The organism is Binatus sp. (SeqCode), assembly GCF_049584895.1.
GTDB lineage: Bacteria > Desulfobacterota > Binatia > Binatales > Binataceae > Binatus.
Genome location: NZ_JBAUYR010000029.1, coordinates 1 through 115,343, shown reverse-complemented (window position 1 = coordinate 115,343; position 115,343 = coordinate 1). Strand labels below are relative to the sequence as shown.

The 115,343-nt window shown below is 60.9% G+C and carries 103 protein-coding genes and 1 pseudogene (1 of these 104 running past the window's edge); 45 read left to right on the top strand and 59 right to left on the bottom strand.

Going from position 1 to position 115,343, the window contains the following annotated elements:
- The 6 genes from hisF to ilvA all read left to right on the top strand — a co-directional run.
- A protein-coding gene (gene hisF / locus WB650_RS04710; protein ID WP_423959618.1) for an imidazole glycerol phosphate synthase subunit HisF crosses the window boundary here: on the top strand, nt 1-385 show its 3' portion. It extends 419 nt beyond the left edge of the window; the window shows 385 of its 804 coding nt (coding positions 420-804); its start codon lies off the left edge, out of view; it ends in the stop codon at nt 383-385.
- Nucleotides 382-795 carry a 6,7-dimethyl-8-ribityllumazine synthase gene (gene ribH, locus WB650_RS04705; RefSeq protein ID WP_422303631.1) on the top strand — a complete coding sequence of 138 codons (414 nt, stop codon included), beginning with the start codon at nt 382-384 and terminating at the stop codon, nt 793-795. Before hisF ends, ribH begins: the two co-directional genes overlap by 4 nt.
- A gap of 96 nt (nt 796-891) precedes the next feature.
- The gene (locus tag WB650_RS04700) at nt 892-1,713 is read left to right on the top strand and encodes a MerR family transcriptional regulator (RefSeq protein WP_423959615.1); all 822 of its coding nucleotides are present in this window, start codon (nt 892-894) and stop codon (nt 1,711-1,713) included.
- A gap of 36 nt (nt 1,714-1,749) precedes the next feature.
- On the top strand, nt 1,750-2,088 hold the full coding sequence (locus WB650_RS04695; protein ID WP_423959613.1) for a hypothetical protein: 339 nt from the start codon (nt 1,750-1,752) through the stop codon (nt 2,086-2,088).
- The gene (locus tag WB650_RS04690; RefSeq protein WP_422303634.1) at nt 2,085-2,435 is read left to right on the top strand and encodes a hypothetical protein; all 351 of its coding nucleotides are present in this window, start codon (nt 2,085-2,087) and stop codon (nt 2,433-2,435) included. The genes WB650_RS04695 and WB650_RS04690 overlap by 4 nt, the downstream gene beginning before the upstream one ends.
- 8 nt (nt 2,436-2,443) lie before the next feature.
- Nucleotides 2,444-3,673 carry a threonine ammonia-lyase gene (ilvA, locus tag WB650_RS04685; protein ID WP_422303635.1) on the top strand — a complete coding sequence of 410 codons (1,230 nt, stop codon included), beginning with the start codon at nt 2,444-2,446 and terminating at the stop codon, nt 3,671-3,673.
- Nucleotides 3,674-4,518: 845 nt separating this feature from the next.
- Here ilvA and WB650_RS04680 read toward each other — a convergent pair.
- Together WB650_RS04680 and WB650_RS04675 are read right to left on the bottom strand one after the other, a co-directional pair.
- Nucleotides 4,519-4,809: pseudogene (locus tag WB650_RS04680) on the bottom strand (YfhL family 4Fe-4S dicluster ferredoxin); the annotation flags it as partial.
- A gap of 66 nt (nt 4,810-4,875) precedes the next feature.
- Nucleotides 4,876-5,184: an ASCH domain-containing protein gene (locus WB650_RS04675; protein ID WP_422303636.1), complete on the bottom strand. Its 309-nt coding sequence runs from the start codon at nt 5,182-5,184 to the stop codon at nt 4,876-4,878.
- Between the two features lie 67 nt (nt 5,185-5,251).
- Here WB650_RS04675 and WB650_RS04670 point away from each other — a divergent pair, with 67 nt between their 5' ends.
- The 3 genes from WB650_RS04670 to WB650_RS04660 all read left to right on the top strand — a co-directional run bounded on the left by WB650_RS04670 (nt 5,252) and on the right by WB650_RS04660 (nt 8,728).
- The gene (locus WB650_RS04670) at nt 5,252-6,496 is read left to right on the top strand and encodes an acyl-CoA dehydrogenase family protein (RefSeq protein WP_423959611.1); all 1,245 of its coding nucleotides are present in this window, start codon (nt 5,252-5,254) and stop codon (nt 6,494-6,496) included.
- Nucleotides 6,497-6,578: 82 nt separating this feature from the next.
- Complete coding sequence (locus WB650_RS04665; RefSeq protein ID WP_422307518.1) at nt 6,579-7,685, top strand: acyl-CoA dehydrogenase family protein; 1,107 nt, start codon at nt 6,579-6,581, stop codon at nt 7,683-7,685.
- A gap of 23 nt (nt 7,686-7,708) precedes the next feature.
- On the top strand, nt 7,709-8,728 hold the full coding sequence (locus WB650_RS04660; RefSeq protein ID WP_422307521.1) for an LLM class flavin-dependent oxidoreductase: 1,020 nt from the start codon (nt 7,709-7,711) through the stop codon (nt 8,726-8,728).
- A 67-nt stretch (nt 8,729-8,795) separates the two neighbouring features.
- On the opposite strand, the gene WB650_RS04655 is transcribed toward WB650_RS04660, so the two are convergent.
- Nucleotides 8,796-10,547, bottom strand: a complete 1,752-nt coding sequence (locus WB650_RS04655) for a chloride channel protein (protein ID WP_422307523.1) — start codon at nt 10,545-10,547, stop codon at nt 8,796-8,798.
- 410 nt (nt 10,548-10,957) lie between these two features.
- On the opposite strand from WB650_RS04655, the gene WB650_RS04650 reads away from it, so the two are divergent.
- From WB650_RS04650 to WB650_RS04640, 3 genes are all read left to right on the top strand, one after another.
- Nucleotides 10,958-11,440 (top strand): response regulator, encoded by a 483-nt coding sequence (locus tag WB650_RS04650; protein WP_422307525.1) that lies wholly within the window; start codon nt 10,958-10,960, stop codon nt 11,438-11,440.
- Between the two features lie 171 nt (nt 11,441-11,611).
- Nucleotides 11,612-12,853: an aspartate aminotransferase family protein gene (locus WB650_RS04645; RefSeq protein WP_422307527.1), complete on the top strand. Its 1,242-nt coding sequence runs from the start codon at nt 11,612-11,614 to the stop codon at nt 12,851-12,853.
- Between the two features lie 45 nt (nt 12,854-12,898).
- Nucleotides 12,899-16,510, top strand: a complete 3,612-nt coding sequence (locus WB650_RS04640) for an adenylate/guanylate cyclase domain-containing protein (RefSeq protein ID WP_422307529.1) — start codon at nt 12,899-12,901, stop codon at nt 16,508-16,510.
- Between the two features lie 5 nt (nt 16,511-16,515).
- Here WB650_RS04640 and WB650_RS04635 read toward each other — a convergent pair whose 3' ends face one another.
- The 6 genes from WB650_RS04635 to WB650_RS04610 form a co-directional block, all read right to left on the bottom strand.
- Complete coding sequence (locus WB650_RS04635; RefSeq protein WP_422307531.1) at nt 16,516-16,803, bottom strand: DUF4242 domain-containing protein; 288 nt, start codon at nt 16,801-16,803, stop codon at nt 16,516-16,518.
- A gap of 66 nt (nt 16,804-16,869) precedes the next feature.
- A complete protein-coding gene (locus WB650_RS04630; RefSeq protein ID WP_422307533.1) occupies nt 16,870-17,940 on the bottom strand; it encodes an aromatic ring-hydroxylating oxygenase subunit alpha in 1,071 nt (356 codons plus the stop codon).
- A 31-nt stretch (nt 17,941-17,971) separates the two neighbouring features.
- Complete coding sequence (locus WB650_RS04625; RefSeq protein ID WP_422307535.1) at nt 17,972-18,517, bottom strand: hypothetical protein; 546 nt, start codon at nt 18,515-18,517, stop codon at nt 17,972-17,974.
- Entirely contained in the window at nt 18,518-18,880 is a 363-nt protein-coding gene (locus tag WB650_RS04620; protein ID WP_422307537.1) for a DOPA 4,5-dioxygenase family protein, read from the bottom strand.
- A 17-nt stretch (nt 18,881-18,897) separates the two neighbouring features.
- The gene (locus tag WB650_RS04615) at nt 18,898-19,329 is read right to left on the bottom strand and encodes a nitroreductase family deazaflavin-dependent oxidoreductase (protein WP_422307539.1); all 432 of its coding nucleotides are present in this window, start codon (nt 19,327-19,329) and stop codon (nt 18,898-18,900) included.
- Between the two features lie 106 nt (nt 19,330-19,435).
- A complete protein-coding gene (locus tag WB650_RS04610; protein ID WP_423959607.1) occupies nt 19,436-20,845 on the bottom strand; it encodes an amidase in 1,410 nt (469 codons plus the stop codon).
- A gap of 718 nt (nt 20,846-21,563) precedes the next feature.
- On the opposite strand from WB650_RS04610, the gene WB650_RS04605 reads away from it, so the two are divergent.
- From WB650_RS04605 to WB650_RS04590, 4 genes are all read left to right on the top strand, one after another.
- Nucleotides 21,564-22,118 (top strand): phosphohydrolase, encoded by a 555-nt coding sequence (locus tag WB650_RS04605; protein WP_422302763.1) that lies wholly within the window; start codon nt 21,564-21,566, stop codon nt 22,116-22,118.
- A 152-nt stretch (nt 22,119-22,270) separates the two neighbouring features.
- Nucleotides 22,271-23,002, top strand: a complete 732-nt coding sequence (locus WB650_RS04600; protein ID WP_423959606.1) for a hypothetical protein — start codon at nt 22,271-22,273, stop codon at nt 23,000-23,002.
- 153 nt (nt 23,003-23,155) lie between these two features.
- Nucleotides 23,156-23,848: a TetR/AcrR family transcriptional regulator gene (locus WB650_RS04595; RefSeq protein ID WP_422306212.1), complete on the top strand. Its 693-nt coding sequence runs from the start codon at nt 23,156-23,158 to the stop codon at nt 23,846-23,848.
- A 26-nt stretch (nt 23,849-23,874) separates the two neighbouring features.
- Entirely contained in the window at nt 23,875-25,068 is a 1,194-nt protein-coding gene (locus WB650_RS04590; protein ID WP_422306210.1) for an LLM class flavin-dependent oxidoreductase, read from the top strand.
- Between the two features lie 171 nt (nt 25,069-25,239).
- Here the strand turns inward: WB650_RS04590 and WB650_RS04585 are convergent, their stop codons facing one another.
- From WB650_RS04585 to WB650_RS04575, 3 genes are all read right to left on the bottom strand, one after another.
- Nucleotides 25,240-25,788 carry a hypothetical protein gene (locus WB650_RS04585; protein WP_422306208.1) on the bottom strand — a complete coding sequence of 183 codons (549 nt, stop codon included), beginning with the start codon at nt 25,786-25,788 and terminating at the stop codon, nt 25,240-25,242.
- A 103-nt stretch (nt 25,789-25,891) separates the two neighbouring features.
- Nucleotides 25,892-27,091 carry an amidohydrolase family protein gene (locus WB650_RS04580; protein ID WP_422306206.1) on the bottom strand — a complete coding sequence of 400 codons (1,200 nt, stop codon included), beginning with the start codon at nt 27,089-27,091 and terminating at the stop codon, nt 25,892-25,894.
- Between the two features lie 30 nt (nt 27,092-27,121).
- Nucleotides 27,122-28,048, bottom strand: coding sequence for a cyclase family protein (locus WB650_RS04575; RefSeq protein ID WP_422306205.1), 927 nt, complete (start codon nt 28,046-28,048; stop codon nt 27,122-27,124).
- Nucleotides 28,049-28,150: 102 nt separating this feature from the next.
- Here WB650_RS04575 and WB650_RS04570 point away from each other — a divergent pair, with 102 nt between their 5' ends.
- The 13 genes from WB650_RS04570 to WB650_RS04510 all read left to right on the top strand — a co-directional run bounded on the left by WB650_RS04570 (nt 28,151) and on the right by WB650_RS04510 (nt 46,886).
- A complete protein-coding gene (locus WB650_RS04570; protein WP_423959604.1) occupies nt 28,151-29,665 on the top strand; it encodes a SagB/ThcOx family dehydrogenase in 1,515 nt (504 codons plus the stop codon).
- 164 nt (nt 29,666-29,829) lie between these two features.
- Nucleotides 29,830-30,906 (top strand): sensor histidine kinase, encoded by a 1,077-nt coding sequence (locus WB650_RS04565; protein ID WP_423959602.1) that lies wholly within the window; start codon nt 29,830-29,832, stop codon nt 30,904-30,906.
- An 8-nt stretch (nt 30,907-30,914) separates the two neighbouring features.
- The gene (locus tag WB650_RS04560; protein ID WP_422306200.1) at nt 30,915-31,535 is read left to right on the top strand and encodes a LuxR C-terminal-related transcriptional regulator; all 621 of its coding nucleotides are present in this window, start codon (nt 30,915-30,917) and stop codon (nt 31,533-31,535) included.
- Nucleotides 31,536-31,896: 361 nt separating this feature from the next.
- On the top strand, nt 31,897-33,396 hold the full coding sequence (locus WB650_RS04555; protein WP_423959599.1) for an ammonium transporter: 1,500 nt from the start codon (nt 31,897-31,899) through the stop codon (nt 33,394-33,396).
- Between the two features lie 138 nt (nt 33,397-33,534).
- Nucleotides 33,535-33,990, top strand: a complete 456-nt coding sequence (locus WB650_RS04550; protein ID WP_422306196.1) for a hypothetical protein — start codon at nt 33,535-33,537, stop codon at nt 33,988-33,990.
- Between the two features lie 210 nt (nt 33,991-34,200).
- Complete coding sequence (locus tag WB650_RS04545) at nt 34,201-35,856, top strand: APC family permease (protein WP_423959597.1); 1,656 nt, start codon at nt 34,201-34,203, stop codon at nt 35,854-35,856.
- A gap of 125 nt (nt 35,857-35,981) precedes the next feature.
- Nucleotides 35,982-36,809: a protein phosphatase 2C domain-containing protein gene (locus WB650_RS04540; RefSeq protein WP_422303516.1), complete on the top strand. Its 828-nt coding sequence runs from the start codon at nt 35,982-35,984 to the stop codon at nt 36,807-36,809.
- An 83-nt stretch (nt 36,810-36,892) separates the two neighbouring features.
- Nucleotides 36,893-37,909 (top strand): serine/threonine protein kinase, encoded by a 1,017-nt coding sequence (locus tag WB650_RS04535; RefSeq protein ID WP_423959595.1) that lies wholly within the window; start codon nt 36,893-36,895, stop codon nt 37,907-37,909.
- Complete coding sequence (locus WB650_RS04530) at nt 37,906-39,345, top strand: ammonium transporter (RefSeq protein ID WP_422304349.1); 1,440 nt, start codon at nt 37,906-37,908, stop codon at nt 39,343-39,345. The genes WB650_RS04535 and WB650_RS04530 overlap by 4 nt, the downstream gene beginning before the upstream one ends.
- Before the next feature lie 314 nt (nt 39,346-39,659).
- Nucleotides 39,660-40,223, top strand: coding sequence for an Lrp/AsnC family transcriptional regulator (locus tag WB650_RS04525; protein WP_422304348.1), 564 nt, complete (start codon nt 39,660-39,662; stop codon nt 40,221-40,223).
- Complete coding sequence (gene gltB / locus WB650_RS04520) at nt 40,220-44,779, top strand: glutamate synthase large subunit (protein ID WP_423959593.1); 4,560 nt, start codon at nt 40,220-40,222, stop codon at nt 44,777-44,779. Before WB650_RS04525 ends, gltB begins: the two co-directional genes overlap by 4 nt.
- Before the next feature lie 53 nt (nt 44,780-44,832).
- Nucleotides 44,833-46,278, top strand: coding sequence for a glutamate synthase subunit beta (locus tag WB650_RS04515; RefSeq protein ID WP_423959592.1), 1,446 nt, complete (start codon nt 44,833-44,835; stop codon nt 46,276-46,278).
- On the top strand, nt 46,278-46,886 hold the full coding sequence (locus WB650_RS04510) for a glutathione S-transferase family protein (protein ID WP_422302347.1): 609 nt from the start codon (nt 46,278-46,280) through the stop codon (nt 46,884-46,886). The genes WB650_RS04515 and WB650_RS04510 overlap by 1 nt, the downstream gene beginning before the upstream one ends.
- Nucleotides 46,887-46,889: 3 nt before the next feature.
- Here WB650_RS04510 and WB650_RS04505 read toward each other — a convergent pair whose 3' ends face one another.
- The 4 genes from WB650_RS04505 to WB650_RS04490 are packed head-to-tail and all read right to left on the bottom strand — an operon-like array spanning nt 46,890 to nt 51,474.
- Nucleotides 46,890-47,489, bottom strand: a complete 600-nt coding sequence (locus WB650_RS04505; protein ID WP_422302346.1) for a DsbA family protein — start codon at nt 47,487-47,489, stop codon at nt 46,890-46,892.
- Nucleotides 47,486-48,763 (bottom strand): (Fe-S)-binding protein, encoded by a 1,278-nt coding sequence (locus WB650_RS04500; protein ID WP_422302344.1) that lies wholly within the window; start codon nt 48,761-48,763, stop codon nt 47,486-47,488. Before WB650_RS04500 ends, WB650_RS04505 begins: the two co-directional genes overlap by 4 nt.
- Nucleotides 48,763-50,034, bottom strand: coding sequence for an FAD-binding oxidoreductase (locus WB650_RS04495; RefSeq protein ID WP_422302342.1), 1,272 nt, complete (start codon nt 50,032-50,034; stop codon nt 48,763-48,765). The genes WB650_RS04500 and WB650_RS04495 overlap by 1 nt, the downstream gene beginning before the upstream one ends.
- Nucleotides 50,035-50,040: 6 nt before the next feature.
- Entirely contained in the window at nt 50,041-51,474 is a 1,434-nt protein-coding gene (locus tag WB650_RS04490; protein ID WP_422302340.1) for an FAD-linked oxidase C-terminal domain-containing protein, read from the bottom strand.
- A 153-nt stretch (nt 51,475-51,627) separates the two neighbouring features.
- Here WB650_RS04490 and WB650_RS04485 point away from each other — a divergent pair, with 153 nt between their 5' ends.
- Together WB650_RS04485 and WB650_RS04480 are read left to right on the top strand one after the other, a co-directional pair.
- Nucleotides 51,628-52,848: a pyridoxal-phosphate-dependent aminotransferase family protein gene (locus tag WB650_RS04485; protein WP_422302339.1), complete on the top strand. Its 1,221-nt coding sequence runs from the start codon at nt 51,628-51,630 to the stop codon at nt 52,846-52,848.
- The gene (locus WB650_RS04480) at nt 52,845-53,453 is read left to right on the top strand and encodes a glutathione S-transferase family protein (protein WP_422302337.1); all 609 of its coding nucleotides are present in this window, start codon (nt 52,845-52,847) and stop codon (nt 53,451-53,453) included. The genes WB650_RS04485 and WB650_RS04480 overlap by 4 nt, the downstream gene beginning before the upstream one ends.
- Nucleotides 53,454-53,486: 33 nt before the next feature.
- On the opposite strand, the gene gyrA is transcribed toward WB650_RS04480, so the two are convergent.
- From gyrA to ribB, 6 genes are all read right to left on the bottom strand, one after another.
- Nucleotides 53,487-56,030, bottom strand: coding sequence for a DNA gyrase subunit A (gene gyrA, locus WB650_RS04475; RefSeq protein ID WP_422302335.1), 2,544 nt, complete (start codon nt 56,028-56,030; stop codon nt 53,487-53,489).
- A gap of 51 nt (nt 56,031-56,081) precedes the next feature.
- Nucleotides 56,082-56,282, bottom strand: a complete 201-nt coding sequence (locus WB650_RS04470; RefSeq protein ID WP_422302333.1) for a hypothetical protein — start codon at nt 56,280-56,282, stop codon at nt 56,082-56,084.
- A gap of 76 nt (nt 56,283-56,358) precedes the next feature.
- Nucleotides 56,359-58,773, bottom strand: coding sequence for a DNA topoisomerase (ATP-hydrolyzing) subunit B (gyrB, locus tag WB650_RS04465; protein ID WP_423959588.1), 2,415 nt, complete (start codon nt 58,771-58,773; stop codon nt 56,359-56,361).
- A 297-nt stretch (nt 58,774-59,070) separates the two neighbouring features.
- On the bottom strand, nt 59,071-59,760 hold the full coding sequence (locus WB650_RS04460; protein WP_422302585.1) for a TenA family transcriptional regulator: 690 nt from the start codon (nt 59,758-59,760) through the stop codon (nt 59,071-59,073).
- A gap of 328 nt (nt 59,761-60,088) precedes the next feature.
- Nucleotides 60,089-61,822, bottom strand: coding sequence for a cytochrome c biogenesis protein CcdA (locus tag WB650_RS04455; protein WP_422302583.1), 1,734 nt, complete (start codon nt 61,820-61,822; stop codon nt 60,089-60,091).
- Nucleotides 61,823-61,940: 118 nt separating this feature from the next.
- Complete coding sequence (ribB, locus tag WB650_RS04450) at nt 61,941-63,113, bottom strand: 3,4-dihydroxy-2-butanone-4-phosphate synthase (protein WP_422302581.1); 1,173 nt, start codon at nt 63,111-63,113, stop codon at nt 61,941-61,943.
- Nucleotides 63,114-63,209: 96 nt separating this feature from the next.
- Here ribB and WB650_RS04445 point away from each other — a divergent pair, with 96 nt between their 5' ends.
- Nucleotides 63,210-63,968 (top strand): nucleotidyltransferase family protein, encoded by a 759-nt coding sequence (locus WB650_RS04445; protein ID WP_423959585.1) that lies wholly within the window; start codon nt 63,210-63,212, stop codon nt 63,966-63,968.
- Nucleotides 63,938-65,344, top strand: coding sequence for a galactokinase (galK, locus tag WB650_RS04440; RefSeq protein ID WP_422302580.1), 1,407 nt, complete (start codon nt 63,938-63,940; stop codon nt 65,342-65,344). Before WB650_RS04445 ends, galK begins: the two co-directional genes overlap by 31 nt.
- Here galK and WB650_RS04435 read toward each other — a convergent pair.
- Nucleotides 65,334-67,280 (bottom strand): glycoside hydrolase family 36 protein, encoded by a 1,947-nt coding sequence (locus WB650_RS04435; protein WP_422302578.1) that lies wholly within the window; start codon nt 67,278-67,280, stop codon nt 65,334-65,336. The two genes, galK and WB650_RS04435, sit on opposite strands and share 11 nt — an antisense overlap.
- Nucleotides 67,281-67,356: 76 nt before the next feature.
- Between WB650_RS04435 and WB650_RS04430 the strand changes: the two genes are divergently transcribed.
- The 5 genes from WB650_RS04430 (at nt 67,357) to WB650_RS04410 (ending at nt 73,355) form a co-directional block, all read left to right on the top strand.
- Nucleotides 67,357-68,661, top strand: coding sequence for an MFS transporter (locus WB650_RS04430; RefSeq protein ID WP_422302577.1), 1,305 nt, complete (start codon nt 67,357-67,359; stop codon nt 68,659-68,661).
- A 319-nt stretch (nt 68,662-68,980) separates the two neighbouring features.
- A complete protein-coding gene (selA, locus tag WB650_RS04425) occupies nt 68,981-70,405 on the top strand; it encodes an L-seryl-tRNA(Sec) selenium transferase (protein WP_422302575.1) in 1,425 nt (474 codons plus the stop codon).
- Between the two features lie 46 nt (nt 70,406-70,451).
- Nucleotides 70,452-71,303 carry an LLM class F420-dependent oxidoreductase gene (locus WB650_RS04420; protein ID WP_422302573.1) on the top strand — a complete coding sequence of 284 codons (852 nt, stop codon included), beginning with the start codon at nt 70,452-70,454 and terminating at the stop codon, nt 71,301-71,303.
- A 61-nt stretch (nt 71,304-71,364) separates the two neighbouring features.
- Nucleotides 71,365-72,885: a TonB family protein gene (locus tag WB650_RS04415; RefSeq protein ID WP_423959584.1), complete on the top strand. Its 1,521-nt coding sequence runs from the start codon at nt 71,365-71,367 to the stop codon at nt 72,883-72,885.
- 137 nt (nt 72,886-73,022) lie between these two features.
- Nucleotides 73,023-73,355: an SCP2 sterol-binding domain-containing protein gene (locus WB650_RS04410; RefSeq protein ID WP_331587556.1), complete on the top strand. Its 333-nt coding sequence runs from the start codon at nt 73,023-73,025 to the stop codon at nt 73,353-73,355.
- A gap of 636 nt (nt 73,356-73,991) precedes the next feature.
- On the opposite strand, the gene WB650_RS04405 is transcribed toward WB650_RS04410, so the two are convergent.
- The 4 genes from WB650_RS04405 to WB650_RS04390 all read right to left on the bottom strand — a co-directional run bounded on the left by WB650_RS04405 (nt 73,992) and on the right by WB650_RS04390 (nt 78,655).
- Entirely contained in the window at nt 73,992-75,242 is a 1,251-nt protein-coding gene (locus WB650_RS04405) for an FtsX-like permease family protein (RefSeq protein WP_422303981.1), read from the bottom strand.
- 18 nt (nt 75,243-75,260) lie between these two features.
- Complete coding sequence (locus WB650_RS04400) at nt 75,261-76,478, bottom strand: CaiB/BaiF CoA transferase family protein (protein ID WP_423959582.1); 1,218 nt, start codon at nt 76,476-76,478, stop codon at nt 75,261-75,263.
- A 15-nt stretch (nt 76,479-76,493) separates the two neighbouring features.
- Nucleotides 76,494-77,753, bottom strand: a complete 1,260-nt coding sequence (locus tag WB650_RS04395) for a CaiB/BaiF CoA transferase family protein (RefSeq protein WP_422303983.1) — start codon at nt 77,751-77,753, stop codon at nt 76,494-76,496.
- Nucleotides 77,754-77,839: 86 nt separating this feature from the next.
- Complete coding sequence (locus tag WB650_RS04390; protein WP_422303984.1) at nt 77,840-78,655, bottom strand: BadF/BadG/BcrA/BcrD ATPase family protein; 816 nt, start codon at nt 78,653-78,655, stop codon at nt 77,840-77,842.
- Between the two features lie 124 nt (nt 78,656-78,779).
- Here WB650_RS04390 and WB650_RS04385 point away from each other — a divergent pair, with 124 nt between their 5' ends.
- Nucleotides 78,780-80,144 carry a replication-associated recombination protein A gene (locus tag WB650_RS04385; RefSeq protein WP_422303985.1) on the top strand — a complete coding sequence of 455 codons (1,365 nt, stop codon included), beginning with the start codon at nt 78,780-78,782 and terminating at the stop codon, nt 80,142-80,144.
- A 179-nt stretch (nt 80,145-80,323) separates the two neighbouring features.
- On the opposite strand, the gene WB650_RS04380 is transcribed toward WB650_RS04385, so the two are convergent.
- From WB650_RS04380 to WB650_RS04255, 26 genes are all read right to left on the bottom strand, one after another.
- Nucleotides 80,324-80,605, bottom strand: a complete 282-nt coding sequence (locus tag WB650_RS04380) for an HU family DNA-binding protein (RefSeq protein ID WP_422298571.1) — start codon at nt 80,603-80,605, stop codon at nt 80,324-80,326.
- A gap of 195 nt (nt 80,606-80,800) precedes the next feature.
- Nucleotides 80,801-81,532 carry a tRNA pseudouridine(38-40) synthase TruA gene (truA, locus tag WB650_RS04375; RefSeq protein WP_422302765.1) on the bottom strand — a complete coding sequence of 244 codons (732 nt, stop codon included), beginning with the start codon at nt 81,530-81,532 and terminating at the stop codon, nt 80,801-80,803.
- 10 nt (nt 81,533-81,542) lie between these two features.
- Nucleotides 81,543-82,529: a hypothetical protein gene (locus tag WB650_RS04370; RefSeq protein WP_423959578.1), complete on the bottom strand. Its 987-nt coding sequence runs from the start codon at nt 82,527-82,529 to the stop codon at nt 81,543-81,545.
- Entirely contained in the window at nt 82,526-83,641 is a 1,116-nt protein-coding gene (gene leuB / locus WB650_RS04365) for a 3-isopropylmalate dehydrogenase (protein WP_422302167.1), read from the bottom strand. The genes WB650_RS04370 and leuB overlap by 4 nt, the downstream gene beginning before the upstream one ends.
- Before the next feature lie 246 nt (nt 83,642-83,887).
- Complete coding sequence (locus tag WB650_RS04360; RefSeq protein WP_422302169.1) at nt 83,888-85,459, bottom strand: 2-isopropylmalate synthase; 1,572 nt, start codon at nt 85,457-85,459, stop codon at nt 83,888-83,890.
- Nucleotides 85,460-85,731: 272 nt separating this feature from the next.
- Nucleotides 85,732-86,649 (bottom strand): CDP-diacylglycerol--serine O-phosphatidyltransferase, encoded by a 918-nt coding sequence (gene pssA, locus WB650_RS04355; protein ID WP_422302171.1) that lies wholly within the window; start codon nt 86,647-86,649, stop codon nt 85,732-85,734.
- A complete protein-coding gene (locus WB650_RS04350; protein ID WP_422302172.1) occupies nt 86,646-87,344 on the bottom strand; it encodes a phosphatidylserine decarboxylase in 699 nt (232 codons plus the stop codon). Before WB650_RS04350 ends, pssA begins: the two co-directional genes overlap by 4 nt.
- Nucleotides 87,345-87,350: 6 nt before the next feature.
- The gene (gene ilvC, locus WB650_RS04345; protein WP_422302174.1) at nt 87,351-88,367 is read right to left on the bottom strand and encodes a ketol-acid reductoisomerase; all 1,017 of its coding nucleotides are present in this window, start codon (nt 88,365-88,367) and stop codon (nt 87,351-87,353) included.
- Between the two features lie 32 nt (nt 88,368-88,399).
- Nucleotides 88,400-88,930 carry an acetolactate synthase small subunit gene (ilvN, locus tag WB650_RS04340; protein WP_422298555.1) on the bottom strand — a complete coding sequence of 177 codons (531 nt, stop codon included), beginning with the start codon at nt 88,928-88,930 and terminating at the stop codon, nt 88,400-88,402.
- A gap of 38 nt (nt 88,931-88,968) precedes the next feature.
- A complete protein-coding gene (locus WB650_RS04335; RefSeq protein WP_422301174.1) occupies nt 88,969-89,199 on the bottom strand; it encodes a DUF465 domain-containing protein in 231 nt (76 codons plus the stop codon).
- Entirely contained in the window at nt 89,160-89,981 is an 822-nt protein-coding gene (gene tsaB / locus WB650_RS04330) for a tRNA (adenosine(37)-N6)-threonylcarbamoyltransferase complex dimerization subunit type 1 TsaB (RefSeq protein ID WP_422301176.1), read from the bottom strand. The genes WB650_RS04335 and tsaB overlap by 40 nt, the downstream gene beginning before the upstream one ends.
- Nucleotides 89,953-91,305, bottom strand: coding sequence for an RIP metalloprotease RseP (gene rseP / locus WB650_RS04325; RefSeq protein ID WP_422301178.1), 1,353 nt, complete (start codon nt 91,303-91,305; stop codon nt 89,953-89,955). Before rseP ends, tsaB begins: the two co-directional genes overlap by 29 nt.
- A 65-nt stretch (nt 91,306-91,370) precedes the next feature.
- Nucleotides 91,371-92,165, bottom strand: coding sequence for a phosphatidate cytidylyltransferase (locus WB650_RS04320; protein WP_422301180.1), 795 nt, complete (start codon nt 92,163-92,165; stop codon nt 91,371-91,373).
- The gene (locus WB650_RS04315) at nt 92,152-92,937 is read right to left on the bottom strand and encodes an isoprenyl transferase (protein WP_423959576.1); all 786 of its coding nucleotides are present in this window, start codon (nt 92,935-92,937) and stop codon (nt 92,152-92,154) included. Before WB650_RS04315 ends, WB650_RS04320 begins: the two co-directional genes overlap by 14 nt.
- Nucleotides 92,938-92,994: 57 nt before the next feature.
- Nucleotides 92,995-93,552, bottom strand: coding sequence for a ribosome recycling factor (frr, locus tag WB650_RS04310; RefSeq protein ID WP_422291959.1), 558 nt, complete (start codon nt 93,550-93,552; stop codon nt 92,995-92,997).
- A gap of 2 nt (nt 93,553-93,554) precedes the next feature.
- A complete protein-coding gene (gene pyrH, locus WB650_RS04305) occupies nt 93,555-94,304 on the bottom strand; it encodes a UMP kinase (protein ID WP_422301184.1) in 750 nt (249 codons plus the stop codon).
- 113 nt (nt 94,305-94,417) lie between these two features.
- A complete protein-coding gene (gene tsf / locus WB650_RS04300; protein WP_422301186.1) occupies nt 94,418-95,032 on the bottom strand; it encodes a translation elongation factor Ts in 615 nt (204 codons plus the stop codon).
- Between the two features lie 92 nt (nt 95,033-95,124).
- On the bottom strand, nt 95,125-95,907 hold the full coding sequence (gene rpsB, locus WB650_RS04295; RefSeq protein WP_422301188.1) for a 30S ribosomal protein S2: 783 nt from the start codon (nt 95,905-95,907) through the stop codon (nt 95,125-95,127).
- 83 nt (nt 95,908-95,990) lie between these two features.
- A complete protein-coding gene (locus WB650_RS04290) occupies nt 95,991-96,338 on the bottom strand; it encodes a hypothetical protein (protein WP_423959573.1) in 348 nt (115 codons plus the stop codon).
- Nucleotides 96,339-96,414: 76 nt separating this feature from the next.
- The gene (locus tag WB650_RS04285) at nt 96,415-96,747 is read right to left on the bottom strand and encodes a hypothetical protein (protein WP_422301192.1); all 333 of its coding nucleotides are present in this window, start codon (nt 96,745-96,747) and stop codon (nt 96,415-96,417) included.
- Between the two features lie 93 nt (nt 96,748-96,840).
- Entirely contained in the window at nt 96,841-98,232 is a 1,392-nt protein-coding gene (gene rho, locus WB650_RS04280) for a transcription termination factor Rho (RefSeq protein ID WP_422301194.1), read from the bottom strand.
- 307 nt (nt 98,233-98,539) lie between these two features.
- Nucleotides 98,540-99,544: an RluA family pseudouridine synthase gene (locus WB650_RS04275; RefSeq protein WP_422301196.1), complete on the bottom strand. Its 1,005-nt coding sequence runs from the start codon at nt 99,542-99,544 to the stop codon at nt 98,540-98,542.
- 29 nt (nt 99,545-99,573) lie between these two features.
- A complete protein-coding gene (locus WB650_RS04270; RefSeq protein ID WP_422301198.1) occupies nt 99,574-99,804 on the bottom strand; it encodes a hypothetical protein in 231 nt (76 codons plus the stop codon).
- Nucleotides 99,805-99,814: 10 nt separating this feature from the next.
- Nucleotides 99,815-100,420 (bottom strand): 3-isopropylmalate dehydratase small subunit, encoded by a 606-nt coding sequence (gene leuD, locus WB650_RS04265; RefSeq protein WP_422301200.1) that lies wholly within the window; start codon nt 100,418-100,420, stop codon nt 99,815-99,817.
- 10 nt (nt 100,421-100,430) lie between these two features.
- A complete protein-coding gene (gene leuC / locus WB650_RS04260) occupies nt 100,431-101,840 on the bottom strand; it encodes a 3-isopropylmalate dehydratase large subunit (RefSeq protein ID WP_422301202.1) in 1,410 nt (469 codons plus the stop codon).
- A gap of 60 nt (nt 101,841-101,900) precedes the next feature.
- On the bottom strand, nt 101,901-102,377 hold the full coding sequence (locus tag WB650_RS04255) for a MarR family winged helix-turn-helix transcriptional regulator (RefSeq protein ID WP_422301204.1): 477 nt from the start codon (nt 102,375-102,377) through the stop codon (nt 101,901-101,903).
- Nucleotides 102,378-102,440: 63 nt separating this feature from the next.
- Here WB650_RS04255 and WB650_RS04250 point away from each other — a divergent pair, with 63 nt between their 5' ends.
- Nucleotides 102,441-103,004: a pyridoxamine 5'-phosphate oxidase family protein gene (locus WB650_RS04250; RefSeq protein WP_422301206.1), complete on the top strand. Its 564-nt coding sequence runs from the start codon at nt 102,441-102,443 to the stop codon at nt 103,002-103,004.
- A gap of 8 nt (nt 103,005-103,012) precedes the next feature.
- Here the strand turns inward: WB650_RS04250 and dinB are convergent, their stop codons facing one another.
- From dinB to hemE, 4 genes are read right to left on the bottom strand one after another with little or no spacing between them, the layout of a single operon-like run.
- On the bottom strand, nt 103,013-104,260 hold the full coding sequence (gene dinB, locus WB650_RS04245) for a DNA polymerase IV (protein ID WP_423959569.1): 1,248 nt from the start codon (nt 104,258-104,260) through the stop codon (nt 103,013-103,015).
- 16 nt (nt 104,261-104,276) lie between these two features.
- Nucleotides 104,277-105,677 carry a protoporphyrinogen oxidase gene (hemG, locus tag WB650_RS04240; RefSeq protein ID WP_422301210.1) on the bottom strand — a complete coding sequence of 467 codons (1,401 nt, stop codon included), beginning with the start codon at nt 105,675-105,677 and terminating at the stop codon, nt 104,277-104,279.
- A gap of 59 nt (nt 105,678-105,736) precedes the next feature.
- Complete coding sequence (gene hemH, locus WB650_RS04235) at nt 105,737-106,660, bottom strand: ferrochelatase (protein WP_422301212.1); 924 nt, start codon at nt 106,658-106,660, stop codon at nt 105,737-105,739.
- Between the two features lie 4 nt (nt 106,661-106,664).
- On the bottom strand, nt 106,665-108,653 hold the full coding sequence (gene hemE, locus WB650_RS04230) for a uroporphyrinogen decarboxylase (protein WP_422301214.1): 1,989 nt from the start codon (nt 108,651-108,653) through the stop codon (nt 106,665-106,667).
- Between the two features lie 86 nt (nt 108,654-108,739).
- Between hemE and WB650_RS04225 the strand changes: the two genes are divergently transcribed.
- From WB650_RS04225 to WB650_RS04205, 5 genes are all read left to right on the top strand, one after another.
- On the top strand, nt 108,740-109,282 hold the full coding sequence (locus WB650_RS04225) for a GbsR/MarR family transcriptional regulator (RefSeq protein ID WP_422301216.1): 543 nt from the start codon (nt 108,740-108,742) through the stop codon (nt 109,280-109,282).
- Nucleotides 109,279-109,956, top strand: a complete 678-nt coding sequence (locus tag WB650_RS04220; RefSeq protein ID WP_422301218.1) for a methyltransferase family protein — start codon at nt 109,279-109,281, stop codon at nt 109,954-109,956. The genes WB650_RS04225 and WB650_RS04220 overlap by 4 nt, the downstream gene beginning before the upstream one ends.
- A gap of 27 nt (nt 109,957-109,983) precedes the next feature.
- Complete coding sequence (locus WB650_RS04215) at nt 109,984-111,678, top strand: hypothetical protein (protein ID WP_423959567.1); 1,695 nt, start codon at nt 109,984-109,986, stop codon at nt 111,676-111,678.
- A 327-nt stretch (nt 111,679-112,005) separates the two neighbouring features.
- On the top strand, nt 112,006-112,878 hold the full coding sequence (locus tag WB650_RS04210; protein WP_422301222.1) for a class I SAM-dependent methyltransferase: 873 nt from the start codon (nt 112,006-112,008) through the stop codon (nt 112,876-112,878).
- Nucleotides 112,875-113,759, top strand: a complete 885-nt coding sequence (locus WB650_RS04205) for an LLM class F420-dependent oxidoreductase (RefSeq protein ID WP_422301224.1) — start codon at nt 112,875-112,877, stop codon at nt 113,757-113,759. The genes WB650_RS04210 and WB650_RS04205 overlap by 4 nt, the downstream gene beginning before the upstream one ends.
- 96 nt (nt 113,760-113,855) lie before the next feature.
- On the opposite strand, the gene WB650_RS04200 is transcribed toward WB650_RS04205, so the two are convergent.
- Entirely contained in the window at nt 113,856-114,785 is a 930-nt protein-coding gene (locus tag WB650_RS04200; protein WP_422301226.1) for a bifunctional riboflavin kinase/FAD synthetase, read from the bottom strand.
- A 30-nt stretch (nt 114,786-114,815) separates the two neighbouring features.
- Nucleotides 114,816-115,343: outer membrane protein assembly factor BamD (gene bamD, locus WB650_RS04195; protein WP_423959564.1), on the bottom strand; the 528-nt coding region annotated here is incomplete at its 5' end.

Genomic DNA, 115,343 nt, shown 5'->3' with positions numbered 1-115,343 from the left:
GCCGACCGGTTACGAAGTCGTGATCGACGGCGGACGCCAGCCCACCGGCAGCGACGCGCTGGCATGGTCGCTCGAGGGCGAGCGTCTCGGCGCCGGCGAGCTGTGCATCAACTCGATCGATCGCGACGGCACCAAGCTCGGCTACGATCTCGAAATCACGCGCCGCATCAGCGAAGCGGTTTCGATTCCCGTGATCGCATCCGGCGGCGCCGGCGAACCTTCTCATCTGCGCGACGCGTTTACGACAGGAATGGCTGACGCCGCCATCGTCGCGTCCATCGTTCATTACGGCGAGCATCCGATTCCCGCGTTGAAGTCGTATCTCAAAGGCAGCGGCGTCGAGATTCGCGACGCCGTGACAATTGACCTGATGACAGCACGATGAAAATCGCGTTTGTAGTTTCGGAATTCAACTCCGAGGTGACCACGCCGATGGAAGATCGGGCGCGTCGTCACGCCGAGTCGCTTGGCGTCGAGGTCGCGCGCGTGGTCCGCGTCCCAGGAGTGTACGACATGGCGCCGGTCGTGAAAGCTCTCCTCCAGCGCAAGGAAATCGAAGGCGTCGTGATGATTGGCGCGGTCATCAAGGGCGAGACCAACCACGACGAAGTAATCGCGCACGCGATCGCCCGCGCCGGCATCGAGCTTGCGCTCGAGTTCGACAAGCCCGTCGGCCTGTCAATCATCGGACCCGCGATGACCGACGAGCAGGCCGTTGCGCGAATCGAGAACGCGAAGAACGGGGTCAACGCCGTCGTCAGTGTGGCGCGCGCGCTCAAGGAAATTCGCGGCTGAGTTCGCCATCGCTCCACAGTTGTTGAGAATCGCGCGGCGCCTCGTTGAGACCATGCGCGCGACTCCTTATACTCCTCGACGTCGGTGTTGAAGATGATGGCAGAGGCGGGCGGCGGGGGTGAGACTTTTTCCACGCGTACGGCTGCGAGGATTCTCGCGGTCACGCCCGAGCGTATTCGCTACTGGGTCAAGCGCAACCTGGTGCGCCCGCTGAATCTTGGCGGCCGCAATTATCGGTTTGCGTTCAACGACCTGCTCGAGATGCGTCTGGCCAAGGAACTGCTCGGCACGCGCCAGCATATCGATCCGATCCAGCGAACTCTCGAGCGGGTGCGCACGCTGGTCGATCCGGAGCGATCCGTCACCTCGCTGAAACTCGTCAACGACGAAGGACGCATCGTCGTGCGCGACGGTCCTTCGCTGATCGAAGCTGAGACGGGACAGCTGATCTTCGACTTCGAGCGTAGTTATCAGCCCGGCAAGGTCGAAGACGGCTTCGGCCCAGCGCGAGTGCGCGAGCGTTTCGAGGAGGCGCGTCGCGTCGCCGACGAGGATCCACTCCGCGCACTTAACATCTACAGCGAGCTGGTCGGCCGCGAGCCCGGCAACTTCGAGGCGCATATGCGGCTCGCCACGCTGCTCGAACGCGAAGGCGATCTCGCCGGTGCGCTGCGCCATCTGCTCGGCGCGGCGACGATCGTCCCTGCCAGCGCCGACGTCCACCTGAAGCTCGGCCTGCTCTATCGCAGGAAGGATGAGCAGCAGAACGCGCTACGAAGTTTCCTGCGCACGCTCGAATGCGATCCCGCCAACGTCGAGGCGCATCGCAACGCCGCCGAGATGTATGAAGCGGCGGGCCGCAAGCGCGACTCGCAGCGCCACCTGAGCGCGATCCATCGCTTAATCAAAGGCGACTGATTGAATCACCGCAATACGCAGCGATAAGCTCGCGGTATGCCGCGCGATTCACTGAAACCAATCGACATCCTGCGCCACGAACTCAAAGCGTTGCGCTTCATCCTGGACAATTTTCACTCGGGTAAACTTGGCGCCGAAGGACTTCCGCCGCGCGAAGACTTCCAGTCCCCGCAAGGCCGCGCGCTCTACGATTCGATCGTCAAAGCTGCCGACCGCAAGTCCGCCGAGCACGCGATTGCAGAACTCGAACTCGACGACGTCGACATCGATTCGTTCCTGCATCTGAGCGGCGAGCACTACTACACCTATCCCGCGTTGGTGCGCGAGCGCGCGGCGGCCGTTCGCACCGGCAAGCTCACGGTCGAAGGCACGTGAGCGCGTCGATTCCCAAAGAACTCCATCTGCTGCTCGATTCCGCAGGCGCGCTGATCGTTTTCCAGGAGAAGGGCGCATCTTGGGCCGGAGCGCTCGCGTTTTCGAGCGAGGACAAAGCGCGCGAGTTCTGCCGCACGAGCAATCTCGACGCCGCCGAAGTCGCCGCGATCTCGACCACTGATCCGGAGGCCGTCGGCGCACTGATTGCCTCGATCAAGCGGCGCGCCATCCGCAACGTCCTGCTCGATCTCGACTACAAGACCGGGGCGTGCACACAGATCGACTTCGACGGCCAGTCATTTGGCACTGCATCGCCGCGACAATTCACTCCGCCCGCTCATCGCTAGATCTTCCGATGCCATCCGAGCGCTCTATCCTGCCCGAACATATCGAAGAGGCGCGCCGACGCCTCGCCGGTATCATCAAGGCGACGCCGCTGATTCGCAGTGCGACCCTCGATCGAATGCTCGACGCGCACGTGCTCATCAAGCCCGAAAATCTGCAGAAGACGGGATCGTTCAAAATTCGCGGTGCCTACAACCGGCTCGCCACCCTCGCCGACGATCAAAAGTCGCGCGGTGTCGTTGCCGCGAGCGCCGGAAATCACGGCCAGGCGCTTGCCTACGCCGCCACTCGCGCGGGCGTGAGCGCGACGATCGTGATGCCGACCACGGCCGCGATTGCCAAAATCGACGCGACCCGCAGCTACGGCCAGTCGGTGGTGCTCGAAGGCGTCGATTACCAGGAGGCCCGCGCGGCTGCGATTAAGATGTGCACCGAGCGCGGCGCATGCTTCATCGACGCATACGACGATCTCGAAGTGATCGCGGGGCAGGGCACAGTAGGATTGGAAATCGCCGACGAAGTTACCCCGGACTTCGTGATCGTTCCAGTTGGCGGCGGCGGACTAATCGCAGGAATCGCGGCTGCGCTCGCGACGCGGGCGCCCAACGCCGAAGTAATCGGCGTCGAAGCGGCAGGCTCACCTCAACTATCCGCGAGTCTCGCTGCCGACGCGGCTGCGTCGATCGGCCGTCCGGTCGATACTATTGCCGACGGTCTCGCCACCGGACGAATCGGCGCTATTCCGTTCGAAGTGATGCGCAGGCGCGTCAAGCGCGCCGTCACCGTCGACGATTTCGAAATCAGCGAGGCGGTTCTTCTGATGCTCGAGCGCCTGAAACTTCTCGCAGAAGGCGCCGGCGCCGCAGCGCTCGCAGGCGCGCTCAAACTCAAAGACGATCTGAAAGGCAAAACCGTAGTCCTTGTGGTGAGCGGCGGAAATATCGACACCAATGTGCTCGATCGGATTATCGGCCACGGCCTGGTAAAAGTCGGGCGGCTGTTTCGGGTCGCCGTCGATTTGCGCGACCGCCCCGGCGAGCTCGGCAAACTGGTCTCAATGATAGCGGCGACCGGCGCAAACGTTCGCGCGATTGACCACGATCGCACTCGCCGCGACATCGCTATCGGCGGCGCTCGCGTGATGCTGGAACTGGAAACCCGCGGCCCCACGCACATCGAAGCAATTCGCGATCAGCTAAAGCGCCGCGGCTACGCGTTCGAAGTTCCCGCGCTGGGGTGAAGAGGAACTTTATTGTAGTGAAACCCCTCCGTGGGTTTCACGCTTCCTTGGGCAGGGTTAAACCCTGCACCTTAGAATTAAGAAAAGATGCGGGACTTCGTCCCTGTTCGAACTAGTTGGGGGACTGTCACGCGACGGGCGACTTTGTCGCCGGTCGCTTACTTGGGAGAGGATGACAAAAAGTTCTAACAGGGACGAAGTCCCGCATCTTTCTTCTAACGATGGGTGCAGGGGTCACCCCTGCCGAAGGAAGTTTGAAACCCACGGTGGGTTTCATTTAGATTTCGTTCTTCGATTCTCTACGTGAACATCGACGCGATGCCGGTCGGCCTCACCAGCTTGCCCGCCGGCTTCATCGAATGCGCGAGCGCTTCGAGCTTCTGCTTGAACGCTTCCATCTCGGCCGCCTGCTTCGCTTCGAACGCCGCTGCTTCGCGCGCGCGTTTGCGCTCGAACGCCTCGCGATCGGCGCGCCGCTTGTTGTAGAAGCCCTCGAAGGTCTCTTTCACCGCGCGGTACATCGCGGTCTTCGGCACGTACGATCCTGAGCAGAACGGGCAATGGAACACGACTCCCTTCTCGAAAAGCCGGTACGGGATCGTCCACGGCTCGTTGCAGTCCTTGCAGATGACGGGAACTTCCCATCCGAGCGGATTGAACTCCGCGCTCGACGCTGAAGTTGCTCTGGCCGCTGCGGGAGCCACCGGGGCTGGAGCTGCCGCCGCTGGCTTTGGCGCAGGAGCGAGTGCGGGCTTAGGCGCTTCCGCTGCCGCCCCATTTGCCGCAGGTGCTTGGGCACCGCCTTCTTTGCGGAACCGCGATGGCGCATCGTCGGCGAAAGTCGTCTCGGGATGTAGTTCTCTCGCGCGCTGGAGCAGCACGCCTTCGGTCTCGAGATTTGCGGGATCTGGGATACAGCAATCGACGGGACATACTGCAGCGCATGCTTCATGGTCGTGGAAGCCGACGCACTCCGTACACTTCGACGGCACGATGTAATAGATGTCCTGCGCAATCGCGGCACCCGGCGTGCCGTTCAGTTCCCACGGCACTCCGCCCGCGTAGATCGCAGTGTTCGGACACTCCGGCTCGCACGCTCCGCAGTTGATACATTCGCTCGTGATCGTCGTCGCCATCTGGTGAACCCCGGTCTATCGCCGAAACTTGATCGTGATCAACTTCAAACTCTAACAACGCTGATTTCAGCGGGCAATCGGTCTCCGAGTGCGGCTAGAGTCTGCGTGATATTCGAAGTCTATCAGGTAGACGTTCTCGCCCGGACCGTGTTTCGCCACCTTCAGGAGATCGACGACACCTGCGAAGCCGGAGCGTCGCGCCAGCTCCGGAGTGATGTCCGCGAGTGTGATGCGCCTCACCGATGTCACTTCGATGAATCCGTCGCCCAATCGGTAGTGGCCGCCGACCTTGACGTGCGGGCTCTGCCAGATGCGTACGCTGCACGTGACTTCGCCGCGCATGACCGGCTCGCGAAGTCGTCTCGTAAATACCATCGACAATCAGTAGCGCAACTGCGATCCGTGTGCGAAGCGCGGTTTTCGCGGCGACGCGGTTTTGACTATGCTGGGCGCGAAGCCGCGGTACGCGCGCAAATCGATCACGACCGCAGGAGTTCCTATGGATCTGCAATTCACGCCCGAAGAAGAAGCATTTCGGCTCAAGGTCCGCAGTTGGCTCGCCGAGAATATGCCGACCAGCGGTCTCTCCGATAGTCGCGAGGGCCGCGAAGACAAGACCTGGCTCGCGCGCGCCAAGGCGTGGCAGCGCCGCTTGTACGAAGCCGGTTACATCGCGCTCGCATGGCCGAAAGAATACGGCGGACAGGCGATGGATCCAGTGCGCCAATCAATCGTCAACGACGAGATGGTTCGCGCCAAGACGCCGTACAATGTCGGCGCGTCAGGACTTGGGATGCTCGGGCCGACGCTCATCTCGTGGGGCAACGAGGAGCAGAAGCAGCGCTACCTGCCGAAAATTTTGACCGCCGAAGAAATCTGGTGCCAGGGTTATTCGGAGCCGGGCGCCGGCTCGGATCTCGCTTCACTGAAAACGCGCGCGGAAATTGTCGGCGACGAGTTCGTCGTCAACGGCCAGAAAGTCTGGACCTCGGGCGCGCAATACGCCGACATGATGTTCTGCCTGGTGCGCACCGACCCCGAAGCCCCCAAGCATCGCGGCATTTCGTACATCCTCATCGACATGCATACGCCAGGAATCACCGTGCGCCCTCTGGTTCAGATGACTGGCGATCGCGGCTTCAACGAAGTTTTTTTCGACAACGTCCGTGTGCCGCGCAAAAACCTGGTCGCCAAGCTCAACGAAGGATGGATCGTCGCGAATGCGACGCTCTTTCACGAGCGCAACATGCTGGGATCCGCCAGCGGCAGCGAACAGCGCTTCAATCGCCTGCTGGCGCTGGCCAAATCGATCACCCGCGGCGGCCGTCCGCTCACCGAGGATCCGGTCTTCCGCCAGCGGCTCGTCGAGTTGGAGATCCGGGTCGAGGCGATGCGATTTCACTCGCTGCGACAGCTCACCGATCACATTCGCGGCAAGAACCCCGGCGTCGAGGCGATGATCAACAAGCTCGTCGGCACCGAACTGAATCACGACCTGGCCACCGCGGCGATGGAGGCGATGGGCGACTACTCGATGCTCTCGCGCGACGACGAAGCCGCACTCGATCACGCCTACTGGCCGTACGAGTGGATGTTCTCGCTCGGGCTGGTTATAGGCGGCGGCACCTCGCACATCCAGAAAAATATAATCGCAGAGCGCGGCCTCAAGATGCCCAAGTCCCGCTAACCCAATCTTCTCGTTCCCCTTCCCGCTCGGGAAGGGGTTAGGGGTTAGGTTGCTGGGAAAAACGGAGGGCGCAAGGACAACAATGGATTTCGGACTAAGCGAAGAACAACAGCAACTCAAGGAAAGCGCGCGCGCATTCCTGAGCGGCGAATGCCCGACCACATTCGTGCGCAAAGTGATGGCGACGGAGGACGGCTATCCGCGCGAACTCTACGACCATATCGCGAAGCTCGGATGGACCGGGCTAATCGTTCCCGAAAAATTCGGTGGCGCCGGACTCGGGATGCTCGACATGGCGATGCTCCTCGAAGAAGGCGGCTACGCTGCGATGCCGGGGCCGTTCCTGTTCTCTTCCGCGCTCGCGGCCAGCGCGCTCAAACTCAGCAGTTCCGAGGAGCTCAAGGCAAAGTGGCTGACGCCGCTTGCCGAGGGCAAGGCTATAGGCACCGTCGCGGTCGTCGAGAGCGCGGGCTCGATCGATGCTCGCGATATCAACGCAATAGCCATAAAGGGCGACGGAGGATGGCATCTCGACGGCACCAAGATGTTCGTGCCGTATGCCAACGTCGCCGACTTCATTGTGGTCGCCGCCAAACGCGATTCTGATATTCGTCTGTTCGTGGTCGATACAAAATCGCCGGGCCTGACGATTCGATCGCTGAAGAATCTCGACCTCACGCGACGTGTTACGAGCGTCGAGCTTAGAAATGTTCCCGCCGAGCGGCTTCACGGCGGTGGATCGGATCTCTTCGGAAAGCTGATCGACGTCGCCGCCGTGGCCGTCGCTGCCGACTCGCTCGGTGGTACCGAGCGCGCGCTCGAGATGGCGGTCGACTACTCGAAAGTGCGCGAGCAGTTCGGCAAACCGATCGGATCGTTCCAGGCGCTCAAGCATGCCGCCGCCGAAATTGTCGCGGACGTCGAACCCGCGCGCGCGATGCTCTGGTACGCTGCCTACGGTTTGGACACCGACGCCGCCGACGCGTCGCGCACCGCGGCGATGGCGAAGGCGCGCCTGTGCGATATCTACAGTCGTGGCACCGATCGCGCGGTCCTGATGCACGGCGGAATCGGCTTCACCTGGGAGCACGACATGCATCTGTGGTTCAAGCGCGCCCGCTTCAACGAGTCCTACTTCGGCTCGCCGTCGTTCCATCGCGAGCGCGTCGCGACGCTTGGCGCGTATTGAGAGTCAGTGAAAAACTGAAAAACGTGAAGTTCGATATCTTCTACCAGCTCCCTGAAGCCGCGAATCAAATCACCAGCGAGCGCTATCGCGAGCTGATCGCGGAAGCGGCCGAGGCGGACAGGCTCGGCTTCAACACCGTGTGGCTTGCCGAACTGCATTTCGTGCCGCGCTTCTCTGTGATGCCCACGCCGCTGTTGCTCCTTGCGGCGATTGCGGAGCGCACGACCAACATCCGCCTCGGCATGGCGGTCAACCTGATGCCGCTGCATCATCCGATTCGCCTGGCCGAGGAGGTCGCGACGCTCGACGTGCTGAGCGGTGGCCGCGTGGAGTTCGGCGCTGGTCGCGGCGCGTTCCCGCTAAACTATCGCGGCTACAACGTGGAAATGGCCGACAGCCGCAAACTGTTCGAAGACGGACTCGAATCAATCAAGACTGCATGGACGCAAAAGCGCGTGGACGGAATCGAAGTGGTTCCGAAACCGATCCAGCGGCCTCATCCGCCGATTCGGCTCGCCGCCAACAGCGCCGACACTTTCACCTTCGCAGGAGCAAATCGTTATCCAATCTTCGCCGGCGGACCGGTGAATCCAATTCCGGTGCTCGCCGAGCGGCTCAAGATCTATGAAACCGCGCTGAAGAACGCGGGACACGATCGTCCCGACGATTGGCTGGCCGCGGCGCTGATGGTGTTCGTCGGACGCGATCGCGCTCACGTGCGTGCGATCATCGAGCCCAGCCTGCGCAACTACTTCAACGCGGTCAGCGATATCATCGAGCCCGAAAGCCTCGCCGCCGGACATCAGGCGGAATTCCAGAAGGTCCGCAACCGCCTCCGCACGATAGACTACTCGATGGTCGATTCGATCATGGGGATTTTCGGCGATCCGGAATACTGCGTCGACCGAATCGCGCAACTGAAAGAGCAATTCGGCTTCTCGCGTCTCGTATGCTGGTTCGAAATCGGCGGAATCAGCGGCCACCAAAACGTACTCGCCGCGATGCGCTTGTTCGCCGACCGCGTGATGCCCAAGTTTCAGTAGAGCCGTCAGGACGGCGAATCGCTGCCATCAACCTCAAGCGTGATAGGGCGAGTGACTCTGCGCGCATTCAGCGGCTGTCCGACATTCGCACCGCGCGCAGGATGTCGGTCTTGGTGACGACTCCGCTCAGAGCGCCGGAATCGTCCGTTACTAGCAGCATTTGCGGGCCGCCCTCGCGCACCAGCAGCCGCAGCGCCTCGCTGAGCTCGCAGTCGCCGCTGACCCGAATCGCATTTCGATCCGCATATTCGCCGACGGTTACTTTGTCCCATTCGCTCGGCTCGACCTGGCTGAGATCGGATACGGCGATCGTGCCAATCACCCTATCGTCTTCGTACACCGGGAAGATCGTGTGTCGGTGATGCGCCGCGACGCTTTCGACGAATTGACGAATCTTCGAGATGGATTTCACGAAGATAACCTGATGCTGCATTACGTCGCGCACGTACATCCCTGACAGGTCAGCGAGCTTCGCCGTCTCATGCAAATGCTGATCGCCGGACACCGACGCCTCGCCCGAAATAGCATACGCAACCGCGGCGCCGATCAGGCTCGGGATGATGTACGAATGGCCGCCGGTGGTTTCCGCGACGAAGACCACCGCGGTGAGCGGAGTTTTGTAGCCGGCTGCGATGAACGCGGCCATTCCAACGGCCGCATACAGATCGTGCGTCGGCGAGTGGACCACAGATTGCGCGTACGCGTTGCCGAGAGCACCGCCAACCAGCAGCAGCGGCACGAACATCGCGCTGACTCCTCCCGTGCCCAGCGTGAAAATCGTCGCGAGCAGTTTCAGCACGACGAATACCAGCAACACTTCGGTCGGTAGCGGATGCTTGAGGACGTAGCGCACGGCCTCGTAATTGGGACCGATCGGAATCAGCGGTCCGTCGTAAATCGTCACGAACGCGAGGCCGCATAGCGCGGTGCCGAGTCCGCCGATCGTAAGCTTCAGCCAGTGCGGTATCCGGCTGGTGACGAAAAAAACCCGCACGCGGCGAAACGTGATGTCGAACACGATTGCGATTAGCCCGATTCCCGCGCCGAGTAGCGCCGACCATGCGACGTCAACCGTCCTGAAACTCGTGCTGCCCGCGAACCCGAACAACGGCTGCGCGCCGACTATCGACACCAGCGTCGCGTATGCGACCACCGACGCGATCAGCGACGGCAGCAGCGCCTCGTGCGCGAGGTCGTCCTTGTACGGCATCTCGAGCGCGAACACGATACCGGTGAGCGGCGCGCGGAACACGGCAGACATGCCCGCGGCGGCTCCGCTGATCAACATGATGCGTCGGTCGCGCGTCTCGAGGCCGAAGCGCCGCAGCTTGGTCCATAGCCACGATCCGATCGCGCCGCCGCTATAGATGCTCGGGCCCTCGAGCGCCGCACTGCCGCCCGATCCGACAGTCGTCACTGCGGCGAGCAGCTTCCACCAGAACGGACCGATGTCGATGTCACCCTGATGCTCGTGATAGGAGCGAACGATCTCCTCGGTCGAGTGTTCGTCAGGATCGGGCGTGCAAAACTGCATTATCAAGCCCGTCACAAAGAAGCCTGCGACGAGACCGACCACGATTGCCCAATGATGGCTGAGGTAGTAGGGAAGTAGAGCCCTCCAGATGACGTCGAGAACCAGCACGGCGATCCCAGTGATGATGAGGCCGGCCATGATGCCGATGATGGGCGCGACGAGGAGCCATTTCTGAATGTCGCGCGAGTACGTCGCCGTCAGGTCTTCATTGACGAGGGCGGTGTACTTTCGAAGTACGGGGTGCTTAAGGAATTTGGAGTCAAGGACGTTCGCGAAAATTCCCAATGAAGCGATCCTTTCCCTTCCCGGAACCGGGTCGGCTAGCTATCTTGCCCCGTCTAATGCTTAACACTATGTATCGACGTGGCACAGTAGCAGCAACGCATGTAGCAGGCCTGCCACAAGCCAATCTGAGAGAGACATTGGCTGAAACGCGGATTCGCCAATCTCGGCAGAATGCAACCGACGTGCAACGTCCAAATACGGGATTAGCGGGTTATCGAGGGCTTCAATTGCCCTCGGAACATCATACCTCGACTAGGCGTATTGTCCCTCGTCATGCCATGATTCCAGAGAGAGCCCCGTGTAAATGGCACAGCAATTGGATCAAAACCGACGGGGCTTCGTAGGGGACGTTTTAGCAGACAGCTATACCGAAATCCGTCGAGCCCGGATTTCGACATTCGCGGGGGACTATGAGCGAACAAGATAGGGAAAAAGAGCAAGAAAAAGATCTCAATACGTTGAGTCCTGCTGTCAGGATTTTTCTGGTCGAAGATAACCCCGACCACGTCTTTATCGCGCTTACCGTGGTCAGGCAGGTGCTCGGCGACGATATCGAACTGGTGCATGCGCAGAATGCCGACGAGGCGCTGCTCATGATCGCGCAGTTCACAGAGCAGGATCGTCCGGATCTATTCCTGGTCGATCTGCGCTTGCCCGATAACGGCGGCTTCTCCGTATTGCAGGCCGCGCGCTCCAACGAGGCGCTCACCGCGGTTCCGATGTTCGTGATAACCAGTTCGCTCTACGACCGCGACATTGCCGAGAGCTATCAGCTCGGCGCATCCGCCGTCCTATGCAAGCCGCTCTCGCGCGCCAAGCTGCGCGACGAGTTGGTGCGCGTCGGTGCATTGCCGGAGTCGCAGCGGCCGAGCGATCCGGCCTATCGCCACTAGGCAAAATCAATCTCATATTGGGGTGGGGGCGGGCTGTGAGTTGTAATGACTCGCGGCCCTTTTTCTTTTGCAGGCTTGACCGTCGCGGCTGCAAATAGGATTCTCGCTGACGGTCTGCCTGACAAGCAGACGCACTCGTCTGGCGACGGAGATCATCGCATAGGAGCTCTCGTGAAACCCTACACATTCGAGAAGAGTGACGCGCTGATGGAGCGCGCGAAAAAAGTTGTTCCCGGCGGAATCTATGGGCATCAGACGCCGCTGGTGCTCACCAAGGGCGCGTACCCGTCGTTTTTTGCGCGTGGTGAAGGCTCGCATATCTGGGACGTCGATGGCAACGAGTACATCGACTACATGTGCTCGTACGGCCCGATCGTACTCGGCCATCGGCATCCGAAGGTCGAGGAAGCGGCTCGCCGCCAAATGGATCTCGGCAACTGTTTCAACGCGCCGGGGCCGGTGTGGGTCGAGCTAGCGGAGCATCTGGTGTCGATCACGCCGTTCGCCGACTGGACGGTGTTTGCGAAAAACGGCTCCGACGTTTGCACCTGGGCGACTGAAGTCGCGCGTCACGCGACCGGGCGGCCGAAGCTCGCGATGTGCTCGGGCGCATACCACGGCACTCACGCGTGGTGCACGCCGATGCCGAACGGAGTGACACCGGAAGATCGCGCGAACGTAGTTTATTTTCGATACAACGATCTCGAGAGCCTGCGCCGCACGGTCGAAGAAAACAGCGGCAAAATAGCGGGCGTGATCGTGTCGCCGTTCAAGCACGACGCCGGTCACGACTCGGAGCTGCCGGTCGAAGGATTTCTATCGGGCGTGCGCAAGATCTGCGACGACAACGGCGTCGTGCTAATCCTCGACGACGTTCGCGCCGGCTTCCGGCTGCACATGGGTGGATCGGGCGAGTTGTTTGGAGTGCGCCCGGACCTGACGACCTACTGCAAGGCCATCGCCAACGGTTATCCGCTCGCAGCGTGCCTCGGACGCGACAGCTTGAAGCAGGCGGCGCAGGAAGTGTTCTTCACGGGATCGTATTTCACCAGCGCTGTGCCGATGGCGGCGAGCCTGGCGAATCTGAAGGAGTTGCAGGCAAGTGGAGGCGTCGAGAGGATGCGGGTGATCGGCGAGAAGCTGCGCGCGGGATTGCTCGCACAGGCACGCAGCGCCGGCATCGAGGTTACGTACTCGGGGCCGCCGGCGATTCCGTACATGACCTTCAAGGCCGACGCCGGCCGTTTCGATCGCGCCAAAGTTTTCGCCGGCGCATGCTCGCGCGCAGGCGTCTACTTCGCGCCGCGTCACAACTGGTTCATCTCGGCCGCGCACACCGACCGCGACATCGAGCAGACCCTGAACGTCACCGAGCAGGCATTCGCCCAAGTGCGCAACCAATTCGGCGCGTAGCCGCAGAGAGCCATTGATCCCGACGCTCTCCGGACCGGCACAGCGATGAAATGCACGAATTGCGGTGCCGAGAACGCCGCCGGCAAAAGATTCTGCTCCCAATGCGGTAGCGGGCTGGCGATTCGATGCCCGAAATGCGGCACTGAGAACGCGCCGGCCTCGAGATATTGCGGAGATTGCGGCACCGCTCTCGCGGGTAATGCGCAACCCGCCGCCGCTGCATCTCAGCCTCACTCGACAACTCCCAAAATTCGAGTCAGGCCCGAGCGCGCAGATACCGCGGCGCCGGCAGACGGAGAGCGCAAAATGGTGACGGCGCTGTTCGCCGACATCAAGGGATCGACCGAGCTCGAGCAAGACCTCGATCCTGAGGAGGCGCGCGCTATTATCGATCCGGCCCTCAAGCTGATGATCGCGGCCGTGAATCGCTACGACGGCTACGTGGTGCAGTCGACCGGCGACGGAATCTTCGCGATGTTCGGCGCTCCGCTCGCGCACGAGGACCATCCCCAACGCGCGCTGTATGCGGCGATTCGGATGCAGGAAGACCTCCGCCGCTATGCGGCAACGCTCCGCGAGCGGGGCCGCGCCCCAATCGAGATCCGCATCGGCGTGAACACCGGCGAAGTGGTGGTGCGCGCGATACAGACCGCGGCTGGCCATGCCGAGTACACGCCGATAGGGCATACCAACAACCTGGCGTCGCGGATGCAGACTATCGCCGCAACCGGGACCATCGCCGCCACCGACGATACGCGCAAGCTCTGCGAGGGCTACTTCACGTTCCGCTCGATCGGGCCGACGCGCGTCAAGGGAGTGAGCGAAGCCGTGAACGTCCACGAGGTGACGGGGCTCGGCCCGCTGCGCACGCGTTTGCAGGTGTCAGCGCGGCGCGGGCTGTCGAAGTTCGTGGGCCGCGAGGCCGAGCTCGAGCAGATGAGGCGCGCAGTCGAACTCGCCAAAGGCGGGCGCGGCCAGATAGTTGCGGCCGTGGGCGAGGCCGGAGTCGGCAAATCGCGCCTGTTCTTCGAGTTCCAGGCAATCGTGCCGCCGGGCTGCCTGGTGCTGGAGACATTGTCCGTCTCGCACGGCAAGTCATCGGCATACCTGCCCCTGATTGAGCTGCTCAAGAACTACTTCGAGATCACTTCAGATGACGACGCGCGCAAGCGCCGCGAGAAGATCGCCGGAAAGATCCTGATCCTCGATCGGGCGCTGGAAGACACGCTGCCCTATTTCTTCACGCTGCTGGAGGTCGCGGAGAGCGACGATCCGGTCGCGCGCATGGATGCAGAAATGAGAAGGCGCCACACCCTCGCCGCGATCAAGCGCCTGCTCCTGCGCGAGAGCCTCAACCAGCCGCTCGTCGTGATCTTCGAAGACCTGCACTGGCTCGACGAAGGATCGCGGACGCTGTTGAACCTGCTCGCCGATTCAATTGGCACTGCGCGAGTCCTGATGCTGCTGAATTACCGGCCGGAGTTCACCCACAACTGGGGCAACAAGACCTACTATACGCAACTGCGGCTCGACCCGCTCGGTGTCGAGAGCGGCGAGGAGATGTTGCAGGCGCTGCTTGACGACGGCCACGAGCTGGCGCCGCTGAAGCGTTTGATCATCGAGAAGACCGAAGGAAACCCGTTCTTCATGGAAGAGATCATCCAGGCGCTGTTCGAGCAGGGCGCGCTTCTTCGCAACGGGACCATCAAGCTCGCCAAATCTCTGGGCACCATTCAAATTCCATCGACGGTGCAGGCGGTGCTCGCCTCACGCATCGATCGGCTGACGCCCGATCAGAAAGACTTGCTGCAGACGCTTGCGGTGATAGGCAAGGAGTTTCCGTTCAGGCTCGTAAGGGAGGTCTCGGGAAAGTCCGACGAGGAGCTGCAAGGGCTGCTCTCCCAGCTGCAGATGGCGGAGTTCATCTACGAGCAGCCGGCGGTCTCGGATGTAGCGTACGTCTTCAAGCATGCACTCTCGCAGCAGGTCGCGTCGGGATCGTCGCTGTTGGAACGGCGCAGAGTTCTGCACGAACGCGTGGCACGCGTGCTCGAAGCGCAATTTCCCGAGATCGTCGAGACGCAACCGGAGTTGATCGCACATCACTACACGGAAGCGGGGCTCGGAGCGAATGCTGTTCCGTACTGGGATCGCGCGGGAAAGCGAGCACTTCAGCGCTGGGCAAACGTTGAAGCCATCAGCCACCTTAAGAAGGGACTGGAGCTGCTCAGGTCCATCCCGGATTCGGCTGAGCGAAACCGTGCGGACGACGAGACCATGCGTTATTCGCTCCTGTACAAACTTGGCGAAGCGCGGCAGGCTGCCGGCGAATTCAGCGAAGCCTGCGACGCGTTCCTACGCGCCAGTGAAGTAGCCAGGTCGCTGGGATCAACCGACGATCTCGTAAACTCTGCTCTGGGGTACGCGCAAACGGCGCACTTTGGCGGCATGACCACGCCTAATGTGGTTCTCTTGCTCGAAGACGGACTACAAAGGCTGGGGTCGGGAGACAGTCCCCTGACCACTAAGGTTCTTGGCAGCCTCGCGCTCGCGCTCGGAGTGATGGGCCAGCAGCAGCAAGCGATGGTGTACGCCGAAAAAGCGGTCACGATGGCCCGGCAATTTGACGACCCGGGTTTGCTGGCAAAAAGCCTTCAAGGGATGTTCTATGCTCTGTCACGTCCGGAACAAGCCCAGCAACGGCTAATCGTCTCAAACCAGTTGCTGGAAGCTAGCAGGGCAGCACACTCGGCAGAACTGGGACACGAGGCACTCTGGCCGCGCATATACGCTCTGTTCGAGTCGGGAGATATGGCGGCGGCCGATCAGGATAACGACGAGTTGAGTCGATTGTCAGAAGAAAAAAACCGGCCATTCACAATCTACCTGGTCGCCGTTTTTCGGGCGGCTCGGGCCGCTATGTCAGGCCGCTTCGAAGAGAGTGAGCGCCTCGCCCAGCAGGCCCTGGCGGTCGGGCAGCGGGTGCAGACTGAAGCCGCATCAGGAATCTTTGGGCAGCAAATGTTTGCGTTGCGGCGCCAGCAGGGTCGCCTCAAGGAAGTAGAGCCCGTCGTTCGGATGTTTGTCCAGCAGAATTCTGCTGCCGCCGCGTGGCGTCCCGGCCTGGCGGTGATCTACTCAGAGCTCGGGTTAACTGATGATGCGCGAAAGGAATTCGAAGACCTCGCGCAGGACGACTTCGCCGACTTGCCTTCCGACGTGGCCTGGCTGGGTACGATGACCTATCTCGTCGACGTCTGCACTTTCCTTGCGGACCGCGCCCGCGCCGAGAGGTTGTACCAGATTCTGTTGCCCTTCGATGGGGCCAACGTGGTCGTTGGGAGCGGCATTGCTTGCTGTGGCGCCCTCTCGCGCTACCTTGGTGCGTTAGCCGGCACATTCGAGCGCTGGGATGACGCGGCGCGCCACTTTGAAGACGCGCTGGCGATGAACGCCCGCATGGAAGCGCGGACCTGGCTGGCTCACACGCAAGAGCAGTATGCCACGATGCTGCTCGCACGCCACCGCTCGGGTGACCGCGATAAGGCCGCAGCGCTACTCGAAGAGGCGCTCGCCACGACTCGCGAATTGGGGATGCGCGCACTCGAGGAGCGCATCACAGCTGCGATGGCGCGGATGAAGTCCGACTTACACTGACGAGATCACGAGCCGCGGGTCGGCGACATCGCGGTCGGCGAACTCGGGTTAAGCCGCTGGTCGCCCAGCTCGACGATCACGTCGGCCGGCAGGTTCAGCTTCTTTGCTGCTTCGCGGATAGCATCCGGATTGGGCGCCTCGTAAAGGCAGTAGGTCTTCTTCTTGTCGGCGCTCAGAAAAGAGTAGAGCCACTGGACGCCGGCATCGGCGTTTACCTGGGTAATCCCCGGAATCGCCTTGGGGTCCACGTTCAGCTGCTCGGCAAAGTTTCGCTCGATCAGGTACAGGGGCATAGATGTCTCCTTGTCTGACGCGACAATCGTGTTTATCCGCGCTTAGGTCAAGAAGGCCGACGCACCCTACTCGCTGCTCAGGAATCGATAGACGAGTTGCTGGAAGTGCTGGATGCCGCGTTCGCGCGAGAGCATCAGCTTGCCGTGTTTGATCGCGCCGGAGCGCAAGCCGCGCTGCACTGATTCGCAGAGCACGATGTCCTCGCGCGTCACGAGGTCGCTGAACTCCACGTCGTTGCGAATCTGCGTTTCGGTCGGATCGCCGTGAAAAAAGTAGTCGACGACTTGGCGAGAGTGGCCCGCATCGACCGGTACGATCGACGTCGCCTGCAGATTCGGCGGATTGCCGTAGAGCGAGAACAATATGTTGGGCCACAGCGTCGCGTAGGTGACGCCACTGCCGGGCGATCCGACGATCGGTCCGTAGTAGGTCGAGAAATATTCGTGATCGGTCTCGACCCGGTAAGTGTTGGTGTCGATCACCTCCGAGAATTTCGGATGCGCGATCGGGCAGTGATAGCATTCGTTGAAATTCTCGACGACGATTTTCCAGTTCGAGGCAATTTCGTAAACGTCGCGCCGCAGCATCCACATCTGCGCGAAGTCGATTCCCGCGCGCTCGAAGATAGCCGGCAATTCGCCAAGCACGTCGCGCAACGGACCGGCGGCAGCAGACGGGTTGACGAAAATCAGCGGTCCCCAGGTCTCGACCGCGAACGGCGCGAGCGAGAGCGTCTCCTTCGCGAACTCGTGCTGCTCATTCTCGCGCGGCGCAGTCCGCAGCGTGCCGTCGAGGTTGTAGGTCCATCCGTGATAGTGACATTGAAGCGTCTTACGATTGCCCGCGCATTCGAGGACGACCTCGCTCCCGCGATGACGGCATACGTTGGCGAACGCGCGAATCGCTTTTTCAGTATCCCGCACGACCACGACCGGGATGTCACCCAGAAGCGTTGTGAAAAAATCACCGACGCTCTTCAACTGACCCGTATGTCCGACGTACTGCCAGGTCCGATGAAAGATGCGCTCCTTCTCGGCCTGAAAGACATCCGCATCGACATACCATCGCGCAGGCAGCGTATCCCCGCGCTCAAGCGCACTCGCGACTGAAAGGTCTGCGTATTTGCTGGACGGCAAGGTCATTTCTCTGAAAACGTCGAACCTAAGTTTACTGAATTGTACGACAAACTTCCTTCACCAGATCTTCCAGCGGCCGGTCACCGTCGAGACGCAGGACGCGGCACGATAGCGTCGCGAGCCATGCCTCGTGCCGCGCGAGATTGCGGCCCTCGCGAGTTCCGTCATCGTAGTGCGAAGCCCACTCGATAAATTCTACCGCCGCCTGATGCCGCGAGCCGCCCGGAGCAACGGCGTCGGCGCCGAAGCGTCGAGCCTCGCGCGTGCGCAAGCGCTCCAACCGAATCGGAGTCGGGACGTACAAAAATACCACCAAATCAAACTGCGGAATGATTGGATCGCCCCAGCCGTCGAGCGAACCGCTCAGCACCCAGTCTGATCGATCCAGGAAAACCTCGCGCATCAGCCGCAGACGATCGCCAACGTCCCGCATTTCTCTATAAGGCGGATTGGTCGGCCGCCAGAAGTAATCGTCGGTGTCGTGATGCGAGATCGCGAGCGCATCGGCCAACGCGCGGCCGAAACTGGTGACGCCGGCGCCGGAAGCTCCAGTGATCAGGATGCGGCACGTCTTCATCTAGCCGCTTTTGTGCTTGCGCAGAATGTCGAGGCGCAGCTTCAGCTTTTCGCCGAGCCATAGCGCGTTGACCGCATGATCGGTGTAAGCGTCGGTCGTTTCCGGATGCACCAGGATATTTAATCCGTCGCGGTTCAGCATCAGCCACGGCACGATCCTGACGAATTCCTCGGGGTCGAATTTCACCTGGTACATCGATTGCGGATGCGGGCCGACCGGCGCCTCACGCCATCGTCCCATTTCCACCTTGAAGTTGCGCTCGATTTCTTCGCGGATGCGCGCGGCAGTGTCCCGCGACGCATCATCGTAATAGATGTGCGCGTGATAGCAACTTATGATCGCGGGATCGATCGCATCCGCCATCACGATCCCTCAGTCGCTCATATCCGTTCCAGAACTATCACCGGGATCTGACGCGTCGTTGCCTTCTGGTAATCGTTGAAGGTCGGCATCAGCTTGGCCTGCGCGTCGAACAGGCGCTGGCGTTCGGGATCCTTGGTGATAGTAGCCTTGGCCTGGAATTTTTCCTTGCCTAGCTCGATCGTCGTTGTCGGATGCGCCTTCAGATTGTGGAACCACGCCGGGTTAGTCGGATAGCCGCCCTTCGACGCGATAATCACGATTCGATCGCCGTCCTTCGTGTACACCAGCGGCGTGGTAAAGGGCTTGCCGCTCTTCGCGCCGGTAGTCGTCAGCAAAAGCAGAGGCGCGTTCACGAACGGCCCGCTGACAGCCTTGCCGCCGTTCTCCCGAAACTCTTTGATCAGGCTCTGGTTGAATTGCTGCATCGCTTTTTCGTTGAACTCAGGCATTGCATTCTCCTTTTCCGCTTCCCCTCTCCCTGCAAGGGAGAGGATCGAAGGTGAGGGTCCTTATATAGCGCGCGTATCCCGCGCGCGAATCAAGATTCTGCTGCTCCTAGATTTCGGGCCACTTGTTGTTCCATGGGCGCGCCTGCTCGTACGCGTACGACGCCTGCAGGACCAGGTCTTCGCGGTAACGCTCGGCGACGATTTGCAAGCCGCATGGCAGACCGGAATCCGTCAGGCCCGCGCGCACCGACGCTGCCGGATGCCCGCTCATGTTGAACGGATAGGTGAAGACAACAGCATCCAGCGCATGCTTGAGCGGCTGGCCGTTGATCTCAGTCGGCATCGGACCCTTGGCGGGAAACGCCTCGGTCGGCAGCACCGGGCATAGCTGCAAATCGAAGCGCTCGAACACGCGCTGGCACCAGTCGTTGAACTCGGTCCTGCGCCGATACGCCTCGCCCATATGCTTCCACGTGACGCGAACCGCGGCTTCGGTGCCGGTGGCGAACGCGCGCCCGAAGTCGCCGCGATATTTGTCCAGCCACTCGTGCAACATCGCGTAGCCTTGTCCCGCGCCTACTTGCATCCACGCGCGCCCGGTGTCGGGGACGGGATCGTCGATCGTCGTCACGCTGTGCCCGAGGTCCTTGAAGACCGCCGCGGCTTTTGCGATCTCGCGCGCCACGTCGGTCTGCACGAGATGGCCGAAGTCGGGATGAAAAGCGATACGTAGCCTTTTCGGCAGTCCCTCGAGGATAGCAGCGTAGGAAATCCCCGGATGCGGAATCGAATCGGGATCGGCGGGATGATAGCCGACCACCGCGTCCATGAAGATCGCGGCGTCGCGCACCGTGCGTACGATCGGGCCGTGCACCGAAGTGTCGTTCCATTGCTGCATCCCGAGCGTCGGGTCGTTGGGAATCCTGCCGTAGTTCGGCTTCAACCCGTAGCATCCGGTGTAACACGCGGGGATTCGCACCGATCCTCCGCCATCGGATCCGGTCGAAATCGGCACCACGCCGCCCGCGATCGCCGCCGACGTGCCGCCTGACGAACCGCCCGGCGTGCGCTCGAGATTCCACGGATTGCGCGTCGGGCCGAACAGCAGGTTCTTGGTGAATGCGGTGTAGCCGAACTCGGGCGCGTTGGTTTTTCCAATGACTATGGCTCCGGCGCTTTTGAGCCGTGCCACTTGGATCGAATCCTTCTTCGCCATGTTGTCCTTGAATGGCTTCGATCCGTGCGATGTCACCAGCCCGACGGTATCTTCGAGGTCCTTAACCCCGAGCGGCAGTCCCGCGAGCGTGCCGACCTTCTCGCCGCGCGCGATCTTCTCGTCAAGCGCGCGCGCCTCAGCCATCGCCTCGTCGGCTCGCAGCGCAACAAACGCGTTGAGCTTCGAGTTGGTCGCTTCGATCCGCCGGATCGTCACGTCCATCAATTCGCTGGGCTTGATCTCCCGCTGGCGAATCATCGCAGCAAGTTCATGCGCTGGCTTCCAGTACAGTTCGTTCATCGCGAACACCTCCGAAGGGCAACCACCTGCGCGGTGGGCGGCAGGGGTAACCCCTGCACCCAGTGAAAGACGCAAAGTCCGCGCAGCGCGGCCTTCGCGAAAAGGTTTATGGTGAAGACCGCGCCTCCGTGGATTTCAGCCTTATTCCTTCCGAGGAAACCTACTCGATGCACCCGAAGTTAGAAAGCGACAAAGGAGCGTCGGGGAGCTGCGGTTCGCGTTCGATTCGACCGAGCAGACGGTAATTTGCGGAACAGGAGGGCGTCCGCAGAGGAGATTTCATACCACTTATAGTGGTCCGAGGAATAGGTACCGCTATCGGTAGCTTCGTTCCGTCAGATGTTGAATTTCGAAATCGAAGAGCGCACGGCGCCACCGTCACGGTTGCAGCGAATCAGGTGCGGACATTATTTCAGGCCGGGTCGAGCGGCGGGAGTGTTCACAAAGTGTGGAAACCATGCCGAGCATGATAGCACATTGTGGACGACGCTGGCAGGACAGATGGTCGAGAGGCGGGGCATGCGTCCAATTTTGTCATCCTGACGATGCGAGCGAATGCGAGTTGAGGAATGGATCTCGGACAGCTTCGCGCGACGCGAAGCCGGTTCCGGTTTTGGATCGCACGTTGCGGGCTTCCTTGCTTCCTCCGGCGCTCCGCTCATGCGCGCGATTGTGCAATGCTCGCCGTCGCGAAAGGAGGATTGCGTTCGTGGAAAAGATGCATTTCACGCGGATGGACCAGGGCAGCGACGAGGATTTTCAAATCCTCAAGCACGTCCATGAACAGACTCTCACCGAATTGCCGGACCGACTGATGGCGATGGTCAACGACCTCTCCGCGGACCAGGCGTACAACCTCAATCGCCGCGGTCACAGTATCCAGGCGGCAACGCGCGCGCTGCGTGACGGCGCGAGCGAAGAGTTGATCGTCGTCGCGCTGTTCCACGACGTCGGCGAGGCGCTTGGCCCGATGAATCACGGCGAGATCGCGGCGTCAATTCTGCGCCCGTTCATATCGGACGACCATTACAAGCTGCTCAAGTACCACGGCCTCTTTCAGACCTACTTCTACGCGCGCCACCTCGGCCTCGATCCGAACGCGCGCGACCAATTCAAAAACGAATCGTGGTACCACATGACGGTGGATTTCTGCGCCAAGTACGACGAGATCTCCTTCGACCCTTCCTATCCCAACGAGCCAATAAGCACGTTCGCCCCAATGGTCCATCGCGTGATGAACAAGCCCTGGCTCCCACCTAATAAAGCCGTCTAGATTGCGACGGTTGGGATCGGTGAGTATCACTAATTGTTGGCGTTGGTGGGTTCGGTCCCCATGTTGATTCGACAAGCTGAATACCTCGTGAGATCAACCAGATGAGATCCCCCTTATGGTCGAAGGAGTCGGCAATAGCTGAGGCCCGAGCGTTGGCAGAGGCAACGAAGGGCTTGGGGCAGCGGTCGGCGTATTCCGAAGAACACACGCGCTGGCTGTTTCGCGGCGGGCGTTTTCTGCAAGAAGTATTCGGAGAAAACTCGAAGTACTATCGTTCGATGTCAGCATTGACTTGGGCGCATACCGGCACGTTTATCGCCTACGGCGATCCCAACATTGTCAAAGGGCGCCTTGATCGCGAGGCCTATAAGCGACAACTGGATACTGCCCGTGGTCTATTTTTGGATGCTGCTGATCACTTAAAGCGAGCTGGTATCGACGCGGTTTACGAGGGAAAAGACACAGGGCCCGAATCGAGTGCGATCGTCAGAGTGCTCAACCTTGCAGAAGCGAAGCTAAGGAATGTAATTCGCAGACGACCGGAGAGTGAAAGAGAAATCCAGGACGCTTTTGAGAGTTTGCTAGTCGGTGCCGAAATACCTTTCTCGCGAGAAACAGAGAGAATCGAATATTCGTCAAAGACTTATACGCCTGACTTCACGATGTCCAAGCTCGATCTCGCTACGGAAATCAAGTTCTCCAACCGCGAAGGTCGAGAGAAGGAAATCATCGCCGAAATCAACGACGATATACTTGCCTACGGCACTAAGTACGGCAATTTACTATTCGTCATATATGATCTCGGCTTCATCAGAGATATGGATCGGTTTGTTAGATCATTTGAGGAACGGCAAACCGTTCTCGTACGAGTAGTCAAACACTGAATGTCGTTCCCGTTTCGAACGTACATCCGGACTCCCTGCGTCCAAGCGCGATTGTTGAAACTGTAGCCAATCAGGTCTCGCTCAATGAAAATTGCTCGGGCGGACCTTCCGCGGTTTGACTCCCTAACACACGTTAGATAGATATTCTGACCAGTGCGGAGTGTTTCTAAAAATTCGGGCGGGCGCGCGAGCGCCAAAGTCGTTGACCTGCGGCGGCCTGCGGATACCCGCGAACGAGTCTTGCAGGTGGCGCAGGTGCTGTTTGCGGAGCGCGGTTATCGCGGGACCAGCCTGCGCGATATCGCGAAGCGAATCGGAATCAAGGCGCCTTCGCTGTTGCATCATTTTCCGTCGAAGCAACAGCTCTACCTCGCCGTGCTCGACAAGATGTTCGAGAGTCTCGAGGATGCCGCCAACGCGATCGCCTGGGGGCGCGAGAGCCGGCAGGAACGGATGCGCCAGGCGGTCGGCAACGCGATCGATTTCATCGCGAGCCATCCCGATTTCGTGCGAATCATGTGGAAAGAGATGGCGGACGAAAGCGGCGTCGGCCGGCAAGTGCTCAAGCGGCGTCTGCCGCCGCTGTTTTCCACCGCGGTGAATTTTATTTTTCGCGGACAGCGCGACGGTGAATTCCGCGCCGAAGTCGACCCGCTGCATTTCATGTGGAGCCTGAACTCGATCACGATCGGCTACTTCACGACGGCTGCGATGATCCGCCGCCTGTGGAGCATGAATCTGCTCGAGCCCGCGATGATCGATCGGCGCAAGCATGAAGTGATCGACATGGTCGAGAGAACCCTTTTCACCACCAACCCGCCAACGCCCGAACCGCCGCGGCAATAGACACTGAAAAAATAGGTACTGAAAAAATGAAGTTGGGAACTTTTTATGAGCATCAGCTGCCGCGTCCGTGGAAAGAGGGCTCGGAGCTGAAGCTGTTTCGCGACGCGCTCGACCAGGTCGAACTCGCCGACAAGCTCGGCATCGACCATATGTGGGAAGTCGAGCATCACTTTCTTGAAGAATACGCACATTCGTCGGCGCCTGAGATTTTTCTGGCTGCCGCCAGCCAGCGGACGAAGCAGATTCGCCTCGGTCACGGAATCACGCTGCTGCCACCGGGATACAATCATCCGGCGCGCGTCGCGGAGCGGATCGCGACGCTCGATTTAGTGAGCGGCGGCCGCGTCGAGTTCGGCACCGGCGAGTCGTCGGCCGAGCTCGAGCTGGGCGGGTTCAACATTCCGCGCGCGGACAAGCGCGAGATGTGGCAGGAGTCGCTCGGCGCGATCGCGCGGATGTTCGTCGAGGATCCGTTTCTCGGTCACGAGGGCAAGTACTTCAAGATGCCGCTGCGCAACGTGGTGCCGAAGCCGGTGCAGAAACCGCATCCGCCGCTGTGGGTCGCATGCTCGCGTCGAGAGACGATTCACCTGGCGGCCAAGCTTGGAATCGGCGCGCTGACGTTTGCGTTCGTGTCGCCGGAAGAAGCGCGGACCTGGGTCACCGACTACTACACGACACTCGAGAACGAATGCGAGCCGATTGGCTACGCGATCAACGCGAACATCGCGATCGTCACCGGCTTCATGTGCGACGAGAAGGCCGAGATGGCGCACAAGATGGGTGAAGAGGGGCTCAAGTTTTTCTCGTACGCGCTCGGGCATCACTATGCGTTCGGCAAGCACGAGCCGGGCAAGACCAATATCTGGAACAATTTCAAAGCCAGCCCGTTTACTTTGCCGGGCATGGACGGCACCAACTCGTGCGTCGGCTCGCCGGATCAGATTCGCATACGGCTGCGCGAGTTCGAGGAAGCCGGCGTCGACCAGGTCGTGTTTATCTCGCAGGCGGGCAACAACAAGCACGAGGACATCTGCTCGTCGCTCAACCTGTTCGCCGAGAAGGTGATGCCGGAGTTCAAGGAGCGCGAGCAAAAGCGCTCGCATCATAAGGCCGAGCGCATGGCGCCGATCCTCGAGAAGGCGATGAAGCGTAAACCTGCGCCGAAAATCCCGAAGAGCGACGGACCGACCGTCGTGCAGGCCGGGATGCTCGTCTAGCGACGACAGTGGAGCGCGCGCAGCGCGCGAACTAGGAGACCGGAACCGGCTTCGCGTGCGGCGCGAAGCTGTCCGGAAGCCCGAAACCCCTTCCTCCCGTCGCTAACGCTGCAGTCGTCAGGGTGACAATCAAGAGCCGTCCCGATTAGGGCCGCCTTTATTTTCGCGCCGTCAATCTTTGACCGGGGAGGTTGGCGCGGGTCCGATGCGGGTGTAATTCACCGGGAATCCGTGGCAATCACCCGGATTGACGAGTTCTTCGCGGAAATGGCTCGCGTCGCTGACGACTATCCGCACCGGCACCTGTCGCGCCAGCGGCAATCCATTGTCAGCGCATATCTGTTTGGCGCGTACGATCCCGGGCACGTTTTGATCTACCGTTCCGCGCCACACGACTTGTCCCGCCGGAAGAGTCTTGTTGCCATCAATCATGGTCGCGACGTAATTGCGCCCGCGCAGCATCGGATCCAGTCCGATAGCCACTCGCAGCGGCCCGCCCGGATACGTTGCCATCCAGTTTCCATTGAGTAACCGCGCGACGTTCATCGGCGGCGGTGGCGCTTGCGGGGGAACCGGCGGAAGCGCTGGCATCGACGGTCCCGACGATTGTTGGAACGACTGCGAATTGCAGGAGGAAGTCACGCATGCAATCAGAATCGCCAGCGATACAACAGCGGCGTGCGCAGTTAAAATGTGGCGATCGATTCTCGGACGGGCCATAGACTCCTCCAGCGAACGGATGGTCGATGAGTATAGACTGCGCTGTGGCGCGGCACACTATACCGGCGGCGTACGAGGGGGAGTAGCAGGTGCGTTATGCTGACTACATGAGTTGGTATGCGCGGGCGACGTTTTCGCCGAGGATCCCGCGGCGTCCCGACTCCTTCATCGGCGCGATCATGCCCTTCAGCTCCTCGAGATAGTTTCCGGGATGATCGGGATGCGGATAGTCAGTCGCCCAGAAGAACTTGTCCTCGCCGACAATCTGCATCATCGCCGCAATAGTGCGTTCGTCGGGATCGGCTGAGATGTAGCACTGGCGCTTGAAGTAGTACGACGGCTTCTCCTTGAGGCGGACCGTCGCGCCGAGCGTGGTGCCGTTGAAGATTGCGTCGCCGCGATCGAGGAAGTAACCGATCCATCCGGCCTGCGACTCGAGCACCACAACGCGCAGTTTCGGAAAGCGGTCGAAGACGCCCAACTGGAAGAACGTGCCAAAGGCATGCTGTACACCCTGGCCCGCGAACAGATCGAAATACCACGCGGCCCACGAGAAATTGTCGTACCTGTGGTGGATGCCGAAGCTGGCCGGCTCGAAGGTCGGATGAATCGCGAGCGGTACGCCGAGATCCTGCGCCGCGGCGAAGACCGCATCGTGACTCGGATCGCCGTGCGGAACGCGGGTGATGGTGAAGGGGCAGACAAATGCGCCCTTGCAACCATCCTTCACCGCGCGCTCGAGTTCGCGCGCCGCTTCGGCGGGATCGCCTAGTGAAAGATGCGCGATCGGGATCAAGCGTCCACCGGAGTCGCGGCAAAAATCGGCGATCCATCGGTTGTAGGCCTTACAGTATGCGGCCGAAAGTTCCGCGTCGAAGAGCTCAGCCTCCCACAGCAGTCCGATCGTGGGATAGAGAATCGATTTCGCCATCGCTTCCCGGTTGAGCAGCTCGAGCCGCTCTTTCATATCCATGGTTCCGAAGGCTGCTCCCTTGAGGTAAGTGTTTTCGGGTTTCGGCGCGAGCATCCGCACCTGCTCGGGCTTGGCGTCGCCGCGCATCGCGCTCTCGCGCAACTTCCGCGCGTCCTCGACCTTCTTGCCCATGCCGCCGAGTGAGCCGAGTAGCCCGGGCTGAGTCATCTTGGCACGCTTGCGATCTATTTCGAGATACTCGAAGCCGTCATCGCCGACCCGAATGCGCATCGCGCGGTCGCGATACTTGGGATCGATATATTTTTCCCAGAGGTCGGGTGGTTCCAGGATATGTCCGTCGCAATCGATAATCAGTTCTTCGGATTTCATAGTACTAACTCCACAATAGTCACTGACTAATCAAAAGATGGCGAGCGGATTTACCGGCGATGCGGTGCCACGCTCGAGTATTAGCGGCGCCATCGAGAACATGAATTCGTTGCGGTCCAGGCTGGCGGATACTGACGACACCGCGTCGAGGTCGGCGTTGTCAATCAGATGGATACCCATCGCGACCAGCGTGCCGACGTGAATCGGCAACGCGACGCCATCGTAACCGCTGGGCACGACGTCGCTGACAGCGTCGCAGCCGAGAACTGCGATGCGCCGCTCGTGGAGCCATGGCAGGCAAGAGGCGTCGAGGCCGGGAAGTCCGACGCGCATCGGATCCCATCCGCCTTTGATTTTGCGCATCGCGGCCCGGCCGGTGCGAATCATCAGCACATCGCCCTCTTCGACGTGAACCTTCTGCGCTTTCTCGGCGGCGTCGAGGTCTTGCGGAAGAATTTTGTCGCCCGGCTCCATCCATTCGATTTTTTTCAGCCGCGGGATATCGAGAAGGACGCCGCGGCTGACGATGCCGGCGCGGGTGACGTCGATCGCGCATTTTTTTGCGCCATGCGATCCGACTTCGCTGGCGTCGAAGCCGTTGTACATTTTGTTCTGCCAGAACACGTGACAGAGCGCGTCGATATGAGTATTCGCCATGCCATGCGGCGCGATCGCGAAATAGTCACCGGAGTAGGGCAGCGCCTGATCCTTCGAATCGTGGCCCGCCTGCACCATCAGATGAGTCACGGGCGTCGGATTGTCGGGCGCGGGGATTGTCGCGAGCGGCAGCGCCATCGAAACGCTCTCGCCCGTCTGCACCAGCCGCGCAGCAGCCGCGCGTTTTTGATTGGTGATGAAGTTCAGCGCGCCGCGCTGGTCTTCCTTGCCCCAGCGCCCCCAGTTGCTGAGCTTCTCGAACAGTCCTTTCACGTCTGAAGGCGTAAGTTTGTCCGCCATGATAATCTCTCCCGAAGAGCAGGGTGACTGGAAATTCGTATAGCACGCTGGGCGGCAACCCTGTCAATTTGAACGATCGGTATGTGTTCGGAGGAGTGAGCCTTGGGCAACGATTACACCGAAGCGGCGCGCGTCTTTCACGAGGTCACCAAGCATTCGTACACCAGCGTGCGTTCGTCGCCGCATTTTCTGGATTGGGACAACAAGCCGCTGCCGTACAAGATCTATCCGGGAGCCGCGTCGATCCCTTTGCCGCGCGATCTGAATCTTTCTTCGACGCCGACGCTGGCGGCGTTGTCATCGTACATGCCTGCCGACTTCTCCGCGCCGATCGATACGGCCGCGCTCACCCGAATCCTGTTCTGTGCTGACGGCCTGACGCGGCAGAAGAAGGTTGGCGATGACGACTATCATATCCGCGCCGCGGCGTCGGCGGGCGCGCTTTATCCGATCGAGATTTACGTCGCGGCGTCAGAAGTCGAGGACCTCGAGACTGGGCTCTATCATTTTTCGCCGGCTGATCTGCGGATGTCCGGGCTGCGTCGCGGCGATTGGCGCGGTTTCATCGCCGATGCGGCCGCGAAGCGTGCGTCGATTCGCAACGCGCGCGCAGTGATCGCTTTGTCGGCGATCTATTGGCGCAGCGAATGGAAATATCGCGCGCGCGCGTATCGGTATTGCTATTGGGACGCCGGGACCATCCTGGCGAACCTGCTGGCGGCGGCAGCGGCGGAAGAAATCTCCGCAGAAGTGATCACCGCGTTCGAGGATCCGGCGCTCGAAGCGCTGCTTGGAATCGACGTCCAGCGCGAGGGAATGATCGCGCTGGTCGCGCTCGGACGCAGCGATGAAGCGGCGGCGCCATCGCCAGCGGTCGAGCCGCTGACGCTCGAGACGATTCCGCTTTCGTCGAACGAGGTCGCGTACCCCGATCTCATCAAGATGCATAACGAGTCGCGTCTTGTCACCGCTGATGAAGTGGCGGCGGTGTCCGCTGCGCAGCTGCCTCCCTCCAGATCGACGCCGAGCGCGGACGCGCGCCAGCTCGAAACCATCACGTCGGAAGAATCCGCGGGACTGGGCGAAACGATCTTGCGCCGCGGCTCCTCACGAGCGTTCGCGCAGGAGGCGATCACCGCCGAAGAACTCGCGACCATCATGGCCGCTTCCAGCGACCATCCGCAGGCCGACTTTCCTGCGCTGACCGACACTTATCTAATCGTCAACGCGGCTGAAGGAATGGAGCCCGGCGCGTACTATTACGACCGACAGGCGCGCGCGTTCGAATTGTTGAAGGCCGGCAACTTCCGCGGCGAGGCTGGATACCTGTGCCTTGAACAGCCGCTGGGCATGGATTGCTCGGCGCTGGTCGTTTACATGGCCGACCTCGAGCGCGCGCTGTCCGCATTTGGAAATCGCGGATATGGTGACGCGCATCTCGAAGCGGGAATTCTTGGCGGACGTGCGTATCTCGCGGCGTATTCGTTAGGACGCGGCGCGACAGGACTCACTTTCTACGACGACGACACGACGAAATTTTTCGAACCTCGCGCGGCGGGTAAGAGTCCTTTGTTGATGGTGGCGATCGGGATTCCGCGCTCGCGGAAGCGGTCATAGGGCATCCGTCGTTCGTTTGAAAAGAAAATTCAGCCGGAGCCGTAGAACCTAACCCCTGACCCCTTCCCGAGCGGGAAGGGGAACCGGAATGTAGGGCTCTTTTCCGCTCTGCCTATGTTCATCAGATTCAATCTGGTTATTCTTTCGCTGAGGTTGATAGTTCTATGAACTTGCCTGAGTTCAAGAATTTGGACTTGAGCATCGCTCGAGCCCGAATTGCTCTTTCGCTCATCGCGATGCTGTCGCTGTATGTCGATCCGAGCACTGCGGGTGGACTGTTCCATCTGAATGCGTACGCGTTGACGACGCTGCTGTGCCATCTGGCGTACAGCGTGGGAATGTATTTCGCGCTCAGTCGCCGGTACGCGGATTGGAATCTCCAGGTGCTCTCAACCTGCTTCGACTTGTTCTTCGCGACCGCGGTGGCATTCATAACCGAAGGGCAGACCAGCGCTTCGTACGTGTTTTTTGTGTTCGCGATTATCGCCGCCGGAAACCGCGCGAAGTCGCGACCGATAGCTACAGTGACGATTTGCAGCGTCGCGCTCTACTTACTGGTGATAATTTTCACCCAGGGAATAACCAGCGTTTATGATATGCGAGCGGTCTACCTTGCGATTGCCGGATATTTAATCGGCTTCTTCTCGCAGCAGCGCGCTTTGTTTGAGGCAGAAGTACGCGAGCTCGAAACCCGCTCCGAGCGACAATCGATCGCACGCTCCTTGCACGACGGATATGTGCAGGCATTGGCCGGAGTGAACTTGCGCCTCGAGACCTGCCGCGCGCTCCTGAACCGGAATCGCCCGCAAGATGCACTCACGGAAATCACGGAGCTGCAAGCCGGCGTCGCGCGCGAATACGACGCGGTGCGAATCTATCTGCGATCGCTCGCGGGCATCGAGCAGAGACCTAACGCGGAATTCGCCGCGCGAGCTTCTGATCCAAGCTTCGAAATTCGAGCCGCATTCAATGGTGGCAGTCTCCTCGGCGAGCATATATTGCAGATCATGCTTGAAGGCCTCCGTAATTCACGAAGCCATGGATTGGCTAATCAGGTAAGGATTGAAGTGCGCGAGGTCGAGGACAAGGTTTCGATCACTATCGAGGACGATGGCGTAGGCTTGTCGGACTCGTCGTCGCGGCCATGGGCTATCGCCTCGAGAGTCGCGGAACTGGAAGGGCACATGAGCATGCACAGCGAAGGCAGCACGCGATTGCAAATCGAGCTTCCTAACAGTTAGGCATTCCGATGCGTCTTATCATTGCCGACGATCACGCTCTATTCCGGCAAGGTCTCAACTCGCTGCTGCTGCTTCAACCGGACACCCAGGTCGTAGCTGAAATAGAATCGTCTGACGACGTAGCCTCGGTGGTTTCCGGCACCGACAGCGACATTCTTCTGCTCGATCTACAGATGGACCGCTGGATGATGGAAGACATCCCGCAACTCAGCCGCCTGACAAATGTGATCGTGCTGACTGCGAGCGAGAGCGCCGAAAACGGAGTTAGAGCCTTGCGGCTGGGCGCCAAGGGCGTGGTGCAGAAGCGATTCGCCATCGAGACCTTGATGATGGCGGTAAAGTCGGTCGCGGATGGAATGGTATGGATGCCGCCGACGGTACAGACGGAATTTGCGCGACAGGAAAGTTCGAGCGGTAAGGAATTGACGCCGCGCGAGTGCGAGATTGTCCGCTACGTTGCCTCGGGCATGAGGAATATCGAAGTCGGCGAGCGGCTCTCGATAACCGAGAGCACGGTTAAAACTCATCTCAATAATATTTTTCAGAAACTCGGCCTGCGCGATCGTCTTGAACTCACGCACTATGCGATCAAGACCGGAATGGTCGCGGTGATCGATCACAATCGCTGACCAGCGTCGCCGTTCAGTGGTGATGCGCATATGACAGGCATCGCCTGCGGATGAGGCATCGCCATTCTCTTGCGAATTTCTCGCACTCGCGAAGATAACTGCTAGTTGAGTGAAAATTTGAAACCTATGGTGGATCGCGCTCTCCATCGATAGGTCTACAAATTGATTCATCGTCGGATGGACTCCGATTTTTTCTGACCGAGGCATACGTCTTGCTCACTGACCATGCGGCGCGATCAAGCGTCCGTCGCGCTGCGCGGCGGCGCGGGCCAACGTCAAAAAAACTTTCGGAGGGAAACGATCGATGTACTCAGGAGGAACAGGGATTTGGGAGAGAATCCGCGAAAGCTGGCGAGACCCGATGGTACGCCGCAACGCGGGTTACCTGATGGCCGGCAAGATGATCGGGCTCGGACTCGTACTCTTGCTGATTTCGAAATGGTACCTGCCCGCGGCGGCGTACGCGGACACTGCGCCAGCGTTGCCGCCGCCGAACGTCAACGCGATCAACACCGTATGGACGCTGGTCGCAGCATACCTGGTTTTCTGTATGCAGGTCGGCTTCGTCATGCTCGAGTCGGGATTCGCCCGATCGCGCGAGACGGTAAACATCCTGGTTGAAGGAATCGCCGACACCTGCATCTGCGGTATCACCTTCTGGCTATGGGGCTTCGCGTTCATGTTCTGTCCGGGAACGCCGTGGATCGGCACCACCGGCTTCATGCTGCACGGACTCACCGCGACTTACGGCACCACCGGCGTTCCGCTGCTCGCGTATTGGGTCTTCCAGTATGCGTTCGCGGACACCTGCTCGACGGTAACTTCGGGCGCAATGATCGGCCGCTGCGACTTTATCGGCGACCTGCTCTACAGCGTCGGCGTGACCGGCTTTATCTACCCAATCATCGGTCACTGGGCATGGGGCCCGGACGGATGGCTCGCGAATCTCAACCCGGTCAACTTCCACGACTTCGCTGGATCGACGGTCGTGCACACGATCGGCGGAACGATCTCGCTCGCAGGCGCGATCGCACTCGGACCTCGTCTCGGCCGCGTATTCAAGCGCGACGGCGGCGCACCGATGAAGCCGCATGATTTGATCATCGGCGCGACCGGCGGACTGATCCTGTGGTTCGGATGGTACGGATTCAACCCGGGCAGCACGCTGTCCGCGATGGATGCGCAAGGCATCGGCCGGGTCTCGTTCAATACGACCATCGCCGCATGCTCTGCCGGACTGACCTCGCTCTTCTACTCGTATTACAAAGCAGGCAAATGGGATCTCGCGCTGACGGTTAACGGATTCCTGGCCGGATTGGTCGCTATCACTTGTCCCTGCTACTGGGTCGATCCCGAAGGCGCGTTCCTGCTCGGAATCGGCGCCGGCATCGTGGTGGTCTGGGGGATCGACCTGCTCGAATACCTGCGCATCGACGATCCGATCGGCGCAGTGCCGGTGCATATGATCGCGGGAATCTGGGGCACGCTCTCGCTGGGACTCTTCGCCGCCGGCAAGTACGGAGCGCCGACTGCGACCGGAGCCGACACCAGCAGCGTAGTCACCGGCCTCTTCTATGGCGGCGGCTTTGGCGTTCTGAAAGCGCAAATGATTGGCAGCTTCTCGATCACGATCGCGACCTTCGTGACCTCGATGGCGCTGATGTACGCGATCAAGTACGGCTTCCGACTGCGCATCCCGACCGAAGGAGAAATCGAAGGACTCGATCTGCACGAGCACGGTTTCCCGGCCTACCCGGAATACGTGGTCACCGGCGACGACGGATGCCCGAAGACGATCGACGACGTACCGGTCGGCAGGCGCACCCTGGCCCGACCTTCAAAACAAAAGAAGGTGGCATAGGAACCTGCGCGATGTGGGACCCGCAGCACGGAGACTTTACGGGAGTCATCCTTGCGCACGGAACAGACGGGCCGGCCTCAGTCGGAATCAGCCACCGACTCGGGGGCCGGCCCGAGTTTACGAAGATGGGACCGGACAGTGATAAGGGCAGCGAAAAGATTCGCAACGTACCTGGCGCAGCAGCGGCTTCGGCGCAGAGTGATCGGCGCGCTCGAGGTGAATCGGCGGGCCGGTGTTCGCAACGACGGACTCTCGCTCAAGAGCATGCGCAATCGGCTCGAAGTGGAATGGCAGGCGCGGGAGATTCACCCCTGGGATCAAGGCCTGCCGCCGGAGCGCACCGCGCAGAAGTTCGTGCAGCAATGCCTCGAGGACGTAGACGCGGCGATCTCGCGCCTGTTCGCCGCGCTGCCGGACACCGATGAAATCGTACTGCGCGTGCTCGACCCGACTACCGGCGATCCGATCGTCGCGGGCACGGTTACGCGAGCGGAGGTCACAGCGGCATCCGCCGGGTCCGTCGGGATGAAACTTAAATCGATTGGCCTAGTTTTCCGGCTAGCGAATTGGCAGTTCGAGTCGCTCGGCAATTGAAGGCGTCCAAGGACGACATTTGAGCGAGCATTGATGACCGCTAAATAGGCGAGTGCCGCTCTGCTGAGCATGGCATTGCATTTTTCATCGGTAAACATTGATTTTTGAAATGGCACTTTTCGTGCTTTGAGCCTCCATGCTCTCGCCCGTAACGGGAGCCACGCGCGCACGGCGGACAACCACCTCCGCCGCTAATCGTAAGGAGGCAAGATGGCTGAAGAACAGAAAAAGATGGTGCCGACCCTCGGCTTGACCGGAGTCACGGTCAACGCGATGGCGCTGATTGCGCCGGGAGCCTTTCTCTGGATTACGTTTGTAGTCCAGGCAGGCTACGCGTATCCGTCGGGCTTGGCGATGTGGGCCGGCATCTTCGCCGCCCTGATGCTCGCGTATGCGACCGCGATCTCGTACTCGGAACTGGCCAAACTCTATCCAGGTGCGGGCAGTTCGTATCTCTTTGCTGAGCAGGCGTTCCTCGGCAAAACGCAAGCGTATAAGTTTGCGCGCATCGCGAAATTCACAATCGGGTGGGCGTCGCACCTTTACTACTGGGTCTATCCAGGCGTGATGGTCGCGACCATGGGGGTAATGATCGGCTACATCGTGGGCAGCATCGCGCCCTCGACGATGAACGCGGGTGTACCCGGCCCGGTTTTCATGGCGCTAATAGCGATCATCTTCTCATTCGCGGTCGCATGGATCGCGTTTCAGGGCGTGAACGGATCGACCAACGTCAACATCGCAATCAATGCGATCCAAATCGTCGCGCTCCTGTTCTTTGCGGCATTGGCGATCGCATACCGCTTGGGACATCCTGACGGCTCGACGGGCCTGGCCCTGGACGGCACCTCGAAGGTGTTGCACTACTCGTTGACTGGCGATGCGCCCGCTCATCCTTCTGGATGGTCAGTAATACTTCCGCACAACTTCAACTGGATGATGCTTCAGGCAACGATAGCAATCTTGCTGCTCGTTGGTTTCGAATCCGTCACCTCGCTCGGGGAAGAGGCGCTCAACCCCAAAAAGGATATCCCCCGCGCGGTGATCCTGTCACTCACTATCCAGTGCTTGTTTTGCTACCTGATCGAATACTTCGCCGCCAACTATTTCCTCAACAGCGCGTACAGTCTTGCAGATGCGAAAGGCTCGGCCGCACCGATCGGCGACATGCTGGTGATTCTGGGTAATGCACTCTTGGGCGGCCACGGTCAGGCTTTCATGCTGCTGGAAGCCCTGACGGTCTTCCTCGCGCTGATCGGCACGACGCTGTCATGCATCAACACGGGGGCGCGCGTGACTTACGCGATGGGTCGCGACTCGGAAGTGCCCGAGCATTTCGGCCTACTTCACGGCGAGAACCTTACTCCCCATCGTGCGATCTGGACGCTCGCCACGATTTCGGCGGTTCTCGGCGCGTACGCTGCGCTGTACTTTTTCGCCGGCTCCGCGGCCCCGGATGACAAGACTATCGCCACGCTGCCGCATAACTTGTGGTACGCCGTCGGGATGAGTTCCAACGCGTCGCTCTCGGCGCTGCCCAACGGCCTTGCGCTAGTGACACTGGTCTCAAACTTCGGCACTTTCGCGCTGTACGGACTGACCAATATCGTCGCCATCGTAGCCTTCCGCGAGCATCACGAGTTCAGCGGCTTGAAGCACATGGTGATACCGATCTTCGGTGCGGTCGCGAACTTCGCATGCATGGCATTCTACATTATCGGACCTATCGAAGGACTCGGCAGCGTGAAGGAACCGCTGATGGCGGTCGGAATCTCGGTGATTTGGGGAGTCTACGGCGCAATTTACTTCGTCCGTAATTCGAAGAAGAAGGGCAAAGAGACGATTCTCGTAACCAAGCCGGCCTGATCCCGAACAAGCTGGTCTGGCGAATAAATCCCTGGGGCGAGCCGCGAGCGATCGCGGCTCGCCCCTTGGCCGTTCCATCAACTTTGCTTTTTTGAGAGTTTTGTCAGGCGAGTAGTTCACTGCAAATGGATTCGTTGCCCTCCGCTCCTCCTTCCGTGGAGCAGGCTTTCGAGCTGGCGCTGTTGTCCGATGTCGGAACGACGCGCCCTGACAATGAAGACTCGTGCGGCCATTTCATCGAGAGTCCTGACAGTGTGGTGTTCGCGGTTGCCGACGGAGTAGGCGGCTACGAAGGCGGCGAAATCGCCAGCCGGATGGCGGTCGATATCCTGCTCGAAGCTTACCGCGAAAGTCCGCCGGCGTGGGGCGCGGCCAAGCGCCTCTATCGCGCGATCACACGCGCCAACATCGGGATTCATGACAAGGCGCTGACCGTTCCGGAGTTGTCGCGCATGGCGACCACCATGACCGCGGTCGCAGTCGAGAAAGGCATCCTGTCGGCGGTGCATATCGGAGATTGCCGGCTGCATCTGATTCGCCACAGCCAAATATCGGTCGTCACCAAGGATCACACGATGGTCGCCGACAAGGTCAGGATGGGACTGATGACATCCGCCCGCGCCAAGACTCATCCTGAGCGCGGGATGCTTCTGCGCAGCCTCGGGCGCGAGTTGATAGCTTCGATCGATCGAATCACGCTGCCGCTGATGGAGCGCGACCGCCTGATTTTATGCAGCGACGGACTCTACAACACGCTCGAAGACAAGGAACTCGAATCGCTCTCGCGCGACGTCGACGCCGAAACGGCGTGCCGCACTCTGATCGATACTGCCAACGAGCGCGGCACCGCTGACAACCTGACCTGCGCAGTCTTCAGGATGACCTCGCACACAGGGCACACACTGGCGACGGGTGGATGGCGCGATCGCTTGAGCAAATTGTTCCGACGATGACTCATTCAGCCGGCGGCGCCCCTTCCATTGCCGGAGCGCCGGATGTTAACGTCCGCTGACCCTTCCCCGAGACGGTCCAGAAAATGCGCGAGGTCAGCGTCGGTGAAAACCTCGATCAGTACAAGTTGATCGAGGTGATCGCGCGCAGCGGGATGGCGTCGATCTTCAAAGCTATCGATCAAATCGACGGCAACACCGTCGCGATCAAAGTTCCCTACATGCAGTTCGAGAGCGACGTGGTTTTCTACGGCCGCTTTCAGCGCGAGGAAGAAGTCGGGCGCCGCCTCAACCATCCCGGCATCGTCAAGGTTCTCACGCCCAAAAAAAAGAGCCGCATGTACATCGCGATGGAGTACATCGAGGGCGAGTCGCTGCGCGGGATAATGCGAGGAACCGACGGGATGCCGGTGGAGAAGGCGCTCGGTCTCGCGCGGCAGCTGGCGGAAACACTCGTGTACATGCACAGCCAAGGTGTGGTCCATCGGGATTTGAAGCCGGAAAACATCCTGGTCACGGCTGAAGGCCAGACCAAGATCATGGATTTCGGAATCGCACTCGACGAATCCGCGCGGCGCCTGACCTGGTCGGGGCTGTCGTCGACCATCGGCACTCCCGACTACATGGCGCCCGAACAGGTCAGCGGCCGGCGCGGCGATGTCCGCACCGACATCTATTCGCTGGGCACGATTCTCTACGAAATGCTGACCGGCCACCTGCCGTACTCGGGCCCCAACGTTTACAACGTGATGCGCGCGAAGATCGCGGAAGATCCGCAGCCCCCGACCGCATTCAAGCCGGATCTCGATCCCAGGCTCGAGGAAATCGTGCTTCATGCGATCGAGCGCAATCCGCGCGACCGCTACGCAACTGCGAGCGCGATGCTCGAGGACATGCGCGATCCGTCGCGCGTCGTGCCGCAGAATCGGGCGGCGCGGCTCCATCCGCGTAGCCTCGCGATGCAGAATATGCGCCGCCGGCTTGGCTACGTTGCGTTTTTCGTGTCGCTCATCGGAGCCTTCCTGGTTTTGATTTGGCTCGCAAACCGTTACCCGGCGGCGAAAACTCCTCCGCGCCGGTCATATCGAGGGCAGACGAGATGAAGCCGAGACGATCGCAACCCGGATTGGTCGCCGCGGTTTTCATTGCGCTGGCGCTTTTTGCATTTCCCTTGATCGCGCGCGCGCAGACCGCCGCATCAACGCCGCCGCTGGAAAATTCGCTGAACCTCGCGTGGCTGCTGATCGCTGGTTTCCTCGTGATGTTCATGCAGCTCGGATTCGCGATGGTCGAGACGGGTTTTACGCGCTCGAAAAACGCGGTCAACACCATGGCGATGAACCTGATCATCTATCCGATCGGCATCCTCGGTTTCTGGCTCACCGGCTACGGCTTCATGATGGGCGGCGTCGCGCATTTTCCTTCGCTCGGCATGGCCGCGATCGGTCATCACGAAATTTCGATCACGATCGGCGCGCATTCGTACGGCATCCTCGGCTTCAGCAAGTTCGCGCTGCTCAACGTCAGCCGCGATCCCGCCAGCCTCGGCATGTTTCTGTTCTCGCTGGTTTTCATGGACACCGCCGCCACCATTCCGACCGGCGCGATGGCGGAGCGATGGAGGTTCAAAGCATTCTTCATCTACGGGATTTTCATGTCGATGTTTCTCTACCCGTTGTACGGCAACTGGGTCTGGGGCGGCGGATGGCTCTCGCAGCTCGGCGTTAACCTGGGCCTCGGTCACGGTCATCTCGATTTCGCCGGGTCGTCGGTCGTGCACATGACAGGCGGAATAACTGCGCTCGCCGGCGCTTACATGGTCGGCCCGCGCATCGGAAAGTTCCGTCGCGACGGCGCAATCGGCGCGCTGCCGGGACACAATTTGCCGATGGCCGTTAGCGGAACGTTGATTCTCGCGTTCGGATGGTTCGGCTTCAACTGCGGCTCGACGCTAGCCGCATCGGATCCGCGCATCGCGATCATTGGAGTGAACACGATGCTCGCTTCAGCGGCCGGCGCGCTCTCGTCGCTACTCTACCTGTGGCATCGATACAACAAACCCGACATCGCGATGGCCTGCAACGGCATGCTGGGCGGACTCGTCGCAATCACAGCGCCATGCGCATTCGTTACGCCCGCCGCAGCCGTGTTGATCGGCACAGTGGCGGGACTGCTGGTCGTGTGGGCCGTGCTGGAGCTCGAGCGCCGCTATCGAATCGACGATCCGGTCGGCGCAATCGCGGTCCATGGCGCGTGCGGAATATGGGGCGCGCTCGCGCTCGGCCTGTTTGCCGACGGTACCTACGGCGACGGATGGAACGGTGTCGCAGGCCCAGTGACCGGCTTGCTCTACGGCGATGTCGGCCAATTCTTCGCGCAGCTGATCGGCGTCACGGTCAACATCGTTCTCGTGTTCGGACTCGCAATGCTGTTCTTCAAGATCGTCGAACGCACGATCGGCAACCGCGTGCTGGTCGAAGTGGAATGGTCGGGCCTCGACGCGCTAGAGATGGGAAGCGACGCCTACCCGCATTCGTAGTTCACACACGAGCGTCGAAGGACTATCTCGAGGGGCGGAACGCGTTCGTAGAGAAGCGCGCGCCGAGAACTTCAGGGACGAGTAGCAGGTCGTCGATCGCGCCTAGCCATCAGGTGTGACGAGCCTCAGCAAGCCGTCCCGCATGCCTAAAAGCTCACCATGAGCGTAGGCATTTGGCATTGTTGCCCTATGTTTCATCGGCGGGGCGACCGCGTACTTAATAAACAATTGTTTTATTTAAGTTGTACCTTACAAACGCTTGACACAAATTCGGTTTCCTTCTATCTTCATCGACTCACGACGAGGATAACCTTATGAAATTCGGCGGAGATTCCCCCGAACTCGATGCTATTGACCTGCAGATTATCAGCCTGCTGCAGGAACACGGCAGGATTCCGCTCGTCAAACTCGGAGAGCAAGTAGGACTCTCGGCGCCTTCTGTAAATGAGCGCGTCAAGAAACTCGAGGACAGCGGCGTCATCATCGGCTATCACGCCACCGTCGATGCGACGCGGCTTGGCAAGGACGTCACCGCGTTCATCGGCGTGTCGATCGCGCATCCGAAAACTATTTCGCTGTTCGAGGAATCCGTCGCGCTGCTGGACGACGTCCTCGAATGCCATCACGTCACCGGTCAGCACACGCTCATGATGAAAGTTAAAACCGAGAACACTTCGTCGCTCGAGCGGCTCATCAGCACGATCCGCTCGATCGAGGGAGTGGCGCGGACGGAGACGATGGTGGTGCTGTCGACCCATACCGAGCGCGGTTTGATTTCGCCCCACCTCAATGGCGACGCGAGTGAGCCGTCCAACGGCAGACGGCATCGTCACGCTTCCGCGAAATCTGCGCCCCCGGACTCAAGGCGGGTGTCATGATGCATAATTATCGAAGCATTCCGAAAAAGCAGGGCCTCTACGATCCCGCTCACGAGCACGACGCGTGCGGCGTTGGCTTCGTCGTCAACATCAAGGGCGAGCGCTCGCACGACATCGTCGTCAAAGGCTTGCAGGTACTCGACAACCTGACGCATCGCGGCGCATGCGGATGCGATCCGCGCACGGGCGATGGTGCTGGAATCCTGATGCAGATCCCGCACGAGTTTTTCGCGAGCGAAGCTGCGCGGCTCGGTTTCAAACTGCCCGCACCCGGCGAGTACGGCGTCGGCCAGGTGTTCCTGCCGCTCGACGCGGTCAAGCGCAGAGAGTGCGAGGACGCATTCGAGCGAATCGTCAACGAGGAAGGGCAGCAACTGCTCGGATGGCGCGACGTGCCGGTGGTCGAGTCCGAGTGCGGTGAAATCGCGCGGCGCGGAATGCCGGCGATCCGCCAGGTCTTCATCGCGCGCGGTCCCGATGTGAATGGCGCCGAGGCGCTCGAGCGCAAGCTCTACGTCATTCGCAAGCGCGCGACGACTGAAGCGGAAAACCTCGGGCTGTTCGATCCTGAGCTATTTTATTTCTGCAGTCTCTCGGCGCTGACCGTGGTTTACAAGGGGCAGTTGATCTCGACGCAGATTCCGCTGTTCTTTCCCGACCTGCGCAACCCCGCGGTCAAGACCGCGCTCGCGATGGTGCATCAGCGCTTCTCGACCAACACGTTTCCAAGCTGGGACCGCGCGCATCCGTACCGCTTTATGTCGCACAACGGCGAGATCAACACGCTGCGCGGCAACATCAACTGGATGGTTGCGCGCGAGAAACTTTTTTCATCGCCGCTGTTCGGCGATGACATCAAGAAGCTGCTGCCGATCGTCGAGCCCAATGGCAGCGACTCCGCGACTTTCGATAACTGTCTCGAACTGCTGATTCGCACGGGTCGTTCGCTGCCGCATGCGGTGATGATGATGATCCCGGAAGCGTGGCAGAACGACCCGCAGATGAGCGACGCCAAACGCGCGTTCTATCATTTTCACTCGTGCATGATGGAGCCGTGGGACGGGCCCGCGTCGATCGCGTTTACCGACGGCATCAGGATCGGTGCGGTGCTCGATCGCAACGGCCTTCGCCCCTCGCGCTACACGGTGACCAAGGACGGGCTGGTCGTGATGGCGTCGGAGACGGGCGTGCTCGACATCGCGCCGGAGAACGTCGCGCACAAGGGGCGGCTCCAGCCCGGCAAAATGTTTCTCATCGACACGTCGCTCGGCCGAATCGTGCAGGACGAAGAGATTAAGCAGTCGATGGCGGCGCGGCAGCCGTATCGCGCGTGGCTCGACAGCAGCCTGATCACCCTCGAATCGCTGCCCGAAGCGAGCGGCGCGCCGGCCGTCGACTATTTCGAGGACGACGAGCTGCTCAAGCAGCAGCAGTCGTTCGGCTACACCATCGAGGATCTCAAAATGATCCTCGCGCCGATGGCGACCAACGGGCAGGAGCCGGTCGGCTCGATGGGCACGGACACTCCGCTCGCCGTACTGTCGAACAAGCCGCAGCCGCTTTACAACTACTTCAAACAGTTGTTCGCGCAGGTGACGAATCCGCCGATCGATCCGATTCGCGAAGAACTGGTGACGTCGACCGAAACAACGATTGGCGCCGAGGACAATCTGTTCGAGGAGTCGGCGCGTCACTGCCGCCAGCTTCAACTCAAGCAGCCGATTCTCACCAACGAAGAACTCGAAAGGATCAAGCGGCTCGACGTCGACGGGCTGCGCACGATCACGCTTCCGACGCTGTACCGCGTCGACGATGGCGAGGCTGGGCTTCGCGCCGCGCTCGACGCACTGTGCAATGGCGCCTCGGACGCGATCGAATCCGGCTACACGATTATCGTGCTTTCGGATCGTGGTGTGAACGCGGAGCATGCGGCAATTCCGGCGCTGCTCGCGACCGGCGCCGTGCATCACCATCTGATTCGCGAAGGGACGCGCACTCGCGCGGGCCTTGTCGTCGAGTCGGGCGAACCGCGCGAGGCGATGCATTTCTGCCTGCTGGTCGGCTACGGCGCGGGCGCGGTCAACCCGTATCTAGCGTACGCGACGATGGCCGGGATGATTCGCGACGGGCAACTCAAGGACATTGACGAAGACACCGCGGTTCACAACTTCGTCAAGGCGGTCGGCAAAAGCATCACGAAAGTGGCGTCCAAGATGGGGATCTCGACCACGCAAAGTTATCGCGGCGCGCAGATCTTCGAGGCGATCGGATTGGCCCAGGACGTGATCGACAAGTACTTCTCGTGGACCCCGTCGCGAGTGGCCGGCATCGGGCTCGACGCGATCGCGCGCGAGACTGCTGCGCGCCACAACTACGCGTTCAAAGTGGCGGCGAACCTCGACGGCAATCTCGATGTTGGCGGCCAGTACCAGTGGCGCCGCGCCGGCGAGTTCCACATGTACAACCCGAACACAATCGCGAGGCTGCAGCATTCGGTGCGATCGGGAAGTTTCCGGCTGTTCAAGGAATATACCAAGGCGGTCGACGAGCAGAGTCGCTCGCTCGCCACGCTGCGATCGCTGCTCAAGTTCAACTCCAGCCGGCGGCAGGTGCCGCTCGAGGAAGTCGAGCCGGCCACCGAAATCGTCAAGCGTTTCAAAACGGGCGCGATGTCGTTCGGCTCGATCGGCAAGGAGGCGCACGAGAATCTCGCGATCGCGATGAACCGGATTGGCGGCAAGAGCAACACCGGCGAGGGCGGCGAGGATCCTGCGCGCTTCGTGCGCGATGCCAACGGCGATTTCCGCCGCAGCGCAATCAAGCAGGTGGCGTCGGCGCGTTTCGGCGTCACCAGTCATTACCTCGTCAACGCCGACGAACTGCAAATCAAGATGGCTCAGGGAGCCAAGCCGGGGGAGGGCGGGCAGCTTCCCGGTCACAAGGTAGACGATTTCATCGCGAAGATACGCTACTCGACTCCCGGCGTGGGATTAATTTCTCAGCCGCCGCATCACGACATCTATTCGATCGAGGATCTCGCGCAGTTGATCCACGATCTAAAGAACTCCAACGATCGCGCGCGTATCAGCGTCAAACTGGTCGCCGAGGTCGGCGTCGGCACCATCGCGGCCGGCGTCGCAAAGGCCAAAGCTGACGTCGTTCTGATCAGTGGTTACGACGGCGGCACCGGAGCGTCTCCGCTGCAATCGATCAAGCATGCGGGAATTCCGTGGGAGTTGGGGCTCGCGGAGACGCAGCAAACCCTGGTGATGAACGGTCTGCGCGGACGCATCAACGTTGAGACTGACGGACAGCTCAAGACTGGCCGCGACGTCGCAGTGGCCGCTCTGCTCGGCGCCGAGGAATTCGGTTTCGCGAGCGCGGCTCTCGTCGCCTCGGGATGCATCATGATGCGCGTCTGCCATCTCAACACTTGTCCGGTAGGGATCGCGACACAGGATCCGGTGCTGCGCGAAAAGTTCGCGGGCAAGCCGGAGCACGTCGTGAACTTCATGATGTTCATCGCGGACGAACTGCGCGAATACATGGCGCAGTTGGGTTTCCGCACTGTTGCGGAAATGGTCGGCCACGTTGAATGCCTGGACGCCAATGAGGCTATTGCGCATTGGAAAGCGCGCAACGTCGATCTCGCGAATATTCTTCGCCGTCCGGATGTCGGTCCCGATGAGCCTCTACATTGTGTCGAGCTGCAGGATCACGGACTGGACAAGGCTCTCGACAATCAGATCATCGCGCTCGCAAAGGACGCACTCGAGCATCGCAAGCCGGTCGAAATTCATCTGCCGATTCGCAACGTGAACCGCACTGTCGGCACGATGCTGTCGGCGGAAGTGTCGCGGCGCTTCGGCGCGGAAGGACTGCCGCCGTATACGGTTCAAATTCATCTGAAGGGATCCGCGGGTCAGAGTTTTGGTGCGTGGCTAGCGCCGGGAGTCGCGCTGTATCTCGAAGGCGACGCGAACGACTACTGCGGCAAGGGACTGTCGGGCGGATTCATGTCGGTGCGCCCGCCGAACGAGGCGACCTTCAAGGCCGAGGAGAACATAATCATCGGTAACGTCGCACTTTACGGCGCGACTGGCGGCGAGGCGTTCTTCCGTGGCGTGGCCGGCGAGCGTTTCGCGGTGCGCAACAGCGGCGCACACGCGGTCGTCGAGGGCGTCGGCGATCACGGATGCGAGTACATGACGCGCGGCCTGGTCGTGGTTCTCGGCAAGACCGGACGTAATTTCGCGGCGGGCATGAGCGGCGGCGTCGCGTATGTGCTCGACGAAGACGGCTCTTTCGCCTCGCGCTGCAATCCCGGAATGGTCGAGCTGGGGCCAGTGAGCAATCAGGACGAGCTGAAGCAACTGCACTCGCAGATTGTGCGGCACCGGCAATACACGGAGAGCGCGGTCGCGCGGAAGATCCTCGCAAAATGGGATGACTATACGAAGAAGTTTGTAAAGGTTTTACCCACTGAGTATCGGATGGTGCTCGAACGGCAGCATCTCAACATGGATTCCGATCTCGCGCGGCTGGCCGCGGTTTAGCCGAGTGAGTAATCGACTGACTAATCAGATTTGACCTGGAACTGAGAGATTCGATGGGCAAGATCACGGGCTTCATGGAGATCAATCGCGAGACCCCTTCGCGGCGGCCGGTCGGCGAACGCCTGAAGGATTGGCGCGAATTCGACCTCAAGATGCCCGAGGACAAGCTGCGCGCTCAGGGCGCCCGCTGCATGGATTGCGGAATCCCCTTCTGCCACAAGGGTTGCCCGCTCGGGAACATCATTCCCGACTGGAACGATCTCATTTATCGTGGCAGATGGCGCGAGGCGATCGACCGGTTGCACGCGACCAACAACTTTCCCGAGTTCACCGGCAGAATCTGTCCCGCACCATGCGAAGAAGCCTGCGTACTCAACATCAACAACGATCCGGTCACAATCAAACTGATCGAAAAGAACATCATCGATCACGCGTGGGCGGAAAAATGGATTGCGCCGCTGCCGCCCGCGCGCAAATCGGGAAAGCGCGTCGCGGTGGTGGGTTCGGGACCGGCGGGACTCGCGTGCGCGCAGCAACTAACACGCGCGGGACATTCGGTCACGCTCTATGAGCGCTCGGATCGTGTGGGCGGATTGCTCACTTACGGCATCCCGGACTTCAAGCTGGAAAAGTGGATCGTGAATCGGCGCGTCGAGCAGATGAAAGTCGAGGGCCTCGAGATCGTAACCAACTGCCGCGTCGGGATCGACATCCACGCCGACGAGATGCGCTCGAAGTACGATGCGATCGTGCTCACGATGGGCGCGACCAAGCCGCGCGACCTGCCGATCCCGGGACGGGAGCTGAAGGGAATCCATTTCGCGATGGATTTCCTGCCGCAACAGAACAAGCGCAACTTCGGCGACGCGCTCGATCCTTCAGCTGAGATCACCGCAAACGGAAAGCGCGTAGTGATTCTCGGCGGCGGCGACACGGGTTCGGACTGCCTCGGCACCTCGAATCGGCAGGGCGCGATCGTGGTGCATCAGTTCGAGTTGCTGCCGATGCCGCCAGAAAAACGCACCGCCGAAATGCCCTGGCCCGACTGGCCGATGATCATGCGTACCTCGAGCTCGCATGAGGAAGGCGTGCAGCGCGACTGGAGCGTGAACACGAGCAAGTTCTCCGGCGAGAATGGCACGGTGAAAAAACTGCACGGCGTGCGGCTCAACTGGAAGCATGACAACGGGCGCATGGTGATGGAGCAAATTCCGGGTACAGATTTTGAGATCGAGTGCGACCTCGTGCTGCTCGCGCTCGGCTTCCTGGGCCCCGAGCCCGACGGCATCATCTCGGAGCTCGGCCTCAAGCTCGACCCGCGCAGCAACGTGCAATGCGAGAACTACATGTCGAGCGTGCCGGGAGTTTTTGCGGCGGGCGACACGCGTCGCGGACAATCGCTGGTAGTGTGGGCGATATGGGAAGGGCGCGAGGCCGCGCGAGCGGTCGACGCGTACCTGATGGGAGAGACATTCCTGCCGTCGAGCCCCGAGCTCTGATGATTCGCCTGTACGACTACCTGCCGTCGGGCAACGGCTACAAGGTTCGCCTGTTGCTGACGCAGCTTGCGATTCCGTTCGAGCGGATCGAACTCAACATCACGAAAGGCGAGACTCGCACGCCTGAGTTTCTACAAAGATTTCCGAACGGTCGAATTCCCGCCGTCGAATTGGACGACGGCAAACTGCTGTTCGAGTCTAACGCGATCATCTTGTACTTCGCCGAAGGAACTCCGTTTCTCCCTGCCGATCGCTTCCAACGCACCCAGGTTTTTCAATGGCTCTTCTTCGAGCAGTACAGTCACGAGCCGTACATCGCGAGCGTCCGGTACCTGATGATGCATCCCGACGTGCAGGATCCTCGCCGCGCGATTCTCGAGACGCTGATGCGACCGCGTGGATATGACGCGCTCGGCGTGATGGAAGGACATCTCAAGTCGCGCGAATGGCTCGTCGGCGAGCATTACTCAGTCGCCGATGTCGCGCTCTACGCCTACACGCACGTCGCCGATGAAGGCGGATTCGATCTCGCGGACTATCCGGCGATTCGCTGGTGGCTCGGGCGCGTGAAATCGCAGGCTCGCCACATTCCCATCACCCAAAATTGAATATCAGCGGCGCAGGCCCATGGCGTCGAGCTTGCTGATCACCCATTCGATTCGGTCCTCGCCCCAGAACGGTTCACCGTCCACGATGAAAGTCGGCATACCGAAAACCTTGTCGCGGTCGGCCTCGACGAAGCATGCATCCAGATCGGCACGCGCGTCGGCGTCGACATAGCGAAGAAATTCGGCGTGATCGAGACCGACTTCGGCAACGATCGCTGAAATATCGTCGCGACTTTCGACATCGAGTTCCTGTCTCCAGAATCGGTCGAACACGCGATCTGAATACGCTCGGAACTGTTGATTCTTCGCGGCATAGAGGCCGCCATAGAACGCGAGGCGCGCGCTGAAAATCATTTTCGGCGGATAGATAACGAGTCCGCGTTCCTTCGCGATTCGGCGAGCGTCGATATACAGGTAGCGAACCTTGCGCCGGTCCGCATCCTCGCGATCGAGTGGGCCATATACTTTTCGAATGTTCACCCCATAAGGAATGAAGCGCACGCGCACGTTGTGAGAATCCTCGAGGTCGTAGGCGGGTTGCATCGCGAGGTACGAGTACGGACTCGTGTATGCGAAGTAGAGCTTGATCTCGTGAGGCTTCATTGAGACGCCATCGCGAGAAAGTCCGCCAGGTGGACGACCTCGATTTTTGAGCGGCGATGGCGAAGTTCGGCAGCGATCTGAAACTCGCATCCGGGGTTGGCCAGCACGACGTAGTCTGCGCCGGTCGCGACTATATTGTCGGCTTTGCGGCACGCGAGGTCCCTCGCCATTGTGGGCTCGGTCAAATTGTAAGAACCGGCTGAGCCACAGCAGAGATCGGACTCCGGCATCTCAATGATAGTCACGCCGGGAATCGAAGCGAGCAATCTGCGCGGCGCTTCTCGGACGCCGAGTCCATGCGCGAGGTGACAAGCGTCGTGGTACGTGATGCGGCAGCGGAATTCGCGCTTCGGCTTCAAGGGCGCGTCGAGTAGCAACGAACTCAGATCGCGGACTTTCGAGGAAGCTGCGCGAGCATCTTCGGCGAATTCCGGTTCGTCTTTGAGAAGGTCGCCGTACTCGGCGATTGCCACCGAGCATCCCGACGCGCCAGACACGATCGCGTCAGCGCCCGACTTCTTAAGCGCGCGAACGTTGGCACGGGCGAAATCGCGAGCTCGCGCGGCATTGCCCGAATGCAGATCGAGGGCTCCGCAGCATGAGGTCGATTCAAGTTGGACGATGCGATAGCCGGCGGCGGCGAGCAGACGCTCGCTGTTCACGTTTTCCGAATCAGCGAGCACTTGCGCGACGCATCCGTGATGCACGACGACCGCCGGTGCGTCCGCGCGCGAAGTGGCAGTTGGTGCCTTGGCGAGCAGACGTAGGTTCGCCTGAAGCGGTGGAAGAAGATCGAGCCAATCGCGAGCGATGGGCGGCATGATGGCTCGTAGAGCGGGCCGCAGACCAACATGATCGACAAGTTTCAGCGGGGCGAGCAGCGCGCGAAGCCGATTTGGATATGGAAAAATCGCGCTGACTGCGTGGCGCTTTAATCGATCGAGAACGCCGCGGCGATGATTACGCTCGACGAATGAACGCGCGCCTTCGATCAAGCGGCCGTAATGAACGCCGGAAGGACAGGCGGTCTCGCATCCGCGGCATCCGAGGCACAAATCGAGATGACGCGCGGCGTCATCGTCGAGATCGATGCGCCCTTCGGCGAGCGACTTCATCAAATAGATTCTGCCGCGCGGCGAGTCCATCTCGCATCGTGTTACAACGTAAGTCGGACATGCTTCGGCGCAGAGTCCGCAATGCACGCAATCGAACAGCAACTCGTAGTCGCAAACGTCGCGAATCGGATTTGACGATGTGACGCCAGGTTCGGCCATCAGATGCCTCCGACGAAGCATCCGGGATTGAAGATTCCCGCGGGATCGAAGGCCGTCTTCAATCGCCGCATGAGCGCGAGCGCGCCGTCGTTGGGAGTGTGGAAAAATTCGAGCGAATCGCGAATGTCAGGCGCGGCTGCGATCAGTCGAAGATTCCCGCGCGCCGAATGCGCCGCTTCGCGCCATCGTGCTACCGTTTTTGCCGCGCCTTCGGCCACGAGTTTTTCGAACGGGATAATCTGCGCGACGCCGGAGCCGGCGTGGGCGCGAAATTCAGTTTCATCGCCGCAAGTCTCCAGCACCCGTGCGAGAAACGCAGGTGGGACCGCGATTTGTGCGGACAAGGGAATCGAATAGAAATCCAAGTCGCGCAGTTGCTGGTACCAATTGAGAGCGCTGTCGCTGTCGAGAATTTCGCCGCGGGTGCCGAGCAGATCGCGAATCCGCTCGGCCTGGTAGCCTATTTCGAGCGGACTTCCCGAGAAACCGGCGAGAAGAAGAAATTGATTTGTAGAATTGAAGCGCGTTGCGAGAGCTGGACTGAGTATATCCAGATTACTCAGTGGCAATGCGTCATTGAGTATTCGGGCGCTGGCGAAAGCATCAGACGCGCGCGCATACGGAATCAGCGCGAGACAGTGCTCGGGAGGTACCGGACGTACTTTGAACGTCAGCTCAGTCAATATTCCCAGCGTTCCGAACGAGCCGCCCATCAGTTTCATCAAATCATAACCGGCGACGTTTTTGACCACGCGGCCGCCGCTGTGAACGAGTTTGCCACCATGACCGACGAAGCGAACTCCGATGAGCAAATCGCGCGAGGTGCCTTCGGACAGCCGCAAAGGCCCGGAGTGCGAGGCGCAAACCAGCGATCCGAGAGTTGTGATCGCGGGGTTGCACGGATCGACGGGTAGCCGCTGGCGGGCAGCTGCCATCGAGGTATTAAGTGCGCCGATGGTGATTCCCGACTCCGCGACAACTGTCATGTCGTGTGGCTCGTGCGCGACGACGCGTGACAGTCGTTTCATCGAGATACCGAGCGCGACCGGCGTACGCCGCATTCCCGCGAGCGAGCGTGCCGCGCCGATGGGCGCGAGCGCTATACGATCTGCTTCGCACATGCGGACGAGATCGCAAATTTCCTCAATCGAAGCGGGCTCGACGATTGTATCCGCGGCGCGGGCTTCGATAGAGCTTGGCGCGCGGACCTGATCAGAGCCGACGATCGACTCGAGCCGGTTCGCCAGGTTTGAAGATGTGATGGCAGCCACGGCTTCTTAAATCGGTACCTGGCGTCGCGGTGTGGCAACCTCGACGCATGCGCCGGGCTGCGGGATCACTTTGCCGGGATTCGATCGATCGAATGGATCGAACACGTGGCGCAGCTCGGTCATTACGCGAAGATCGTCGGGCGAGAACATCAGCGACATTTCGCCGATTTTCTCGACGCCGATTCCGTGCTCGCCGGTGAGGCTGCCGCCCATCTCGATGCAAGCCCTGAGAATTTCGCGGCCTGCGTCGATTGCGCGGCGGACCTGGTCGGGCTCGCGCTCGTCGTACAGCACGATCGGATGCAAATTGCCGTCGCCGGCGTGGAAGACATTGCCGATGCGCAAGTCGTAACGGCGGCTGACGTCGGCGATCACTCGCAGAATCCGCGGCAGGCAGGTCCGCGGAACGACGCCGTCCTGAGTCGCATAATTCGGCGCGAGGCGCCCGACCGCTCCGAAAGCCCGTTTGCGCGCTTTCCACAGCAGCGCGCGCTCCGCTTCGTCGCGCGCGAGCCTGACACTCGTCGCGCCGGCCGCATTCACCGTCTGCGTGACTTCGTCGGCATACGTGGTGAGCCCGGCCTCGAGACCTTCGAGCTCGATTATGAGTACGGCGCCGGCGTCGAGCGGGAGGCCGACGTGGAACGCTTCTTCGACGGCCTGAATAATGAGCTGGTCCATCATTTCGAGAGCGGCCGGCACAATTCCCGACGCAATGATCATCGACACGGCGCGCGTTGAGGTGTCGGCGTCGGCAAAGGTGGCGAGAAGCGTGCGATGATTCTCGGGCTCGCGCATCAGCTTGAGCGTTGCGCGCGTGACGATTCCCGTGGTGCCCTCTGCGCCAACGACTGCTCCGACCAAATCGTAGCCGCATCGTTCTTCGGTGGATCCGCCCAGCTCGACGACTTCGCCGTCGGGCAGCACAAGCTCGAGTGCGAGCACGTGATTTGTGGTCACTCCATATTTCAAAGTGTGCGGACCGCCGGAATTTTCGGCGATGTTACCGCCGATCGTGCATGCGACCTGCGACGACGGATCGGGCGCGTAGAAATATCCCTTCGATTTGACGGCGTTGGTGACGTGCAGGTTGACGACGCCGCTCTCGGCCACGACGCGCCGATTGTCGAAATCGATTTCCACGATGTGGTTCATCTTCGACGTGCAGATCATCGCGGGCGCGTTCAGCGGAAGGCATCCGCCGGAAAGTCCCGTGCCCGCACCGCGCGGAACGAAAGCGATACCGCAACGATGGAGCGCGGTGAGAATGGCGCTCAACTCCGAAGTCGTGCGCGGGAGCAGCAGAACGTCGGGAACGCTTTTTTCGACGGTCCATCCGTCGCACTCGTAAACTTTAAGCTCGGTGGAGCGCGAAACGATTCCGCCGTCGCCGACAATTTCGCGAAGCTCGTCGAGAAGTTTGCGGTCGATGCTACTCATTCGTGACTGCGCGCTCGATTCCCGACCGCACTCTACCACGAGCGGCGCTTTTGCGGTTGATCCATGCTGGTCATAATAGCAAGGTTCGATTTGTTTTCAGGAAAGAGATAGCGGGTCGGGGTGCCGTTTCCGGCAACTGAAGGAGAAAAGAAAGTGGCAGATTCATTTCCAGAGCTCAGGCCTGCGGCGCGGATTCTGCTCGGTCCGGGGCCGTCGAACGTCAATCCGCGCGTGATGAAAGCGATGGCGTCGCCGGTCGTCGGTCATCTCGATCCCGATTTTCTCAAGGTGATGGAGAACATCAAGCGCCTGCTGCGCATCGTGTTCCGCACCGCGAACGAAATCACGTTTCCCGTCTCGGGAACAGGTTCCGCGGGAATGGAAACGGTGATGGCCAATCTGATCGAAGACGGCGACGAGGTCGTGGTCGGAGTCAACGGCGCGTTCGGGACGCGAATGGCGGAAGTTGCGTCGCGGCAAGGCGCAAGAGTTCATAAGGTCGAGGCGGACTGGGGGACCATTGTCGAGCCGGCGAAAGTCGCGGCGGCTTTGAAAGCGGCGAAGAATCCGAAGCTGGTCGCAGTGGTTCATGCAGAGACTTCGACTGGAATCCATCAGCCGATAGAAGAAATTGCGGAACTGGCGCATCAACACGGCGCGATGATCGCGATCGACGCGGTGACGTCGCTCGGGTGCGTGCCGGTCGAGATAGACAAGTGGGGAATCGACGCGTGTTACAGCTGCACGCAGAAGGGAATCGGCGCGCCGCCGGGGCTATCGCCGGTGACGTTCAGCGAACGCGCGATGGAATCGGTGCGCAAGCGCAAAACGAAATGCCGCTCGTGGTACTTCGACGTGGCGTTGATCGAGCAGTACTGGGGCCCGGACCGGCTCTACCATCACACGGCGCCGATCACGATGAACTATGCGCTGTATGAGGCGCTACGGATCGTGGTTGAAGAAGGGCTGGAAGCGAGATGGCGGCGGCATCGCATCAACGCAGCAGCGTTCCAGGCCGGCGTGCGCGCGATGGGTCTGCAGCTCGCGGCGCAGGAAGGGCATCGCTTGCCGCAACTCACGACGATCGCGGTGCCGGCGGGAATTGACGATGTGAAAGTGCGCGCGGAGTTGCTGCGCCTGTTTAATATAGAAATTGCAGCCGGGCTTGGACCGCTCAAGGGCAAGATCTGGCGCGTCGGCCTGATGGGCGAAGGTTCACGTCGCGAGAACGTTATGCTCGCATTGAACGCGCTGGAGGAAATTCTCGGCTCGATGGGATTTGAGATCGCGCGGGGCAGGGCGCTGACTGCCGCCGACGATGCGTACAGCGCGGAGGGAACAGGAGCGGGAGAGCCGCCCGCGGAAGCACCATGAAGATGTACGACTTCACCCTTGCGCCGAGTCCTCGCCGAGTGAGGATCTTCCTCGCGGAGAAGGGGATCAACGTCGAGCTGGTGCAAGTCGATATCATGCGCAACGCGAATCGCACGCCCGAATTCTACAAGAAGAATCCGCTCGGCTCTCTGCCGATTCTGGAGTTCGACGACGGCAGTTGTCTTTCAGAAAGCGTCGCGATTTGCCGGTACTTCGAAGAAATCCAGCCGGAGCCGCCGCTGTTCGGCGTCGGTGCGCGCGAGAAGGCGATCGTCGAGATGTGGAATCGCAGGATCGAGCTCGAGATTTTTGCGCCGGTCGGCCACGTATGGTCGCACCTTAGTAAGGTCTCTGAAGGGCGCGGGCGGCGGATCCCGGAATTCGGCGAGATCCAGAAACGCGCCGCGATCGATCACATCGCGTGGCTGAATTCGGAGCTTGAGACGCGGGAATTCATCGCCGGCGACAGATACTCCATCGCAGACATCACGACGCTCTGCATGATCGATTTCGCGCGAACGGTCGACATCTGGATTCAGCCGGAACAAGCGAACCTGAAGCGATGGCATATTAACGTTTCTTCGCGGCCAAGCGCGAAAGCATAGCCAGTAACTATTGTGGAATAGTCACTCCATTAGCTACTCTTCCGGATCCTCAGCGTCGCCTTTGCCGTTAGAACCATTGCCGTTGGTTTCATCGTCGTCGCGTTCGGCCATTCCCGCCACTGCGCGGACGCGTTCGTCACCATCGAGCCGCACCATGTGCACGCCCTGCGCGTTGCGCCCAGTGAGTCGCACAGTCTTGACTGCCAGTCTGATTATTTTGCCGCTGTCAGTTATCAACATCACCTGATCGTCGGTGCCGACCTGCCGGACGCTGATCACTTTGCCGGTCTTGTCGGTCACGTTCATCGTGATGACGCCCTTGCCGCCGCGATGTGTGAGCCGGTAGTCGGACGCCGGCGTGCGTTTGCCGTAGCCGAGTTCCGAAACCGTGAGGAGGGTTTCGTCGTCGCGCACCGTGGACATCGAAACGACTTCGTCCTCGACCAGCGTGACCGTCTTACCTTCTTTGACGGGCTGTGACTCGAGTTCCATGCCGACGACGCCGCCGGTCGCGCGGCCCATCGGGCGTGCTTCTTCTTCCTTGAACCGAATCGCCTGTCCCTCGCGGGTCGAGAGCACGATTTGCTGATTGCCGTCGGTGATTCGCACGTCGACGAGCGTGTCGCCGTCTTCGAGATTGATCGCGATGATCCCGGTCGACCGAATATTTTCGTACTCGTCGAGCGCGGTCTTCTTCACGCGGCCGCGGCGAGTCGAGAAAAAGACAAACTTGCCCGCAGTTTCGCGCGGCACCGGAATGAACGCGGACAGCGTCTCGTCATTGGCGAGACTCAGCAGGTTCGCGATCGAGCGTCCTTTAGCTGCGCGGCCGCCTTCGGGCAGTTCGTAAGCCTTGAGCTCGTAAACCTTGCCGGCGCTGGTGAAGAACAGGAGGCGGTCGTGAGTAGACACTCGCTCCAGATGCTCGACGAAATCCTCTTCGGTGGTGGTCGCGCCGATCTTTCCGCGGCCGCCGCGCTTTTGCGTGCGATAGAGCGAGAGCGGGGTGCGCTTGATGTAGCCGCCATGAGTGACGGAGACCAGGACGTCCTCCTCGACGATAAGATCCTCGACCGAGAATTCGCCCTCCGCTTCGACGATCTGGGTGCGACGCGGATCAGCGAACTCCTTTTTTATTTCGTCGAGCTCGCCGGCGATCAGCTTCAGCAATTCTTTTTCGTCGGCGAGAATCTTCTTGAAGCCCGCGATAAGCGCGAGGGTCTCCTTGTGCTCGTTTTCGATCTTGTCGCGCTCGAGCGAAGTCAGGCGCCGCAGCGTGAGGTCGAGGATCGCCTGCGCCTGCAACTGCGAGAGACCGAATTGCTTCATCAGGCCGGAGCGGGCGGACTCGGCGTCCTTCGATCCGCGAATCAGCTTGATGACCGCGTCGAGATTCTTGAGCGCGATCAGCAGGCCGTCGAGGATATGCAGTCGCGCCTCTGCCTCCTTCAGCTCGAAACGGGTGCGACGCGTGAGAACAATCTTACGATGCTCGAGGAACGCAACGAGCATCTGCAGCAGCGTCATCTCCTTGGGCCGGCCCTCGTGGATGCCGAGCAGGATGATGCCGTAGCCCTGCTGCATCTGGGTGAGCTTGTAGAGCTGGTTGAGGACGATGCGCGGCTCGGCGTCGCGTTTGAGCTCGATGACGACGCGCATGCCGTCGCGATCGGACTCGTCGCGGATGTCGCTGATGCCCTCGATGCGCTTGTCGTTGACCAGCTCGGCCATCCGCTCGATCATGCGCGCCTTGTTCACCTGGTAGGGAATCTCGCGAATGATGATCGAGGCGCGCGAGCTACGCTTATCAGTCTCGATGGCTGCCAGAGCCCGCATCGTGAGCGTGCCGCGTCCGGTGAGGTACGCCTGCCGAATCGCCTGACGGCCTAGCAGTTGTCCGCCAGTCGGAAAATCCGGGCCGGGAATTATGTCGAGGATTTCTTCGTGCGTGATGTTCGGCTTGTTGATGAGCGCGAGCAGCGCGTCGCAAACCTCGCCGAGATTGTGCGGCGGAATATTGGTCGCCATGCCGACTGCGATGCCATCAGAGCCGTTGACGAGCAGGTTCGGAAATTGCGCCGGCAGGATGTCGGGCTCCGTGTGCGAGCCGTCGAAGTTCGGGACGAAGTCGACAGTGTCCTTGTCGATGTCGGCGAGCATCCGCTCGGCCAGCCGCGTCAACTTACATTCGGTGTACCGATACGCGGCGGGTGGATCGCCGTCGACAGAACCGAAATTTCCCTGACCGTCGATCAGCAGGTAGCGGAGGCTGAACGGCTGCGCCATGCGGACCAGCGAATCGTAAACCGCCATGTCGCCGTGCGGATGGTACCGCGCGAGCACCTCGCCCACGACCGCCGCGCACTTGGTATAGCGCCGGTTCGAGAGCAGCCCCGTGCGGAACATCGCGTACAGAATGCGGCGATGCACGGGCTTGAGGCCGTCGCGAATCTGCGGCAGCGCGCGCCCGATATTCACCGACATCGCGTAGTCCAGGTAGGACTGACGCATATCGTCTTCGATATTCAGCAGCGCGGGTTCGTTGCGATGCGGTTCGTTACCGTTGGTTTCAGCCATTTAAATTCAGACTCCCACGAGTTCCCCGAACTCGCGCACTAAAAATTTCGACTAGCCGCATTGCTGCTGAAGCGCCGCCCACTGTTGAATTTTCTGCAGCAGTTTTTCGCGATGCAGTTCGCGCCGATGCGGCAGCAGGTCGTACGCGAACGAATCTTCAGGATGCGCGATGCCTTCGAGATTCAGCGACACGCCCAGGTTCTGCTCGGCGTCATGCGCGTCACGCTCGCACACGGCGCAATTCGTCGCCATGACGCGGATTTCTTCGTGCAAAGATTCCCTCGATGTCATGCGACAGGTAAGGCTCGCGCATCAAATTTGCGGCTCGTCAGATATCGAGGTTGCGGACGTTGAGCGCGTTCTCTTCGATAAACTGGCGCCGCGGTTCGACCACGTCGCCCATCAGGGTGCCGAAGATTTCCTCGGCCTCCTCGCGCGACGAAATCTGCACCCGCAGCATCGCGCGCGTCTCCGGGTTCATCGTGGTCTCCCAGAGCTGCCCGGGATTCATCTCGCCCAGCCCCTTGTAGCGCTGGATGTCGACGCCTTTTTGCCCGGCGGCAAGAACCGCTTCCGCCATTGCTTTGAGCGTCTCGACGGTGGATTCGCCTTCGCCAACTTTCAATTTGAACGGCGCTTTGATCGCTTCGAGCTCGGGACCGAGCCGCCGAATCTCGCGCAGTTCCCCGCTATGCAACAGCGTCAGGTCGACCACCGTCGGCGGCGTCGCGCCGTTTTGCGAATGGCTGAACACGGCGCGCCAATGCGCTTCGCCGTCTGGCTCGACCTTGTAAACGAGGTTGTCGTTCTTCGAATCCTTGCGAATCGCCTCGGCCATCTGCTTGGCCGCTTTCTCGGATTCGAAATTCTCGTCGCTGATTGCCTTGTCAGCCAACAGCTTGCTGAGGCTCGCGACTATCGAGCGCTCCTTGGAGCGCCGCTCGAGCGCCTCGTACATTTTTTCGTGGAACAGCGCTTTGCGGACGATCGTTTTCAGCGACGCGCCCTTGAATTCGCGCGCTTCTTTGCCCTTGCCGGCTTCGAAGGTCACCGCCTCGGCGCCGAGGTCGGTCAGATAATCTTCCAGCGCGGTTTCGTCCTTCAGGTAGCGTTCGGTCTTGCCCTTTTTCGCGCGGAACAGGGGAGGCTGCGCGACGTAGAGATGACCGTTCTCGATAATCTCCATGAACTGCCGGAAAAAGAACGTCAGCAGCAGCGTGCGGATGTGCGAGCCGTCGACGTCGGCGTCGGTCATGATGACGATCGTGTGGTAGCGCAGCTTCGACAAGTCCTTGTCGTTGCCGATTCCCATCCCAAGCGCCGTGATCAGAATGCGCAATTCCTGCGACGAGAGCATCTTGTCGATGCGCGCGCGCTCGACGTTCAAAATTTTTCCGCGCAGCGGCAGGATTGCCTGCGTCTTGCGATCGCGGCCTTCCTTGGCGGTCCCGCCTGCCGACGCGCCCTCGACCAGGTACAGCTCGCTGAGCGCTGGGTCGCGTTCCTGGCAGTCCGCGAGCTTGCCCGGCAGTGAGCCTGAATCGAGCGCTCCCTTGCGCCGCACGAGCTCTTTGGCTTTGCGCGCGGCCTCGCGCGCGGTGAGCGCTTCGACAGCGCGCGCGACGATCTTCTTCGCGACTGGCGGTGTCTTCTCGAGAAACTCACCGAGTTTCTCGTTAACAAGCCCGGAGACGATTCCTTCGACTTCGGAGTTGCCGAGCTTGGTCTTGGTCTGGCCTTCGAATTGCGGCTCGCCGATCTTGATGCTGACGATCGCGGCGAGACCTTCGCGCGTGTCGTCGCCTTCGAGCCGCATATCTTTATTTTTGAAAAGATTGTTCTTGGTCGCGTAAGTATTGATCGTTCGCGTCAGCGCACCCTTGAGTCCCGACAGATGCGTCCCGCCCTCGGCGGTATGAATGTTGTTGGCGTAGGTGAAAATCACCTCGTGGACAGCGTCGGTCCATTGCAGCGCGACCTCGACGTCGACGCCGTCGCGCATGCCCTTGAAGAAAATCACGTCGTGCAGCGCTTCATTGCTCTTGCTCAGCGTCGCGACGTACTCGGCGATTCCGCCTTCGTAGTGGAACTCTTCGGCCTTGTTGATTCGCTCGTCGCGCAGCCTGATCCGCAGGCCCGCGTTGAGATACGCCATCTCGCGCAGATAGCGCGCGATAATTTCGTATTTGAATTTTATCTCGGGAAAAATCTTCGAGTCCGGTGTGAAGGTGGTCTTGGTGCCCTTGCTGTTGGTGGCGCCGCGCTCCTCGACCTTCATTTTCGGAATGCCGCGCTCGTAGCGTTGAAAATAAATCTTTCCGTTCTTGTGAACTTCCACTTCGAACTCGTCACTGAGCGCATTGACCACCGACGCGCCGACGCCATGCAGTCCACCCGAGACTTTGTACGCGTTCTTCTCGAACTTGCCGCCGGCGTGAAGCACGGTGTGCACGACTTCCAGCGCCGATCGCTTCTCGGTCGGATGCATGTCGACCGGGATTCCACGGCCGTTGTCCTCGACCGAAATCCGATCGTCGCTCAGAATTACGACGTTGATCTCGGTGCAATGCCCGGCCAGCGCCTCATCGACCGAGTTGTCGACGATCTCGTTGACGAGATGATGCAGTCCCCGCTCGGCGGTGTCGCCGATGTACATCCCGGGGCGTTTACGAACCGCTTCGAGTCCCTCGAGAACCTTGATGGACTCGGCGCCATAGCCGTCAGACGATTGTTTATTTGCCATAGAAAAGAGAGCGCGACGAACTACCTTTCCGCCTCACCACCGCCAGTCAGAATTGTATTTGTCTATGGCAAAAAAGTAAAGGTACCAAGGGTCTATTCAGAAGGAAATCAAACAATATTTGAAGATGACACTTGTGGATAGAAAAGCAGCCAATCAATAGGCGTTTTTCGACTTCCCGGCATATCGATTTGTGAGGGTTTTATGAAAACGATCAGATAGCGCTAACAGAACGGCATTCTGCAAAATCTGATAACCACAGATCGCGTCCGAAAAGCGATCGAAATCAGCTCGATTTTCTCACTCACAGGCGCGCTGAATTCCGTCGAAAAATTGCCACCACATTTCGAGCGATCGCTCGACCGCAGCCCATACTTTTGCGCGCTCGATTTCGCTCATCGGCGTGTGACTCAGGATGTTGTCGCCGACGTCGCTGTGATCTCGATCTGCAATCTCATGCACGTCGAAAAACGCGACCTGCTCCCGCGAAAGTCCGTAATGCTTTTCGAGTGCGCGCGCGAACGGCGCAAAATTACCCGGTACCTGGCCCTCCGCCGCGAGATTGATCGCGCCGATCCCTTCCGCAAACGATCGGTCCTTGGTCGAGAGCTCGAACCAATCGATCAGCGCCGCGGTGGAAGGCAGCGCCTTGCCGTGGATCATATCCTCGCGGCTCAGCCCAACGCCGAGTCCAAGCCGGATGAACAATTCCGGATGCGGTGCGCTGCCGGAAATCTTCCCGGTCTCCTCTTCGTACAGACTCTCGGCCAGCTTCACCCGCTCATCCGCGTTGACACATCGCGAATGCAACGCGCTGAGCGCACGCGGAAATTCACGCACCTGCAGAAAGAACTGCGTCGCGAAGTTGCACAGTCCGGTCTGCGAAACCTTCCCCTCCGCGATTCGATGCCAGATCGGATGACGCCCAAAAGATCGCCGCTCTTTGACCATCGCGAAAATCTCGCGCACGAAGCCGTCGTTCGCAGCCATGGCTTAACCTCATTACTCGCGAATGTACGAGAGCGCAGAGGTAATGTGAAGCGAAGCGTGCCGCGAGAATCGGATGCGGGGCTACGCGCCCCGCGCCCGCGGCAGGGGTGACCCCTGCACCCAGTGAAAAGAAGGAGATGCGGGACTTCGTCCCTGTTAGAACTATTTTAGGGAAGAGTCGAGATATATCCGCGCTGCGGGAACGAGCGCGCTTCGCGTCCTCGCGCCCAAAACTTTCTAACAGGGCGTCAGCCCGCATCTTCCCTTTTCCGAATACTGGGTGCAGGGGTCACCCCTGCCGAGGGTGCGGGGCGAGCAGCCCCGCGTTTTAATCGACCTGCCTCAGATCCGCGAGCATTTCCTGCGGGCCGATGTAGCCGACTTTGCGTTGCAGCACCTTGCCAGCTGAGTCGATCATTACCGTCGTCGGCACGCCCTGGATATCGAACTTGTTCATCAGCTCTTCGGTTTTCTTGTCCTGCGCCGTCAGGTTCGCCTTCATCGTGACGAAACGCCTGGCCTCGCTGACCACGGACGGATCGATAAAGGTCGAATGCTCCATCTCGCGGCACGGGATACACCAGTCGGCGCTGAAATCGATCAGTACGGGCTTGCGCGCTTCGGTCGCCGACGCCAGCAACTCTGAGTTGAACGGCTCGAAGCGAAGTTTTTCGGGAGCCTTTCGGGGATAGAGCATGAATACGAGCGCCGCAATCGCGACTACGCCCAGCGCTGATCTAATGACCAGGAACGGACGCCAGCTTCTACCCTCGCGCGAAATGAAACCGAGATAAATCCCGACGCCCGCGGCGTAGTACGGCAGGAATCGCGTCATCAGGTTGTTCGGCACGACCGGATCGAGAAAGTAGAGCGCGAGTCCGACCAGCACGAATCCGAAAAGATGTTCGATCCACGTTAGCCATTCGCCCGACCGCGGCAGGCGCCGGATATGCGCGGCCGCCATCGCGAGCCCGATGTACGGCAGTCCGAGGCCGATCGCCAGCGTGAAGAACAGCGCGAAACCAAAAAGCGCACTGCCGCTTCGCTCGACCATCAGCAGCAAGCCCAGCACGATCGGCCCGATGCATGGCGCCGCCACCACGCCCATGCCGAGGCCCATCAGCAGCGCGCCCGCATAGCCGGGATGCGCGGAGCCCGCGCGCTGCAGCATCCACTGCGGCGGCTGCAGGACGAACAGGCCGAAGCTCGATGCGGCGAGTGTCAGCAGCATCATCGCCAGCGCGACAAGCACGAACGGATTCTGCATCGCGGCGCCAAACAACCCGCCCGACATCGCGACCGCCACGCCCACCGACGAAAACATCAGCGCGATACCGAGCACGAACGCGATCGCGAGGTACATCACGCGGCGAGGGCCGCCGCCCTGGTTGCCGAAGTAGGCGATCGTGACGCCGATAAGCGGATAGACGCACGGTGTCAGATTCAACGCGAGGCCGCCGAGAAATACTGCAAGGAAGCCAAGAAACCATCCGTGATTAAGAAAGATGTGCGCGATCGCGCCGCCCGAATCGTCGCCACCGCCGCCACCGCCGCCGAATTTCACGCCTCCGGCGGCTATGCCTTCGAGCGCACCTGCCGCCGCGCCTGGAGTTGCCAGCGCGACCGTCGTACTGACGGACGCCGGCCGCAGGCATTCGTTGTTGTTACATCCCTGGTAGTCGATTGTAACCGTGATCGCGTCGCCCGGCTTTGGAGCGAAGTCGGCGCCCGCCTTCAGCGGCACTTCGAATTTAATATCGCCGCCGAACACCGAAATCTTGTCGCCACCAGCCGCTGGATCGAGCGCCATCGTCTCCGCCGCCGGATACTTGATTGCCCCCGGCGTCACGCTGACAGGGCCGCGGACCTCGACCTTCGTCGGAATATAATCTTCGCTGAACGGCTTATCCGAATTGATATGCCATCCTTCGATCACCTGGGCGTCGACTTTGAGGGTGCTGGTGCTGCCCGCCTTGAGCGGAGGATCGATAGTGGCGGAGTTGATTTTGACGAGTTCATCCGCCTTGACCGCATGCGCCGGCGGCGCCGTAAACAAAGACACGGCAAGAAAAATTCCGGCGAGTATAGTGCCGTGTAAAAGGGGTCGGAAATTGCCTGTCACGATTATTCTGAAAAGAGAACTAGCCGCGCGATGCCGCGGTTCCTGAGCGGTATACATCCTACTTGGCGGCGGTGCTCTGCTTGCCGTTGCCTGAAAGCGGAACCGACCCTACTATTTCCAATCCGTAGCCCGGCAGATTGGCCAGCCGCGGCGTCGCATCCGACATGATAATCATCTTGCGCACGCCGACGTCGCGCAAAATCTGTGCGCCGATTCCGTAGTCGCGGAAATCTGCCTCCGGCGTGTTGGCCCGCGTAGTCGCGCGACGCGCCGGACGCCCGCCGTCAAAGTCCGACGCGAGCGCATTCGATTCGCGCTTCAGATAGAGCAGTACGCCTTCGCCCGACGCCGCGATTCGTTCCATCGCCGAGCGCAACAGGTTGCGCGTGTTGCGAACCGAGTAGCCAAACACGTCGCCGGGAAGGTACTCGCGATGCGCCCGCACCAAAATCGGCTTTTTCGAATCGACCTTGCCCATCACCAGCACCAGGTGTTCGGTGTAATCGACCAGGTTGCGATAGACGATCGCGCTGAACTCGCCGTACGCCGTCGGCAGCTTCGCCTCCGCGATCCGCTGGACCATCGTCTCGTTGCGCAGCCGGTATTCGATAATGTCCGCGACGGTGACAATCTTCAGCCCGTGCACTTTCGCGAACTCGACCAGGTCGTCGCGCCGTGCCATCGTGCCGTCGTCCTTCAGAATCTCACAGATGACGCCCGCGGGCTTCAGGCCTGCCAGTCGCGCGAGGTCGACTGCGCCCTCCGTCTGCCCCGTCCGCACCAGCACTCCGCCGTCGCGTGCGCGCAGGGGATAGACGTAGCCGGGAGTGATGAACTCGGCGCCGCTGGCGTCCTCGCGCACCGCCTGCAGAATCGTCGTCGAGCGATCCTGCGCCGAGATTCCCGATCCCGACGCGCGGCGCGCTGTGATCGCAGTCGTGAACGCAGTGCCGAACGGCGCCTGATTGTCGCCAATCATCATGCTGAGCCCGAGCCGGTCGATTCGCTCAGCCGACATCGGCAGGCAAATCAACCCGCGCCCGAACTTGGCCATGAAGTTAACCGCTTCGGGCGTCGCCTTCTCAGCCGCCATGCACAGGTCGCCCTCGTTCTCGCGCTGCTCATCATCCATCAGGATGATCATATGGCCGCGGCGTGTTTCCTCGAGCGCTTCCTCGATCGAAATAAACGGCGCGCGCGCTTTTTTGCGGGGACTTATCTCACCAAACATTCTGCTTCTCTCGCTAACCTTCTACTCAACTATATACCGCCAGCCAAGCATCCCACATCCTGCGGATAATGGCCGCGCGATGCTATCTTGGGCGACGTGGCGGCGGAAATCACGACGGCGGTTTTGTTGGCGGCAGGCCGCGGCAAACGCCTCGGCGATTTGACGGCGAGCACGCCGAAGCCGCTGCTCGATATTGCGGGCGCGCCGCTGATTTCGCACATTATCGACGCGCTAGTTGCTGCTGGACTTGCGCATTTCATCGTCGTGACGGGCTATCTGTCCGAGCAAATCGAAGGATGGGCGAAAATCTACGAACACGAAAATCCAGGAATCAAAATTACTACCGTCCGGCAGCCGGAACTGAACGGCACCGGCGGCGCGATGCTCGCAGCCAGATCTCATCTCGGCGGCCAGCCCCGCTTCGTTTTCGGATGGGGCGACATCCTGATGGACCGAGCGAACTACCCACGCTTCATTCATCACGGGCGCAACGACGAGTACGATTTGCTGCTCGCGGTGAATCGGGTCAAGAATCCGTTTCGCGGCGCCGCTGTTTATCTGGACGCGCACATGATGGTCGAACGGCTCGACGAAAAGCCGGCGCCGGGGACTGCGAAGACCGAATGGAACAACGCGGGACTGTTCGCAACCGGCCAGATAATTTTCGAATACCTCGCGCGGCTCGAACCGTCGGCGCGCGGTGAACTCGAGCTGCCCGGCTCAATCGCGCAAATGATCGCTGACGGCCGCGTCGTGCGAGCAGTCGACATGCGCGGATTCTGGAGCGACGTCGGTACGCCGGAAGACGTCGAGGCGGCGCGCGCATGGTTCAAGCCAAAAAGGAAGCGCCGATGAATCTGCCCGACGGATGGGACGATGAGGAGTTGGCGCGCGTTCGCAAGCTTGCGGCAAGACTTGGCGCCAGCGGCAGAGCACAAATCATCGCGGCGCGCGCGCCCGGCCGCGTCAACTTGATCGGCGAGCACACGGACTACAGCGGCCTGCCCGTGCTGCCAGTCGCGATCGATCGATCCACAATCGTCGTCGCGGCCGCGAACACGACAAGCGAAATTGAAGTGTCGAACGCAGATCCCGCGTGGCAGTCGCGACGCTTCGCAATCGAACGCCAGATTCCACCGTACGCAACCGGCGATTGGGCGAACTACCTGAAGGCCGCGATCCAAGGCGTGATCGATCACTTTCCTGGGCGCCATTTGCGCGGCATGTCGATGGTCGTGGGTAGCACAGTGCCGCCGGCCTCGGGGTTGTCATCATCGTCCGCGCTGACGGTGTCGACCGCGATGGTCTTCATGGCGATCAACGGACTCGAACTCGAACCGATCGAGACCGCGACGATGGTTGCGCGCAGCGAACGGTACGTCGGGACGCACGGGGGTGCGATGGACCAGTCGGTGTCGATTCTCGGGCGCCGCGATCACGCGTTGTTTATCGAGTTCAATCCGATCCGCGTGCGCGCGGTGAAGATGCCGGCGAACGCGGCGCTGGTCGTGGCAGACAGCCTGGAGGTTGCGGACAAGTCGGGAAAGGTGCGCGCGGAATACAATCGCCGCGTTGTGGAATGCTCACTGGCAGCGCGCATTCTTGGGCGCGCACTAAATCTGGACGGCGTGAAAATCCTCGGCGACGTGGTCCGCGCGATTCCCAACTGGAGTGCGGTGAATCTCGTCGAGAAACTCGCGGCCACATCGCCGGCGCGACTCGATGCGAACCTGAAAGAAGCGGCAAACATCCTCGGCGTCTCGCAGACGGCGCTCGATGCCGAGTTGCTTGGGCACGGCTCGACACGAATCGAGCTGGATTCGAATCGCCCGCTCGAAATCCTGAAACGCGCGCGCCATGTCTTGAGCGAAACCGAGCGCGTGATTCGCGCGGCTGACGTGCTCAACGCGGGCCGTCTCGATGAGATGGGTACGCTCATGAACGCCTCGCATCAGAGTCTCGCAGAGGACTTCGAATGCAGCACGTCGCGCCTCGACGCGATCGTGGAATGCGCTCGGCGCGGCGGCGCGATCGGCGCGCGGCTGACGGGCGCGGGTTTCGGCGGCTCGATCGTCGCGCTGTGCGACGTAGAAAATGCAAGCGCGGTGATTGAATCAATCGATCGCGGCTATTACGAAAAGTTTGCGCTTGGCGCATTGCCGGAAAATTTGCGAGCCGTATTGCACGCCGGACCGGGCGCGAGCGTGATCGATTTATCCGCTAACGCCTAATGCGCAGGATGCGCGCGGAGTGCGGCGGCAAATCGATCGTATCGAATATTTCAATTTTCTCGTCGAGTGCGAGATCGAGCGCAACGATTTCGCCAGCGTCCAGCTTCAGATCGAAGGTTTGCACGCGTGCACGCGAATCGCCGCGATTCAGAATCATCGCGATCGCCCCGCCATCGCCGTTTTCACTAATCAACCCGCGGACATCCTCGGTAGCCATCAGATCGAGCGCTAGGACCGGTCCGCGTTCCGCGTTTGAATCGATTTCTTCAGCGAGTTGCGCTACCTGCCGAAAGAGTTTCGCCGCCTCGGCATCGAGCAAGCTCATGTCGTCGGAGATCAAAAGCATCCCGCCGCTGGATACAATGACGGAGGCCAGCGCCGCTCGTTCGACGGCGGTGAGGCGAGTTTTCCGTGCGCGAAGCATCAGGCAATCGGGATCGTTCAGCCATAGCCGACGATGCATGAAGCTGCGCGCGATGATCGCGTCGAGCGCATAGACGGTCGACGGGTCGCCCGCGCCGGAAGCGGTCTTGCCCCAGAACGGCGAAACGTCGGGGCCGATGCGCATCCCGTCGACGATGCCGACCGCCTGCCCAATCGGGCAGCCGCATCCGAGGATGAACGCGTCATCACCGGCGCCGGCTCGAATCGCCTCGAGTCCGTGGCGCAAAGTTTCACCGCGCGTCAGATTTGGATCGAGACGCCGACCGGGCGCTGCAGCCGCGTAAAGAAAATCGAGCTTGAGATACGAGTAGCCGAAGTCCCGGGTGAGCTTCGCGAACAGGTCGCGCAGGTGCGCGACAAACGCCGGATTGCTCGGGTCGAGCGCGTACGCGAACTTGTCGTCGCTTGCGGTCCAGTTCGGGTTGTGGCCTGCGCGAATCGGTTCGTTCGTCTCGGCATGCATGATGAACCAATCCGGATGATCGATCATCACGCGCGAATCGCGGGCGGCGAGAAACGGCGCAGTCCAGATGCCTGGCTTGAAGCCGGCAGCGCGAATTTCTCCGGCAATCTTTTTGAGGCCGCCCGGAAACTTGGCGTTGGTGGTGTCCCAATCGCCGAGCGCGGACTGAAAACCATCGTCGAGTTGAATTACGTCGAGCGGAAACTCCGAACGCATCGCCTCCAGCGATTTAAGATTCGCCCGGAGCGCATCCTCGGTGATCGCGTGAAAATAGTGGTACCAGGAACACCATCCACGCTGGAACGGCGCGCCGACCCGCGCATTCATCCATCGGCCAGTTGCATCCGCCCATCGCGCGGCGAGCCGCGCGGCGGATTCATCGCTGGCTGCTACCAACAGCGGATCGAGTTCGCGATGCGCGCCGGCCGCGAGAGTTACGTCGTCGAGAATTGCGCGTGCGAATATTTTTTCAGGACTCGACACGGTGAGCGTCGAAAGAGAAGTGGCGGCGCCGATGAATCCTGCCAGGACGCGCTCGGTGGCAACGCTGCTCTCGACGATCGTGAAAAGTTCAGAGGTCTGCGCTTCCCGCGATTCGGGCGGCCGAGTAGTTTCGCTCTGATGATTGACGCGCGTGATGAAGTTAGCGGCGTCGCGCGGGTGGGTTCGCGAAGCGCCTACATCATAACCGCCCGACGCGCTCCATGACTGGTATCCGTGCTTGAAAAATCGCGCCGGCGCTGATGGCGCGAAGCCTGTCTGGACTTCGAAGATCGCATTTGTGAGCCGAATCGCGTCGCTCCCGCGATTTTCGATCGTAGCGCGGACGATGGTGCCGCCGATCGCTTGTTCCAGACGCGCGGAGAAAGAAACGCCATCGTGAATTGCGCTCGATTCGCTCGATCCCGACGGTGCAGAGAGATCCAGCTCGCGAGGATGACCGCCGGCATCGATGAAGCGGAGTTCGATTCGCGATAGAAGAGCACTCGCCACGTCGGTGAGAGTCGCAAAGAGATCGGATCGCGGCAAGTCACTCGATCAACTAAATCAGCTCTGTCAAAGTGAAAAGAGTTCACCGACTCGCGGAGAGAGAATCATCGACACAGTGCCGGAAATAGAAGCCGCCGAAGCCGACGAGGCGGGCGGAGACGTCCCTGCGCAGGATAGCTGGAGCGGCGGGCTGACCGCGTTCCGCGCCCTGCGGCATCGCAATTTTCGGCTCTTCTTCATCGGACAACTCATCTCGCTGATCGGCACCTGGATGCAGATGGTCGCGCAATCGTGGCTGGTGCTGAAGCTCACGAATTCGTCGCTGATGCTCGGCGTCGTGTCGTTCGCGGGCTTCATGCCGATCGTGCTGGTCGCATTGTTCGCCGGCGTCGTGGTCGATCACGTCGATCGTCGACGCCTGATAATCGGCGCGCAGACTCTATTGATGATCAGCGCGTTCGTGCTCGCAGCACTGACGTGGGCCGGCGTCGTCAAAGTTGAATACGTAATCGCGCTGGCCGCTCTTAACGGCTTTGTGAGCTCGTTCGACATGCCCGGACGCCAGGCGTTCGTGGTCGAGATGGTCGGGCGCGAAGATCTTCCCAACGCGATTTCGTTGAACTCGATGATCTTCAATGGCGCTAGAATGATTGGCCCCGCGATCGCTGGTATGTCGCTCGCGGTGATTGGAATCGCCGGCTGCTTCCTGCTCAATGGCGTCAGCTATCTCGCGGTCATCTGGAGCCTGCTCGAGATGGAGCTGCCACGGCGCGAGCGGCGCGAATTCGGCGCCACCATGATGCGTCAGGTGCGGCTCGGGCTGGCGTACGTCTGGCGGCATCGCCCGACGCTGTGGCTGCTCGTGCTGGTCGCGATCAACATGGGGATCGGGATGCAGTATTCGATACTGATTCCCGTCTTCGCGCGCGATCTACTCCACGTCGGCGCGCATGGCTACGGCTTCCTGATGGCGGCGCAGGGACTAGGCGCGGTGATCAGCGCAATCGTGATGAACATGCGCTCGACCGCTCCGAAAACGCTGCGGCAAAACCTGGTGTTCGGAATTTTCTGCATGGCGATCGCGACCGCCGGCTTCGGCGTGTCGACCTGGATGTCGCTCTCTCTCCTCGCGCAGATATTCATCGGCGTCGGCCTGATGAATCACATGGTGACGACCAACACTCTCCTTCAGATGTTCGTCTCGGACGAATTGCGCGGCCGCGTGATGAGTATCTACACGCTGTCGTTCATCGGCACTGCGCCGATCGGAAGCTTGGCCGTCGGCTACATCGGCGAGCATTACAGTCCGCGCACAGCAGTCCTCTTCTGCGCGGCATTCTCGCTCATGTGCGGATTCATCTTATTGACGAAGCTGAAGTTAATCGCCCAAGCGCAGGAAGCGATCGTAGAAACCACTTAATCGAATGGGAAACCCACCGTGGGTTTCACGCTTCCTTCGGCAGGGGTGACCCCTGCACCCAGTGAAAAGTGAGAATCGCGAAATGTCGCGGACGCCATTTCGCTCTCGCAGTTTCGGGGAGGCGGCGCTCCGCAATTACCTCTCCCGTTTATTTTACGGGAGAGGAGGCCGGCGGGCGCAGCCGCCGGTAGGTGAGGGTTCTTGGTTCAAGCTACACGCCAGCCAGTTCACCTCCGCGCGATTGTTCCGTTCGCTCGAACATGAGCGCGCAAAGTAACGGTTGCGCCCGGGCGCGACAGTCTTTGATAATCAAGCCGCCGTGCCGAAACATTCTCGAAAAACTCGTGACGCCGATGCCGATTCGCGCGCGGATCAGATTCGAGCACTTCCGCCGATCGACGAATGCCTTCGCGCCGCGGAGGCGCTCCCGGCCTTGGCTGGCCTCAACCGCAGCTACCTCAAAGTCGCTCTACAGCGCGCGCAGGCGGAGTTGCGGGCGGCGATTCTAACTGGCCGCGACGCGCGTCCGCGCGATCGCGACGCGATGATCGATGCTGTCGTGCGCGCCGCCGCGCACTCGGTTGCTGCCGATGAGCCTTTACTTCGACCCGTCGTCAATGCGACCGGTATCGTACTGCACACAAATCTCGGGCGCGCAATTTTGGCTGAGTCCGCGATCGAGGCCGTTGAAATGGCGGCGCGGTCTGCCGTTAACCTCGAATACGATCTCGAAACCGGGGGGCGTGGCGATCGCGACACGATCGTCGAGGACGAGCTATGTGCGCTGACGGACGCCGAGGCCGCCACTGTCGTGAACAACAACGCCGCGGCTGTCGTCCTCGCTCTAAACTCGCTCGCCGAAGGGCGCGAGGTGATCGTGTCGCGCGGCGAGATGATCGAAATTGGCGGATCGTTCCGTTTGCCCGATGTGATGGCGAAGAGCGGCGCGATTCTGCGCGAGGTGGGTACCACCAATCGGACGCATCCGAGCGATTATGCCGATGCGATCGGTCCACAGACCGCGCTCCTGCTGAAAGTACATCCATCGAACTATCGCGTTGTGGGATTCACAAGCGAAGTGACGCTCGAGGACCTGGTCGAAATTGGCCGCGCGCGCCGAATCGACGTGATGGAGGATCTCGGCGCGGGCGCGCTGATCGATCTGACGGAATACGGAATACCGCACGAGCCGATTGTGCGCGACCGAATCGCCGCGGGTGCTGCGATCGTCACGTTTTCCGGCGACAAGCTGCTCGGCGGTCCGCAAGCGGGCGTGATCGTAGGCCGCCGCGCCGCAATCGATCGCGTCAAGCGCAATCCCCTGAAGCGCGCGCTTCGATGCGACAAGCTGACGCTCGCGGCGCTCTCCGCGACGATGCGGCTCTATTTGCGCTCGGGCGATCTCGCTCATGAGCTGCCGACTTTGCGAATTTTGTCGCGGCGCGCGAGTGAGATTGGCGCGATCGCGCCGCGGGCGCGCGAGATCGTCGCGGAGCGGCTTGGCGACGGCTACGTAGTCGAGATCGTCGACGCAGCTTCGCAGGTCGGATCGGGCGCGATGCCGGTCGAGCAGTTGAAGTCGGTCGCGTTGCGTGTGACGCATCCGGAGAAATCAGCAAATGCGATCGCCGCGATGTTCCGGCGCGCGCGAATTATCGGGCGCATCGCCGACGATTCGTTCCATCTGGATTTGCGCACAATCGAGGATCCGTCAGTCTTTTCGGTCAAGCTTGAAACTGACTAGGATTGTAAAACTTTCCCTCGCGCAGGAAGCGGGAGCCGGTGAAAAAATGAAATTCGGAACGTTTCTATACCAGACCTCTCCCAACAGCATCGCGGCGGTCGCTCGCAAAGCCGAAGAGAGCGGTTTCGAATCTCTCTGGATTCCGGAACATATCATTTTGCCGGTAACCTACCGCTCGCCCTATCCGTATTCATCTAGTGGAAGGATGGGCGCGCCTCCGGAGACTCCCTTGCACGACCCAATGCTGGCACTGGCCTACGTCGCCGGCCTCACGACGAAGATTCGCCTCGCGACGGGAGTCTTCGTGCTGCCGATTCGCAACGCATTCACGACGGCCAAGGCGGTCGCCAGCCTGGACGTGCTCTCGGGCGGGCGATTTATTTTCGGCGTCGGGATCGGCTGGCTCGAAGAGGAGTTCGAAGGTGTCGGCATGAACTTCAAGGACCGCGCGCTTCGCACCCGCGAATATCTCGCGCTAATGAAGGAGCTGTGGACGAAGGATTCGCCCGAGTATCACGGCAAGACTGTCGGCGTCGAAGGATTCAAATTCATGCCCAAGCCCGCGCAAAAGCCGCATCCACCGATCGTGTTCGGCGGCAACACCGAGCCTTCGCTCAAGCGAGCCGCAAGACTCGGTGACGGTTGGTACGGAATCGCGGAGGGCAACGACGAGATCGCTGAAACGATCAAGCGGCTGCGCGAGCACGAGCGCGCAGCGGATCGGACGACGCCGCTGGAAATCACGGTGAGCAGGTTGCGCGAGCAGTTGAAGCCGGGCGACATCGAAAAATTTGCGTCGATGGGAGTATCGCGAATAATAATCGGGCCGGCCGCGACCACCCGGGACCATATCGCCGCGATGGAAAAATTTGGCGCCGAGGTGATCTCGAGGCAGTGATCGGCCTGTCGCAATTCGAGCCGATTTCATTGAAACTTGCGCCCGAGGATTTCTTACCAACATGAAAAGGTGTCCCCGCTGCGAAAAAACCTACCCCGACTCGGAAACCTTTTGCGATGCTGACGGAACCGCGCTGGTGCCGACCGGTCCCGCTTTTGCCGAAAGCGCCGGCGCCGACGAGGCCCAGCAAATCGAATGTCCCGTATGCGGCGGCAAAGCTCAGCCAGGCGAACTGATTTGCAACTTCTGCGGCGCGCGGCTCGGCATCGATCCCGCAGCCGAGCAGTACACTCCGCCTCCGGCGAGACCGTCCACGGCGCCGAGGAGTCCGACACTCAGGCGCGGTCCGTCGCCGTCGCGGCCTATTACGGGACGGATGCCGGAAGGCGACGACTCCGAAAAAGAAGGGCGCGGGATGTTCGGCGTCCTCGGCTATCTGATTGCGGCTATCGTCGCGCTCGGAGGCGGCGCGTGGCTCGCGATCCATCTCAGCAGCAAGGGAGCAGAGACGCCGGTAGCGAATGCATCACCCTCTGCGGCGGCGTCGGTGGCGGCTGCAGTGCCTACCGGGCCGTTGGTGGCGTTGGCGAACGCGATGCCGGTGCAGGTGACGGGAGAATCCGCATCGGCGCCCGAGCGCAACCAGGATGCGGCGCGCAAATTTTTCGACGATCACAAGAACCCATTGCTCGACAGCTATGAGCATGCACTCGCGGGCGACAACACTCTCCGCAATGCGATGGTGGTGCGGGTCAGGGTGCTGCCCAGCGGCAACGTCGACGCGGCGTCGGTACGGACGTCGACCAATCCAAACCCAGCCTTCGACGCCGAAGTGGTGAAGGACGTTTCGACGTGGAATTATCCGCCGTTCAGCGGTAGCGATGTCGAAATCGACTACCCGATAGTTTTCACCAACGATCCGTCGACCAAGGATGCGCTCGAGTCGCAGCTCAACACCAAGCTGACGGGACTGAGCCCGACTGAGCCGCCGGAGTTTGCCAGCTCGCCACCCGCGCCGTCCTCCGCGGCGTCGGAAGCGGTGAGCGCACCGACGCCGGCGAGTGTCGAGACGCCTCCCACGGAGGCCGTCGCGCCTGCGCCACTTCCCCCGGCACCCGCGCCGCGTAAGCATCATCACGTGGCGTCCGCGCCCAAGCCTCCGCCGATGACCTTGCAGCAGCGCGTGCTGCAGGTGCTGTCGTCGAATCCGCGTACGCGCCGAGTGAATTGTTATACCAGCGGCAACACCGTGACGATTTTCGGCAAGGTGTTCGACAACGACGCCAAGCTCTATACGGAAAAGCTGGTGCGTAATGTGCCGGGGGTCGGCAACGTGATCGACTCGCTGTCGACGGATCAGGCCGAATGGGCGGCGCGGCAGGCTGCGATCGCATCGCAGTTATACGCCGCGGGATTGAACACGGTGACGGTCAAGGTAATCGGCCACGACGCGTACCTCGACGGTACGGTCAAGACCGACGCGCAAAAACAGCAAGCCGTGACGATCACCGAGAACGCATCGCCCGTCCACGTGGCAGGAAACCTGATCAGGGTGGTGCCGGGTAACATGTTCGGATTCTGATCCGATGGACAACACGATGCTCGTCGGCTGTGATCGATACGGCCCGGCGTGTTACTATTGACACGGTAACAGCCGAACGCTTATATGGCGGAAAGGGCGCGGGATCCGCCGCTCCCATCAGGAGGACTCGATTTTCCATGGCTGACGCAGCACCTACGACACCCAAAGAAATCTTCGCGGCGATGCCCAGTCGCTTCAACAAAGACGCGGCGAAAGGTTTGAATGCTACTTACCAGTTTGATCTCTCGGGCGACAACGGCGGCAAGTGGAACGTCGTCATCAACAACGAAACCTGCACCGTGAATGAAGGACCGGCCGCTTCCCCGAGTATTACGATCTCGATGACCGCACAGGATTACGTCGACATGACGACCGGCAAGCTGAACGGTCAGGTTGCGTTCATGAGCGGCAAGCTGCGAATCGCCGGCGACATGGGTCTTGCGCTCCGCATGCAGAGTCTGTTTGCTTAAACTGTGAAGCTAACTCAACAATGACTTGAACGCCGGCCGGAGCCTTCAAAGGCCCGGCTGGCGCAAAATCCGCCTGAAAGAATCCCCACATAGAAATCATTCCAAGCCGAAACGCGCCGATAAAATTCAGATTCGGTACGCAGTCGAGACATAATCTTATCTACTGATTTAACGATCCCAGGCCGTCGCGAGTGCGAGAGCCAACTGCTGTTACTACATAATTTCGAGAATTAAAAATTCTGTTTCTAAAACGGTCCTAAGGATAAGGAGGACAAATCCACGTCACAGGAAGAGAGAACGCAAACGAGTTCCGCAGAGTTTGAGGGAGACCTCAACAAAGAAAGCGGAGAATCGACCGAGAACGGCCAGGACAACGATTCGCTGGCCTCAAAACTGTCGAAGGAGCTCAGCAACTGGCGGCGCAAGCGCACCTCGTCGCGGCCACGGCACTCTGACGGACCGGCTCAGAATTTTTCGTCAGAACCGGCACGTACGATCAAGGTTCGTGGTCATGAGACTTTGGTCGTTCGCAAACCAAAGCTCGCTGGCAAGCCCCCCACCAATACGAATCACACACCAAATAATCAGTAGTCAGTTTTACAGTCCGCGGATATGGGGTGGGGTGGTGCGGAGGAGCTAGGAGCGGAAGACTTCGACTGGCATTTCTCGCGATGCTTGCCGGGCAGGATATACCGTCGCGAGCAGGCATAGAATCATCGAGGCTACCGCGACGGCGGCGAAGTTCGACGGTTGTACGTCGATTGGCAGATTCGAGATGCCGTAGATTTCGCGCGGGATGTGAATGAACTGGTAACGCGCCAGCGCGAAGCACCCGACGGCGCCGAGGATCAGTCCGGCCACGGTTCCAGCAGCGCCGACGATCAGGCCTTTCAGCACGAAGATCAGGCGCACGTCGCGTCGCGTCGCACCCATCGCGATCAGCACCGCGATATCCTTGCGCTTCTCCATCACCACCATGATAAGCGTTGCGACCAGGTTGAACGCGGCAACGCCAATCAGCATCACCAGCACCAGCGCATACACCCGCTTGAGAAGTGCGAAGCCGGCGGCGGCAGATTCATTGAACTGGATCCAGTTTTGAACGCGATATGGGTTTGGGAACAGCTTGCGCATTGCGTCGGTGACCGCGTCGGTCTGATCGAGGTTGACCAGATGGATATCGACTCCGTCCACTTTGCCGACTCGGCCGAAGAAATCCTGCGCGTTCGCGAGGTTCATGAAGACCATGTTGGTGTCGATGAAGTTCATCCCCGAATCGAAGATCGCGCCTATCACGAATTGCCCGCTCTTGGTCGAGAGAGATCCGTCGGGCGAAATAATCGGCGCAACCATCCGAGCCACATCACCGGGCTTGACCTTGAGCTTCCTGGCAAGGCTGACTCCGATAGCAAGGCCGCCGGTTGAGACTGCGGGACCTGCGGCACCTGCCTGAACCGTGTAGCTTCTCGTTAGATCGTCGAGGCTGCCGGCCGTCATGTAGCGGCCCCATTGAGCGCGCACCACGGGATTGTCCGGCTCGACCCCGCGCACGACGACGCCGCCGATTCCGCGCCCCGAACTCAGCATCGCCTGCCCGATGATATATGCCTCGGCGCCGTTCACGCCGGGCACCGTCGCGGCTTTCTTCTCGACGTCCGTGTAGTTCTCGATCGATCCTTGCGAGTTGAGTATCTGAACTTGCGGGCTCAGGTTGAGCACGCGTTGTTTGATGCTCTGCTCGAAGCCGCCCATCACCGACAGCGTCATCGTCAGCGCGGCGACACCGATCATCACGCCGACCGCGGTAAAGATCGTCGTGATCGAGATGAAGGCGTCTTTGCGGCGAGCGCGCAGATACCGGAGCGCAATTTTGAGTTCGTATCGCACGAAGACCAGCGAGCGAACTCAGAATATCACGTTCTCTTTCTTTAGTTGCTCGATCTCGTCGGCGCTGAGTTTCAGCATACCGCGGAAAACTTCGTCGTTGTCCTGGCCAAGAATCGGGGCCGCCGAACGAAGCGTGCCCGGCGTGCGGCTCATCCGATGCTCGAGGCCTTCGTACGGCGACGGCCCCATCTCCTTGTGCTCGAGCCAATGCCAGAAGCCGAACGCCTCGAGGTTGTCGTCCTGGTGAATGTCGACGCAGTTCTCGACCGGATAGGCGGCGACGCCTGCGGCCTGCAACTTCGCGGTGAGCTCGTGCGCATTGTGGATGCGCGTCAGCGAGCCGACGAATTCATCGATCGCGCCGGCATTCTCGATCCGCGCGGACGCCGTCGCGAAGCGCGCGTCAGTGGAATCTGCGGCGAGTGCAGAGAGCGTCGCGCGCCACTGATCGTCGCCCGCGACTGCAATCGCGATCCATCGCTCGTTACCGTCCTCGTCGGCACATCGGTAGGCGCCGTGCGGAGCGTAACGCGCGGACGCATTGCCGCGCGGCTCGAGCACCCGGCCGGTCGCATGGTAGTCGATCAGCGCGGGCGCGAGATTCTGCATCGCAGCCTCGTACTGCGACATGTCGATGTACTGGCCCTTGCCGGTGCGGCGGCGATAGTCGAGGGCGGCGAGCAACGCGAACGCGGAAAATCGCGGCGCAATGAAATCCGTATACGCGCCGTATGGCGGCGCGCATGAGCCGGGGCCGTAGCCCGAGATGTAGTAGAAGCCCGACAGCGCGGCCATCAACTGACCGAAGCCGGGGTACAGCGCGTTGGGCCCGGTCTGCCCCTGCATGCAGGTCGAGAGCATGATGAGGTCGGGGCGCAGCTCGCGAAGATTTTCGTAATCGAGTCCCCAGTTGCGCATCGCCTTGGGCGTGAAACTCTCGACGATAATGTCGGCCCACGGCACCAGACGTTTGGCCAGTTCGCGCGCTTTAGGCTTGCTCAGGTCGAGCGTGATTCCTTTCTTCGAGGTGTTGAAGCTGGCGAAGAACTGACTGCGATTGATGCCGGGCATCGCGTCTTTCCAAGGCGGCCCGATTCGCAACACGTCGGGACGCGCGGCGGACTCGACCCGAATCACCTCGGCGCCGTTGTCGGCGAAATACTTGGTCGTGATCGGACCGACGCCGACCCAGGCGAAATCGAGAATGTGAACTCCTTCAAGTGCGAAACGGCTCATCTCGAATTCTCCTGGCTAAATCGAGCCGGCGGCTCGGAGCTTGTTCAATCGATCGGGCGTGAGGCCGAGGATGGCGCGGTAAATCTCATCGGTGTGTTCGCCGATTCGCGGCGCACGCGTGGTTGATCCGATTGGCGTCGCGGATAGTTTCGCGAACGGCCCGGGGAATGTGAGCGTGCGCCCGATGGTGTTGTGTGGCACCTGGGTCCAGAAGTCGCGCGCTTTCAGCTGATCGTCCGAGGCGACGTCGGCCACGTTCGCGACGGGCGCGAGAAAGATTCGCCGCTTGAGCCCCTGCGTGTAGATCTCGTGCTTGGTCATCGTCATAAGAAAGCGCTGGATCGTCGTCTCGAGATCGTCGATCTCCTTGTGGTCCTGGTCCGTCATCTTCATGAAGACTCCCGGTACCCACGAAACCCAATCCTTGGTGCGCATCCAGTCTGAGCCGAATCCGTTTTCGCGCATCCACTCGATCAGCGCCTTGGTCGAATTGCCGAAGGTGGTGCCGCCGGCGATCAGAATCGAGATGTGACCGTCCTTGCACTCGTACACCATCTTGCGCCGCGCGTCGGCTGAGCCGACGAAAATCCCGGTGCGCGAGAGATGGTTGCCGTGCAGGAACGGCATCGCCTGCTCGTTCATCAGCGTCCACACGATGCAGGCCTGCATGTTGACGACGATGCGCTGGCCGAGCCCGTCGATTTGGCGCGGGTAGTGCGCGAGCATCATCGCGATTGCGGCCTCGCCGCCCGCGTGCAAACCAGCTTGCGGCAGGCTCATCTGGATCGGCGGCTTCCCTTCTTCGCCCATCAGGTACATCATGCCGCCGGCCGCCCAGGTGATGATGTCGGCCCAGGCGTAATACTTGCCGGGACCGCTGTCGCCGAACGGCGTTATCGACGCATAAATGAGTCGCGGATTTTTTTTTGCGAGCGCGTCGTAGCCGAGCCCGATCGAATCGAGATAGCCGAGCGGATGCGACTCAACAAAAAAGTCCGACTTCGCCGCAAGGTCCGCGACCAGCGCGCGCCCGTCGGCAGTGTCGAGATTCGCAGTCACGGATTTTTTGCCGGCGTGATACGCGATCGAATACAGACAGTGATCGGGACCGACTTTGTCTTCGAGATACGGTGGGATGCGCCGGGTCGAGCATCCGCCGGGCGGCTCGACCTTGATAACTTCGGCGCCGAGGTCGGCGAACATCTTCCCGCACAGCGCGCCCTTCTCGTCAGTCAAATCGAGCAGGCGCAGTCCTTTCAGCAACTCTGATGGCATCGGTGAATGGTCCTCGCGAATCGCGCAGCTGAACCTTGGAATTTTATATCCTACCGCGCCAAAGATGTAACGGCGCGATAGGCGCGCTATTCCTGCTGCCGGGCGTGGCGCGCGGCGCCGATCGCGGTCGCGAAATCCGCGTGCTCGGGGATCAGGAAGCGACGGCCGAAGGGAAAACTGAGACGCTTCATCTCCTGCATGAATCGGAACAGGCGCGACAGCTTGCCCGTCAGCACAATGTTTTCCTGGCCACAGGCGCGGGCGCTCGCGAGTGCTAGCACGCCGATCGATTCCGTGATCATATTCATGATGGCGAGCGCTTTGTCCTCGGGCGTTGCGTCGGCGCTGATCTTGCCGAAGTTCGCGGCGGTGGTGTTCGGTGGCAAATCGCCGATCGAGCCGCCCGCGATGTCGCGAACGCTAAGATCGATGCGACGCAGGTCGCCCTTGCGCGCGAGCTTTTCGAGCCGCTCGATGGTCGAGACACCGAGCATGTGCTTGGCGAGCCCGAGCAGCGTGCCGCCTCCGACTCCGGTACCGCTGAAGTGCGCGATCTTGTCGCGCGTCGCGGACACGATCGCGGTGCCGGTGCCGAGCGAGACGACCAGCGCGCTGTCCAGCCCGGCGAGCGACGTGCCGCCGATTCCGATCGCGGTGAACTCGTTGACCTTGACCACCGGCCTGCCGAGCAGAGATTTGGTCAGCACGCGTGAGCCCGCGCCGGTAGCGGCGACGCATTCGACGTCTTCGAGTTTGATGCCGAAGTCCGAAACCAGTTTGCCAAGAGCGCCCGCGGCCGCAGCGACCGGGTCGTTGGCCTCGATCGTTACGACGTGTATGCCGCCATTTTCGAGGATGACGGCGTCGGTGGTCGAACCGCCGATATCGATGCCAACGATCATAGGTGGTGCCGGCTCCTGTCCAGCCCGTGTTGAAGCTAGATCAGCCGTGGCCACCTGCGCAACGACACGCAGCAGCCTTCGAGAGCGCCTTAGCCGGACCTCGTCACTGTGATACTTTTTGAAAATGGCACGGCGCAAGGCCGATTCGTCGCAGAGTCTCTTTCCACCGCGCACCCCGCTCAGCCAGCCGCTGGCCGACCGGATGCGTCCGCGCACGCTCGACGAAATAGTGGGGCAGGAGCATCTGCTGGGACCTGGAAAGTTCCTCAGCCAGATGGTCGCGGCGCATGTGTTGCACTCGATGATCCTCTGGGGACCGCCGGGCACCGGCAAGACGACGCTCGCTATCGTGCTCGCGGAGCAATCGGGCGCGGTGTTTCGCAAGCTGGCGGCGGTGACCTCGGGCGTCGCCGATCTGCGCGAGGCGGTCGAGGCGGCGCGCCACGATCTCGAGGCCGGCAAGCGCACCGTGGTCTTTATCGACGAGATCCATCGATGGAACCGCGCGCAGCAGGACGCGTTTCTGCCGCACGTCGAGAGCGGGCTGATCACGCTGATTGGCGCAACCACGGAGAATCCGTCGTTCGAGGTCATCTCGGCGCTCTTATCCCGAATGCGGCTGCTCGTGCTGCAGCCTCTGTCGGAGGAAAATGTCGCGACTCTGGTGCATCGCGCGCTCGCCGACAAGGAGCGCGGACTTGGCAACAGCGGACTCAAGCTGGGTGTCGGCGCGATCGACGAGATCGTTCGATACGCCGGCGGTGACGCGCGGCGCGCGCTCGGCACGCTCGAGATTGCGGCAGAGTTCGCCCAGAACGTGGGCGCGACGCTGATCACTCCCGAACATATTCGCGAGTCGGCGCAGCAGAAGGCGCTGCTCTACGATCGCGCGGGCGACGAGCACTACAACGTCATCTCGGCGTTTATCAAGAGCATGCGCGGCAGCGATCCCGACGCCGCGGTTTACTGGATGATGCGGATGGTCGAGGCGGGCGAGGATCCGCTGTTCATCGCGCGCCGGATGGTAATCTTCGCGTCCGAAGATGTCGGCAACGCCGATCCGCGCGCGCTGCAAGTGGCGATCGCGGTCAAGGAGGCGGTGGACTTCGTCGGGATGCCGGAAGGCGTGATCCCGCTCGCGCAGGGCGTGACGTACCTGGCCAGTGCGCCGAAGTCCAACGCGTCGTATCTCGCGATGCGCGCGGCGAGCGAAGATGCGAAAACCCTTGGCGCGCTGGCGGTTCCGCTGCATCTGCGCAACGCGCCGACGCCGATGATGAAGGGACTCGGCTACGGCAAGGACTACCGCTATCCGCACAATTTCGAAGGCGCGCTAGTCGCGCAAAGCTACCTGCCCGACGAACTCGGCGAAAAAATCTATTACGAACCATCCGAGCGCGGATACGAAATCAGAATCCGCGAGTTCCTTGCCCGCGCACGCGCTGCGCGCAATCCCGCGTCGCGGCGCAAACCGGGCGGGAATGAGTGACCGTCGTCATCCTGATCGAAGCGAGCATTGCGAGCGGCAGGACATGGCTTCTGGCCTCCGGACAGCTTCGCGTCCAGCGAAGCCGGTACCGGTTCTGAAATCGCGCAGCGCTCCTTAAAAACGAACCGCGAGAATCGGAGCGCACCCGTTCTCGCGGTTCACACAAATCAGTCGAGAGATTACTTCGTGCCGAGAACCGAATCCTTCAGCGCCTTGGCGGCAGTGAAGCGAAGCCGGGTGCGCGCCGGAATCTTGATCTCCTGACCGGTGGCCGGATTGCGTCCCATGCGCGCTTTGGTCTTGCGCTTGCGGAAAATCCCGAGACCGGCCAGCCGCAGCGATCCCTCCTTCTTGAGCTCGCGGACTACCAACGAGTTTAGTTCCTCGAGCACCTGCTTCCCCTGCTTCTTGGTGAGTCCGAGCTTGTCAGCCATGTAGGCTGCTACCTGCGATTGCGTCATCATCCTCCTCCTTGCGATCCGTGGTTGCGGGCTTTCAGTGAGGGTGAACGAGTACCGCGACAATTTCAAGTGCGCGCGGCAGAAAAACGGCTCTTTTTCTAGGGATCGTGATGGTTTTTGCACAGGCTGCTCGCGTCCGCGTTGAGCCCCAAGGGTTTTACGCGGGCGGATCACGCAGACAACGCTATTGCGCCGTCAGTAGCGGACTTCGACGAGGTAGAGACCGCCCGGCGGCGCGTTAGCCGGAGCGGTATGACGATCGAGTCCTTGAAGGATCGTCGCGACTTTATCCGCCGTGAGCTTCCCGCGTCCCACATCAACCATCGCCGCGACCATCGCACGCACCATGTGCCGCAAAAAACTGTTCGCTTCGACGCGATACAGAAAGACGTCGGCGTCACGCGTCCACTCACTCGAAATCACGCGGCGCACGGTGGTCGTCACGGCGGTGCCGAGAGAGCGGAACGCGGCGAAGTCGTGCTCGCCGACGAAGATGTGCGCGGCGCAATTCATCGCGGTGAGATCGAGTTGGTCGCGGACCAGCCAGCTATAGCGGTACTCGAAGGCGGACGCGACTTTGCGATTCAGCACGCGATATTCGTACACGCGCGAATGGGCCGCGCGCCGCGGGTCGAAGTTGTCGGGCGCGGGCGAGATGTCGAGCACCACGATATCGGCAGGCAGAAGCGAGTTCAGAGCGCGCTGCAATTCTGCCGGGTCAAACGGGCGCGGAATCGAGATCGATGCGACCTGGCCGCGCGCATGCACGCCGGCGTCGGTACGGCCCGAACCGAAGACGCGGATCGGCGCGGAGAAAATCCGCTCAAGGGCGGCTTCGATCCTTCCCTGGATTGAATCGTGGCGCGGCTGAAGCTGCCATCCGGAATACTTGCTGCCGTCGTACTCGAGCGTGAGCTTGAGGACCATCGCGCGGCGATCACGCGAGAGTCGGCGAGCTGAGCGCCAGCATCTCGGCGATCCAGAGCGCTCCCAGCGCCGCCAGGCGCGTATTATCGAACACGCACCAGAGAGACAGCGAGTCGGCGCGCGTCTCGACGCTGACGACGATCGCCTCCTGGCCGACGGCGTCGATCACGCCGAGCGGCTCGCCTTCCTCAGCGATGAGGATGCCCGGAGCAACTCGCAGCATCTCGACAGGATCTTCGCCGTTGCCGGTGCGATCGCGCGGCCGCTGAATATCGATGGTCAACCCGGAACCGTGAAGGACGGGAATTGCGACGACCTGGATGGAGAGCGGCAGTGATCTGTCGAGCAGCTTCGCGACTTGCGCGGCGATTGCAGTGGCGACAGAGCGTTCGTGCTCGCGCATGAAGGCGTTGAACCCGCGCTGGACTTCCTCGTCGTCGAGCTCGAGCCGCGCACTCAGAAGATCGGTGGTCTGGTCGACGGTGGCGGTCAGCATTTCCATGCCGCCGGCGCTCGCGCCGAGCATCCCGGTCGCGGCAACGAAACCGCTGCGCGCGCCGAGGACCTTGAGACAGGTGGCGAGCACGTGAGCGGCGGGATGTGGAATCGCGAAGACTTTCGAATTGCGCAATTGCTTGAATGTCTCGCGCGGAGTGAGCCCGGGCGCGACCATCGGCAAATCAGAGGGCGGGCGATTCGCCGCGCTCAGATCGATCAGAATCGGACCGGGCTGTGCGGCAATGATTTCGGCCGCGCGCGGCGCCGGAATCGCGAGGAACGCGATATCGAAGCCGCGAAGATCGGCGGGACTCTCGAGCGCGTCGACCAGACGCTCCTCACCGCCCGCGTCGACGGTCTGCATCGCGCCCGCTTCGGTGGTGAAGAGTTTCAGTTCGCTCAGCTGAAACCCGCGCGCGGCGATCAGTTCGATTAGCTGGTTGCCGACCGCGCCGGTGGCGCCGACAACCGCCACTCTCGGTTCGCGGGTATTACTCATTCGCCTTCGCTTTCGCTGCTCTCGAGTTTTTCGCGCACCAGCCGGCCCATCGCCTTGCATCCCACGATTTGCGTGCCGGTGCCGCCGTGAAGATCGCGAGTGCGATAGCCGTCACGCACCACAGAATCGACCGCCTGCGAAATCAGCTCGGCTTCGGATCGCATGCCGAGCGAATGCTCGAGCAACAGGCCAGCCGACAGGATCGCGGCGAGCGGATTGGCCTCGTCGCGGCCCGCGATATCCGGGGCGCTGCCGTGAATCGGCTCGTACAGCCCGACGCGGAAGCCGGCGCTGTTGAGTTCCTCACCGAGCGACGCCGACGGCAATAGGCCCATCGATCCCGCGAGCACCGAGGCTTCATCGGTGAGGATATCGCCGAACATGTTTTCGGTGACGACCACGTCGAAGTCCTTGGGGCGCCGTATCAGATGCATCGCCATCGAATCGACGAGCTGATTTTCGAACGCGACGTCTTTGAATTGTGCGCTCAACTCGGTTGCGATCTCGCGCCACAAGCGGGACGTTGCCATCACGTTGGCCTTGTCGACCGAGGTAAGTTTCTTGCGGCGCTCGCGAGCCAGCTCGAAACCAAATTTGAGCACGCGCGCAATTTCGGCTTCGCTGTAGAAGCACGTATCGACCGCCTCGCGACCGTCTTTCGCATTGCGCTTTTCGCTTGGCTTGCCGTAGTAGATGCCGCCGGTCAGCTCGCGGATGATTACCAGGTCGACGCCGTTAATCACTTCGGCCTTGAGCGGCGACGCAGCCATCAGTTCCTTGACCGTTTTCACCGGGCGAATGTTCGCGAACAGTCCCAGCGCTTTGCGGAGTCCCAGCAAAGCCTGCTCGGGACGCTGCTCGGCGTTGGGCTTGTCCCATTTCGGTCCGCCGACGGCGCCGAGCAGAATCGCGTCGCTGTCCTGCGCGTGCTTGAGCACTTCATCGGGCAACGGAGTGCCGGAGGTGTCGAGCGCGTGACCGCCGATCATCCCCTCCTTGAACTCGAGATCGACCGCCGATCGGCGCGCGATGATCTTGAGAACCTGCAGAGCTTCGCCGACGACCTCGGGGCCGATGCCGTCACCTTTGAGAACTAGAATTTTATAGGCCATGCAAAAGCGCTGAACGCCTGGACGTGAGTGATCGGGAGGAGCGCAAACAATCTCGACCCGTCAGTGTATAGCCTCGAAGATTACGACTGCAGATTGGCGCGACAGCGATGTAGCAAACCTCGCCACAGTGGCGGGAGCCGCAGCAAACCGCACATCGCGCTGAGTGAAGAGCGAATTCAAGTTGAAACTCAAGCCCTCAAAGCACTAGCCCAAGTGTAATGTTGCGGCAAGCCCCATTTCGACGGCTCACGGAACGTCGGTGGTTGGCTTGAGCGGGGCGTGCTTGCGGGCCTTCAGCCGGTTGAGCGCGTTTACCAGCGCGAGCGCACTCGCCATGACGATATCGCTATGCGCACCCTGGCCGGCGACGGTCACGCCGTTCTCGCGAATCATGCAGCTGACTTCGCCGAGCGCGTCGGTGCCGCCGGTAATTGCTTTGACAGCGTAGCGCTCGAGCGCGGGATTGATTGCGGCGATTTTGTAAATCGCCTTGTAGCAGGCGTCGACCATTCCGTCGCCTTCGCTCTCAGCCGAGCACTCTTTTCCCTCCACGCGCAGTGTGACCTCCGCGTGCGGCGTACTCTTGCTCGACGACGCGCACTTCAAATCGACCAGCTCGAAATGATCGGTCGTCCGCCGTGCGCTCTCGGTGACCAGCGCCAGGATATCGTCGTCGTACACGATTTTCTTTTTGTCGCAGAGTTCCTTGAAATCGGCGAACGCCTTGTTCACGTCGACGTCGTCGATATCGACGCCAAGTTCTTCGAGCCGGTTGGTGAATGCGTGCCGCCCTGAATGTTTGCCCAGCACCAGCTTGTTCGACGGGATACCGATGTCCTCGGGCTTCATGATTTCGTAGGTGAGCTTGTACTTGAGTACGCCGTCCTGATGGATTCCGGCTTCGTGCGCGAATGCGTTGTCGCCGACAATTGGCTTGTTGGCCGGCACCGACTGGCCGATCACCTGCGACAGCAGGCGCGAGGCCGGGTAGATCTGGCGCGTGTTGATGCGCGAACCCACGCCCATCAGGTCGTGGCGCGTCTTCATCGCCATCACGACTTCTTCCAGCGAGCAGTTGCCGGCGCGCTCGCCGATTCCGTTGATGGTGCACTCGATCTGACGCGCGCCGTTGCGCACCGCCGCCAGCGAATTCGCGACCGCGAGCCCGAGATCGTTATGACAGTGCGCGCTCCATATCACTTTGTCGGCGCCGGGAACTTTCTCGCTCATGTACGCGAACATCCGGCCGAATTCCTCGGGGATAGCGTGGCCGGTGGTGTCGGGCAGATTGATCACAGTCGCGCCCGCGCGAATCACCTCGGTGCAAACGTCGACCATGTAATCCCAGTCGGAGCGCGACGCGTCCTCGCAGGAGAACTCGATGTAGTCGAGATGCTTTTTCGCGCGCGTGACGGCCCAGGTGGCGGCGTCGAGTACGTCCTCGCGATTCATGTTCAGCTTGTACTTGAGATGGATTTCCGAGGTCGCGATGAAAATGTGAATCCCCGGATGCCTGGCTTTGTCCACTGCGCGCAAGGCCGAATCGACATCCTCTTCGCGCGTGCGCGAGAGACTGAGCACAATGGGCTCGGTCAGCGCCTGCGCGACGCGGTTCACAGACTCGAAATCGCCGGGCGAAGATACCGCGAAGCCCGCCTCGATGATATCCACGTTCAGGCGTTCGAGTTGACGCGCGAGCGCGATTTTCTCTTCGACGTTCATGGTGCAGCCGGGCGACTGCTCGCCGTCGCGCAGGGTCGTGTCGAAGATCCGGACGTAATCGTTGTTGTCGTGCGTAGCCGTGTTCGTATGCGCCATCGTCATTACCTCCCGCATCATCGCCGCGGGATCAGCGGGCCAATCGTTCGCCAGGAGCGGAAACTGAAGCGTGAAAAAGAAAACGCCCCGGGCGGCTTCGATCGGCCCACTGCCCGGGGCGTGTGTCTCAGTTTAATCAGGCCGTTAAACCTGTCCGGACGCGCGCCTGGCGTGGGCCCCTGTAAGGGCCAGGCTAAGCAGCAGCTCCGGTAGCAGGTTGCAATACATCGTGTACGGATTGTAAGCGGGCGCGGAGACCTCAGTCAAGCGGTTTAGCGCGGTGCGGGCTGGTGGTCGCGGAGGTTGCGGGTGCTCCGAGCAGAATCCGGTTGCGGCGCGCCGTTGGCGTCGTGAGATTTTGCGGGTGCGACCGGGTGTAGGACAGAGACTTTGGCGCTCAGGCGTTCGCCGCGAAGCATCAGCACTGGACCGGATAATACATACGCAGAAGAAAGCAGGAACGCGGTGAGCTGCGGCATCGCGAACAGCATCGCCGCAACCACCATCATGGTGATTACCAGTTCGACCTGCGCCCGCTTTTCAAACTTCATTGTTTTGAAGCTGGGGTAGGGCACGCGCGAGATCATGAGTCCGCCGAGGACGAGCGTGAACGGCACCATCAAGGTGCAAAGCATCCGCGGCGACTCGAATTCGAAGTAGCTGTAGGCGAGCGAGGTCGTTGCGATCATCAGGGCGGCGCCGGGGATTGGCAAGCCGACGAAGCGGCTCTTGTCGGCGGTCGCGGTCTGCACGTTGAAGCGGGCCAGGCGAAGCGCACCGCACAGGACGTACAACCCGCCGACCGCGATTCCGATGGAACCTACCGGCCGCAGCGCCCACGAGAAGGTGAGCATCGCAGGTGCGACGCCGAACGCGACCACGTCGGAGAGGCTGTCAAACTCGACGCCGAACTGGCTCGAAGTGCGCGAGGCGCGCGCGACCCGTCCGTCGAGGCCGTCGCAGAAGAAGGCGATGACGATCATCACGGAGGCGACTTCGAAATGTCCGGTCACTGCGGAAACCATCGAGTAGAAGCCCGACAGCAGGCCGATAGAAGTGATCGTCGCGGGCAGCAGGAAAACGCCGCGGCGAAATGGCCCGTCGGCGTTGAGGGCTGGGTCTGCGCTGCGGTCCGGATAGATTTCCATCCGCAAACGAGCGTCGCGCGAACGGCGGGAATTGCGGCTCATTGATCGATTGCTCCGATGATGGATTCTCCGGCGCGAACGCGCTGTCCGACCGACACCGCAACCCGGTACTCAGCCGGAAAAAAATGATCGACGCGGCTTCCAAACATAATCAGGCCGATCCGCTGACCTGCCTGTATTCTATCATGCGCGCGGAGCCGGCAAACTATCCGGCGGGCGAGATATCCGGCCACCTGTAGCATGCCGAACATGCGGCCCGACGGGTCGGTCATCGCGATCAGGTTGCGCTCGTTGTGCTCGTTGGCGTCGTCGCGAAAGGCGGCGCGGAATTCGCCCGCGGTGTGCTCAACCATCACCACTTCGCCGCCGACCGGAGCGCGGTTCACGTGGACGTTGAGCGGGGACATGAACACCGACACACGATGGTAGAGCCGGCCCGTCGATCCCGGAAAGGGCTTGTCGGAAATGTCGGTGACCTTGCCGTCGGCGCCAGAAATTACGACGTTTTCGGTGCGCGGCGGGTAGCGTTCAGGATCGCGAAAGAAAAGCGCAATCGGGATTGCGAGGATTACCAGGATCGCGCCGATCGATTTGATGCCGAGCACTATCAGGACGATTCCGACGACGGCCAATCCCAGCGACATCGCCACGCCTTCGGTCGCGATTCCGATCGCACCTGCGATGCGTGCGAGAATCGGGCCCGGCGCCGGGCGCCCGCTGTCGGTTTCGCCCGCCATGGGGATCTAGTTCCTGGACTTATCGACTAATCGATCGCTCGCGAGCCATGGCATGAACGCTCGCAACTTGCGGCCGACTTCTTCGACCGGATGCTTCTCCGCTTCCTTGCGCAGTTCGCGGAAACGCGGCAGTCCCGCCTTGTAGTCGCCGATCCATTCGTTAGCGAACTTGCCCGATTGGATGTCGGCGAGGATCTGTTTCATCGCCGCGCGCGAATCCTTGCCGATCACCTTGGTGCCGCGGGTCATATCGCCATACTCGGCCGTGTTGCTGATCGAATAGCGCATATTCGAGATTCCGCCCTCGTAGATCAGGTCCACGATCAGCTTCACTTCGTGCAGCGTCTCGAAATACGCCATCTCGGGTGCATAGCCGGCTTCGACCAGGGTCTCGTAGCCGGCGCGAATCAGTTCGGTGAGTCCGCCGCATAGCACGGATTGTTCGCCGAACAAGTCGGTTTCGGTTTCCTCTCGGAACGAGGTTTCGATAATCGCCGCGCGTCCTCCACCGATCGCACTGCCGTACGCGAGACCGACTTTGGTGGTGTCGCCCGACGGATCCTGCTCGACGGCGAGCAGGCACGGTACGCCGCGGCCCTTGGTGTACTCCGATCGCACGAGATGGCCGGGACCCTTTGGCGCGATCATGAAAACGTTAACGTCAGCGGGCGGCTTGATGAATTTGAAATGGATATTAAAGCCGTGACCGAAGGCCAGGTACTTGCCCTTGGTGAGATGCGGCGCGATTTCGGCCTCGTAAATCTCGGAGCCCATCTCGTCGGGCACGAGGACCATGATGATGTCGGCGCGCTTGGCCGCTTCCGCAGTGTCGAACACCTGGAGGCCCTGCTTGGTGGCCTTTTCGCGCGACGGCGATTTCGCAGTCAGCCCGACGCATACGTCCATTCCGCTGTCGCGCAGGTTGAGCGCATGCGCATGGCCCTGGCTTCCAAAGCCAATGACCGCGATCTTCTTGCCTTTGAGCGCGGACAGGTCCGCGTCGCGGTCGTAGTAAACCTTCATTTGAATTTCTCCCGAATTTTCTCGCTGTCAGATTATTCAGCTTCGCGCGCTCGCCGACCCTGGTGATTGTCATGATTGAGCTGGACCGCGCGCGCCATTGCAACTTTGCCCGAGCGCACTACTTCCTTGATGCCGAGCGGGCGCACGATAGCGATGAACGCCTTGATCTTCTCGTTGTCGCCCGTCAACTCGACCGTGATTGCGCGCGGGCCAATGTCTATAACGTGGGCGCGGAACGCGGTGACGATCGAGTCCAGTTCCGAGCGCGTGCGCTCGTCGACCGAGACCTTCACGATCACCATCTCGCGATCGATCGTCTCGACGTCCTTGAAGTCGGTAATCTTGATCACCGACACCAGCTTGTTGAGCTGCTTGTTGATCTGCTCGACGATCTGATCGTCGCCGGTGGTAACCAGCACGATCCTCGAGACCGTCGGGTCGAGCGGATCTTCGTTGACGGTCAGGGACTCGATGTTAAAGCCGCGGCCCGAAAACAGTCCGGCCACGCGTGCGAGCACGCCGAATTCGTTTTCAACCAGAACCGATATCGTGTGACTTGTCATGCGGTGGAGTGCGCGCGCTCATGGCCGGACCCTTGGTATCAGCGAGCCTCTTGTTGATAGCGGCCGAGAATCGCCATCATGCGGTCTTTCGAGGCCAGCTTAAGCTTCTGGATCCGTTTTTCTTCTATCTCTTCTTCGTTGGTCAGATAAAGCTTGTGTCTAAAGACTTCGAGTTTTTGTTTGAGCGCTTGATGCTCGGTGTAGAGGGCCCTCAGCTCCTCGTCATGGGTCAGATGCTGCCGAATGAGTTCTTCCTCTCGATGCTCCATACGCCCTCCGTGCCTAAGCCTGCCGGATTTTTTGAAGTGGGCTTGAACGTAGCCTCCGGCGTCCTGATGTATAGCGGCTCCAGCGAAGCCGCTCGATCCGTTTCACCACGGGCAAACCGCGCCCCGCCTAGCGCCGCGACGCAGACTCCGCGCAAATCGAGCATCCCTGTATCGAAAACCGCCACCCTATGACCCCGCGATGCCACAAGGGCCGCCGCATCCTTCGCCCTGCCATCACCGATGAACATTACGTCCTCGGTGATGCGCGATGCCAGGTGTTCGAGCGCGATAACCAATTCCTCTGACAGTTTTTCTAGCCCATCGGCCACGACTCGGTAAAGAGCCGCGTAAACTTCGCCTTTGCGAGCGTCGACAACCACGCAGACCAGCCGTCCTTCGATGATATTGTTGCGCTCGAGTGCTGCTAATGCCATCGCGTCGAAACCGGGCACGCCGACGAGCGCGCATCCCGACGCCATCGCGATTCCCTTCGCGTAGCTGAGTCCGATGCGAAGGCCGGTGAACGATCCGGGGCCCGTGCCGACCGCTATCGCACCGACATCACGAATCGACAATCCCGCCGCGCCAAGAAGATCGTCGACGGCGCTCGGCAATGCGGCGCCATGCGACGTCGCCGGACGCTCGAGCGACGCGGCGACTCGCCCGCCGGCAATCACCGCGAGACTTGCGATTGATGTGGAGGTATCGAGTCCCAGGACCGGGCGCGATTCGGCCGCCTGATCGAGCAGCCGATTAACCCTGCACAATACGCGAGATGTCATTGAAGATTACAAACGCCATCAGTGCCACGAGCAAAAACAGTCCAACCTGGAGCATCGCCTCGCGATAGCGAAGTTCGAGCGGCTTGCCCTTGATGCCCTCGAAAACAAAGAACAGCAGGTGTCCGCCGTCGAGCAGCGGCACCGGCAACAGATTTATGATGCCGAGTTCGAGACTCAGCATCACGGTGAACATCGCGAGGTTGGCGAAGCCGCGATGCGCTTCCTGGCCGGCCATTTGCGCGATCATGATTGGACCGCCGAGCGCGTCTTTCACCGGCGTGCTGCCGCTGAAGATACTGGCAATTCCGACCACCATCTGCACGGTCATCTCGACCGACGTCTCGCATGCTTCTCTGACGGCGCCGATTGGGCCGTACCGCTTGGTAGTTTCGTCGCCGCTGGGCTGCACGCCGATTACCCAGGAGGTCGCGTTGGTACCGTAAATGGTCTTTTGATCGAGCCGGGTCGGCGTGATCACGATCGTGCTGTTGGTGGATTTGCCGTTCTGCTGCCGCTGGATTTCAAGCTTGACCGGGGAACCGTCTCCCGCTTTTACGGTCTTGGAGAAGTCGGCCCACGTATCCATCGGCTCGCCGTTAACCGCGATAATTCGGTCACCGGTGAGAAGCCCGGCCTTCGCGGCGGGGAGATCCTTGGTGGTCTTGCCGACGACCGGCAATAGGGTTGGGACGCCGTACATGAAAACGAACGTGAGCAGTAGAGGGGCAAAAATGATGTTGGACAGCGGTCCTGCGAGCACGATCAAAACGCGCTTGCCGAGCGACTGAGTCGGGAACGCGCGGCTGCAATACGCCTCGATCAGCACTGTGGGAGGACGTTCCGCGAGCTCTTTGATTGCGTCGTCGACTTTGGGATGAGCGCGCACTTCGTTGAGGAGCAGCGCCTCGTCGGGCTTCAGCTCGCGTCCGAGAATAGTCTGTGCGACACCGGCGCCGGACTGACTCAAACGCTCGGCTAGCGCACGCAAGTGTTGGTCGAATTCGGAGCCGGCGAGAACCACCCCATGCTCGCGCGCGGCGCCGATCAGATCGAGACCGATTTCGTGAAGATATAATTTGATTTCGTCGGGCGTGGGCTTCTCGCCGACTTCATCGCCGAGCATTCGAACGTAGCCGCCGAAGGGAGTCGCGCCGAGTGAGTACTCGGTCTCGCCGCGCCGGAATCCCAGAATTTTTGGCGGATAGCCGACCGAGAATCGCAGCACGCGAACCCCGACTTTTTTCGCCATCGCGAAGTGTCCCGCCTCGTGCACGACCACTAGCACGGCGAAGACCAGCGCTGCGTAAAGAATCGACGATATCATTTAGTTTACTCGCAAGGTTCGACGGGACATTTCGGGGCGTGAAAATGCGGCCCCCAAAAACCGCATCATTGAAACCAATAGTAGGCGAAAAAGAGTGCGAAGACCAGTGAACAAGTGCGATCGAGCAGGCCGCCGTGACCGGGAAAAATCCAACCCGAGTCCTTGACTCCCGCCGCGCGCTTCAAAGCCGAGCCGGCCAGATCGCCGAGCTGCGCAAGAATGGAAATCATAGCGGCAAATAGCAGGATTCGGCCCACGTCCCAGGTTGCGCCTATCAGCTTAAAGAGCAACCATCCGCAGATGATAGTCGCGACCAGGCCGCCTATTGCGCCTTCAACCGTTTTGTTGGGGCTGACGCTCGGCGCGAGCTTGGTCCGGCCCCTGTACCGGCCGACGAAGTAGGCGCCGCTGTCGCTCACTACAGCCAGCAGGATGACCAGCAGGAGAACCTTGACGCCGCCGGGGCGATTGCGCACCAGCGAGAAGAACGGGAATAGAAATCCGACGTACGCGGCGCCGATGAAGACGAGGCGCGGTCCGCGGAACCTTTCGCCGCCGCCGGCTACTTCGATTCGTATGACCAGCCCGAGCATCATCAGGATCACGATCAGCGGCACGACCCATCCAACCCATCCGAGGTTGGCGCCGTAGAGAAGCGCGAACAGCGGTATGCCGCCGACGACGGCGAACAGCGGTATCGCGACCCAGTGCAGAGCGCCGGTCATCTCGGCGACTTCGTAGAGTCCCCAGAGCCCGGCGATCACATTTACAATCTTGAAAAACCAGGGCGGCGCGAAAAGCACGAGTGCCGCGACCGCTGGCAGCAGGATCGCCGCTGTCAGAAGCCTAGTTCTGAGCACGCAGGCGAGTGTCGGAGCCGTTCGTGACTGCGCCGAAGCGGCGCTCGCGAAGCTGGTAGGCGGCGATCGCGCTTAAGAATTCACGCTCGCGGAAGTCGGGCCACAGAGTGTCGGTGAAATAAAGTTCGGTGTAGGCGAGCTGAAAGAGAAAAAAATTGGAGACGCGCAATTCTCCGGAGGTTCGAATCAGCAGGTCGGGATCGGGAAGCCCGGTGGTCGTCAGTTCGCGCGCCACCAGTTGCTCGTCGATTTGATCGGGTGAAAGCGCGCCATCTGCAACCGCGCGCGCGATTGATCGCGCCGCATTGACGATGTCCTGACGGCCGCCGTACGACAATGCCAGTGCCACCGTCATCCCGCGATTATCTCGCGTCGCCGCAACGGTCTCGGCAAGAGCTTCGCGCACGCGAGGCGGCAGCCGCTCGGTGTCTCCCAGAGCCAACACGCGGATATCGCGCTTCATCAGGCGTTTGGTCTCGGTGATCAGATAGCGATGGAAGAGGCCCATCAGAAAGCTGACTTCGTTGGTCGGCCGGCCCCAATTCTCGCTCGAAAAAGCGTACAGCGTGAGGTACGGGATGCCGAGTTCGCGGGCCGCATCGACGACCGCGCGCACGGAATCCTTGCCGCGGCGATGGCCTTCGTGGCGCGAGAGACCGCGCCGGCTGGCCCAGCGGCCATTGCCGTCCATCACGATCGCCACGTGACGCGGCATCCGCGATGGATCCAAAGAGAGGTTGGGGAAATCGTCTAGTGGTAGTGAGATTGCCACTTGAGGTTCAGTCTTTACCTAAGGTCGCACGCCGCTTGAAGATGGTGACGGGCGAGCTCAGACCTCCATGATTTCCGCTTCTTTGGCGGTCAGCACTTTGTCGATTTTTTCGATGAACTCGGTGGTGTAGGTCTGCACCTTGGCCTCGCCCGCACGCATCTCGTCCTCGGTCGCCTGCTTTTCCTTGTGCAGTTCCTTGAGCATGTCGTTGGCGTCGCGGCGATGGTTGCGGACGCCGACGCGGAATTCCTCGCCGATTTTGCGCACGTGCTTTACGAGATCCTTGCGACGCTCCTCGGTCAGCTCGGGAATCGGAATGCGAATGATCTTGCCGTCGTTCATCGGGGTCAAGCCAAGATCGGAAGTCGAGATGGCTTTTTCGATATCGTGCATCGCGCCCTTGTCGTACGGCGTTATCACGATCAAGCGCGGCTCCGGCGCTGCCAGCCCTGCCAATTGCCGCAGCGGAGTCTTCGAGCCGTAGTAATTTACCTGGAGATTTTCGACCAGCGCGGTTGACGCGCGGCCAGTGCGTACGCGTGCGAGTTCGTGGCGAAACGCCTCGACGGTCTTGTCCATTTCCTTGCGCGCGTCTTCGATTGTGTCCGTAAGCATGCTCACGGTGCGCTCTCCACTCGGGTTCCGATTTGCTCCCCCATCACTGCCCTTCTTATATTACCCGCTTTGCGCAGATTGAACACGATGATCGGCAGATGATTATCCATGCACATCGAGATGGCAGTCGAGTCCATCACCTTCAGATTTTTCTGCAGCACCTCGATATAAGTCAGGCGGTCGAAGCGCTTGGCGCCGGGCTCGCGCACTGGATCGCGATCGTAAACCCCGTCGACGGTGTGGCTGGCCTTGAGGATTACCTCGGCCCCGATTTCCATCGCGCGCAGACTCGCCGCGGTGTCGGTAGTGAAATATGGATTGCCGGTGCCGGCCGCGAAAATGACGACTCGGCCCTTTTCGAGATGGCGCACGGCGCGGCGGCGGATATACGGCTCGCACAGCGCCTGCATTTCGATAGCGGACAGCACGCGCGTGACGACGCCCGAGTGCTCGAGCGCGTTTTGCAGCGCGAGTGCGTTAATCACCGTCGCGAGCATGCCCATCTGATCGGCGGTCGAGCGATCCATCCCGCGCGCCTCGTAATCGCTGCCGCGGATGTAGTTGCCGGCGCCGATTACCATCGCGAGCTGAACGCCGAGCGACAAGACTTCCTTGATTTCGAGCGCTATCTCGGCCAGCGCGTCGAGATCGAGTCCCGATCCTTGTGCGGGCGCGAGCGCCTCGCCGGATAATTTCAGGAGTATGCGGCTGAAGCGCGGCTTGCCGTCGGATGCGGTTTGGACTTCAGCCATTCCTCGAAGCTCCCGAAGGGGAACCTAACCCCTAACCCCTTCCCTCGAGGGAAGGGGAACAATCGCGTAGGGGAAGGGTTCTAACTACGGCTTTCATCCCCCGTGATTGGGCCTTAGGCCGGCCCACCCTTGGCGTCCAGGTTTTCGCCCATCTGGTATCGGGTGAAGCGGCGCACGTCGATCTTCTCGCGCATCTGGAGGGCGGCCTCGCCGATCAGGTCGTTCACAGTCTTGTTCGGATCGCGCGCGTAAGCCTGCTCGAGCAGACACGCTTCCTTGTAAAATTTCTCGATCTTGCCGTCCACGATCTTTGCCACGACTGCCGCAGGCTTGCCCTCGGCCTGTGACGTGTAGATCTGGCGCTCCTGCTCGATGACGGCGGGCGATAATTCCTCGCGCCGCACGACGCGCGGATTGAGCGCGGCGACCTGCAACGCGAGTTCCTTCACCAGCGCCTGGAACGCTTCGGACTTGGCGCAGAAATCAGTCTCGCAATTGACTTCGATCAAGACGCCAATCTTGCCGCCCGCATGAATATACGAACCGACTGCACCCTCGGATGCGACCCGGCCCGCGCGGCCCGCAGCCGCCGCGATTCCCTTCTCGCGCAGCCATAGCGCGGCTTTGTCGAGGTCGCCGGCGCTCTCCGAAAGCGCGCGCTTGCAATCCATGATGCCGGCGCCGGTCTTCTCGCGCAGTTCCTTAACCTGGTTTGCGTTTAATTCCATCTCACAATTCCTGAGTTGAGCTAGTATTCTTGGCCGGTCGCGCTACTGCAAGCGACCGGCCCAGTTTCGGACATGAAAATCGAGTCTGTCGATTAGACCGCGCTTGGCGAATCAGGCGCCGAGGTGCCCATATCTGCCGCAGAGCCGGCGTCGGAGCGAATATCCTGCTGGCCCTTGGCGCGTTCCTCGGCGATCTGCTTGCCCTCGATGATCGCGTCGGCGACCGCAGCGGTGAACAGTTTGATCGCGCGAATCGCGTCGTCGTTGCCTGGGATTCGATACGCGATCAGGTCAGGGTCGCAGTTGGTATCGACCACGGCGGCGACCGGAATACCGAGGCGGTTCGCTTCGGCGACCGCGATATCTTCTTTCTTGGTATCGATCACCCACAGCGCGTCCGGGAGCTTGCGCATGTTCTTGATGCCGGCGAGCGTGGCCATCAGCTTTTCATGCTCGCGGCCGTTATCGCTCATTTCTTTCTTGGTGAGCGCTTTGATCATCTCGGGATCGGCCATCGTCTCTTCGAGCTTGCGGAGCCGGTCGATCGACGCGCGAATAGTCTGGAAGTTGGTCAGCATCCCGCCGAGCCAGCGGTTGTTAACGTAGTACATGCCGCATCGCTCGGCTTCTTCCTTGACGATGTCCTGGGCCTGCTTCTTGGTGCCGACGAACAGCATCGTGCCGCCGGCGGCGGCGAGGTCGCGCGCGAAGTCGAAGGTCGCGCGAAACATCTTCACGGTCTGCTGGAGATCGATGATGTAGATACCGTTGCGGGCGCCGAAGATGTATTGCTTCATCTTTGGGTTCCAGCGGCTGGTCTGATGGCCGAAGTGGACGCCGGCCTCCAGAAGCTGCTTCATACTGATTTCAGTCATAGAATTTAGTCCTTGCCTCTTGGCCCCGAGTGAGGGGCAATCTGTAAGTATTAGCAGGGCTGGCGGCGGTAGGAAAGCGGAGGCTACTCGCCGAGACCGTCGGTCCACTCGATGACGATTCCGCCGAATCTGGGCGAAAGAAGATTGTACAGCCAGGACCATAGACCGAATACAAGAAACCCAAAAATTCCGTAGAAGAGTGCCGCTACCCCCACGATAATAGGAACATCGCGCGGTCGAAGGGGATGCCGAGTTTTTGTCTCGGGTTTCTGGTTTGGTCCGGCGGCCGTGCTGGGTGTTGCGGCCGCGCTCGGCTGAACAACCGTGTTGGGCGTGGCGACCGTGTTGCCGTTCAGATAACGAGCACCACGAGCAAACATAAATACAGTCAGAAGAAGAGCTATCGGCACCGCCATGAAGGTCGCGGTCACGATCGCTCCGATCGTAGCTGTCTTCAGTACTCCAAATGACTTTATTTTCCCCTTTTGGCCCATCCCGAACCCTGCGTCACTCCGACTTCTTGCTTTTCAATCGGATATCGTCGCTCGCGACACAGGCGGCGTTGAGTGAGCGCGCTTTTCCCAGTGCGGCGTCATTTTTCTGCAGGCGCTTGAGCTTGCCCGTCTTGTCGAGCGTGACTGGATCCTGCTGGTTGTTCTGAAGGTCGGTCAGCGCCTTCTCGCAATTGTCATCGGTGTCGAAACTGGTGACGACAACCCATCGCGCGAGCGGAACGTCGGAATCAACATTGTGGGGGATTCTGGTCGAGTCAGGCGGCATCATAAGATACCAGCCTACGAAAGCGAGCGCCGCGAAGTGGCGGCTATTCAGGTTGCTCACACCGGCCAGTTATACGCACTTACGGTCAAAAAGTCATCGCGGCGCCAGAACCTCACCCCTAACCCCTCTCCCTTCAGGCGAGGGGAACAGCCGTCAGGCGTTCATCGATTCGAGGAATTCTTCGTTGGTCTTGGTCTTGTCCATCTTGTCGATAAGGAATTCCATCGCTTCGACCGCGTTGAGCTGGGTCAGCAGTTTGCGCAGTATCCAGACGCGATTGAGCGTCGCGCGCGGCAGCAGCAGCTCTTCCTTACGGGTTGAGGAGCGCTGGATGTCGATGGTCGGGAAGATGCGCTTTTCGAGCAGGCGGCGGTCCAGGGCGATCTGCTGATTGCCGGTGCCCTTGAACTCTTCGAAAATTACTTCGTCCATGCGGCTGCCGGTATCGACCAGCGCCGTTGCGATAATCGTCAAGCTGCCGCCGTCTTCGGTGTTGCGTGCGGCGCCGAAAAATTTCTTGGGCTTGTGCAGCGCGTTGGAATCGACGCCGCCTGACAGGATTTTGCCCGAGGGCGGCACCACGGTGTTGTAGGCGCGCGCCAGCCGCGTGATCGAATCGAGCAGGATGACGACGTCGCGCCCATGCTCGACCAGCCGCCGCGCCTTTTCGATTACCATCTCGGCCACCTGCACGTGGCGCGTCGCGGGCTCGTCGAAGGTCGAGCTGACGACTTCGCCCTGGACCGAGCGCAGCATGTCGGTGACTTCCTCGGGACGCTCGTCGACCAGCAGCACGATCAGCACGATCTCGGGATGGTTATGCGCGATTGCCTTGGCGATCGCCTGCAGCATCATGGTCTTGCCGGTGAACGGTGCAGCGACGATAAGTCCGCGCTGTCCTTTGCCGATAGGCGCGACCAAATCGATGATGCGGGTGGTCAAATCTTCGTGATTGTATTCGAGCTTGATGCGCTCCTCGGGATAGAGGGGCGTCAGGTTGTCGAACAGGATCTTGTCGCGCGCCTTTTCGGGGTCCTCGTAGTTGATCGATTCAACCTTGAGCAGCGCGAAGTAGCGCTCGCCTTCTTTCGGCGGGCGAATCAGGCCTGAAACCACGTCTCCGGTGCGCAAATTGAACTTGCGAATCTGGCTTGGCGAAATATAGATGTCGTCGGGACCGGGCAGGTAGTTATAGTCGGGCGCGCGCAGGAAGCCGAAGCCGTCGGGCAGGATTTCCAGCACGCCTTCGCCGAGGATCGATCCGTTCTTGGCGGCTTGCGCTTGCAGAACGGCGAAGATCATCTCCTGCTTGCGCATGTTAGTGGCGCCGTCGACGTTGAAGTCGCGCGCCATCTGCGCCAGCTCGGTAATCTTCGCGCGCTTGAGCGACTTGAGGTTGAGGACACCCTCCTCGCTGATCACCGGCGCCGGAGGTGGAAGATTCGGATTACTGTCGAGGTTTACCTGCCGTGGTGTCCCGTTGGTCGAGCGCGGGTCGTCGAAGCGACCCTCCTCGGTCTTCGCAACGTGCCTGCCCTTGCCCATATGCCTTCCCCGCAACCTTGACTCCATTATCTTCGATGATGCTGTCGACAGCGGCGGCTAACGCGACGCGTATCGCAGGTTATGAACGTTTGTTCCAAAATGGGCTCCCCTCGAAGGGAGATGCCATTATAGATTTATGAGTGCTCAAGCGGTCGGGATTCGGAACAACTGACGCCTTGAGTTCAAGTTCGGAATTTACGGACCGCAAGGAAACGGGATTATCTCACCACCCAAACCCGTCTCAGCGTCCTCAGTGCGGAAGCTTCAACTAAGACGCTACCTGCGCAATGCCATCGTGTCAACGGGGTTAGCTGAGTTCGATCCATCGGCGGAGCTCGCGTGCGTCTGATGAGAACAACTTCGTTGCGAGAAACTCGACGAAATCCATCGGCAGCGGGGCGACGAATTCGAGACGTTCGCCGGATCGCGGATGGGTTAACGAAAGTGCCAGCGCGTGGAGTGCCTGGCGATGAAAAAATCCACCACCTGCCGCTTTGCCGCCATACAGAGGATCGCCAAGACAGGGATGACCGATCGACGCGAGGTGCACGCGAATCTGATGCATCCGGCCGGTGTCGGGTTTCACTCGCACCAGTGACGTGCCGGGGTCGTCGGCGTCCGCGGGATCGAATCGTGCGAGCACCGTGACGTGGCTGACCGCGTCGCGCGGCGCAGTCGATCGCACCGACATCCGTTTGCGCTCGATCGGATGCCGCCCGACCGGCCGCTCGATAGTAACGCGGTCGCGCGCGACTTTGCCCTTGACGATCGCGAGATAGGTTTTTTTGACGGTGCGATCCTTGAACTGGCGTGAAAGCGCGGTGCGCGAAAACGGCGTTCGCGCGACAACCATCACGCCCGAAGTGTCCTTGTCGAGGCGATGCACGATGCCCGGTCGCAGCACGCCGTCAGGCTCGGCCATCACGGCCAGTTCGGGAAATCGCGCGAGGAGCGCGTCCACGAGGGTGCCATTAGGATGCCCGGGCGCTGGATGGACGGTCATCCCGGCCGGCTTGTTCACGACGATTATTTCATGGTCGTCGAAAATAACCGAAATCTCCGGCGCGTCGCCGTCTTTGTAGCTTGAAGGATCCAGCTCACCGGCCGGAATCGCGGCGACCTCGATGCTATCTCCCGTGCGCACACCGCTCGACGCACGCGCGCCCGCGCGGTTGACCGTCACCAGTCCCGCTTTGATCATCCGCGCCACTTGCGAGCGCGAGTACTCCGGCGCAAGCCGCATCGAGACGAACACGTCGAGTCGCATCCGATCATGCTCGACGCCGGCGGTGATTGTGGTTGGCAAAATCACGGACGTGACTCACCGCATCGACGCGCAAATCACGGCGTCGCTGCCGGAGGTATCGGCGGCGGCCCGGGCGGTACATTCGGCGGCGGAGCGCCGGCGTCGGCAGCAGGAGCGCAGTTCTCGGTGCTGGTCGTGGCGATCGCGAGACCATAGGTCGTCTTCTGGCAGCCGGCCGTCGTCTCATCCGGCCTGGTATAAAACCAGCACCCAACCAGAATCGTCGAGAACAGCGCAACGATTGTCATCGAGAAAATTGCTTTCATGCGACGCCTCTTACTCGAAACGATGAGGCAGCGGATGTGCCTTTTCGTACGCGGCGATCTGATCCTCGTGCGCGAGAGTCAGCGCGATATCGTCGAGGCCTTCGAGCAGGCACTTCTTGCCGAACGGCTCGATCTCGAAACGCGCGGTCCATCCGAAATCGTCGGACACCGTCTGCTTTTCGAGATCGACAGTGAGCCGGTACGCTTCGTAGTCGCCGGTCGCGCGAAAGATATGCTCGACCTCGTCGGCCGTCAGTGTGATCGGTAGAAAGCCGTTCTTGAGGCAGTTGTTGTGGAAGATGTCGGCGAACTCGGGCGCGATCACCGCGTGGAAGCCCGCGTCCTCGAGCGCCCACACCGCATGCTCGCGCGAACTGCCACAGCCGAAATTTTTGCGTGCGACCAAAATCGACGCGCCTTGGAATCGCGGCTTGTTCAGCGAAAAATCCTTGTTCTCGGTGCCGTCGGGGTTACGCCGCCAGTCGATGAACAATCCCTTCCCCATCCCGGCGCGTACGACAGCCTTGAGAAACTGCTTCGGAATAATCTGATCGGTATCGACGTTGGCGCGATCGAGTGGCGCCACCATCCCGGTAAAATTTTTGAACTTCTGCATCGCTATCTCCCTACTGATTTGCCCACTCGCGCACGTCGACGAAATGCCCTGCGATCGCCGCAGCCGCCGCCATCGCGGGACTCACCAGATGCGTACGGCCGCCCTTGCCTTGACGTCCCTCGAAGTTGCGATTCGACGTGCTGGCGCATCGCTCGCCCGGCTGCAGAACGTCGGGATTCATTGCGAGGCACATGCTGCATCCCGATTCGCGCCACTCGAAACCCGCTTCGGTGAAAATTCTGTCGAGGCCGAGGCTCTCAGCTTGCGCCTTGACCTCCTGCGAACCCGGCACCACCATCGCGTGAACCGTAGGCGCAACTTTGTGACCCTTGACGATACCGGCCGCAGTCTGAAGATCGCTCAGCCGCGAATTCGTACACGATCCGATGAACACTCGATCGATCTTGATGTCCTCGATTTTCGTGCCCGGCCGCAGAGCCATGTAGGTTAGCGCGCGCTCGACCGTCTCGCGCTGCTGCTTGTCGCCAATCTCCGCGGGATTCGGCACGCTCCCGCGCACGTCGGTGACCATCCCGGGATTCGTGCCCCAGGTCACCTGCGGCGCGAACATCGCCGCGTCAAACACCACGCTGCGATCGAACTTCGCGCCGTCGTCGGTGCGGCAATTGAGCCATCGCGCCGCCAGCGCGTCAAACTCCTTACCGCTCGGGATATACCGCCGGCCTCGCAGATAATCGACGGTGGTCTTGTCCGCGGCGACCATCCCGGCGCGCGCGCCGCCTTCGATCGACATGTTGCAAACCGTCATGCGCTCTTCCATCGAGAGCGCCGCGACCGCGGTGCCCCGGTACTCGATCACGTGGCCGGTCGCGCCGCTGGTGTTGAGCCTGCCGATGATGCCGAGAATTAAATCTTTCGCGCCGACTCCGGTGCCGAGCCTTCCATCGACGCGAATCTCGAACGTCTGCGGCCGCTCTTCCCACAAGCACTGCGTCGCCAGCACGTGCTCAACTTCGCTGGTGCCGATTCCGAACGCGAGCGCACCGAAGGCGCCGTGCGTCGCGGTATGGCTGTCGCCGCAGACGATCGTCATACCGGGCTGCGTGAGTCCAAGCTCGGGGCCGATAACGTGCACGATTCCCTGCTCGCGCGAGCCGATATCGAACAGCCGCAATCCAAACTCCGCACAGTTGCGCCGCAGCGTCTCGATCTGCAATTTCGAATCGACGTCGGTGATCGGCTTGCTGCGATCGGTCGTCGGCACGTTGTGATCCTGCGTCGCGTAGGTGCGATGCGGCGCGCGAACCTTCCGCCCCGAATGACGCAGACCTTCGAACGCCTGCGGCGAGGTGACTTCGTGGACCAGGTGCAAATCGATGTAGAGCAGGGAAGGCTCATGCTGTTTTTCGCAGACGACATGTTCTTCCCAGATTTTTTCGAACAGGGTTTTTGCGGCCATTGCGTTTCAACTCCCGCCGCGTCGGGCGGCGTAACGATTTTATTGCGAAACTTCTATTCTTCAAACCGCGGCCGCGCGGCGCCCATTCTTGCCGCGCGAATAGCGCTCGATCCGATCCGACAGCTTGCTCGCGAAGGTGCTGAACGAGGCCAACTCACCGCGCGAAAATCCGCTCCAGATAGCCTCGATTGCTGCCTGTCGCGACGCGCGCAGCTCCGCGAGCGTTCGGTGTCCCTTTGCGGTCAGCTTGTAGCTCCGGTTTCTGCGATCGGCGCGTCCAATCGCGGCCGAGACCAGCCCGGCGTCGAGCAATTGGCGGAGTATTTTCGATACCGCCGCGGCCGAGCTGTCGCGGCTGCGCGCGAACATCGACGGAATAAAATGCTCGGTCGAGATTTCCTCGAGCACGCGCCACTGCTCGATCGTAATTCCCGCGTCTCGTGCGAGCACTTCGCGCCGGCGCTCGAAAAGTTCTGCGAGCGAAGCCATCGCCTCGATCGCGCGAAAAATCGGATCACGTCGTTCAACTGCTTGCATCAGGCAAGATATTAACTATAGTTTATCAATCTTTGCAAGCAACGATTCAAGAAGGATAGGGCGATGTCCAAATTCTTCGACCAGCTGACTCCCGAACTGACAGAATTCATCCGCGCGCAGCCGGTGTTCTTCGTCGCCACCGCAGCGCCGGAAGGCCGCATCAACCTGTCTCCCAAGGGGATGGACACCTTCAGGGTCCTCGATGAAAAGCGGGTCGCCTACCTTGACCTCACCGGAAGCGGGAACGAAACCGCGGCGCATCTGCTGCACGACGGTCGCATCACGATAATGTTTTGCTCGTTCGACAAGAACGCCGAAATCGCGCGCATCTACGGTCGCGGCGTGGTGATTCAGCCGAGTGACGAACGCTGGCGCGATCTCATCGCCAACTTTCCGCAGCTGCCCGGCGTGCGGCAGGTGATGGAGATTCGCGTCGAGTCCGGGATGACGTCATGCGGATATGCAGTGCCGCGGATGCGTGAGATGACCGCGCGCGACACGCTCGAAAAATACTGGACGAAAAGGGGAGAGCAGGCGAAGGAGGATTACTGGCAGAAGCACAACCTGCGCAGTATCGACGGCTTGCGTACCGGGATGCTCGAAGCCACGTCGCGAACGCGTCGCTGAAGACCGCACTATTTGATTCGACGCGACGGCGCGGCGCGCTCCGCTTTTGCCAGCCCGCGCGTGACGGCTTCATCCCCGAATTTCTTCGCGACCGAATCCAGCGCTCGATTCAGCCGGTCGCGCTTGCGATCCTCCACGGGAGCCGATTCGAACAGTCCGAACTGGGTGTCGTCCGTCCGTTCAAGCTGGCGCACCTGGACGCCGGCGAGGCGAATCTTGTCCGTGCCGTCGACCTTGGCCAGCAGCGCCATCGCGACTCGTGAGATCTCCGGCCCGTCGTTAGTGGTGCCGTCGAGTGAAAAACTGCGCGTGATCAGTGGATAGCGTCCGCCGCCGAGCGGACGCGCGAGTTTCAGCTTGAGCGTGATCGTTCGCGCGCGTACACCATCTGCGCGAAGCCGGCGCGCGATCGCGTCGCCATGCGCAATCAGAGCGCGACGGAGTTCGAGCGAATCGAGCGCGTGATCGCGCGCAAAAGTATTTTCTTCGCCGTAAGACTTGCGCCGCCAATCGCCCTCAACCGTGCGCGAGTCGTGGCCGGAAGCGAGTTCCTGCAGATGCGGCCCCATCGAGCCAAACAGGCCCTTTAGCTCGCCTGGATCGCGGCGCGCGAGATCGCCGATGGTCCTGATTTCCTGCGCGTGCAGCCGCGCGAGCGTCACGCGGCCCACGCCCCACAAGCGTTCTACGGGCAACGGCGTCAGGAACTCGCGCAGAATTTCCGGCCCTACCACGAGCAACCCGTCGGGCTTCGACAAATCGCTCAGAATTTTCGCCGCCATCTTGGTCGGCGCGACACCGACCGACGCGACCAGGCCGGTCTCTTCGAGCACGCGGCGCTTAAGATCGCGCGCGGCGTCGATCGGGGGACCGAGCAGGCGCTCGGTGCCGGTCAGATCAATAAACGCTTCGTCGAGCGAGAGCGGCTCGACCACCGGACTGAAGCTCTCGAACACGCGGCGCACGACGCGCGAGATTTCGACGTAGCGCTTCATGCGACCCGGCAGAAACACCGCATGCGGGCAGAGCTTGTGCGCCTGCGCTGTGGGCATGGCCGAGCGCACGCCGAATTTGCGAGCTTCGTATGACGCAGACGTCACCACGCCGCGGGCACTGCTGCCGCCGACGATTACCGGCAGTCCGCGCAGCGCAGGATTGTCGAGCACCTCGACCGACGCGTAAAACGCGTCCATGTCGGCATGCGCAATCACACGCGGCCAATGCGTCGCGCTGCCTGATGTTGGAACGTCGGCCATGTTCCCCGAGCGGATTCTACTTCTGTGGCGAAAGTTTTGCGAAGGTCGCGTCGGCCGCAGCTTCTCCACTTCGGATGCAGTCGGGAATTCCGACGCCGCGATACACCGCGCCCGCAATCGCGAACGCTGGAATCTCCGCGATCGAAGTCTCGATCTGCGCAACTCGCGCAAGATGGCCGACTTCATACTGCGGCATCGAGTCGGGCCATCGACGGACTTCGGCAAATCCCGGCGCCGTGCTGACTCCGAGCAGCGCGCGGAACTCGTCGCGCACTGCGGTGACCATCTCGTCGTCGCTGAGGCTCATCATATCGCGGCTCATCTCACCACCGACGAACGCACGGGCAAGGATTGCGCCGGCCGGTGCGCGTCCTTCGAACTTGAAGCTGGAAAAGCTGCCCGCGATTATTCGCCGATGCTCCGCCGCAGGCACTACGAAGCCGAACGCGCGCGGTGGCCCGTCGAAGTCGCTTTCGTGAAACGTCAGGTTGACTGTAGCCGCCGACGCATAACTGATCTCGGCGAGCATCTTCGCGGCCGCAGGCGCAATCTCCGCGACGATTCGCGATGTGGCGTACGCCGGGGCGGCGCAGATAACAGCGTCAGCATCGATCGACTCGCCCCTCGCGAGTGCGAGACGCCAGTTATCCGCCTTTCGCGACATCGAGATGACTTCCGCGCCCTTGCGAATCGATCCGCCCAGCCGCGTCGCCAGCGCCTCGGGCAGCGTCGCCATTCCATTTTTGAAGCTCTGGAACAGGCTCCAGCGCGCACCGCTTGTATCACTGTTTGCCGCACGCGCTTTCGCTGCCGCGCGCATTCCCTTGACGACGCTGCCGTGCCGCCGTTCCATCTCGACAAAACGGGGCATCGTCGCCGACATACTGAGCCGCCCCGGATCCGCAGTGTAAATTCCGCCCGCGAGCGCCTGCGCAACGCGGTCGAGTACCTCGCGACCGAGGCGCCGCGTCACGAATGATTCGAGACTCTCGTCGTCGCCGCTCGTGCGGGGGGCGATGTATGGCTCCAGCGCTATGCGTAATTTTCCAAGCGGCGAGAAGAGAGCGCTTCGGAAAACCGGACCAAGATGCGCTGGCGCGAGCAGCGAAAATCCCGGCGGAATCTCGACCAGCTGCCCCGCGCGCACAACGTAGGTCTTGCGATAAATCTCGCGGGTCGGAATCAGTTGCGCGCCCAGCCCAAGTCTCTGTGCCAGCGCGGCGCACGCCGGTTTTTCTGAAAGAAACGAATCCGCGCCGGTCTCGATTACAAATCCGTCGCGCCTGATGGTCTCGAGCGCTCCGCCGCATCGCGCGCTGCGCTCGAGCAAGTGCACCTCGAGAGGAAATTCGCGCGCGGCAGCCAGCTCGCGCAGTCGATAGGCCGCGGCGAGTCCGGTGATTCCGCCGCCTATCACTGCAACCCGCTTGATTTCTGGGGCGCTGCTCGTTTGGAAGCCCTTCCTCGAATAATTGATCAGCGCGAATGCGCCGCGACGATTGACGCCATCATCTCGATAAACAGCGGATGGTCGCCGACCGTCGGCGCGCGTTCCATCCTGATTCCCGCGTCGCGCGCGACTTGCGCCGCTTCGATATCGAGATCGTACAGCACCTCGACGTGGTCGCACAAAAAACCGATCGGCACGACGACGGCGGTCTTCGCGTCGAGCCTTCGAAGTGTCTCCTCGATATCGGGTTCGAGCCACGCCTCGCGCGGATTTCCGCTGCGACTTTGATACGCGAATTGCCAAGTGTCGATTCCGAGATCCGCCGCGACCATCCGCGCCGATTGCGTGAGCTGCTCGACATACGGCCCCGCCTGTGCCATCGCGAGCGGAATACTGTGTGCGGTGAAAACCAGCCTCGCGCGCGCTCGCTCGGGACGGTCAAGTCGGCCGAATGCCTTCACTGCTCGCAATGCCACCGCACTGACGAACAGCGGATCATCATGCCAGGACTCGGGATAGACAACCTCAGGCGCCGCTTCGCCCAGCTCAGCAAGGGCGTCGTTGACGGTTGCCTGGTAGCGCTCGAAGCTCGCCTCGCTGCGATGCGCCGCCATGATGAATGCGAGCACGCGGCGCGCGCCACTGTCGGCGAGCGCCCGCAATGAGGTGGAAATGTACGGCGTCCAGTTGCGCATTCCGACCGCGACCGGCGAATGCACGTTTTTTGTCTGGAGGTGCGTGCGCAGGGCCGCAGCCTGTCGCATCGTGAGATCGTTATAGGGCGAGCGGCCGCCGAGAAGATCATAATGATGCACGACCTCCTCGTAGCGCTCGCGCGGAATCGGCCGGCCGCGCAGCACGTTGTCGAGAAACGGGCGCACTTCGTTGGCGCGGGTCGGGCCACCGAATCCGATCATCAGCACCGCATCGCATTTTGCCTTCGCGGCCATCGCGTCAGCGCGCGCTCATCTCGTGAACCGCATCGATGAGCGCGATCGCGTGATCGACTGGAGTCTCGGGAAGTATCCCGTGGCCGAGATTGAAGATGTGGCCGGGACGTCCGCCCGCCTGATCGAGAATCGCGCGCGCACGCGTGCGGATTTCGGCAACACCTGCAAACAGGGCAATCGGATCGAGATTTCCCTGCACCGCGACGCTGTAGTTGAGGCGCGCCCACGCGTCGGCGAGATCGACGCGCCAATCGAGGCCGATCACGTCGCCGCCCGCCTCGCGCATCAGCTCGAGCAGGTTCCCCGTCACCGTGCCGAAATGGATTACCGGCACGTCAGCGGGAATCGCCGCGATCACCGACGCCGTATGCGGCAGCACGAAGCGCTGGTAGTCGTCGGGGCCGAGGCTGCCGACCCAGCTGTCGAAAATCTGCACGAGGTCGGCGCCCGCCGCGATTTGCATCTTTAGATAGTCCGCAGTGATGCGTGCGAGCAGCTCCATCAGGCGATGCCACGTTTCGGGCTGGGTGTACATAAAAGTCTTGGTCGCCTGGTATTGGCGCGACGAGCCGCCTTCGATCAGATACGACGCGAGGGTGAAGGGGGCGCCGGCAAATCCAATCAGCGGCATCGTCGTGCCGAGTGCGCGATGCACCAGCTTGATCGCGTCGCCGACAAAACCGAGCGCAGACACATCGACCGCGGGAATCCGTTCGAGGTCGGCTTCGGTGCGAATAGGGCGATCGATCACGGGCCCGTCGCCTTTTTCGTAGTGCAGTCCGACTTCCATCGGGATGAGCGGCAGCAGGATGTCGGCGAAAATAATCGCCGCATCCACTTTGAGCCGCTCGACCGCCGTGACGGTGACCTCAGCCGACAGCTCGGGCCGCTTGCACATGTCGAGAAAGTCGTGCTGCTCGCGAACGCGACGATACTCCGGCATGTAGCGGCCCGCCTGGCGCATCAACCAGATCGGAGTGTAGGGAGTCGGCTCGCGCCGGCATGCCTTCATCATCGGATGATCGGCGAGCGCGGATCGCGGCGCGCTCAAACTTGCGGCGCGCTTCGGAATTGGCGACTCCACGACTTCAATCCTATCCGCGTCCGCGCGCTTGGCGATCAGAATCAAAGTGGCCTGCGCAGCCGCCTCTTTGATGAGATGGCCGAGCTTCGAGTGCTCGGGCTCGAAGTCGACGCGTAGACCGTACGCGCGAATCTGCTCGGAGCAGACCGGGCCGATCGATCCTACCGCCATCCGCGCGAAGCCGCGCTTGACGCTTTCGCCGATTCCTTCTGCCTCCGCGAGCTGGATGACGTTGGTGACCTGGTTCGAGCTGGTGAAAATCGCGACGTCTGCCGCACCGGCTGCGATGGCGTCCAAGGCCGTGCGCAGCGGCGCGCGATCTGCGGGCAGCGTCCATCGGTAGACCGGAACTATGGTGACGCGCGCGCCGCGTGCCTCGAGACCTGCGGTCAATTCGTGATTGGAAACGCCGTACTCCTGCACTGCGACGCGTTTGCCCTTGAGATCGACCTGCGCCGCGAGCGCACTCAGCACTTCGCGCCACGTGTTCGGCTCCGGCACGACGATCGATGGCTCGATGCCAAGATCGCGCATCGCGCGAATCGGTTTCGGTCCGCGCGCCACGGTTACGATCGCGGCCAGCGCCGATACGAGCGCCGCGCGCTGATGCCGAGTCTCCATCGCGGCGAACAGTGCGCGGGTGCCGACGCCGGTCATGAAGATAACGGCGTCGAACTCGCCAGCGAGCAGGCGCTCGGCGAAATCCAGCGCCGCGTGATTGTCTTCGAGAGGAACTTCGCGCATCGCCGGCGCGATGATCGCGACGCCGCCGCGCCGCTCGATCATCGTGGCGACTTCCGCCGCCATCCGGCTCTCGAAGGCGACGACCCGCAGTCCGGCGAAGCCGGGCGTAATGTCCGAGGAATTGAATTGTGTCTCAGGGGTCATCGCGAGCGGCCGGTGCCGCATCGTCAATCTTGCCGCGCGCACGACATCCCGTCCACTCCCTCCTCTTGCTTGACAGATTTCAGCAGTTACATTATATTCACAATATTATGAAAGTGGTTAATCGAGACAAAGGCCGCGCAGGATTCATCGAACGCTTCGCGTCGGTGCTGACCGAGTCAGGGTTTCCGCGAATGCCGGCGCGGGTGTTCGCCGCCCTGCTCGCTACCGATTCGGGGCGGCTTACTGCGGCGGAGTTGGCCGGCTTGCTTCATGTGAGCGCGGCGGCGATTTCCGGGGCGGTCAGCTACCTGGTGCAGGTCAATCTGGCCAGCCGCGAAGCGGAGCCCGGTTCGCGCCGCGAGCATTACCGGGTGCACAACGAGACCTGGTACGAGGCTATCGCGCGCAAGGACCAGGCGCTCGATCGATGCGAGCGCAGTTTGCGCGACGGAATCGAGGTAGTGGGACGCGAGACGGCGGCGGGAGCGCGGATTGCTGAGACGCTGGCGTTTTTCGAGTTTATCCAGACCGAGTTGCCGGCGATGCTGGAGCGGTGGCGCGCGCGCAAAGCCGAGCTGTCGTTCTCCAATACCAGGCGGTCGACTCCGATGACGCGCTCAAAGAATGACCGCATGGCGGCTGCAAAATGAACCAACTGAATATCCGAGCGTTCGCGGGAATCCTGCAGCTCTTTATCATGCTCGGGCTGACGATTTTTCTCCCCGCGTGGACATTCGATTATTGGCAGGCGTGGATTGTGGTCGCGGTTTTTTTCGGGTGCACCATCGCAATCACTCTCTACCTGATGAAAAATGATCCGAAACTGCTCGAACGGCGGGTAAGTGCGGGCGTTGTTGCCGAGCACGAGAAGAACCAGAAGATCATCCAGGCGTTCGCGGCGTTGGCATTCATCGCGCTGTTCGTGGTGTCCAGCCTCGATCATCGCTTCGGGTGGTCCAGGGTGCCGTCCTATCTGGTGGCGATTGGCGACGTTCTGATCGTGATCGGGTTCTACCTGGTGTTTCGGGTGTTCAAGGAAAACAGCTTCGCATCCGGAACGATCGAAATCGGCGACGAGCAGAAGGTCATCATGACTGGGCCGTATGCGCTGGTGCGGCATCCGATGTATGTCGGCGCGATGGTTATGCTGGTGGGGGTGCCGCTGGCGCTTGGGTCTTTGTGGGGATTGGTCGCGCTGGTGCCGATGATGGTGGTGCTGGTTGCGAGGCTCCGTGATGAAGAGAGATTTTTGGCGAAGAACCTTGCCGGGTATTGTGAGTATCAGAGCAAGGTCAGGTATCACCTGCTGCCATTGATTTGGTAACTCGTGCCTCCTTAGATTGGAGGCGCGATGAATCGACGGATTTTACTCGCGGTCGCGAGCACGCTGCTCCTCATCGCGCTCACCGGTTCAGTCGGCGCCGAGCCGAGTGCATCGGCGACGCCTGCTGCGGGCGACCTGCAAGCCTCGATTGATTCGGCGCAGGAGCCTATCTTCGACGGCCTCGGAAATCTTCATCATCCTGTCACTACGAAGACTAATTCCACTCTGGCGCAGCGGTTTTTTGATCAGGGCCTGACTTTCGTTTACGCCTTTAACGACGACGAGGCGGCTGGGTCGTTCGAGGAAGCGGCGCATCTCGATCCCGAGATGGCGATGGCTTATTGGGGGATTGCCCTTTCGCTCGGGCCAAATATCAATCTGCCGGAAGACACCGATCGCGGCAAAATGGCGTATGCGGCGATCTCCAAGGCGAAATCACTCGAGGAAAATGCCAGTGCGGCTGAGCGCGAATATATCGACGCACTGACGAATCGTTATGCGCCTGACGGCAGGATGAGTGACGAGTTGCAGCTCGCGTATGCGAATGCGATGCGCGAAGTTGCGCGCCGTAATCCCGACGACCCCGACGCGGGTGCGCTGTTCGCCGAAGCGATGATGGATCTGCATCCGTGGGCGCTCTGGACTACCGACGGCAAGCCGGTGGACGGGACGCCTGATATTGTCGCGACGCTCGAAGGCGTGATGGCGAAGTATCCGGATCATCTCGGGGCGAATCACTATTACATTCATGCGGTCGAAGCGTCGCCCGATCCGGGGCGCGCTCTCGCTGCCGCGCAACGGCTCCCAAAGCTGGCACCAGCGGCGGGGCATATTGTGCATATGCCGTCGCACATTTATTTTCGCATCGGCGACTACGACGCTTCCGCTACCGCCAATGAAGCCGCGATCAAGGCGGACAAGATTTATCTGCGCGAGCGCAACCCCAAGGGCATCTACCCGATGATGTACGTTCCGCACAACATCCAATTTCTGTGGGCGTCGTACATGATGGAGGGCAACAGCCGGGGCGCATTCAAGGCGTCGCGCGAACTCGACGCGGCGGTGCCGCTTGCGATGGTGCGGCAGATGCCGATGGCGGAGTTCATGTCACCCACGCGATATTTCACCGAGGCGCGCTTCTCGAATTGGGACGCGATTCTCAAGGAGCCGCCGCCGCCGGCCGATCTGACGTTCACGACCGGCGTCTGGCATTATGCACGCGGCCTCGCGCTAGCGGCGAAGAATCGTCCCGACGACGCGCTCGCTGAAAAAAAGAAAGTCGACGAGATTATCGCGGCGACGCCGGCCGACCGGATCGTGGGATTCAATACGGCCGACAAATTGCTCGCGATGGGATCGGCGACGCTCGCCGGCGAGATCGAATCGGCCAAGGGCAATCATGACGGGGCGATCAACTATTTTAAGGAAGCCGTCGCGATTCAGGACGCGCTCAACTACGAGGAGCCGCCGCCATGGTACTATCCGGTGCGCGAAACGCTCGGGATGGAATTGCTGGCGGCCGGCAAAAACGCCGATGCGGAGCAGGTCTTTCGCGAAGACCTTAAGCAGAATCCCGAAAATGGATGGTCGCTCAACGGACTCGCGCTGTGTCTTCACGCGCGCAACGCGTCGGACGAAGCGGCGAGCGTCGACGGGCGGTTGAAGAAAGCATGGGCACATGCGGATGTGAAGTTGCCGGGGGTTGATTGTGACGGCAGATAAGACGGCGGCATCGAACTGAGGCAGAACATTAAATGCGGAACCCACCGTGGGTTCCGCACCTCCTTGGGCAGGGGTGACCCCTGCACCCAGTACTAATCGCAAAATGGCGAGGACGCCCTTTTGCTCTCAGGGTCTTTTGTAGGACGAAATTTATTTCGTCGTCCTCGGTCCTCGTCCGGGCTCTCCTTGACGAGCAGAGGCGACGGAATAAATTCCGTCCTACTGACTGATAGTAACGCTGTGCGAGAAATTCCGTTGCTCGTTTCGCGATTGGTGTGTTAGCAGTCGGTTATGGTGAACGGACCTAACACAACGCGGAGAATCGTAATGACTATCTGGACTCGGATTGGGAGTTGGCGGCTGATTTTTTTGACCGTGGTCGCATCGGTTGGAATTTCAGCGAGCGCGTCGGCGGTGCGGGCGCAGATTCAGCCGGTTGCGACCAGTACTAGTGAAGCGGCGCCGATTCCCGAGACACAGATTCCCGCGGACGTTACGGCTGCGATCAACTCGCCGGAACGGCCGGCAGCCGACAAGGCGCTCGACGCAGGTCGCAAGCCGGATCAGATCCTGGCGTTCTACGGAATCAAGCCCGGGATGAAGGTTGCCGATATATTCGCGGGCGGCGGTTACATGACGGAGCTGTATGCGCGAATCGTGGGGCCGACCGGCAAGGTTTATTCGCAGAACGGTCCGTTTCCGGAGCAATTCAAGAAAATCGAAGATCAATGGAACGAGCGGCTCAAGGAGCCTGCGCTCAAGAACGTGGTCAAGGTCAGCAAGCCATTCGACGCGCCCGACCTGCTGCCGGTGCCGCCTGATTCGCTCGACGCCGTGATTATCCATCTCAACTACCATGACCTGGTCGGCTTCAAATTGAATCGTGAGAACGTGAACGCTGCGGTGTTCAAGGCGCTCAAGCCCGGCGGTATCTATGGGATCGTCGATCACAGCGCCGCGGCGGGGACCGGCGATACGCAGACCTCGACGCTCCATCGCATCGACGAGCAATTCTTAATCAAGGACGTCGAGAAGGCGGGCTTCAGACTTTACGGCGCGTCGAGCGCACTGCGGCATCCGGAGGACGATCGCACCTGGATCGTGTTTAAGCATCGCGGCGAGACCGATCGCTTCATGCTCAAGTTCGTGAAAGCGCCGGCGGTCGCGACGGGCGTCAGCGGTTCGGGGTCGGGACAATGAACGTCGGACTATTCGCGCTGGGAATCGGCACGGGCGCGCGTCCCGAAGCGATTTTGAAAACGGCGGCCGAGGCTGAGCGTCGAGGAATCTCCACGCTGTGGGTGGGCGAGCACGTCGTGTTGTTCGATCGGCAGGAGTCGAAGTATCCGTACGCCGAGAGCGGCGAGTTTCCATTGCCTGGAGGTGCGGACTGGCTCGATCCGTTTATCACGCTCACGTTTGCGGCGGCGGTCACCAAAACGATTCGGCTGGCGACGGGAATTTGTCTCGTGCCCGAGCACAATCCGTTGGTGCTGGCCAAGGAAGTCGCGAGCCTGGACCGGCTGTCGGGCGGGCGATTCGCGCTGGGGGTGGGAATCGGATGGTCGGCGGAAGAGTTCGCGGCGCTCGGGATTCCGTTCGAGCGGCGCGCGCAGCGGACGCGCGAATATATCGAAGTGATGCGGCTGCTGTGGTCCGTTGACGTGACGAGCTTCCACGGCGAGTTCGTGAATTTCGACGCGGCGAAGTGTTTTCCGAAGCCGGAGCGTCGGGCCAAACTGCCAATAATTTTCGGCGGCGAAAGCGGGCCTGCGTTGAAGCGTACCGCGGATATCGGGAATGGGTGGTTCGGGTTCAATGTCGGACCCGATGATGCGGGGCCGTTGGCGGACAAGCTGCGTGCGATGGTGAAGGCGAATCGGCGCGATGAGGGTGAAGTTGAGATAATCGTCAGCCCGTACACCAAGAAGATTACGGTTGATGATTTGAAGAAGTACGGCGACGCCGGCGTTAACGAGCTGGTGATAATAACCAGTCCGCCCGAAGACGAGTCGCAGATCGGCGAGTGGATCGAGCGGATTGCGCAGGAGTGGGTGGAGCCGGCGGCGAAGTTGAGCTGATGGGCAAAGGAGCGCTGTGCGATTTCAGGACCGGAACCGGCTTCGCTGACGCGAAACTGTCCGAGATCCTTCCTGCCGCTCGCGTTGCTCGCTTCGTCAGGATGACACGTCGGAGAGGATTTCGCGAGCCTTGCTTAGATCGATCGCGATCTGGGCTTTCAGCGCGTCGGGGGTGTCGAATTTTTTTTCGGGGCGGATTCGCTCTACCAGTTCCAGTTTGATGCGATTGTCGTAGATGTCGCGATTGAAATCGAAGATGTGCGCCTCGATCGAGCGGGCGGATTCCGCGAACGTCGGGCGCATCCCGATGTTGGTGATCGACGGGTACGCGCCGTCGTCGAGGATTACGCGAGTGGCGTAGACGCCGTCGGGCGGGATGCATTCGGTTTCGCTGGCGAGGTTCGCGGTGGGGAATCCGATAGTGCGGCCGCGCTCGCGTCCGCGCACGACGGGACCGCTCAGAAAGTGGTAGCGGCCCAGCAGCCTCGCGGCGCGATGCATGTCGCCGGTCGTGATCGCCTCGCGCACCTTGGTTGAACTGACTTCGATACCGTCGACTTTCACCGGACCGACCACGTCGGTATCGAAGCCGAGTTCGCGCCCAAGTTCGACCATCACGGCGGCGTTGCCTGCGCGATTGTGGCCGAAGCTGACGCTGTGGCCGACGACGACCTCACGCACGCCGATTTTTCCGCGCAGATAGTCGCGTACGAATTCGCGCGGCGGGAGCAGGCTCAGCTCGAGCGTGAATTTGATCACGATCACGCCGTCGATCCCCGAGAGCCGCAGCAGTTCGAGCTTGTCGTCGGGTGTGAGGATCAACTTCGGAGCGCGGGCAGGGACCAGCAGCTTGGCGGGCAGCGGATTGAAGGTGAGCGCGAAGGCCGTGCCGCCGGCCGCGCGAGCGCGATCTATTGCCGCCTTCAGAATCGCGCGATGGCCGAGGTGGACGCCGTCGAAATTTCCGATCGCGGTGACCGGGTAGGGATGGCGTTCGAGCGCTTCGAGGTCGCGGATTATCTCCATTCAGTTTTTCGTTGTGCGCGCCGCGCCGCCTTAATCGCTCGCGAGATCTTTCATCATCGTGTCCGCTGAGGCCGCTTCCGGAGTTCCCGCGTGATCGGCTTGCAGCTTCTGCAGCGTCAGGCGCGCGTCGATTCGATCGTTCAGCTTCACAAACGCCTGCGCCTCACGCAGCAACGCGGCGCTCGCATACTTGCCCTTGGGAAAGCGCATCACGAGATCGTTGAACTGCAAAATCGCCTGGTCGTAGGCGCCGTTTTCGAACAACGCGTTCGCGGCGAAATATTCTGCGGGCTCGCTCAGCGGGGATTTCGGGTACGCATGCTGCAGCTTGGTGAAGCGGGCGACCGCGAGCGGATACTTGCCGGCCTTCATCGCGTCGAGGCCTTCGCGATAAACCTTGATCCCCGGCTCGTTGGAGGTCGCGGCGGCGGCGATTTCCTGATCGAGTTCGGCGGGCCAGGTCGGCGCGATTTCCGCGGGCGTTGCCGGTGGAGCAACCGCGCCGGCCGGCGGTTCCGTCGCAGCCACTGCGGCGCCGGGACCGACGCTGTCCGCGGG

Excerpts from the sequence above, each read along its gene's own strand:
- pssA (WP_422302171.1), bottom strand. The coding sequence starts at position 86,649 with ATGAGCCGCAATTCCCGCCGTTCGCGCGACGCTCGTTTGCGGATGGAA.
- tsf (WP_422301186.1), bottom strand. The coding sequence starts at position 95,032 with ATGGAATTAAACGCAAACCAGGTTAAGGAACTGCGCGAGAAGACCGGC.
- rho (WP_422301194.1), bottom strand. The coding sequence starts at position 98,232 with ATGGGCAAGGGCAGGCACGTTGCGAAGACCGAGGAGGGTCGCTTCGAC.
- WB650_RS04575 (WP_422306205.1), bottom strand. The coding sequence starts at position 28,048 with ATGGCGGACAAACTTACGCCTTCAGACGTGAAAGGACTGTTCGAGAAG.
- frr (WP_422291959.1), bottom strand. The coding sequence starts at position 93,552 with ATGCTTACGGACACAATCGAAGACGCGCGCAAGGAAATGGACAAGACC.
- gltB (WP_423959593.1), top strand. The coding sequence starts at position 40,220 with ATGATGCATAATTATCGAAGCATTCCGAAAAAGCAGGGCCTCTACGAT.
- WB650_RS04615 (WP_422307539.1), bottom strand. The coding sequence starts at position 19,329 with ATGCCTGAGTTCAACGAAAAAGCGATGCAGCAATTCAACCAGAGCCTG.
- hemE (WP_422301214.1), bottom strand. The coding sequence starts at position 108,653 with ATGCGGCACCGGCCGCTCGCGATGACCCCTGAGACACAATTCAATTCC.
- WB650_RS04370 (WP_423959578.1), bottom strand. The coding sequence starts at position 82,529 with ATGAGTAATACCCGCGAACCGAGAGTGGCGGTTGTCGGCGCCACCGGC.
- WB650_RS04380 (WP_422298571.1), bottom strand. The coding sequence starts at position 80,605 with ATGACGCAATCGCAGGTAGCAGCCTACATGGCTGACAAGCTCGGACTC.
- WB650_RS04470 (WP_422302333.1), bottom strand. The coding sequence starts at position 56,282 with ATGGCGACGAATTGCGCCGTGTGCGAGCGTGACGCGCATGACGCCGAG.
- WB650_RS04610 (WP_423959607.1), bottom strand. The coding sequence starts at position 20,845 with ATGAACGAACTGTACTGGAAGCCAGCGCATGAACTTGCTGCGATGATT.
- WB650_RS04200 (WP_422301226.1), bottom strand. The coding sequence starts at position 114,785 with ATGGAGATAATCCGCGACCTCGAAGCGCTCGAACGCCATCCCTACCCG.
- WB650_RS04560 (WP_422306200.1), top strand. The coding sequence starts at position 30,915 with ATGCGTCTTATCATTGCCGACGATCACGCTCTATTCCGGCAAGGTCTC.
- ribB (WP_422302581.1), bottom strand. The coding sequence starts at position 63,113 with ATGTTTGGTGAGATAAGTCCCCGCAAAAAAGCGCGCGCGCCGTTTATT.
- WB650_RS04205 (WP_422301224.1), top strand. The coding sequence starts at position 112,875 with ATGAACGTCGGACTATTCGCGCTGGGAATCGGCACGGGCGCGCGTCCC.
- leuB (WP_422302167.1), bottom strand. The coding sequence starts at position 83,641 with ATGGCCTATAAAATTCTAGTTCTCAAAGGTGACGGCATCGGCCCCGAG.
- gyrA (WP_422302335.1), bottom strand. The coding sequence starts at position 56,030 with ATGGCTGAAACCAACGGTAACGAACCGCATCGCAACGAACCCGCGCTG.
- WB650_RS04665 (WP_422307518.1), top strand. The coding sequence starts at position 6,579 with ATGGATTTCGGACTAAGCGAAGAACAACAGCAACTCAAGGAAAGCGCG.
- WB650_RS04540 (WP_422303516.1), top strand. The coding sequence starts at position 35,982 with ATGGATTCGTTGCCCTCCGCTCCTCCTTCCGTGGAGCAGGCTTTCGAG.
- rseP (WP_422301178.1), bottom strand. The coding sequence starts at position 91,305 with ATGATATCGTCGATTCTTTACGCAGCGCTGGTCTTCGCCGTGCTAGTG.
- WB650_RS04535 (WP_423959595.1), top strand. The coding sequence starts at position 36,893 with ATGCGCGAGGTCAGCGTCGGTGAAAACCTCGATCAGTACAAGTTGATC.
- WB650_RS04400 (WP_423959582.1), bottom strand. The coding sequence starts at position 76,478 with ATGAGCCGTTTCGCACTTGAAGGAGTTCACATTCTCGATTTCGCCTGG.
- WB650_RS04580 (WP_422306206.1), bottom strand. The coding sequence starts at position 27,091 with ATGAAATCCGAAGAACTGATTATCGATTGCGACGGACATATCCTGGAA.
- WB650_RS04650 (WP_422307525.1), top strand. The coding sequence starts at position 10,958 with ATGAGCGAACAAGATAGGGAAAAAGAGCAAGAAAAAGATCTCAATACG.
- WB650_RS04215 (WP_423959567.1), top strand. The coding sequence starts at position 109,984 with ATGAATCGACGGATTTTACTCGCGGTCGCGAGCACGCTGCTCCTCATC.
- WB650_RS04605 (WP_422302763.1), top strand. The coding sequence starts at position 21,564 with ATGCATTTCACGCGGATGGACCAGGGCAGCGACGAGGATTTTCAAATC.
- WB650_RS04460 (WP_422302585.1), bottom strand. The coding sequence starts at position 59,760 with ATGGCTGCGAACGACGGCTTCGTGCGCGAGATTTTCGCGATGGTCAAA.
- WB650_RS04510 (WP_422302347.1), top strand. The coding sequence starts at position 46,278 with ATGATTCGCCTGTACGACTACCTGCCGTCGGGCAACGGCTACAAGGTT.
- leuC (WP_422301202.1), bottom strand. The coding sequence starts at position 101,840 with ATGGCCGCAAAAACCCTGTTCGAAAAAATCTGGGAAGAACATGTCGTC.
- WB650_RS04515 (WP_423959592.1), top strand. The coding sequence starts at position 44,833 with ATGGGCAAGATCACGGGCTTCATGGAGATCAATCGCGAGACCCCTTCG.
- WB650_RS04490 (WP_422302340.1), bottom strand. The coding sequence starts at position 51,474 with ATGAGTAGCATCGACCGCAAACTTCTCGACGAGCTTCGCGAAATTGTC.
- WB650_RS04410 (WP_331587556.1), top strand. The coding sequence starts at position 73,023 with ATGGCTGACGCAGCACCTACGACACCCAAAGAAATCTTCGCGGCGATG.
- truA (WP_422302765.1), bottom strand. The coding sequence starts at position 81,532 with ATGGTCCTCAAGCTCACGCTCGAGTACGACGGCAGCAAGTATTCCGGA.
- WB650_RS04385 (WP_422303985.1), top strand. The coding sequence starts at position 78,780 with ATGGCACGGCGCAAGGCCGATTCGTCGCAGAGTCTCTTTCCACCGCGC.
- WB650_RS04555 (WP_423959599.1), top strand. The coding sequence starts at position 31,897 with ATGGTACGCCGCAACGCGGGTTACCTGATGGCCGGCAAGATGATCGGG.
- WB650_RS04670 (WP_423959611.1), top strand. The coding sequence starts at position 5,252 with ATGCTGGGCGCGAAGCCGCGGTACGCGCGCAAATCGATCACGACCGCA.
- WB650_RS04390 (WP_422303984.1), bottom strand. The coding sequence starts at position 78,655 with ATGATCGTTGGCATCGATATCGGCGGTTCGACCACCGACGCCGTCATC.
- WB650_RS04335 (WP_422301174.1), bottom strand. The coding sequence starts at position 89,199 with ATGGAGCATCGAGAGGAAGAACTCATTCGGCAGCATCTGACCCATGAC.
- galK (WP_422302580.1), top strand. The coding sequence starts at position 63,938 with ATGGTTCAAGCCAAAAAGGAAGCGCCGATGAATCTGCCCGACGGATGG.
- WB650_RS04585 (WP_422306208.1), bottom strand. The coding sequence starts at position 25,788 with ATGGCCCGTCCGAGAATCGATCGCCACATTTTAACTGCGCACGCCGCT.
- WB650_RS04210 (WP_422301222.1), top strand. The coding sequence starts at position 112,006 with ATGACTATCTGGACTCGGATTGGGAGTTGGCGGCTGATTTTTTTGACC.
- WB650_RS04415 (WP_423959584.1), top strand. The coding sequence starts at position 71,365 with ATGAAAAGGTGTCCCCGCTGCGAAAAAACCTACCCCGACTCGGAAACC.
- WB650_RS04350 (WP_422302172.1), bottom strand. The coding sequence starts at position 87,344 with ATGGCGGGCGAAACCGACAGCGGGCGCCCGGCGCCGGGCCCGATTCTC.
- WB650_RS04480 (WP_422302337.1), top strand. The coding sequence starts at position 52,845 with ATGAAGATGTACGACTTCACCCTTGCGCCGAGTCCTCGCCGAGTGAGG.
- WB650_RS04620 (WP_422307537.1), bottom strand. The coding sequence starts at position 18,880 with ATGGCGGATGCGATCGATCCCGCGATCATAAGTTGCTATCACGCGCAC.
- WB650_RS04500 (WP_422302344.1), bottom strand. The coding sequence starts at position 48,763 with ATGGCCGAACCTGGCGTCACATCGTCAAATCCGATTCGCGACGTTTGC.
- hemH (WP_422301212.1), bottom strand. The coding sequence starts at position 106,660 with ATGGCCGCGAAGGCAAAATGCGATGCGGTGCTGATGATCGGATTCGGT.
- WB650_RS04700 (WP_423959615.1), top strand. The coding sequence starts at position 892 with ATGGCAGAGGCGGGCGGCGGGGGTGAGACTTTTTCCACGCGTACGGCT.
- WB650_RS04545 (WP_423959597.1), top strand. The coding sequence starts at position 34,201 with ATGGCTGAAGAACAGAAAAAGATGGTGCCGACCCTCGGCTTGACCGGA.
- WB650_RS04360 (WP_422302169.1), bottom strand. The coding sequence starts at position 85,459 with ATGGCGCATACGAACACGGCTACGCACGACAACAACGATTACGTCCGG.
- leuD (WP_422301200.1), bottom strand. The coding sequence starts at position 100,420 with ATGCAGAAGTTCAAAAATTTTACCGGGATGGTGGCGCCACTCGATCGC.
- rpsB (WP_422301188.1), bottom strand. The coding sequence starts at position 95,907 with ATGACTGAAATCAGTATGAAGCAGCTTCTGGAGGCCGGCGTCCACTTC.
- WB650_RS04395 (WP_422303983.1), bottom strand. The coding sequence starts at position 77,753 with ATGCCATCAGAGTTGCTGAAAGGACTGCGCCTGCTCGATTTGACTGAC.
- dinB (WP_423959569.1), bottom strand. The coding sequence starts at position 104,260 with ATGGCCGACGTTCCAACATCAGGCAGCGCGACGCATTGGCCGCGTGTG.
- ribH (WP_422303631.1), top strand. The coding sequence starts at position 382 with ATGAAAATCGCGTTTGTAGTTTCGGAATTCAACTCCGAGGTGACCACG.
- WB650_RS04525 (WP_422304348.1), top strand. The coding sequence starts at position 39,660 with ATGAAATTCGGCGGAGATTCCCCCGAACTCGATGCTATTGACCTGCAG.
- WB650_RS04505 (WP_422302346.1), bottom strand. The coding sequence starts at position 47,489 with ATGAAGCCTCACGAGATCAAGCTCTACTTCGCATACACGAGTCCGTAC.
- WB650_RS04695 (WP_423959613.1), top strand. The coding sequence starts at position 1,750 with ATGCCGCGCGATTCACTGAAACCAATCGACATCCTGCGCCACGAACTC.
- WB650_RS04420 (WP_422302573.1), top strand. The coding sequence starts at position 70,452 with ATGAAATTCGGAACGTTTCTATACCAGACCTCTCCCAACAGCATCGCG.
- WB650_RS04640 (WP_422307529.1), top strand. The coding sequence starts at position 12,899 with ATGAAATGCACGAATTGCGGTGCCGAGAACGCCGCCGGCAAAAGATTC.
- WB650_RS04565 (WP_423959602.1), top strand. The coding sequence starts at position 29,830 with ATGAACTTGCCTGAGTTCAAGAATTTGGACTTGAGCATCGCTCGAGCC.
- WB650_RS04225 (WP_422301216.1), top strand. The coding sequence starts at position 108,740 with ATGAAAGTGGTTAATCGAGACAAAGGCCGCGCAGGATTCATCGAACGC.
- WB650_RS04220 (WP_422301218.1), top strand. The coding sequence starts at position 109,279 with ATGAACCAACTGAATATCCGAGCGTTCGCGGGAATCCTGCAGCTCTTT.
- WB650_RS04270 (WP_422301198.1), bottom strand. The coding sequence starts at position 99,804 with ATGAAAGCAATTTTCTCGATGACAATCGTTGCGCTGTTCTCGACGATT.
- ilvA (WP_422303635.1), top strand. The coding sequence starts at position 2,444 with ATGCCATCCGAGCGCTCTATCCTGCCCGAACATATCGAAGAGGCGCGC.
- gyrB (WP_423959588.1), bottom strand. The coding sequence starts at position 58,773 with ATGGCAAATAAACAATCGTCTGACGGCTATGGCGCCGAGTCCATCAAG.
- WB650_RS04250 (WP_422301206.1), top strand. The coding sequence starts at position 102,441 with ATGTCCAAATTCTTCGACCAGCTGACTCCCGAACTGACAGAATTCATC.
- WB650_RS04625 (WP_422307535.1), bottom strand. The coding sequence starts at position 18,517 with ATGAAGACGTGCCGCATCCTGATCACTGGAGCTTCCGGCGCCGGCGTC.
- ilvN (WP_422298555.1), bottom strand. The coding sequence starts at position 88,930 with ATGACAAGTCACACGATATCGGTTCTGGTTGAAAACGAATTCGGCGTG.
- WB650_RS04635 (WP_422307531.1), bottom strand. The coding sequence starts at position 16,803 with ATGCCCCTGTACCTGATCGAGCGAAACTTTGCCGAGCAGCTGAACGTG.
- WB650_RS04675 (WP_422303636.1), bottom strand. The coding sequence starts at position 5,184 with ATGGTATTTACGAGACGACTTCGCGAGCCGGTCATGCGCGGCGAAGTC.
- tsaB (WP_422301176.1), bottom strand. The coding sequence starts at position 89,981 with ATGACATCTCGCGTATTGTGCAGGGTTAATCGGCTGCTCGATCAGGCG.
- WB650_RS04530 (WP_422304349.1), top strand. The coding sequence starts at position 37,906 with ATGAAGCCGAGACGATCGCAACCCGGATTGGTCGCCGCGGTTTTCATT.
- WB650_RS04255 (WP_422301204.1), bottom strand. The coding sequence starts at position 102,377 with ATGCAAGCAGTTGAACGACGTGATCCGATTTTTCGCGCGATCGAGGCG.
- pyrH (WP_422301184.1), bottom strand. The coding sequence starts at position 94,304 with ATGGCTGAAGTCCAAACCGCATCCGACGGCAAGCCGCGCTTCAGCCGC.
- WB650_RS04590 (WP_422306210.1), top strand. The coding sequence starts at position 23,875 with ATGAAGTTGGGAACTTTTTATGAGCATCAGCTGCCGCGTCCGTGGAAA.
- ilvC (WP_422302174.1), bottom strand. The coding sequence starts at position 88,367 with ATGAAGGTTTACTACGACCGCGACGCGGACCTGTCCGCGCTCAAAGGC.